This window comes from Paenibacillus tianmuensis (assembly GCF_900100345.1).
Taxonomy (GTDB): Bacteria; Bacillota; Bacilli; order Paenibacillales; family NBRC-103111; genus Paenibacillus_G; species Paenibacillus_G tianmuensis.
In genome coordinates this window covers 1-101,498 of record NZ_FMTT01000018.1, presented here as the reverse complement: position 1 = coordinate 101,498, position 101,498 = coordinate 1, and the positions used below count along the sequence as shown (strand labels likewise).

Annotated in this window: 103 protein-coding genes, 1 other RNA gene, 3 pseudogenes and 2 riboswitches; of the genes and pseudogenes, 57 read left to right on the top strand and 50 right to left on the bottom strand. The window is 53.9% G+C overall.

Annotated features, from left to right (window positions below):
- Positions 1-245: helix-turn-helix domain-containing protein (locus BLO51_RS13965; RefSeq protein ID WP_167670128.1), on the bottom strand; the 245-nt coding region annotated here is incomplete at its 3' end.
- Positions 246-1,897: 1,652 nt separating this feature from the next.
- Here BLO51_RS13965 and BLO51_RS13955 point away from each other — a divergent pair.
- Both BLO51_RS13955 and BLO51_RS13950 read left to right on the top strand, forming a co-directional pair.
- On the top strand, positions 1,898-2,569 hold the full coding sequence (locus BLO51_RS13955; RefSeq protein WP_090672703.1) for a class I SAM-dependent methyltransferase: 672 nt from the start codon (positions 1,898-1,900) through the stop codon (positions 2,567-2,569).
- Positions 2,566-3,825 (top strand): helix-turn-helix domain-containing protein, encoded by a 1,260-nt coding sequence (locus tag BLO51_RS13950; RefSeq protein WP_090672700.1) that lies wholly within the window; start codon positions 2,566-2,568, stop codon positions 3,823-3,825. The genes BLO51_RS13955 and BLO51_RS13950 overlap by 4 nt, the downstream gene beginning before the upstream one ends.
- 269 nt (positions 3,826-4,094) lie before the next feature.
- Here BLO51_RS13950 and BLO51_RS13945 read toward each other — a convergent pair whose 3' ends face one another.
- The gene (locus BLO51_RS13945; protein ID WP_245719663.1) at positions 4,095-4,709 is read right to left on the bottom strand and encodes a helix-turn-helix domain-containing protein; all 615 of its coding nucleotides are present in this window, start codon (positions 4,707-4,709) and stop codon (positions 4,095-4,097) included.
- 223 nt (positions 4,710-4,932) lie between these two features.
- On the opposite strand from BLO51_RS13945, the gene BLO51_RS13940 reads away from it, so the two are divergent.
- From BLO51_RS13940 to BLO51_RS13930, 3 genes are all read left to right on the top strand, one after another.
- Positions 4,933-5,370: a hypothetical protein gene (locus BLO51_RS13940; RefSeq protein WP_090672694.1), complete on the top strand. Its 438-nt coding sequence runs from the start codon at positions 4,933-4,935 to the stop codon at positions 5,368-5,370.
- A gap of 177 nt (positions 5,371-5,547) precedes the next feature.
- Positions 5,548-7,587 (top strand): glycoside hydrolase family 15 protein, encoded by a 2,040-nt coding sequence (locus BLO51_RS13935; protein WP_090672690.1) that lies wholly within the window; start codon positions 5,548-5,550, stop codon positions 7,585-7,587.
- Positions 7,584-8,789, top strand: coding sequence for a glucose 1-dehydrogenase (locus BLO51_RS13930; protein ID WP_090672686.1), 1,206 nt, complete (start codon positions 7,584-7,586; stop codon positions 8,787-8,789). The genes BLO51_RS13935 and BLO51_RS13930 overlap by 4 nt, the downstream gene beginning before the upstream one ends.
- A gap of 90 nt (positions 8,790-8,879) precedes the next feature.
- On the opposite strand, the gene BLO51_RS13925 is transcribed toward BLO51_RS13930, so the two are convergent.
- Positions 8,880-9,059 (bottom strand): hypothetical protein, encoded by a 180-nt coding sequence (locus tag BLO51_RS13925; protein ID WP_090672683.1) that lies wholly within the window; start codon positions 9,057-9,059, stop codon positions 8,880-8,882.
- A 62-nt stretch (positions 9,060-9,121) separates the two neighbouring features.
- Here BLO51_RS13925 and BLO51_RS13920 point away from each other — a divergent pair, with 62 nt between their 5' ends.
- From BLO51_RS13920 to BLO51_RS13905, 4 genes are all read left to right on the top strand, one after another.
- Positions 9,122-9,550 (top strand): disulfide oxidoreductase, encoded by a 429-nt coding sequence (locus BLO51_RS13920; RefSeq protein ID WP_090672680.1) that lies wholly within the window; start codon positions 9,122-9,124, stop codon positions 9,548-9,550.
- Between the two features lie 296 nt (positions 9,551-9,846).
- Positions 9,847-10,986 (top strand): delta-lactam-biosynthetic de-N-acetylase, encoded by a 1,140-nt coding sequence (locus BLO51_RS13915; protein ID WP_090672677.1) that lies wholly within the window; start codon positions 9,847-9,849, stop codon positions 10,984-10,986.
- Between the two features lie 183 nt (positions 10,987-11,169).
- On the top strand, positions 11,170-11,979 hold the full coding sequence (gene racE, locus BLO51_RS13910; protein WP_090672674.1) for a glutamate racemase: 810 nt from the start codon (positions 11,170-11,172) through the stop codon (positions 11,977-11,979).
- A gap of 69 nt (positions 11,980-12,048) precedes the next feature.
- Positions 12,049-13,251, top strand: a complete 1,203-nt coding sequence (locus BLO51_RS13905) for a M14 family zinc carboxypeptidase (RefSeq protein WP_090672671.1) — start codon at positions 12,049-12,051, stop codon at positions 13,249-13,251.
- 75 nt (positions 13,252-13,326) lie between these two features.
- On the opposite strand, the gene BLO51_RS13900 is transcribed toward BLO51_RS13905, so the two are convergent.
- Complete coding sequence (locus tag BLO51_RS13900) at positions 13,327-13,884, bottom strand: DJ-1/PfpI family protein (RefSeq protein WP_090672668.1); 558 nt, start codon at positions 13,882-13,884, stop codon at positions 13,327-13,329.
- 171 nt (positions 13,885-14,055) lie between these two features.
- On the opposite strand from BLO51_RS13900, the gene BLO51_RS13895 reads away from it, so the two are divergent.
- On the top strand, positions 14,056-14,292 hold the full coding sequence (locus BLO51_RS13895; protein WP_090672665.1) for a hypothetical protein: 237 nt from the start codon (positions 14,056-14,058) through the stop codon (positions 14,290-14,292).
- Positions 14,293-14,357: 65 nt separating this feature from the next.
- Here BLO51_RS13895 and ytvI read toward each other — a convergent pair whose 3' ends face one another.
- Positions 14,358-15,467, bottom strand: coding sequence for a sporulation integral membrane protein YtvI (gene ytvI / locus BLO51_RS13890; protein WP_090672662.1), 1,110 nt, complete (start codon positions 15,465-15,467; stop codon positions 14,358-14,360).
- Positions 15,468-15,916: 449 nt separating this feature from the next.
- Here ytvI and BLO51_RS13885 point away from each other — a divergent pair, with 449 nt between their 5' ends.
- The 6 genes from BLO51_RS13885 to BLO51_RS13860 all read left to right on the top strand — a co-directional run bounded on the left by BLO51_RS13885 (position 15,917) and on the right by BLO51_RS13860 (position 19,911).
- A complete protein-coding gene (locus BLO51_RS13885; RefSeq protein ID WP_090672659.1) occupies positions 15,917-16,219 on the top strand; it encodes a heme biosynthesis protein HemY in 303 nt (100 codons plus the stop codon).
- 36 nt (positions 16,220-16,255) lie between these two features.
- Entirely contained in the window at positions 16,256-16,483 is a 228-nt protein-coding gene (locus tag BLO51_RS13880; RefSeq protein WP_090672656.1) for a YuzB family protein, read from the top strand.
- 33 nt (positions 16,484-16,516) lie between these two features.
- Entirely contained in the window at positions 16,517-16,990 is a 474-nt protein-coding gene (locus BLO51_RS13875) for an esterase-like activity of phytase family protein (protein ID WP_245719662.1), read from the top strand.
- Between the two features lie 184 nt (positions 16,991-17,174).
- Positions 17,175-18,407 (top strand): MDR family MFS transporter, encoded by a 1,233-nt coding sequence (locus BLO51_RS13870; protein ID WP_090672653.1) that lies wholly within the window; start codon positions 17,175-17,177, stop codon positions 18,405-18,407.
- 93 nt (positions 18,408-18,500) lie between these two features.
- Positions 18,501-18,591: riboswitch (cyclic di-GMP riboswitch) on the top strand.
- 85 nt (positions 18,592-18,676) lie between these two features.
- Positions 18,677-18,982, top strand: a complete 306-nt coding sequence (locus tag BLO51_RS13865; protein WP_054972180.1) for a hypothetical protein — start codon at positions 18,677-18,679, stop codon at positions 18,980-18,982.
- Between the two features lie 119 nt (positions 18,983-19,101).
- Positions 19,102-19,911 (top strand): DUF2935 domain-containing protein, encoded by an 810-nt coding sequence (locus BLO51_RS13860; RefSeq protein WP_090672650.1) that lies wholly within the window; start codon positions 19,102-19,104, stop codon positions 19,909-19,911.
- Positions 19,912-20,047: 136 nt separating this feature from the next.
- Here the strand turns inward: BLO51_RS13860 and BLO51_RS13855 are convergent, their stop codons facing one another.
- Positions 20,048-21,229, bottom strand: coding sequence for a THUMP domain-containing class I SAM-dependent RNA methyltransferase (locus tag BLO51_RS13855; RefSeq protein ID WP_090672646.1), 1,182 nt, complete (start codon positions 21,227-21,229; stop codon positions 20,048-20,050).
- A gap of 141 nt (positions 21,230-21,370) precedes the next feature.
- On the opposite strand from BLO51_RS13855, the gene BLO51_RS13850 reads away from it, so the two are divergent.
- Positions 21,371-22,015, top strand: coding sequence for an O-methyltransferase (locus tag BLO51_RS13850; protein WP_090672643.1), 645 nt, complete (start codon positions 21,371-21,373; stop codon positions 22,013-22,015).
- A 94-nt stretch (positions 22,016-22,109) separates the two neighbouring features.
- Here the strand turns inward: BLO51_RS13850 and BLO51_RS13845 are convergent, their stop codons facing one another.
- The 7 genes and pseudogenes from BLO51_RS13845 to BLO51_RS13815 all read right to left on the bottom strand — a co-directional run bounded on the left by BLO51_RS13845 (position 22,110) and on the right by BLO51_RS13815 (position 28,379).
- The gene (locus tag BLO51_RS13845; protein ID WP_090672640.1) at positions 22,110-22,553 is read right to left on the bottom strand and encodes a hypothetical protein; all 444 of its coding nucleotides are present in this window, start codon (positions 22,551-22,553) and stop codon (positions 22,110-22,112) included.
- A 16-nt stretch (positions 22,554-22,569) separates the two neighbouring features.
- The gene (locus BLO51_RS13840) at positions 22,570-23,196 is read right to left on the bottom strand and encodes an iron-containing redox enzyme family protein (protein ID WP_090672637.1); all 627 of its coding nucleotides are present in this window, start codon (positions 23,194-23,196) and stop codon (positions 22,570-22,572) included.
- A 301-nt stretch (positions 23,197-23,497) separates the two neighbouring features.
- Positions 23,498-24,709 (bottom strand): MFS transporter, encoded by a 1,212-nt coding sequence (locus tag BLO51_RS13835; protein ID WP_090672634.1) that lies wholly within the window; start codon positions 24,707-24,709, stop codon positions 23,498-23,500.
- 215 nt (positions 24,710-24,924) lie between these two features.
- Positions 24,925-25,686 (bottom strand): annotated as a pseudogene (locus tag BLO51_RS13830) (metallophosphoesterase family protein).
- Positions 25,687-25,789: 103 nt separating this feature from the next.
- A complete protein-coding gene (locus BLO51_RS13825; protein ID WP_090672631.1) occupies positions 25,790-26,764 on the bottom strand; it encodes an ABC transporter ATP-binding protein in 975 nt (324 codons plus the stop codon).
- 50 nt (positions 26,765-26,814) lie between these two features.
- Positions 26,815-27,606: an ABC transporter permease gene (locus tag BLO51_RS13820; RefSeq protein ID WP_090672626.1), complete on the bottom strand. Its 792-nt coding sequence runs from the start codon at positions 27,604-27,606 to the stop codon at positions 26,815-26,817.
- A complete protein-coding gene (locus BLO51_RS13815) occupies positions 27,603-28,379 on the bottom strand; it encodes an ABC transporter permease (RefSeq protein WP_090672623.1) in 777 nt (258 codons plus the stop codon). The genes BLO51_RS13820 and BLO51_RS13815 overlap by 4 nt, the downstream gene beginning before the upstream one ends.
- A gap of 361 nt (positions 28,380-28,740) precedes the next feature.
- Between BLO51_RS13815 and BLO51_RS13810 the strand changes: the two genes are divergently transcribed.
- From BLO51_RS13810 to BLO51_RS13800, 3 genes are all read left to right on the top strand, one after another.
- A complete protein-coding gene (locus BLO51_RS13810) occupies positions 28,741-30,342 on the top strand; it encodes a CapA family protein (RefSeq protein ID WP_245719661.1) in 1,602 nt (533 codons plus the stop codon).
- Positions 30,343-30,468: 126 nt separating this feature from the next.
- Positions 30,469-31,101, top strand: a complete 633-nt coding sequence (locus tag BLO51_RS13805) for a fumarylacetoacetate hydrolase family protein (protein ID WP_090672619.1) — start codon at positions 30,469-30,471, stop codon at positions 31,099-31,101.
- 118 nt (positions 31,102-31,219) lie between these two features.
- Positions 31,220-32,056 (top strand): DUF92 domain-containing protein, encoded by an 837-nt coding sequence (locus tag BLO51_RS13800; RefSeq protein ID WP_090672616.1) that lies wholly within the window; start codon positions 31,220-31,222, stop codon positions 32,054-32,056.
- A gap of 185 nt (positions 32,057-32,241) precedes the next feature.
- Here the strand turns inward: BLO51_RS13800 and BLO51_RS13795 are convergent, their stop codons facing one another.
- The 5 genes from BLO51_RS13795 to BLO51_RS29795 all read right to left on the bottom strand — a co-directional run bounded on the left by BLO51_RS13795 (position 32,242) and on the right by BLO51_RS29795 (position 39,001).
- Positions 32,242-34,683, bottom strand: coding sequence for a beta-propeller domain-containing protein (locus BLO51_RS13795; RefSeq protein WP_090672614.1), 2,442 nt, complete (start codon positions 34,681-34,683; stop codon positions 32,242-32,244).
- Between the two features lie 143 nt (positions 34,684-34,826).
- A complete protein-coding gene (locus BLO51_RS13790) occupies positions 34,827-36,185 on the bottom strand; it encodes a sensor domain-containing diguanylate cyclase (protein ID WP_090672611.1) in 1,359 nt (452 codons plus the stop codon).
- 184 nt (positions 36,186-36,369) lie between these two features.
- A complete protein-coding gene (locus tag BLO51_RS13785) occupies positions 36,370-36,720 on the bottom strand; it encodes a LapA family protein (RefSeq protein WP_090672608.1) in 351 nt (116 codons plus the stop codon).
- 81 nt (positions 36,721-36,801) lie between these two features.
- The gene (gene pepF / locus BLO51_RS13780) at positions 36,802-38,592 is read right to left on the bottom strand and encodes an oligoendopeptidase F (RefSeq protein WP_090672605.1); all 1,791 of its coding nucleotides are present in this window, start codon (positions 38,590-38,592) and stop codon (positions 36,802-36,804) included.
- Positions 38,593-38,818: 226 nt separating this feature from the next.
- Positions 38,819-39,001, bottom strand: a complete 183-nt coding sequence (locus BLO51_RS29795; protein ID WP_054974051.1) for a hypothetical protein — start codon at positions 38,999-39,001, stop codon at positions 38,819-38,821.
- Between the two features lie 128 nt (positions 39,002-39,129).
- Here BLO51_RS29795 and BLO51_RS13770 point away from each other — a divergent pair, with 128 nt between their 5' ends.
- Complete coding sequence (locus tag BLO51_RS13770) at positions 39,130-40,812, top strand: thiamine pyrophosphate-binding protein (RefSeq protein WP_090672721.1); 1,683 nt, start codon at positions 39,130-39,132, stop codon at positions 40,810-40,812.
- 273 nt (positions 40,813-41,085) lie between these two features.
- Here BLO51_RS13770 and BLO51_RS13765 read toward each other — a convergent pair whose 3' ends face one another.
- Both BLO51_RS13765 and BLO51_RS13760 read right to left on the bottom strand, forming a co-directional pair.
- Positions 41,086-41,883 carry a TerC family protein gene (locus BLO51_RS13765; protein ID WP_090672602.1) on the bottom strand — a complete coding sequence of 266 codons (798 nt, stop codon included), beginning with the start codon at positions 41,881-41,883 and terminating at the stop codon, positions 41,086-41,088.
- 284 nt (positions 41,884-42,167) lie between these two features.
- Complete coding sequence (locus BLO51_RS13760; protein WP_050900449.1) at positions 42,168-42,359, bottom strand: hypothetical protein; 192 nt, start codon at positions 42,357-42,359, stop codon at positions 42,168-42,170.
- Positions 42,360-42,628: 269 nt separating this feature from the next.
- On the opposite strand from BLO51_RS13760, the gene BLO51_RS13755 reads away from it, so the two are divergent.
- The gene (locus tag BLO51_RS13755) at positions 42,629-43,195 is read left to right on the top strand and encodes a class I SAM-dependent methyltransferase (protein ID WP_090672599.1); all 567 of its coding nucleotides are present in this window, start codon (positions 42,629-42,631) and stop codon (positions 43,193-43,195) included.
- A 98-nt stretch (positions 43,196-43,293) separates the two neighbouring features.
- A complete protein-coding gene (locus BLO51_RS13750; RefSeq protein WP_090672596.1) occupies positions 43,294-43,491 on the top strand; it encodes a cold-shock protein in 198 nt (65 codons plus the stop codon).
- Between the two features lie 310 nt (positions 43,492-43,801).
- On the opposite strand, the gene BLO51_RS13745 is transcribed toward BLO51_RS13750, so the two are convergent.
- The 9 genes from BLO51_RS13745 to BLO51_RS30330 form a co-directional block, all read right to left on the bottom strand.
- Positions 43,802-44,467, bottom strand: a complete 666-nt coding sequence (locus BLO51_RS13745) for a nitroreductase family protein (RefSeq protein WP_090672593.1) — start codon at positions 44,465-44,467, stop codon at positions 43,802-43,804.
- Positions 44,468-44,605: 138 nt separating this feature from the next.
- A complete protein-coding gene (locus BLO51_RS13740; protein ID WP_090672591.1) occupies positions 44,606-45,706 on the bottom strand; it encodes an efflux RND transporter periplasmic adaptor subunit in 1,101 nt (366 codons plus the stop codon).
- A 21-nt stretch (positions 45,707-45,727) separates the two neighbouring features.
- Positions 45,728-47,119: an ABC transporter permease gene (locus tag BLO51_RS13735; RefSeq protein WP_090672588.1), complete on the bottom strand. Its 1,392-nt coding sequence runs from the start codon at positions 47,117-47,119 to the stop codon at positions 45,728-45,730.
- Positions 47,116-47,808: an ABC transporter ATP-binding protein gene (locus tag BLO51_RS13730; protein ID WP_090672585.1), complete on the bottom strand. Its 693-nt coding sequence runs from the start codon at positions 47,806-47,808 to the stop codon at positions 47,116-47,118. The genes BLO51_RS13735 and BLO51_RS13730 overlap by 4 nt, the downstream gene beginning before the upstream one ends.
- A 164-nt stretch (positions 47,809-47,972) precedes the next feature.
- Positions 47,973-49,163: an MFS transporter gene (locus BLO51_RS13725; RefSeq protein WP_090672581.1), complete on the bottom strand. Its 1,191-nt coding sequence runs from the start codon at positions 49,161-49,163 to the stop codon at positions 47,973-47,975.
- Positions 49,160-49,312 carry a hypothetical protein gene (locus BLO51_RS30345; protein WP_245719660.1) on the bottom strand — a complete coding sequence of 51 codons (153 nt, stop codon included), beginning with the start codon at positions 49,310-49,312 and terminating at the stop codon, positions 49,160-49,162. The genes BLO51_RS13725 and BLO51_RS30345 overlap by 4 nt, the downstream gene beginning before the upstream one ends.
- Positions 49,309-49,491 carry a hypothetical protein gene (locus tag BLO51_RS30340; RefSeq protein ID WP_245719659.1) on the bottom strand — a complete coding sequence of 61 codons (183 nt, stop codon included), beginning with the start codon at positions 49,489-49,491 and terminating at the stop codon, positions 49,309-49,311. The genes BLO51_RS30345 and BLO51_RS30340 overlap by 4 nt, the downstream gene beginning before the upstream one ends.
- A 20-nt stretch (positions 49,492-49,511) precedes the next feature.
- Complete coding sequence (locus BLO51_RS30335; RefSeq protein ID WP_245719658.1) at positions 49,512-49,730, bottom strand: hypothetical protein; 219 nt, start codon at positions 49,728-49,730, stop codon at positions 49,512-49,514.
- On the bottom strand, positions 49,727-49,894 hold the full coding sequence (locus tag BLO51_RS30330) for a hypothetical protein (RefSeq protein WP_245719657.1): 168 nt from the start codon (positions 49,892-49,894) through the stop codon (positions 49,727-49,729). The genes BLO51_RS30335 and BLO51_RS30330 overlap by 4 nt, the downstream gene beginning before the upstream one ends.
- Before the next feature lie 183 nt (positions 49,895-50,077).
- Between BLO51_RS30330 and BLO51_RS13715 the strand changes: the two genes are divergently transcribed.
- The 4 genes from BLO51_RS13715 to pfkA all read left to right on the top strand — a co-directional run bounded on the left by BLO51_RS13715 (position 50,078) and on the right by pfkA (position 53,170).
- Positions 50,078-50,395, top strand: a complete 318-nt coding sequence (locus BLO51_RS13715) for a hypothetical protein (RefSeq protein WP_090672579.1) — start codon at positions 50,078-50,080, stop codon at positions 50,393-50,395.
- A 92-nt stretch (positions 50,396-50,487) separates the two neighbouring features.
- Positions 50,488-51,093, top strand: coding sequence for a hypothetical protein (locus BLO51_RS13710; RefSeq protein WP_090672576.1), 606 nt, complete (start codon positions 50,488-50,490; stop codon positions 51,091-51,093).
- A 37-nt stretch (positions 51,094-51,130) separates the two neighbouring features.
- The gene (locus BLO51_RS13705; RefSeq protein ID WP_174551250.1) at positions 51,131-52,156 is read left to right on the top strand and encodes a tetraprenyl-beta-curcumene synthase family protein; all 1,026 of its coding nucleotides are present in this window, start codon (positions 51,131-51,133) and stop codon (positions 52,154-52,156) included.
- Between the two features lie 48 nt (positions 52,157-52,204).
- Positions 52,205-53,170: a 6-phosphofructokinase gene (gene pfkA / locus BLO51_RS13700; RefSeq protein WP_090672570.1), complete on the top strand. Its 966-nt coding sequence runs from the start codon at positions 52,205-52,207 to the stop codon at positions 53,168-53,170.
- A 59-nt stretch (positions 53,171-53,229) separates the two neighbouring features.
- Here the strand turns inward: pfkA and BLO51_RS13695 are convergent, their stop codons facing one another.
- On the bottom strand, positions 53,230-53,682 hold the full coding sequence (locus tag BLO51_RS13695; RefSeq protein WP_090672566.1) for a peroxiredoxin: 453 nt from the start codon (positions 53,680-53,682) through the stop codon (positions 53,230-53,232).
- Positions 53,683-53,888: 206 nt separating this feature from the next.
- Between BLO51_RS13695 and BLO51_RS13690 the strand changes: the two genes are divergently transcribed.
- Together BLO51_RS13690 and BLO51_RS13685 are read left to right on the top strand one after the other, a co-directional pair.
- Positions 53,889-54,422 (top strand): NADPH-dependent FMN reductase, encoded by a 534-nt coding sequence (locus BLO51_RS13690; protein WP_090672563.1) that lies wholly within the window; start codon positions 53,889-53,891, stop codon positions 54,420-54,422.
- Between the two features lie 28 nt (positions 54,423-54,450).
- The gene (locus BLO51_RS13685; RefSeq protein ID WP_090672560.1) at positions 54,451-55,158 is read left to right on the top strand and encodes a uracil-DNA glycosylase; all 708 of its coding nucleotides are present in this window, start codon (positions 54,451-54,453) and stop codon (positions 55,156-55,158) included.
- A gap of 78 nt (positions 55,159-55,236) precedes the next feature.
- On the opposite strand, the gene BLO51_RS13680 is transcribed toward BLO51_RS13685, so the two are convergent.
- On the bottom strand, positions 55,237-56,415 hold the full coding sequence (locus BLO51_RS13680) for a putative glycoside hydrolase (RefSeq protein ID WP_090672557.1): 1,179 nt from the start codon (positions 56,413-56,415) through the stop codon (positions 55,237-55,239).
- 113 nt (positions 56,416-56,528) lie between these two features.
- On the opposite strand from BLO51_RS13680, the gene BLO51_RS13675 reads away from it, so the two are divergent.
- On the top strand, positions 56,529-57,833 hold the full coding sequence (locus tag BLO51_RS13675; protein WP_245719656.1) for an MFS transporter: 1,305 nt from the start codon (positions 56,529-56,531) through the stop codon (positions 57,831-57,833).
- Here the strand turns inward: BLO51_RS13675 and tatA are convergent.
- The 5 genes from tatA to BLO51_RS13650 form a co-directional block, all read right to left on the bottom strand.
- Positions 57,714-57,962 (bottom strand): twin-arginine translocase TatA/TatE family subunit, encoded by a 249-nt coding sequence (tatA, locus tag BLO51_RS13670; RefSeq protein ID WP_090672554.1) that lies wholly within the window; start codon positions 57,960-57,962, stop codon positions 57,714-57,716. The genes BLO51_RS13675 and tatA overlap by 120 nt on opposite strands.
- A gap of 223 nt (positions 57,963-58,185) precedes the next feature.
- Entirely contained in the window at positions 58,186-58,380 is a 195-nt protein-coding gene (locus BLO51_RS13665; RefSeq protein ID WP_090672718.1) for a hypothetical protein, read from the bottom strand.
- Between the two features lie 130 nt (positions 58,381-58,510).
- The gene (locus BLO51_RS13660; protein WP_090672551.1) at positions 58,511-59,365 is read right to left on the bottom strand and encodes a YitT family protein; all 855 of its coding nucleotides are present in this window, start codon (positions 59,363-59,365) and stop codon (positions 58,511-58,513) included.
- A 106-nt stretch (positions 59,366-59,471) separates the two neighbouring features.
- Positions 59,472-60,251, bottom strand: coding sequence for a DUF4247 domain-containing protein (locus BLO51_RS13655; protein WP_174551248.1), 780 nt, complete (start codon positions 60,249-60,251; stop codon positions 59,472-59,474).
- Between the two features lie 61 nt (positions 60,252-60,312).
- The gene (locus BLO51_RS13650) at positions 60,313-60,846 is read right to left on the bottom strand and encodes a DUF4178 domain-containing protein (RefSeq protein ID WP_090672548.1); all 534 of its coding nucleotides are present in this window, start codon (positions 60,844-60,846) and stop codon (positions 60,313-60,315) included.
- A gap of 258 nt (positions 60,847-61,104) precedes the next feature.
- Here BLO51_RS13650 and cshA point away from each other — a divergent pair, with 258 nt between their 5' ends.
- Positions 61,105-62,688: a degradosome RNA helicase CshA gene (gene cshA / locus BLO51_RS13640; RefSeq protein WP_090672542.1), complete on the top strand. Its 1,584-nt coding sequence runs from the start codon at positions 61,105-61,107 to the stop codon at positions 62,686-62,688.
- A 114-nt stretch (positions 62,689-62,802) separates the two neighbouring features.
- Here cshA and BLO51_RS13635 read toward each other — a convergent pair whose 3' ends face one another.
- Positions 62,803-62,898, bottom strand: coding sequence for a sporulation protein YjcZ (locus BLO51_RS13635; RefSeq protein ID WP_090672539.1), 96 nt, complete (start codon positions 62,896-62,898; stop codon positions 62,803-62,805).
- Between the two features lie 212 nt (positions 62,899-63,110).
- On the opposite strand from BLO51_RS13635, the gene BLO51_RS13630 reads away from it, so the two are divergent.
- The 4 genes from BLO51_RS13630 (at position 63,111) to BLO51_RS13615 (ending at position 65,558) form a co-directional block, all read left to right on the top strand.
- On the top strand, positions 63,111-63,902 hold the full coding sequence (locus BLO51_RS13630) for a YesL family protein (RefSeq protein WP_090672536.1): 792 nt from the start codon (positions 63,111-63,113) through the stop codon (positions 63,900-63,902).
- Positions 63,903-63,979: 77 nt separating this feature from the next.
- Positions 63,980-64,161: non-coding RNA, 6S RNA (gene ssrS / locus BLO51_RS13625), on the top strand.
- A 49-nt stretch (positions 64,162-64,210) separates the two neighbouring features.
- On the top strand, positions 64,211-64,867 hold the full coding sequence (fsa, locus tag BLO51_RS13620) for a fructose-6-phosphate aldolase (RefSeq protein ID WP_090672533.1): 657 nt from the start codon (positions 64,211-64,213) through the stop codon (positions 64,865-64,867).
- A gap of 301 nt (positions 64,868-65,168) precedes the next feature.
- Positions 65,169-65,558: a DUF1499 domain-containing protein gene (locus BLO51_RS13615; RefSeq protein ID WP_010491409.1), complete on the top strand. Its 390-nt coding sequence runs from the start codon at positions 65,169-65,171 to the stop codon at positions 65,556-65,558.
- Positions 65,559-65,629: 71 nt separating this feature from the next.
- On the opposite strand, the gene tpx is transcribed toward BLO51_RS13615, so the two are convergent.
- Entirely contained in the window at positions 65,630-66,133 is a 504-nt protein-coding gene (gene tpx, locus BLO51_RS13610; RefSeq protein WP_090672530.1) for a thiol peroxidase, read from the bottom strand.
- Between the two features lie 128 nt (positions 66,134-66,261).
- On the opposite strand from tpx, the gene gltC reads away from it, so the two are divergent.
- A complete protein-coding gene (gene gltC / locus BLO51_RS13605; RefSeq protein WP_090672527.1) occupies positions 66,262-67,164 on the top strand; it encodes a glutamate biosynthesis transcriptional regulator GltC in 903 nt (300 codons plus the stop codon).
- Positions 67,165-67,278: 114 nt separating this feature from the next.
- On the opposite strand, the gene BLO51_RS13600 is transcribed toward gltC, so the two are convergent.
- Both BLO51_RS13600 and BLO51_RS13595 read right to left on the bottom strand, forming a co-directional pair.
- On the bottom strand, positions 67,279-67,956 hold the full coding sequence (locus BLO51_RS13600; RefSeq protein ID WP_090672524.1) for a zinc metallopeptidase: 678 nt from the start codon (positions 67,954-67,956) through the stop codon (positions 67,279-67,281).
- A gap of 34 nt (positions 67,957-67,990) precedes the next feature.
- The gene (locus BLO51_RS13595) at positions 67,991-68,422 is read right to left on the bottom strand and encodes a helix-turn-helix domain-containing protein (RefSeq protein WP_090672521.1); all 432 of its coding nucleotides are present in this window, start codon (positions 68,420-68,422) and stop codon (positions 67,991-67,993) included.
- 341 nt (positions 68,423-68,763) lie between these two features.
- Between BLO51_RS13595 and BLO51_RS13590 the strand changes: the two genes are divergently transcribed.
- The 3 genes and pseudogenes from BLO51_RS13590 to BLO51_RS13580 all read left to right on the top strand — a co-directional run bounded on the left by BLO51_RS13590 (position 68,764) and on the right by BLO51_RS13580 (position 71,977).
- Positions 68,764-70,125: an ammonium transporter gene (locus BLO51_RS13590; protein WP_425415809.1), complete on the top strand. Its 1,362-nt coding sequence runs from the start codon at positions 68,764-68,766 to the stop codon at positions 70,123-70,125.
- 27 nt (positions 70,126-70,152) lie between these two features.
- Complete coding sequence (locus BLO51_RS13585) at positions 70,153-71,244, top strand: DUF294 nucleotidyltransferase-like domain-containing protein (protein WP_090672515.1); 1,092 nt, start codon at positions 70,153-70,155, stop codon at positions 71,242-71,244.
- Positions 71,244-71,977: pseudogene (locus tag BLO51_RS13580) on the top strand (exonuclease domain-containing protein). The gene BLO51_RS13585 and the pseudogene BLO51_RS13580 overlap by 1 nt, the downstream one beginning before the upstream one ends.
- A gap of 7 nt (positions 71,978-71,984) precedes the next feature.
- Here BLO51_RS13580 and BLO51_RS13575 read toward each other — a convergent pair.
- Positions 71,985-72,431 (bottom strand): M67 family metallopeptidase, encoded by a 447-nt coding sequence (locus tag BLO51_RS13575; protein WP_090672512.1) that lies wholly within the window; start codon positions 72,429-72,431, stop codon positions 71,985-71,987.
- A gap of 64 nt (positions 72,432-72,495) precedes the next feature.
- Positions 72,496-73,812 carry an MFS transporter gene (locus BLO51_RS13570; protein WP_090672508.1) on the bottom strand — a complete coding sequence of 439 codons (1,317 nt, stop codon included), beginning with the start codon at positions 73,810-73,812 and terminating at the stop codon, positions 72,496-72,498.
- A 172-nt stretch (positions 73,813-73,984) separates the two neighbouring features.
- On the opposite strand from BLO51_RS13570, the gene BLO51_RS13565 reads away from it, so the two are divergent.
- Positions 73,985-74,521: a TlpA family protein disulfide reductase gene (locus tag BLO51_RS13565; protein ID WP_090672505.1), complete on the top strand. Its 537-nt coding sequence runs from the start codon at positions 73,985-73,987 to the stop codon at positions 74,519-74,521.
- Between the two features lie 95 nt (positions 74,522-74,616).
- Here BLO51_RS13565 and cimA read toward each other — a convergent pair whose 3' ends face one another.
- Positions 74,617-76,236, bottom strand: coding sequence for a citramalate synthase (cimA, locus tag BLO51_RS13560; RefSeq protein WP_090672502.1), 1,620 nt, complete (start codon positions 76,234-76,236; stop codon positions 74,617-74,619).
- 166 nt (positions 76,237-76,402) lie between these two features.
- Here cimA and BLO51_RS13555 point away from each other — a divergent pair, with 166 nt between their 5' ends.
- The 7 genes from BLO51_RS13555 (at position 76,403) to BLO51_RS30810 (ending at position 85,938) form a co-directional block, all read left to right on the top strand.
- The gene (locus BLO51_RS13555) at positions 76,403-77,710 is read left to right on the top strand and encodes a DNA polymerase IV (RefSeq protein WP_090672500.1); all 1,308 of its coding nucleotides are present in this window, start codon (positions 76,403-76,405) and stop codon (positions 77,708-77,710) included.
- On the top strand, positions 77,707-78,210 hold the full coding sequence (gene mobB, locus BLO51_RS13550; protein WP_090672497.1) for a molybdopterin-guanine dinucleotide biosynthesis protein B: 504 nt from the start codon (positions 77,707-77,709) through the stop codon (positions 78,208-78,210). The genes BLO51_RS13555 and mobB overlap by 4 nt, the downstream gene beginning before the upstream one ends.
- A 101-nt stretch (positions 78,211-78,311) precedes the next feature.
- Positions 78,312-78,545 (top strand): ferredoxin, encoded by a 234-nt coding sequence (locus BLO51_RS13545; protein ID WP_090672494.1) that lies wholly within the window; start codon positions 78,312-78,314, stop codon positions 78,543-78,545.
- Between the two features lie 153 nt (positions 78,546-78,698).
- The gene (locus tag BLO51_RS13540; RefSeq protein WP_090672491.1) at positions 78,699-80,519 is read left to right on the top strand and encodes a CHASE2 domain-containing protein; all 1,821 of its coding nucleotides are present in this window, start codon (positions 78,699-78,701) and stop codon (positions 80,517-80,519) included.
- A gap of 124 nt (positions 80,520-80,643) precedes the next feature.
- On the top strand, positions 80,644-82,674 hold the full coding sequence (locus BLO51_RS13535) for a FecR domain-containing protein (RefSeq protein WP_217266742.1): 2,031 nt from the start codon (positions 80,644-80,646) through the stop codon (positions 82,672-82,674).
- A 27-nt stretch (positions 82,675-82,701) separates the two neighbouring features.
- Positions 82,702-84,303 (top strand): stalk domain-containing protein, encoded by a 1,602-nt coding sequence (locus tag BLO51_RS13530; RefSeq protein ID WP_090672485.1) that lies wholly within the window; start codon positions 82,702-82,704, stop codon positions 84,301-84,303.
- 183 nt (positions 84,304-84,486) lie between these two features.
- Positions 84,487-85,938: a L,D-transpeptidase family protein gene (locus BLO51_RS30810; protein ID WP_090672481.1), complete on the top strand. Its 1,452-nt coding sequence runs from the start codon at positions 84,487-84,489 to the stop codon at positions 85,936-85,938.
- A gap of 121 nt (positions 85,939-86,059) precedes the next feature.
- On the opposite strand, the gene BLO51_RS29210 is transcribed toward BLO51_RS30810, so the two are convergent.
- Positions 86,060-86,197 carry a hypothetical protein gene (locus tag BLO51_RS29210; protein WP_167670198.1) on the bottom strand — a complete coding sequence of 46 codons (138 nt, stop codon included), beginning with the start codon at positions 86,195-86,197 and terminating at the stop codon, positions 86,060-86,062.
- A gap of 164 nt (positions 86,198-86,361) precedes the next feature.
- On the opposite strand from BLO51_RS29210, the gene BLO51_RS13520 reads away from it, so the two are divergent.
- Genes BLO51_RS13520 through BLO51_RS13510 form a run of 3 tightly spaced genes read left to right on the top strand, consistent with a single transcriptional unit; the run spans position 86,362 to position 88,786 of the window.
- Positions 86,362-87,456 (top strand): quinone-dependent dihydroorotate dehydrogenase, encoded by a 1,095-nt coding sequence (locus BLO51_RS13520; protein WP_090672479.1) that lies wholly within the window; start codon positions 86,362-86,364, stop codon positions 87,454-87,456.
- Between the two features lie 27 nt (positions 87,457-87,483).
- Positions 87,484-88,287: a GTP diphosphokinase gene (yjbM, locus tag BLO51_RS13515; protein ID WP_090672476.1), complete on the top strand. Its 804-nt coding sequence runs from the start codon at positions 87,484-87,486 to the stop codon at positions 88,285-88,287.
- 7 nt (positions 88,288-88,294) lie between these two features.
- Positions 88,295-88,786, top strand: coding sequence for a DUF309 domain-containing protein (locus tag BLO51_RS13510; protein ID WP_342672366.1), 492 nt, complete (start codon positions 88,295-88,297; stop codon positions 88,784-88,786).
- A 27-nt stretch (positions 88,787-88,813) separates the two neighbouring features.
- Here the strand turns inward: BLO51_RS13510 and BLO51_RS30320 are convergent, their stop codons facing one another.
- Both BLO51_RS30320 and BLO51_RS13500 read right to left on the bottom strand, forming a co-directional pair.
- A complete protein-coding gene (locus BLO51_RS30320) occupies positions 88,814-89,470 on the bottom strand; it encodes a phosphatase PAP2 family protein (RefSeq protein ID WP_245719655.1) in 657 nt (218 codons plus the stop codon).
- 104 nt (positions 89,471-89,574) lie between these two features.
- Complete coding sequence (locus tag BLO51_RS13500; protein WP_090672469.1) at positions 89,575-90,057, bottom strand: thioredoxin family protein; 483 nt, start codon at positions 90,055-90,057, stop codon at positions 89,575-89,577.
- Between the two features lie 238 nt (positions 90,058-90,295).
- Between BLO51_RS13500 and BLO51_RS13495 the strand changes: the two genes are divergently transcribed.
- From BLO51_RS13495 to BLO51_RS13480, 4 genes are all read left to right on the top strand, one after another.
- Positions 90,296-91,039, top strand: coding sequence for a pseudouridine synthase (locus BLO51_RS13495; RefSeq protein WP_090672467.1), 744 nt, complete (start codon positions 90,296-90,298; stop codon positions 91,037-91,039).
- A gap of 74 nt (positions 91,040-91,113) precedes the next feature.
- Positions 91,114-91,929, top strand: a complete 816-nt coding sequence (locus BLO51_RS13490; protein ID WP_090672464.1) for a Cof-type HAD-IIB family hydrolase — start codon at positions 91,114-91,116, stop codon at positions 91,927-91,929.
- Between the two features lie 80 nt (positions 91,930-92,009).
- Entirely contained in the window at positions 92,010-93,050 is a 1,041-nt protein-coding gene (locus BLO51_RS13485) for a hypothetical protein (protein WP_090672461.1), read from the top strand.
- Positions 93,051-93,108: 58 nt separating this feature from the next.
- Positions 93,109-93,262, top strand: a riboswitch (FMN riboswitch).
- A gap of 140 nt (positions 93,263-93,402) precedes the next feature.
- Positions 93,403-94,350, top strand: coding sequence for a DMT family transporter (locus BLO51_RS13480; RefSeq protein WP_090672458.1), 948 nt, complete (start codon positions 93,403-93,405; stop codon positions 94,348-94,350).
- Positions 94,351-94,446: 96 nt separating this feature from the next.
- Here BLO51_RS13480 and BLO51_RS13475 read toward each other — a convergent pair whose 3' ends face one another.
- The gene (locus BLO51_RS13475; RefSeq protein ID WP_090672455.1) at positions 94,447-95,835 is read right to left on the bottom strand and encodes an RsmB/NOP family class I SAM-dependent RNA methyltransferase; all 1,389 of its coding nucleotides are present in this window, start codon (positions 95,833-95,835) and stop codon (positions 94,447-94,449) included.
- Between the two features lie 124 nt (positions 95,836-95,959).
- On the opposite strand from BLO51_RS13475, the gene queD reads away from it, so the two are divergent.
- From queD to queC, 3 genes are read left to right on the top strand one after another with little or no spacing between them, the layout of a single operon-like run.
- Positions 95,960-96,436: a 6-carboxytetrahydropterin synthase QueD gene (gene queD / locus BLO51_RS13470; protein ID WP_025851265.1), complete on the top strand. Its 477-nt coding sequence runs from the start codon at positions 95,960-95,962 to the stop codon at positions 96,434-96,436.
- Positions 96,433-97,107, top strand: coding sequence for a 7-carboxy-7-deazaguanine synthase QueE (locus BLO51_RS13465; RefSeq protein WP_090672452.1), 675 nt, complete (start codon positions 96,433-96,435; stop codon positions 97,105-97,107). Before queD ends, BLO51_RS13465 begins: the two co-directional genes overlap by 4 nt.
- Positions 97,108-97,115: 8 nt before the next feature.
- Positions 97,116-97,814 carry a 7-cyano-7-deazaguanine synthase QueC gene (gene queC / locus BLO51_RS13460; RefSeq protein ID WP_281180357.1) on the top strand — a complete coding sequence of 233 codons (699 nt, stop codon included), beginning with the start codon at positions 97,116-97,118 and terminating at the stop codon, positions 97,812-97,814.
- Between the two features lie 69 nt (positions 97,815-97,883).
- On the opposite strand, the gene BLO51_RS13455 is transcribed toward queC, so the two are convergent.
- The 3 genes and pseudogenes from BLO51_RS13455 to BLO51_RS13445 all read right to left on the bottom strand — a co-directional run.
- A complete protein-coding gene (locus BLO51_RS13455; protein ID WP_090672449.1) occupies positions 97,884-99,458 on the bottom strand; it encodes a M4 family metallopeptidase in 1,575 nt (524 codons plus the stop codon).
- 1,015 nt (positions 99,459-100,473) lie between these two features.
- A pseudogene (locus BLO51_RS13450) lies at positions 100,474-101,154 on the bottom strand (M4 family metallopeptidase); the annotation flags it as partial.
- 32 nt (positions 101,155-101,186) lie between these two features.
- The coding region (locus tag BLO51_RS13445; protein WP_143006888.1) for a transposase at positions 101,187-101,498 on the bottom strand (312 nt) is incomplete at its 5' end.

The following is a 101,498-nucleotide window of genomic DNA, read 5'->3' as shown; positions in this document are numbered from 1 at the left end:
TCTTTCGTTAAGCGAACAGGTGCTCCTGGTGAATGATTCATTTTCAAAGCGGAAAGACCACCTGTTTGATAAGCTTGAATATAGCCTTTTACCGTTTGAACGCTTCGGTTTAAAATAGGCGCAATCGCTTCCGCCCGGGTACCTTGCAAATATAAATATAGCGCCTGATAACGCTCGTACATGCGGCGATCTTTTGCTTTTTTCATCGCTTGCTTAACTTCTTCTAATTTTTGTGCGTTTTCCATCTTCATTCCCTGCCTGTCTGTTCATGTTTCATTACTTATTCGACAAGTAGGTATGAATTTCCTTACCATAGATTTCTAAGGTCTTTAGTTCAACTTATATAGATTGGTTTGTATTAATTGCTCAGACGTTAGATTCATTTGAATTCCTATCGCGGCGACGAGACCTTCGAAAGTTGCTGTTGCAATGTTAGCAATAATGCACATAAAGAAAGAAAAAATAATAGGAAGTCTGAAGAACAGCATGATTAACACGATTTCTGATGCCAGGATTGATAAATACGCAAGGTTAAATTGTCCTAGAAAATCACGTACATAAAACGAAATTAAAGATAAGATTATAGCGATAAAAAATACTTTATGTAGTGCATAACGGAAGTATATACGGAAAGAAGATAAAACCAACAATACCATTGCGAAAAATTCGATAGTCGTAAACACCGTTTTTACAAGAAAAGTAACCATGAGGAATCCCCTTTAAAAAACTAGTTGTTAGATAGTTCTTACAAGTTATCATATATGGTAAAAAAGTCCTATCACATGACAAAATTGTTTGGAAAACTTTAGAATCATCTTGCTTCAAGATAAGTTTAATATACACATAATAAGTACACAAGAAAATTTTTGTCGAAAATTATCGAATTTTAACTGTTATAATTTTGCTTTTTACCTATTTAATGTTATTTCTAAAATGGAAATATAGTTTAATGAGGCATGAGTTAGCATTGCCGGGAATAGATTGCCTGCCTTATTTTTTAATGAAAAAGCGTGATACTGAGCATTGAAATATAAAAACTAGTACGCCGTCAATACTAAAATAGTGGTCAGCCGCGGCTTCGATGTATGGAAATGCGTCGTTTGCACCTCACAGATTAAGCGTTGAAGGCGTACTAGCAACAACTGCATAATATTTAAGCTTATTTTCCGTAATACTTTTGCTTTTTGGTAATGATGAAAAGAAAGAAAACTAAATCCAATACGCTTTTTGAATAATAAGAAAGATAAAGCGTAATTACAGCTACCAATAAATAATGCTGGCAAAACAACGAGTTTCTTCGCATACGTTACAAATAATTCTGAATTAAAATTTGAAATGATCAAATTAAGCACTGCTTCTTCTAACGATGCGAGTAAATAAGTTATGACCGACATTAAAAATGAAGGAAAGATTCTTATTCAAAAACATAGATGAAGCAAAGAATTAAAAAGAATAATTGAATTACTGCAATCAAGGATTGTAAGTTACAGATGTGAATAATAAAGGTTATACAGTAATGACAAATTTATCTCAGTTGAGAGCTTACACAATTTATTTTACAGACCCGGCGGTCAAAAGAACGGTTTGGGATTAAATTGAACGAAGGTAAGTCCCACACGCTTCTTAGAGAGTATCACTGCTGTTATCGAATTTAGCGAACTTAAGAAAATCGCAGGTACGTTTAATTCAAGCCATAATGGCAAAGAAGCCTGGACTTTGGTAGTGTAAGAGATAGAGGACTGCACGCAACCAAAGCAGGCTTTTTTTGCTCTAAAGCTACAGTGTACAAGAGTCCGTGCTGAACTTCAAGCGAATTTATGCCATGTTTTGGCATAGGAACGGCTTGGTCCAAAGAGGGATGGAGCGATGATCTGGAGGCAAAGAGAGGATACGCCTAATGACGGTTGACGTATATAGCGGAGCATGGTGGGACGAATTCAGCACCTTCTTTTCAAATGAAGACTTATGGGACAACGGCAGCCGAAGTTTGCTACTGAAGTATTTTGCGAAATTTGCGGTCCGGGATGGAGGGCGGCGCGTGCTTGACGTCGGCTGTGGGCCGGGGATCGGTACGAAGCGCTTGAACGGGATGGGCTTTCTCGCGAAAGGCATCGATATTTCTCCAGCCATGGTCGAGAGCGCCAAGGCAAGGCGGGTCGAGGCGTATTTATCGGATTGCGACCCGATTCCCGAGGAAGACGGGACTTTCGACTATGTCTTCTGCTGCACGGTGGTGGAGTGGGTGCGGAATCCGTACGGGATGATCCGTGAAATGGCCCGGGTGATCAAGCCGGGAGGCGGAATAGTCATCGCTTGTCTGGGTCCTGGCAATTTGCCTCACGAAGAAGCGTTGAAGCGCTTGCGGGGCGAGCCCACCAATTACAATATGCTGATGCCGGTCGAACTGCATCGGCTGCTCTTGGATTGCGGGCTGAAGATCCGATCCATGACCGGCGCGCGAAGCTATCATATCTCCCAAGAGACGTATGCCAATCTTGACTGGATCACCAAATCGTACTGCAGCAATCTATGGATGATTGGAGCGGATAAGGAGGGAAGCTTGCTATGAACCTGGATCATTTCGGGCAACTCATTCGCTCGAGGCGCGAAGCCGTCCCGATGCTGCAAAAGGAGCTTTCCGAAGGAATTTGTACCCGCAGTATGATTTCACGGATTGAAAATGAGGACTATTTTCCGCACATCACGATCGTCGAAAAGCTGCTGGGTCGGCTTGGGATGCCGATTCTCGATTGGCTGGAACGGATGAGTGTGAAGGACCCCGATCAGAAAGCGCTGGGGCTTATTCTCGATTACCTTCAGGAGAGGTACGAGAAGGAACGGGACTACGAGACGATCCAGAAGTGGATCGAGCACTTGAAGGGGATACGGTTCGAGGTAAAACCGGTGTACCGGGCCGACCTGCATGCTCTACGGGCATTTGTCGAGGACGTTCGTCAAAATTTCAAGGAAGCCGAGAGCGAGTACAAGCAATGGATTGACCTAGCCCGGGAGCTGCAAGACATTCCCATGCTCGCCGCTGGCTTAAACCGGCTTTCGTTCATGTATGTGAACATCGATCCGGGCCATGCGTCCGAATGGATTGAAGAAGCTTACGCCCTTGTGCAGCGGCACAGCGTCCCGCAGGAGCTTGCGATTTCGGTTCAGCTGACGATGTCCGCTTATCGCTACGGAATCGGAGAATACCATACGGCCATTTCGCTCCTTCAGGCTGTCAAAAGCAGAAAGAGGCTTTCCCCGGTCTCCCGGTTCCGCTCGCATAATTTGCGGGGCAAAAGCTACCAGGCCGTTGGAAAGGTTGCGGATGCGGAGGAAGAATACAAGCAGACTGCCGCTTATTTTGCGTATCATCCGTCGTTTGAGTTGATCTTTAACAATAATATTGGGGATTTGTATGCCGATATGGGAGAGTACAAGCTGGCCTTTGAGCATCAGCGCCGTTCCTTGGAAATCGGAGAGGCGACCAAGCAGCCCTATTTTGTCGAGATCGCGCGGCTGCGGCTGGCGAAGCTGCATAACCGATGTGGAGAATACGAAGAAGCGGAAACGGTCTGCCGACAGATTATTGAGCATAGCTGGAATAACCGCAACATACATATGGCCAAGCTGATTTTATCTGAAACACGCTTCGCTCTGGGGGACGACAGTTGTACCGGGATGCTGCTGGAAGTCGTTCAGTTTTTTCAAGAGCAGCCGGGAACGGATTCCGTCGAATACTTGAAGGAGGCGTTTAAGCTGCTGGCCAAAATCAACATGGCGTCCGAGGACACGGAGAAGCTGTTCCGTACCCAGGTGCGAATTTATTAACAGGGAGGTTACACATTTGAGGGGGTGACAAACATCGTAACGTGGATTAATTTGGAGTATGGCAGCAATCAAGAAGGACAGCCTTCAGGGCGAGCGGCTAAAAAACTATGAACACTCTCAGCGAATGCATTCTAAACAGGAGCCGGAAGCATAGAATAATACTAACAACGATTCACTCCCGCTCCTACTGGCAGAATCGGATACAAAAATAGCCCGCGGCAGTCGTTCGCGCTCGCGGGCGGTGATAGATACAATGGTGCAGGACGCAACTAGACGTTCTTCTCCAGTGAGGAGAAAGCTGCCGATTTGCTGCTTTTACTGAAGGAAAATTCTAAGCTTTTTTTGGTGTTGATCGCCACTTTGCGCAGAAGATGTTCGTGGTATTTCCGTTGCCGGATTGCTGAGATGGTGACGTGCGGGTCCTCGCCGTTTTCATTAAAATAAAGCCGGCCGCGCCGTTCGTCATATTTGCGGATGTGATTGAAATTGACGTAAAGATCGGTGTCCATCTTCTTGAAATCGTTCTCTTCCAATCGGTCCAAAAAGCTGCTGAAATCAAGCAGCGACTCGATGCTCCTCGTCATTGTCGCTCCTTCCAGATAATAAGTAATTTCATTCAAGCCGATCTCGATGAAGTAGACGCTCGACAGGTCTATATCCTCGTTTCGCTTGGGGGCGAAAGACGAAGAAATATGACTGCTCATCAGATGTCCTGCTTTAATCATCAAATCGGTATAGGGGTAGCCGTATGCAGCCGACAGCTTCTGAAGCGTATCCGGCGACGGGGTTATTTTGTCATTGGTGGAACGGTTTCGCTCAAGCTCAAGATCTCGGATGTAGGCATGGGAAAGACCGCTTTTGCGAGCCGCTTCTCGCAAAGACATCGAGCCTCGAAGCCCCTCAAGAAATTTTCCGAAATCGGGAATAGGTTGTCCCAAACCTGGTCACTCCTCTCTGAAACTATTGTAATGGACAAACGTATGAAAGGAAATAGCAATTTCTAAAAAAGCGTTTATGTGGTGTGTCTGCCTCTTGACTCTATGTAATACGAATACTACATTAGAAGTAGTACACTTTTTTAGCGTTACAAAAGGGGGTGGGATTGTAATGAGAGACAAAGTTATGAACCGTTGGAGCACCTACGAACCTTACTATATTGAATTTAATGGTTATAAAGTAGCAGATATTGTCATTACCAGCCATGCGCTCAGTCGATGGTCGGAGCGGGTGGAGAACGAGCAGGGCGGAATTGGGCATATTTGCTCCTTTTTGTGGGAAAGACTGAAAAACTGTAAAGTCCAACCTTATTATGCAAATGAAAAAGACGTTTACCTGATTGACGATGACCTTGTGATGGTCGCCGAGTTTATCGAATTGAAGGATGAAACCGATATCGCAGGCGATCCTCTTCATAAAATGATTGTCGTTACGTTCTTGGGCCGCGTGTCTCAGGATATTCAACTTCGTGATCTGAAAGCTTATTACTCCTGGCTGCGCCATACCCGTCGCATGACCTTAGTGAAACACGGAAGAAAACGCAAATAAGTGGCACTTGCCCATAACCATTTTCATACCAAAGGCTGGCCTCTACAGGTCGGCCTTTTCATGCTTACTTGAGTATACCATAATATACCAAGGATGCGAAGGGTTTTTATGTCGAATGCATAAATTACTTCCACTCATGGGGAAAATTAGGATGAGTAGGAAGGGGATGAAGACGTTATGGCCCGTGATTTGCCTATAGGCAACGGCAATGTGCTTATTAATTTTGACGTCCATTACAATGTTCGGGATGTTTATTTCCCTTATGTGGGTCAGGAGAATCAAGCGCTCGATCATTTATCGCATTTTGGTGTGTGGACGGCGGAAGATTTTTTCTGGATCGACCATCCTGAGCTGAAGAAGCAGTCCGGCTATTTGAACGACAAGATGATTACGAACGTCGCCTGCACGCACGAGCGGCTCGGCCTCAAGCTGCAGCTCCGCGACGGCGTGGATGTGCAGGAGAATGTATTCATCCGCAAGGTGATCGTGGAAAACGACTGGGACCTGGAACGCGAGGTGAAGCTGTTTTTCCATCTGGATCTGCATTTGTACGGCAACGGTGTGGGCGATACGGTATACTACGACCCGGAACTGAGATCGCTAGTCTTTTACAAGGGGCATCGGTACGTGTCGTTGTCGTGCCGGGGGCAGGATCAGAAGGAGGCGGGGGTTACTTCGTACGCAACCGGGCAAAAGGAAATGAACCGGCTCGAAGGAACATGGCGGGATGCGGAAGACGGGCGGCTCAGCGGCAATCCGATTGCGCAAGGATCGGTTGACGGAACGGTCGAACTGGCCTTGCGCGTGCCGGCCAAGGGGGCGAAGGAGGCTTGGTTCTGGATTTGCTTCGCCCGGGGCGACCAGGAAATCCGCAAGCTGGAGCGCACGGTCCGGTCGGCTACGCCGCATGCGCTGCTGCAGCGCACGTACAATTACTGGGGACAGTGGCTCGGACACGACCGGCACGATTTGAAGCTGCTTGAGCCGGACATGGCTTCCTTCTACAAGCGGAGTCTGCTCGTGGTCCGCACGAATACGGACAACCGGGGGGCTATTCTGGCAGCCAACGATTCGGACATTTTGAAGTTTGCGCGCGACACGTATTCGTATATGTGGCCGCGGGACGGCGCGCTGATTGCACATGCGCTCGACCGAAGCGGCTATCATGCGCTGACGAAACGATTTTTCCAGTTTTGCAAGCGGGGATTGTCGGAGGACGGCTACTTGCTCCACAAGTACAACCCGGATGGCTCCGTCGGTTCGAGCTGGCACCCGTGGGTCAATGCCCGCGGCGAGAAGCAGCTTGCCATCCAGGAGGACGAGACGGCGCTTGTGCTGTTCGCGTTGTGGCATCATCACCGGCAGGCCCGGACGCTGGACGAAGCGCGCGACGACTACGACAACCTCGTCCTGCCTGCGGCCGATTTTATGGCGCGTTATACCGATGCTTCCGGATTGCCGCTGCCCTCGTACGACCTGTGGGAGGAACGCTACGGCGTGCATTTGTTCACGGTCGCGAGCGTCTATGCGGGGCTGCTCGCCGCCGCGGGCTTCGCCGAGCATTTCGGGGATAAGCTGAGGGCACTGCATTACCGGGATAAGGCGGGCAGCGTAAAGCAGGCGGTTGAGCACTCGCTTTATTCCGAACAGGAGCAGCGGTTTATTCGTTCACTCTATTGGAATGACGAGAAGCAGGCGTACGAGCCGGATTTAACTCTGGATGCGAGCATGTACGCGATATTCGACTTCGGGATGTTTGCGCCGGACGACCCGCGGGTCGTTTCTACCATGAAAGCAATCCGTCAGCAGCTTTGGGTGCAGACGGAGGTGGGAGGGCTCGCCCGGTATTCCAACGATTATTATCATCAGGTGACGAAGGATGTCGTCAAGGTGCCGGGCAATCCGTGGTTTATTTGCACACTCTGGTATGCGGAATACGTAATTGCCGCGGCGAAGGGCGAAGAGGAGCTGAAGGAGGCGGCGGATTTGCTGCGATGGACGATGAGCCATGCGCTGCCTTCGGGAATTTTGGCCGAGCAGGTGCATCCGTTCAGCGGCGAGCCGATGTCCGTTTCGCCGTTGACCTGGTCCCATGCGACGTTCGTCAAGGTGGTGCAGGAATACTTGGCGAAGCTGAAGCTGTTCCGGCACCGGGAACGCGGCCGCGAGGATCAGAGCGACGCGAAGCTGCTCCATGCGACAGGAGAGAAGCGATGAAGGCGGTGCGCCTAACCGGCCTGACGCCTGCGGGCGGAGCGGGGGCGCCGAAGCTGGAGCTGGTCGAGATCGAGCGTCCCGTGCGGCAGACGAAGACGGACGTGCTCGTCCGCGTGCTCTGCATCGGCCTTGACGGGACGGACCGCGAGATTATGAACGAAAAGTACGGCGTGCCGCCGGCGGGCGAAACGTCGCTGACGATCGGGCACGAATCGCTCGGCGTCGTGGAAGAGGCGGACCCGGCCACGGGATTCGCGCCGGGAGACGCGGTCTGCGCCTTGGTGCGCAGGCCGTGCGCGGACCCGGGATGCGTCAACTGCCGCAACGGGCAGCAGGACTTCTGCGAAACGGGGCAGTATACGGAACGCGGTATCCGCGGCGCGCACGGGTATTTGTCGGACTATTATGTCGAGGATGCGAGATATTTGGTCAAGGTGCCCGCGGGAAGTCTTGCCTACGGGATCTTGGCTGAGCCGCAGAGCATTGTCGAGAAGGTGTGGAACGAGGTGCAGCGCATTCAGCAGCGGCTCGTCTGGCAGCCGAGGACGGCTGTAGTGCTCGGCTCGGGACCGCTTGGGCTGCTTGCTGCGCTAACGTGCCGGTGTCTGGGTCTGGATACCGTGGTATGGTCCAAGTCGCCGGACGATTCGATCGGGGCCGAGCTTGTGCGAGCCTGCGGAGCGATGTACGCGCGGGCGGAAGACGAAGCAGCCGCCCCGGCGGGCTCCGGGAGCGCTTCTGCCGTACCCGCGTTGGGAGCGTTCCTGCAGCGAAACAGCCGGCGCGCGGACCTCATCTTCGAATGCACGGGCTACAGCCCGCTCGCGTTTGACGCGATGGCCGCCTTGGGGCCGAACGGCGTGTTGGCGCTCCTCGGCGTAACCCCGGGCAACCGGAGCATCCGGATTTCCTCCGATCAGATTAACCAGGAGCTGGTGCTGGAGAATAAATGCGTGCTCGGCTCGGTGAACGCGTCGCGCAAGGACTTTGAAACCGGACTGTATCGGCTGAAGCAGATGGAAGCCCGTTTTCCCGGCCTGCTGGGCAGACTGATGACCGACCGGCTGACGCTTGAGCAGGTGCCGCAGTTGGATTTCGGCCGGATCGCCGTCAAAGCCGTGGTCGATCTTGTGCCGCGGGAGCAATGGACCGGACTGGTCCGGCACGAAGCGGACGAGGTGGCGTACAGCTTCTCGGTGTAAGGGCGTGCTGTTCTACCATACACGGAAAATATAAGCGGGCAGCGCCTTCGACTGTGAAAGCGGCTGTCCGCTTATTTTAGTTTGGGATCGCTATGCTGGCGGCGAAAATTCCGCCTGGCCCGAAACGACCGTATGCACCAAATGATACTCAAGTACCTGTGGTCCGACCTTGTGCTGCGCTGCGGACTGGGCGTGGACTGCAAACAGTACGGTCAACCCGACTTTACCGGAATGAGGGTTAAACACTGCCTCGTGATAGACGTGAGCCATGTGATGGTACACCTCTGTCAGTTCTGATATGATGTAGACAAAATGAAGGGAGAGATGGACGATTGAATTGGAAACAGACCATTCGGGAGAACGGGCACCATATGTCATGGGTTGTGGCGCTCACGGCTACGCTGGGGAGCCTGTATTTTTCGGAGATTATGCAGTTTACCCCATGCAAGCTGTGCTGGTACCAGCGCATCCTGATGTATCCGCTCGTGATTATATTGGGCATCGCGGCCGTGCGCAAAGAACGACATATGTACCTGTATGTTCTGCCGATGTCCATTTGGGGCGGGGGCATTTCGTTATACCATTACCTCATGCAGAAGACCGACTGGTTCAAGACCGGAGCAGCGGCGTGCGGCCCGGTTCCATGCGACTTGGACTATATCGATTGGTTCGGGTTCGTCACGATTCCGTTTCTGGCGCTGGTCGCATTCGTGCTAATCACGGTTCTGCAAATTTTGATGTGGGTGGCTGAAAAGAAATAAGGCGAACTACATTTTTCCACACGAAAGTGGTTTGGGTCCATATGCATTCCCGGCGAAGCGGCGTATAGTCAAGACAGGCAAGACAATGACGTTTCCACAAGCGGGGAGGGACCTCTGCGGTTTCCCCGCGGGGGTCTTTTCTTTGTCTGTTTTGCATGAATGGCCTAGCGATATTTACGTTAGTTTGCCACATGTTACGTCGTTTGGTAAAATATATACGAACAATTATTCGTGTTCGATCCATTGATTTTCGACCGCACCAAATGACTCCACGACCAACGAAATGGGGAACAGCGATGAACAACAAGACAAAGGCGACCTGGATGCTTGCTGCGGCATTGTCTCTCATGCTCACAGCTTGCGGCAATGAGCGCGCCGCCGAGCCACCTGCGCCAACGGAGTCGCCGAAGCCGGCTGAAACACCGAAGCCGGCTGAATCCAAGAAGTCATCCGCCTCGACGGGCGACTCTTCGGTTGTCCCGGCCCCGCCGGCGACCTCCGTCAACTCGGAGTCAGCCAAGGACGCGAAAGCGGAGAAAGACACAAAAGAAGCAAAAGAGACGAAGGAAACGAAAGCGGCGAAGGACAAACCGAACCCATCCGAGCCTGCGGACAAACAAAGCCAGCCGTCTGGCGCGACAGGAGCTGTCAACGATAACGGCAAAACGGGCGCATCCGGACCGAAAAATCCGGCCGCAGCCGTCACGGGCGGCAAAACGAAGGAACCGTCGGCGGCAGGTACCGGAGACCGCAAGGCACTCTCGTGGTATTATATGAAGAAACCCAAAGGCCAGGTTCCGAATTTCCCGGCGGAGACGAAAAGCTATACGAAAGACATGAAGGCGCTCTGGGTCGGGACCGGAAAAAAAGTATATTTGACCATCGATACCGGCGGTCCGCTCGGAGATATCGATACGTTGGTCAAGTCGCTGAAGGACAACAAGGTGAAGGCGAACTTCTTTATCGCGGGGTACAACGTCAAGAAAAATCCCGATTTCATCCGGACGCTTGTGGCCGACGGGCATCTGATCGCCAACCATACGATGACGCATACGGATATGAATACGCAAACCGATGAGCAGGTGCGCAAAGAAATCGAAGATTACGAGAAGCTTTATAAAGATGTGACCGGCAAGGACATCCAGCCGTATTTTCGTTTTCCGTACGGCCGCTATAATATGCACTTATTGAAAATGGTATCCGATATGGGGTACACGTCCGTCTTCTGGTCTACGGCCATGCGCGACTGGGAGCCCCGCAAGAACGGTGCGGAGGACCCCTACAACGACATTATGAACAATTTGCACGACGGCAACATTATCTTAATGCATCAAGGTTCGCCGGAAAACATTCAGGCGCTGGATAAAATCGTCAAAGCCGTCAAAAAAGCGGGCTACGAGTTTGCGCTGTTAAGCGATATCGAGCCTCCGAAGTAGTTTTGTCCGGCACGCTCCGTTCTGAGCCGTGACCCGCCTCAGGGCGGGTTTTATTTTTGGCCGGGGTCTGTTAAGATAAAATGATCCGAATGGGGAAACAAGCCGAAGCGGACACCTTTCCTTTTCGCTCTACATACCATAACCCTAGAAGTGAACAGACCAACATAAAGGAAGCGAATAACCGTGCAGCAAGCGATAGCCATATTGGATTCAGGAGTCGGCGGATTGACGGTCGTCAAAGAGGTCATGCGCCAACTGCCGCAGGAGAAAATCGTTTATTTCGGAGATACCGCCCGGACGCCTTACGGACCGAGGCCGGCCGAGGAGGTTGCTCGCTTCACGCATCAGATCGTCGATTATTTGCTTCAGTTTCACCCCAAAATGGTGGTCATCGCCTGCAATACGGCAACGGCCGTCGCCTTGGAGGAAATTCGCGCGAGATTGGCCGTTCCCGTGGTGGGCGTCATTCATCCCGGAGCCCGGGCAGCGATTAAAATGACCCGCAACCAAAAGATCGGCGTCATCGGAACGATCGGAACGATCCAAAGCAATGCTTACGAAACGGCGCTGCGCCAAATTTCCCCTCACATTGAAGTCGTGAGCCGGGCCTGTCCTTTGTTCGTGCCTTTGGTCGAGAAGGGCGTATTCCGCGGTGAACAAACCCGGCAGGTCGTCGAGGAATCGCTTAGCGAGCTGAAGGAATCCCCGATGGATTGCCTGATTCTCGGGTGTACGCATTACCCGTTCCTTACGGATACGATTGCTTCGGTCATGGGACCGCAAGTTGCTTTGATTAACTCGGCGGAAGAGACCGCGCGGGAAATCAGCACCATCCTGTATCATAAGGGAATGCTGGCGACCTCCAATAAGCTGCCGGTTCATCAATTTTTTTGCAGCGGAGATTCGTGGATGTTCAAGATGATTGCGCAAGGATGGCTGAACGAGCAAATCAAGGTGACGCCCGTCGTCTGGCAGGTTCCGAATATTATATAGCTCTCCGGCATATGCATTAGCGAACCCCGGGCCTTTGCGTCCGGGCAGTAAGCTGAGGAGGGCTGTCGGATGACATTTCCTTACGTCGTCAAGCGCGGAGATACGCTCCATCGGGTCGCACGACGGTATGGTATGAACGTGACGGCGCTTTATGGGGCAAATCCACATTTAAAAGAGCACAACTATTTGTATCCCGGCCAAGTCGTCCACATTCCCGTAAGAACGACGAGCCGCTACGTCATTCAAGCGGGGGACACGCTGTGGGATCTGGCCCTGCGGTTCAACATTTCGTTGACGGAGCTCCAGTCGGCCAACCCCGATGCGGACCCGCGCCGTCTGCGGATCGGACAAACTATCGTGCTTCCCGTAAGCAAAGGCTTGACGATTGTCGAAACGGATGTGGAATACGGTTATGCGGAGCTCATGGACAATTTGGACCGGTTGCTGGAAGCGTATCCCTTTCTGGAAATGACGCTCATCGGTCAATCCGTGCTCGGAAAAGATATTCCGGCGGTGCGCATAGGCACTGGCCCTCGGGAAGTGCATTATAACGGGGCGTTTCATGCGAACGAATGGATGACATCGCTGCTGCTGATAAAATTTATCGAGGATTATGCAGCGGCCTATGCCGGAAGGAAGCCGCTGCGCAACCGGGATATGACCGCACTGTATGAGCAAACCTCGCTGTGGGTTGTGCCTATGGTCAATCCGGACGGCGTGGAGCTTGTGCAGCAAGGGGCTACGCCGGGGCATCCTTATTATAAGGAACTGCTCCGGTGGAATTACGATTCGCAGCAGTTCTCCCGCTGGAAAGCGAATATCCGCGGCGTCGATCTGAACGACCAGTTTCCGGCTCATTGGGAGGCGGAGCGCGACAGGCGGGAAGTGCCCGGTCCGGGTCCGCGGGACTATGCGGGGCCTGCGCCGCTGTCCGAGCCGGAAGCGCAGGCGATAGAAGCGTTCACCCGCGGGCATTCGTTTCGCCTGGCAATGGCGTTTCATACGCAGGGCAGGGAAATTTATTGGAACTACCGGGGGCAGGAGCCACCGGAGGCTGAAGAAGCGGCACGCCGGCTGGCGAAGGCGAGCGGTTATCGGGCCGTCGAGCTGACCGGCAGCGATGCCGGGTATAAAGATTGGTTTATTCAGGAGTTCGGCCGCCTGGGGTTCACCATCGAAGCGGGAATCGGCATCAACCCTCTTCCGATCGGGCAGTTCCCGCAAATGTACGACGAGGTGATCGGCATTATGCTGGAAGGATTGAAGCTGTAGCTGCGGCTCCGATGTCGTAAAAAAAGAAGTGCTTCCGCGAAGGATTGACCTGGGACGGGAGCACTTCTTTTCCGTTTACTTCAAGAGCTTCAAAAATTCGCGCATGAAGCCCGGCAGATCGGGCCAGGCGTGCCCGGTGACGAGCTTTCCGTCCACATGAAGCGTGTCCGGGCCATAGGTGGCGCCGAGGCGCTCGATATCGGGACGGCAAGCCGTATACGCGGTCATGGTGCGGCCTTGGAAATAGCTGTAGTCGGGCAGCGAGACGAACACTTGGGCCGCATGGCATATGGCCCCGACAGGCTTATCCGCTTCCAGAAAATGAGCGATGATGCGGGGGACGTTGACGTCGGAACGGATGTATTCCGGCGCTCTGCCGCCCGGAATGATCAACGCGTCATATTCGGACGGGTCCACCTCCGCAAAGGCAATATGAGACGGAAGCCGGTGACCGAGTTTCTCCGTGTAGGTCTCCCAACCTTCGACGAAATCGTGTACGACGGTGTGAAGCGTCTTCTTCGTCGGCGAGGCAATAACCGCTTCGTACCCTTCCTCCAACAGCCGGTAGTACGGGTAATACACCTCCAATACTTCAACCGCGTCTCCTGTCAGCACAAGTACTTTCTTAGACATGGAATCACTCCTTGATAAAGGTTGGAACGTCACTTTATCATTATGCTGGATAGGGGAAAAGCTGTAAACGGGTTGAAATTGTCGAAGTTTGTCGGACTCTTTCGGGATTGCCGAAAGATGGTGTATACTGTAGAGAGAGGCCATTCGTACAAGGAAAGGGGACGATTCGTCATGTGGAAACGATTGTGGTCGCTGCGGCATTGGGGTCATGTATTCCGCCGAATTATCCCGCTGCTGCGCTCGCCCAAAGTGCCGATAGGGGAAAAGCTGCTGTTTTTCGTCCCTGCGCTCGTGTATTGGGTTATGCCCGATGCGCTGCCATTCATTCCGCTGGACGATATCGCCGTTACGATGCTGCTCATGAACTGGTTCACCGACCGGGCAGAGCGCAAATACGGCGCCACCTGATAAATACGAAAAGAGCTGCCCGCAGGCAGCTCTTTTCTTCTCCTAATAGAGTCTATCGAGGAACGCTATTTGCTCTTCGGAAGCTCCGGCTCATACTCCTCTGCCGGCATGCGGATCCATTGTTTCAAATAGCCTTGCTCGTACAGCGCTTTGATCAGGATGATGAGAATCGGCGACAAAATCAGTCCGGCCGCGCCGAATAGAGACAGCGACACCATCATGAAGGAAAGCATCGTAAAAGCGGAAACCCCGAGCGAATCGCCCGTAATTTTCGGCTCCAGGATTTGCCTGACGGAGATTACGACCGCGAGCAAGACGGAGAGCCAGATAGCCAGCGTCGTTTGGCCGACCACGAACAGGTAAATGATCCACGGAATGAACAGCGTCGAGACGCCGAGCAGCGGCAGTACGTCGAAGAAGGCAGCCAGCAGTGCGACGGAAAACGCATTTTTGATATTCATGACGAGCAGTGCGACGAAGATGACGACAAACGTCACGCTGATCAGCTTGGCCTGCGCCTTGATATAGGTGACGATGCCGTTCAGCACGTTTTCGCGGACGAAGTGGAACGCTTTCTTGAACGTGTTGGGCGTCTTATTCTCCGCGATCCGCTTCCAGGATTCGATTTCGATGCTTAGAAAATACGCCAAAATGATCGCAATGACGAAGTTCACCAAGAAAGCCGAAAAGGACGTAAGGACCGTAAACGTGCTGCTCAGGAACGAACGGACGATTTCGGTCGCTTTTTTCGCGATTTCCGTCGAATATTCCTTGGCTTTATTCACGATGTCTTCCGTCGGGAGCGTGCCGAAGCGGTCTTGCAGAGTGTCCGATTGCTTGGCGATTTCCCGTGTCAGCACCGCGGTGTATTCGGGCAGCTTGTCTTTCAGGCTGATGATCTGGCTCGTGAAGATAACCCCGGCGCCGGTAATCGCGCCCAGAATGACGAGCACGAATATCATGGTCGAAATCGCGGACGCAATCGCCTTCTTGATGCCTCTGCGGTGCAGGAAACGCGCAAACGGCTCAATAATCATGTAAACGACAAAAGCCAGAAAGATCGGGGTTGCAATGCGGTACAGGTAACTGAAGGCCAACATGAACAGGTACACGGTCATCACAAGCAAAGCGATGTCGAAGACCGTTTTGTAATATTTGCGGTAAAAAGAAATCATAGGTCACCTCGGAATATTAGCGGGTCAGCGCCATTTGGCCGCCCATAGCTTCATTTCTTCTTAGTACTCGGTACAAATCCTCGCCCTTGGCGTCAGCGTATATTTGACCGTGAAGGGGACGGTTGGGCAAGCCGTCCGTTCGAGCACGCTGTTTTTCCTCCAAGCGGCGCAAGGTGTCCGTCAGCGAGTTGGGGCTGATGGCCGCCAGTCACGTCAAGCGTTTCTCAATCGAGCATTCGATGTGAACCGGCTGTTTTGTTTGCTTTCCGTCAATGACATCTCGCTGTCTCCTCGCTTTCCCTTCGTGCGTGAGTTCATATACTTGTAATCATATCAGAAATGAACGGCTTCTTACCAGCATTTGTGAAACGGCTGCGGAAGGTTGCTTTCGTTCCCGGGTTTATATACAATAAGGTGAAAATGCTTAATAGTGGGAGATGTAACTGGACATGAACTGCAAGATTTCGCGCAACGCCGTCAAGATGCTTTTGGCCGAGATGGAACAAGAGGAAAACAAAGATTTGAAGCTTCGCGTATATGTAACGCACAAGCACGGCGAACATGCGCACTACGGACTCGGAATGGACACGCCTACGGAAAATGACGTGGTCGTAACCACCGACAGCGGGATCGACGTTATTTTGCAGAAGGACGAGCCGCTGCTGGACGGCGTGCGCGTCGACTACTTCTATGTGCCGGAGGAAGGCTTTGCGGTCACCAATCCGAGCAAAGGCAACCACGGCGACCATTAATCCGCCGCCCGGCTGCCTCAGAAAGGATAACTCCGCATGGCCAATGATATTCGCGTTTGTGATAAATGCAAGCATATGAAAATGAAAACCACGCTGCCGAAGCTGCAGAAGCTGGCGCCTGACGCCGACATCAAGGTCGGCTGCAAGTCCTATTGCGGCCCGTGCTCGCGGTTTGCCTTCATTTATATTAACGGCCGGTACGTGACCGGCGCGACGGAAGACGAAGCGATCGAGAAAGCGAGCAAGTATATTAAGAAGAAATGACGGACGAACCTCCTGACGCACCGGCTCAAGGAGATGCCGAAGATCGCAGCCGTACACGAGTGGAAAAATCCGGGGACGCTGGTCGGTAGCCTGAAAGAGGGCGGCTTCTCGGGGCTGATCCATCTGCCGGGCGACCCGGCCGACGTGTTCTATACGCTGGCTGACCGCGGGCCGAACGGGGAGTTCGGCAAGGACAAGCTGCGTACGTTCCCGAACGAGACGTATGTGCCGCGCATTTACAAGATTAAAGCGGCCGGCGGAACGATCGAAGTGCTCGAAACGATCAAGCTGCATTTGCCGGCCGGCAAGGAGCTGATCGTGGACGTGGCGAAGCTGGGTTATCCGCACGAGAAGCTGGAAGGGCTCGCGGTGGTGGACAAGCATACGATCGCCGTTGTAAACGACAACGATTTCGGCGTGGACGGCTACGACGACCAAGGCCAGTTGAAGGTGAACGGCAACCCGACGCAAATGTACATCATTCAGGTCAGCGAAGAATTAAAATAAAATCGTCAGTGTAGAAAGAGCTCATCCCAGGCGGACGGGCTCTTTACCGTTACGCCATATTTTTTTGCCGAATGACTGGGCAGGCTCGACCAATTGCTGTATAATGAAATCCAGTTTCACTCTGTGGTTTATTTGCCGGTGGTTAATAATGCCAGGAGTTATATATGGAGAGAAGGTCGGCACGATGTTCGCAACTGTAAAGTCTCGATTGCTTCATTTCTTACGCGAGTATCATCCAATCGTGCATGTGCTGCTTGTGGGAACCGCTCTGGCGCGGATCGCTTCGTCCATGAGCATGCCATTTCTGGCCATTTATTTGTCCCGGGAGTCGGGGCTGCATCCGATCATGATCGGCGCGATCATCGGCATCGGCTCGCTTGCCGGCATGGCGGGCGGCTTCGTTGGCGGAGCTTTGTCGGATCGCCTGGGGCGTAAGTTCATCATGATGATTGCCTTGATCGGCTGGGTGATCGTCTTCGCCGGCTTTGCGTTTGCCAAAGCGCCGCTGCTCTTCATGCTGTTCAATATGCTGAACGGGCTCTGCCGTTCGCTCTACGAACCGGTATCGCAAGCGCTGATGGCCGACGTGACGGTGAAAGAAAAGCGGCTTAACGTCTTCTCGATGCGTTATCTTGCGATCAATGTCGGCGTAGCCGTCGGACCGCTGCTCGGCGCTTACTTCGCCATGTTCGAAGCCTGGCTGCCGTTTCTGGTCACAGCCTTCGTTTATTTGCTCTATGCCGCTTTGCTCTATGCGCTGCTTCAGGCTTTCGGCATTCGTCAGATCGAAGGCGAGCGCCGCGGCGGAGTGACGGTTCGCTCGGCATGGCGGATCATCGCGAGCGACCGCGTATTCCGTTATTATATTGCCGGCGGAATCATCGCCGCGATCGGCTATTCGCAGATGATGTCCACTCTGTCGCAGTATGTGCAGCAAAGCGTAGCCGACGGGGCGACGCTGTTCGCGCTGCTGATGACGATCAATGCGGTGACGGTCGTCCTGCTGCAGGTGCCGCTGTCGAAAATGTTCGAAAGCCGCGGTCCGATGGCTGCGATTGTGGTAGGCGGTCTCATGTTTGCGCTCGGGGATATCGGCTATGCGGTTTCTACCGGCTGGATCGGGTTTATGATCTCCATGGTGCTGTTCACGATCGGGGAAGCGCTGAATTTTCCGGCAACGAACATGCTGATTGACCGATTGGCGCCGGATGGAATGCGAGGCACGTATTACGGCGCGCAGTCGTTTACGAATCTCGGGCATTTTATCGGTCCCTTGGCGGGCGGCGTGCTTTTGTCGGAATGGGGAGGCGGTCCGCTGTTCTCCGTTATGGCTGCCGTTACGGTGGCGGGAATCTATTTTTATTGGAAAGGCCAGCAAGTATCTAAAATGTTTCATAATTCACATAAAAATCCATGAAAATAGTCCATAAGAACTATGTATTATGCAGGGTTGATCTTTTATCCTAAGAGATGAGATTCAATTATACACAAAAAGACAATTTTCGAGCGTGCTCGATAAAGGCAAACCGAGCGGAAGCACGCGGGCGCAAAGCTATTGGGCTAAGGCGCCGAGGTTGCGTGATGCCAGCCAGTTTACCGATGGCACGGAGACGCGCGATGAGAGATGCGGACTCCCGTACCGTTAGCGGAGAGTCTTTTTGTTTGCATATAAAGGAGTGAGAACGGATGGCAGATCAGAGCCAAGGACGGAGCATCATGACGAAGCAAGGCTTCTATACCAAAGTGGGCAACGATTTCGTCGGCGTCTTTTTGTCGAGCGAAGGCCCGAAAATGTTCATCAATCGCGAGGTGTACGAGCTCGCTTCCTCTTGCTGGGACGTGGAAATGGTTAAGGGGCGCAGCCGGCAGGTCATTACATTTTATTGGCGCGGCGAAGTAAAGCTTTCCGTGCGGTGCGAAGCGGACAATGAAGTGTTCATGTCGCTCTTCGATTATTGGAGCTGCCGGGCGCAGGATCTTCGTCACGCCTAGCAACCGCTTGCCGATCCCGATCCTTACTTCCCAAATAGGCACTCGCCCCGGTCGTGGTGCATACGATGCTTGTAGCACATGACGGCTTCATCGGCCGACGGGGGGAGGCAGGGATAGGGATGGTAACGGATTTCGAGACATCCGCGGCGTTCGAACACCGGTTCTGGCTGCAGGTGATGGGGGATCATGCCCGGTTTATTAATGATTCGCTGTCTGCGGGCGAATCCGAAGAGGTAACGCGGGCCCGGACGATGATCGCAGCCTTCGACGGTCTGCTTCATCAGGCCCACCAGACGCAAGAGCGCGAGCGGCTAAGCGAGATTACGCGGGAAGCTTACCGCTTGACGCAGCTATTGCGCAGCTTCAAGCTGCATCTGCTGCAGAGGCAGTTGATCGGGAAGATCACGATCGGGCTGTCGGCTTCGTTTCTGAGCCATATGGTGAACGAGGCGGAGGAATATTTGCGAGTGCTGAGGAGTCTGCTTTCCGATCAACCGGCCCCCGTGTTCCATGAGCTGCATCATCATCTGGTTTGGCTGCAGGACGCGTACGGGCATGCGAGCTCGATTGCAGGTGATCTCGATATGGCGGAATCGCGTTTGACCGAGATGGCCAGGACGTTCGATCAGCATTTTCGCGAGTTTTATTTGAAAGCGGTCGAGCTGGCCGGCTATTTGCGTGCAAACCTGAAGAAGTTTCCGGCTTTGACGCGTTTCGGCAAAGACGTAGAGCTTGAAATGGTGCTGTTCATGCAGTTTCTGCGGGAGCTGGAGGAGCTTCGGCTTAGCAAGCAGGCGCTCGGGATCTTGTCGCCTTTGATGGCCGATCATATGTCCCGTGAGGAATGCTACTACTTGACAAAGCTTGCTCAAGCATCGGAGTATAAAGCGCCCCTCTGCGACCCGGCCCGTCCCCGCGTCGAGGCTTAGAGCGAACGAATCGAATACATCCTTACAAGGCCCAAGCTGAATCAGTGCTCCGGTCTCGTAAGGATTTTTTGCCTTTTGCCAAAAGGGGCTGCTTTTGATGTGGATCGCCAGCGCGCTGCAAAATCAAACCCTGAGCTTACCGCTCAGGGTTTGGGTTCGCCGCTTGGTCCTTGCGCCATGCGTATAGGCCGCCCGGTGCGAAGTACTGGTACAATTGGCATTCGATGCGTCCGTTAAACAGCTTCCGCTTCTTGTCTGCCGGGCGGTTCACGTAGTGCTCGAACTGCTTGGCCGGGGTCAGGACAAAAGCGGACCAAGTGGAGAGCTGCGAATACAAATGCCCGAAATCGCGGACGGCGCGTTCCGCTTCACTCCGGTCGCCAAGCCGTTCGCCGTAAGGCGGGTTCGTAATGATGCAGCCGTAATCCCCTTGGGGCTGCGCTTTGGCCACCGGCAACGTCTGCAAGCTGAGCTCCTTGGCCAGTCCGGCTGCTTTGGCCGACGCTTGGGCAACCTCGATCGCGCTGCGGTCGATGTCCGAGCCTGCGATTTGCAGCGGCACGTCGTCGCGCACGAGATCGTAGGCCTCTTCGCGCGCTTCCTGCCACAGGGACTCAGGGACGAGCGGCCACGCCTCTGCATTGAAGCTGCGTCTCAGGCCCGGCGCCAGATTCCAGCCGATCATGGCCGCTTCGACCGGGATCGTTCCGGAGCCGCAGAACGGATCGTATAGCGGACGCTCCGGCTGCCAGCGGCTGAGCAGGATCATGGCTGCCGCCAGCGTTTCCTTCAGCGGCGCTTCGGTGACCAGCTTGCGGTAGCCGCGCTTGTGCAGCCCGGGCCCCGTCGTGTCCAGCGTAATCGTCGCGATATCGTTCAACAGCGCGACTTCAATGACGAAGCGGCCGCCCGTCTCGCGGAACCATTCGGTCCCATAGCGCAGCTTCATGCTTTCGACGACGGCTTTCTTCACGATGCCCTGACAGGCGGGAACGCTCGACAGCTGCGATTTATGCGAGCGTCCTTCGACCGGAAACTCGCCATCCTCGGGAATCCATTCCGGCCAAGGCAGCGCTTTGACCCCTTCGAACAGCTCGTCGAAGGTGCGTGCCGGGAATTGTCCCATTTTGACCAGCACGCGGTCGGCGGTCCGCAGCCACAGGTTCGCCCGGGCGATCGCCAGCGCGTCTCCGACGAACGTGACGCGGCCGTTCTCAACCGTCACCTGATCGTATCCCAGGTCGCGGACTTCCCGGGCGACAACGGCTTCCAGGCCCATGGGGGCGGTAGCAATCAATTCAATGGTGTTCGATGTCAACGCTTGCTCACTCCTTGGAAAAGCCATACAATAAACTAGTATAGGCGATTGGCCCCGATTATACAACGGCGGCGGGAACGAATGTAAGCAATGGTACAGCCGTACGCCCTACGAGGACCAAACGGAGGAGGAAGCACGGATATGACGGAGATGCCATTATCGGCGGAAGCGTATTTGGAAGGTTTGTTCAAGCCCGATGCGGTGCTTGAGCGGGTGAAGGAGGGCATCCGGGAGAACGGGATGCCGGAAATTTCGATCGCGCCGGGGTACGGCCGGCTGCTGACGATGCTCACGCGGCTCGTTCGCGCGGAACAGGTGCTGGAGATCGGGGCGCTCGGCGGCTACAGCGGCATTTGCTTGGCGCGCGGTTTGTCCGCCGGCGGCAAGCTGGTATCGCTGGAGCTGAAGCAGGAGTATGCGGACTTGGCGCACAAGCATTTGCGCGAAGCGGGGCTCGGCGACAAGGTCGAATACCGGATCGGCGAGGCGCTGGATAGTCTGGAGGCGCTGTCGGCGGAAGGCCGGCGGTTCGACCTGTTTTTTATCGATGCGGACAAGGGCAACTATCCGAATTATTTGGAATGGGCGATCAAGCTGGCCCGGCCAGGCGCGCTCATCCTTGGCGACAACCTGCTGATGCGCGGCAAGACGACCGATCCCGAGCAGTTCGGCAATGCCGTGACGAAGATGCGCCAATTTAACGAAAGTGTGGCACGCGACCCGCGTCTGGAAGGCGTGCTGCTGCCGGCGTACGACGGCCTCGCCATAGCGAGAGTGCGGGGATAGAGGCGGACAGGTGAAGATGTAAACTTGCGTAAGTAATAAAAGAAGGCCGGGAAGCGCGTCAAGCGTTCCTGGCCTTCTTTATATACACCGCTGCTTATACGCTAAGGGGCCTGTCGATCAGCTCGTTGGACGAAATGCCCAGAAATACGTAGGCTTCCTTTTTCATGACGCTCGGATCGTCGTTCCAGAAGCTCTGCAACACGTCGATAAATCCGGAAGCCCGCGCGATGCGGTCCATTTGCATTTTCATAATCGTTCCGCTGCATAGCACGGCGCATTGGGATACTTGAGACAAAATGCTGCTCTGAAGCTGCTCCCAGATCGCGTTCACTTCAGGAGAGAAGACAACCGGCCGTCCGTTCTTGATCATGAAACGGTTATCGACGAGGAGCTTGGCACCGTTCAGCGAAGAAAGGCCGCTTTTTACCAGCTCGCTTGCTTTGGTGGCGTCCTCCACTGTCAACGAATCGAGTACTTGCCAGGACAAAACATGATTCGTGCGGTCAATGTGATACTTAAAAGCGTCTTCGAATGCCATATCTATCATCTTCCTCCTATTTAAACCAGGACGCGAGCATGATATCGAGCGATCGGCACGTATATCGAATCAAATGCTCGGCTTCCTTTAGTTCATTATCGTTCATAGCTTGAATGAGATGATAGACGTTGCTGTGCTCCTCGTCCGCCTCGCAGTGAATTTCCCAATACTCCAGATTCGTAAATCCGGCTTTTTTCAAAATGGCATAGGCGTGCAGGTACATGGCGTGGGCGTAGCCTTCCGCTGTACTGTTCACAAGAAGAAGCGACAAATTTTCGCTCATGGAGCTGACAGCGCGGTACTGGAGCGAAATGAAGTCCTCGGTCTCATAATTCGGATACGATTGTTCGGGGTCGTCCAGCCCCAAATCCATCATCCATTTGCGGAGCATTTCGGCGTGGTCCTTCTCTTCCTCGTAATGGGTGAAGAAGACTTCGTGCCCGACATTCGGGAACCGTTCCCAGCGCAGCTTAAGAAGCTCTCCGAAATGCTTGGACAAGTGGTATAAGTGCATGCACCATTTGAAATTTTCCGGTTGCGCGCTCTCGGGAAATCGGGTGAAAAAAGGATTCGACATTTTTGCTTTCTCAAGTTCCTCTGCGATGATCGTCGAAACCGTTTCGACAACTTGTGATTGCGTCATAAGTATCTTCCTCTTTTTTCTGTAGAATGGGATACTTCCCGAAACACCATCAATAAGGCAAGTAGAAGGAAAAAAATATTTAATTTTCATTACTATTTCTTAGATTCTTATTATCTATTGCATTTTCCTTCATCTTAGGAAAAATGGCATAATTTATTTTCTTAGTTTTCGATATAATTCACTAATTTGTCAAAATTTCAGGTATTATGGGAGGGGAATCGGAGGTTTTTGACAAAAAAATCCTGCAAGCCTAGGATGACAAAGCACCAAAGGCTTACAGGCTGATCGTAACAAAGTGTGGTTATGAAGGGGAGTGGGTCGATTTTTGTCGGAGCAGAATCGATTTTCGGGCCCACAAGCCGTTAATCAGGAGAAGGACGGCCGAAACAAGAAAAAGCTGCTGGATCGTCACCACATCGGAGATCGCTCCGCCTACGACGGGGCCCAGCATGTTCCCGAGCGCAAGCGCGCTCGTATTGAAGCTGTAGGAGCGGCTTTCCATCCCGTTCGGCGTATATTTCCGGATAAGCGCGTTCACTGTAGGAAGCAGCCCGCCGAGAAAAATGCCAAGAAAAAACCGGGCCGCACAGAGCTGCCACACGTTCTGCACGAAGGCTTGGGGGACCGCAGCCACAGCGGCGCCGAGCAGGCACGTCACGAGAATTTTCTCCGGTCCGATCCGGTCGGACAATTTGCCGAATATCGGCGAAGCAATCATATTGGAGAAGCCGGTCATCGATCCGACCAGACCGGCGTAGAACGCCAGCATCTCGTCTTGTCCGTGAAGCTGCTGGACGAACAGCGGGAGAAGCGGCATGACGCTGAGCAGCGAGAACTGGATCAAGAAGGTGACGGAGTACAGCGAAGGAAGCTGCGAAATGCGCCGCAGCTCGTTGAACGCCGACATCATGGACTGCTTCGGCTTCTGAAGCGCTTTTTTCACGTCGAACGATTCCTTCACCAGCAGCGCTGCAAGCAGTGAGGCAGCGAAAAGCGTAGCGCCTGTCACGAAGAAAATGTTGCGGAATCCGATCCATTCCGCGAGCAGCCCGCCGAGAAACGGCCCGAGAATCGATCCGGCGACAGAGCCGGATTGCAGCGTGCCCATCGCGAAGCCGACCTTCTCCCGCGGCGTGGTGGCGGACATAAGCGCGACTCCTGCGGGCACGAAGCCGGACACCGTACCGTTCAAGAGCCGGAGCAGCAGCAGATGCCAGGCGCTGGTCGAGAAGCCCATCAGCGTCATGACGATCGCCATGCCGAAGCCGGAGCGCAGCAGCATCACCTTGCGTCCGTACCGGTCGGCGAGTCCGCCCCAGATCGGTTGAAATATAAAGGCGGTGACGAAATTCCCCGCAAAGATGACCCCGGCCCAAGTCGCAACACTATGAGGGTCATGAAGTCCCAGCTCCTGCAAATACAAAGGCAAAAAAGGAACAATCATCGTCATGCCGGCCATGACCAAAAATTGTCCCACCCATAATACGATTAAGTTAACCTGCCATTTCGCCACGCGAGCTCGCCTCTTTTCAAGCTGACCATCGCATGCAAACCGCATAACATGTTTGCCGTCTTCTGTGTGCTGGTCTATGTAATGTAACGTTCGACATGCTTCGAGTATACTCTCATTACTTCTGCGATGCAAACGTGTTTGGGGGCAAGGAGACATGTAGTGTGTCGGATGTGATGACGAATGTCGAAAAGTATGGCAAGCAGGGGTCCGGATCGTTATTTCTGCTCGATCCCGCTGCGAATTTCGCTGACGAACCGCTCCAGATTGGGCAGGCCGACGCGTTCGGCGAAGGCGACGGCTTGCTCGACGTCATAAGGCACGCGGACGAGCTGTACGGAGAACGGGGCAGGCTCCAGGCAGGCCGGATGCGACGTCTGTCCTTCCAGAATGGCATAGCTCGCATAAGGGAGCCCGTCGTAAGGCGCGCCTACGCTGCCGGTGTTGAACAGCAGCAGACCTTGTCCCGCCTTCGACTTCAGCGTTTGGACGTAAGGCACATGAATATCTCCGTATCCGATGACGTCCGGCGTCAGCTCCGTGCCCGCAAAGCCGCCCGTTTGATCCGTATTCTCGAACATCGCAAGCTTTTCTTTTTTGCCAGCCTTACGGAGCACGCGATGATAAATGCTTTTGGCGGAAGCATGAAAAAGACGGACGCGACGTCCGCTTAGCCGGAGCTCCGCGGAAAACGGCAGCTAGCGCAAGTAGCGGAGCCGTTCGGTCCCGAGCAGGCGCTGCTGCCATAGGCCGGTTTCCTTGTCCTGCGGGTTGTTGATACCGTGATCCCAGTTGCCTTGTACCGTCGTTTCGCACAGCTCGCGAATGCGGTCCACCGCCTCGCACGGCTGCGGCCCTTTGCCGACCAGATCGCCGAGACAGACGATACGCCGGATATGGCGGCGGCGAATATCCCGAACCACCGCCTCCAGTGCAGGCAAGTTGCTGTGAATGTCGGAAATGACGGCAATTTTGTCCATGATGTATAGGTTCCTCCTGTTTCTGCTTCTTCAGAGTGACTGATTGTTCCATTATAGCACAAGGGTGCCGTTAGATAAGCCTTCTTTATAGAAGCGTTAGCACCTAATACACTTTATGAATGATCTCTTCGAAATCGGGCTCCTCCATATGGACGTCCCGGGCCGTTCCGTACCGCTCCAGCCGGCGGAGCACCTCCAAGGCGGGCAGCTCGTGCCGGTTGAAATGGACGGTCAGCTCGCAGCCGTTCGCTTCCGCGACGGTGAAACCCAACTCCGGTTCCGCGACATCGTCCACAGAAACCTTGGCTTGAAACGATACGCGTAGAATCGTCGGCAGTCCGATGCGCTCCCGCAACTCGCCGATCGTTCCGTCGTACGCCAGCGACCCGTGGTTGATCACCATGACGCGGTTGCAGAGCTGCTCGATGTCGTCCATATCGTGAGTCGTCAGCAGCACCGTTTTGCCGAGCTCCCGGTTTACTTTGGACAGCAATCCGCGAATGTTGCGTTTGGCGATGACGTCCAGTCCGATAGTCGGCTCGTCGAGGAACAGGATGTCCGGCTCGTGCAGCAGTGCAGCGGCAAGGTCGGCCCGCATCCGCTGGCCGAGCGACAGCTTGCGGACCGGCGTATCGGCGAATTCGCCGAGGCCGAGCAGCCCGTCCAGCTCCGCCAGCGTCCGCTGCTGCCGCTGCCGGTCGATGCGGTACATAGCGCACAAAATATCGAACGAATCGCGCACCGGCAAGTCCCACCACAGCTGGCTGCGCTGGCCGAAGACGACGCCGAGCCGGGAAACGACTCGGCGGCGGTCCTTATGCGGGCTCATGCCGTCGATCCGCACCTCGCCCGAGGTCGGGTGCAGAATGCCGGTCAGCATTTTGATCGTCGTCGATTTCCCGGCGCCATTCGGACCGATATAGCCGACGAACTCGCCGGGGCCGACCGTGAAGCTGATATCCCGGACCGCCATTTTTTCCGCTCCGCCTCCGGTCACGGCCGCTTTGATCCGTTCCCACCGGCTTAAATGGGGGGCGGGGATGCGAAAGCTTTTATGTAAATGCTTAACCTCAATCATCGGTTCATTCGCTCCTTTCAGTTCTGGAAGTTATGGAAGTCCTAGTAAAATCAACTTCCGCTGCTTTGGTAGCGGCTCAGGCCGAACCGCCAGAAGCGCAGCATGAGCCACAGGAAGACGACGGCAAACGCCATAACGGCCGGCAGCAGCCACCAGCCGAATTCACCCCTCACGATGTAAAGCGCCGGCATGTAGTTCGCCATTCCGACAGGGATCAAGGTGAGCAGCAATGTCCGCAGCCATCCGGGATACAGCTCCATCGGATACTGCACGGCTTTGTTTGCGGCATCTTCCGTCAAATTTTGCAGATCGCCGACCCGCGTCGTCCAGAAGCCGATCGTTGCGGTACCGAGTCCGATGGCGAACAATAACGCCGCGCCCGTCACCAGAACGACGAAGGTGAGCGGTATGGCGGCAGCGGTCACCTGTCCCGAGCTTATTAGTTGTCCTAAGCAGAGCGTCAGGATGATGCTACCCTGCACCCATTCGCCGAGCATCGGGCGGAAATTTTGCGACATCAGCGCCAGCAAGACGGGAATCGGTCGGACGAGCAGTTGGTCCAAATCGCCGGAGACCAAATACTTTTCCAGATGATGCACGTCGTTGGCGAAGCTGCGGTAGAGCGCTTTGGACAGCAGGATTGTGGCGTACAAATAGCCGATTTCGTACAAGCTCCAGCCTTGAATCGAGTCGAATTTCCATAAAATGACCGAGAGCAGCAGAAAATCCGTCGCACTGACAAGGGCCGCGAGCACGGAGGATAGCCAGAAGTTGAATTTGTACTGCATCCGGCTGCGGACGCTGGCTTTGACCAGCAGCAAAAACATGCGCACCGTGCTCATCCGCCCTGCACCTCCACTTTATTCCGCACCATAGCGGTTGCGGCGAGGCAAAGCGCAGTGAACAGCACGCACCATAAAAGCCCGCCGTACATCTCGGACGGGGAAGCCAGGCCCAAATAAATTTTGCTTGGAATGTACTGCATGTATGGATAAGGCGTCAAGTAAGCAATGCGCTGAAGCCAGTGCGGAAGCCATTCGATCGGAATGAGAAAGCCGGAAAGCACGCTTGAGATGGAATGGTGAACCCAAAACAGCCAAGTCGATTCGGTAGTCCAGAGGGCCGTTACGCCGATGAGGTAATTCACGCAAATATTCATATAGGCGGCCATCGCAAGCGCCGTGGCGAAAGCAAGCCAGGTGCCGGTATTGCGCGGAACGGGCAGCGAAAGCATCCATACGTAAATCAGGTAGATGGGGATCGTCTTGTAGAGCAATTGGTAGCCGATTTGTCCCCATTCGCGGCACATGAGCTGGTAAAACAGATGAACCGGACGCATCAAGTCGGTTGCGATCTGTCCGGTACGTACGGAGCGTTCGATCCCAAGCCCATTGGTCAAGAACAACGTGACCCACAGGATCGCCTGGTTCAATGCGACATAATGGATAACGGTTTGCAGGCTGTAGCCGTGCATGCCGTCCTGCTGTCCGATGCCCTGCCAGATCGAGACGTAAATCAGCCCGAAGACGACGCTGGCGACCGTATTGACCGCATGGGACAAGCGATATTGCAGATTCCGCGCAAACGCTTTCTTCATTAAAACAGGGAAAAGCATAGAAACCTCCGTGAGCTTGGATTGGAGCTTTGCTGGTAACGGCAGCGAAGCCCGATTCGCCGGGTTCGGCGAGGGATGAGGCGGATTGAGGTGGGTTGCCTAAAAAATCGAGAGAAAATCTATATTACCAGAACAAGGGGGTGCATGGCAATCGTTTTTTTTAGGTAATTGTGCCCCATGACCACAGGCGGGCGATTTGCTATAATGGGAAAAGAGAACATATGCGCTGATTCGCAGCGGGATAGGATAGGGGTAGGTTAAGATTCAGAAGGAACCGGTTGATACGGAGCAATCGCGTAAGGAAAAACATGAACAGGAGAAGGAGCAGAAGCAGAAAAGAACGCTCTGGATAAAAATTGGCTTGTTAAGCCTCATCACGGTTGGCGCCTTCGCATATTTGATTCAAAAGCTGGACCCTCCCCGGGAGGGGGACAAAGGGGGAGGGCTGGCTCTGCCTCCCAAGATTGAAGCGATGTCCAAGCCGCCTGCGACGACGATTCCGGTCACTCCAGAGAAGCCGCCGGCAACGGAGAGCGGTGCGGCGACGGCGCCTCCGGAGCAATCCCCTGGAGTCAAGCTCACGTTCGTCGGCGATGTCATGTTCGGCAGTAAGGTGGACGATCTGCTCCAAAAGAACGGCTACGATTATCCGTACAAGCATGTCAAGCCGTACTTGGAGAAGGCGGATATTACCGTGGCGAATCTGGAAACGCCGATCACGACAAGAGGCGCGGCTCAGGAGAAAGAATACGTGTACCGGTCGTCGCCGCAATCGCTGCCCGAATTGAAGCGTGTGGGCGTCGATCTGGTCAATCTGGCCAACAACCACAGCATGGACTATGGCGTCGAAGGGCTGCTCGATACGCTGGATTATCTGGATGCCCAGGACATCAAGCACGTCGGCGCGGGCCGGAATTCGGACGAAGCGTATAGGTACGTGATTATGGAGCAAAAAGGCATGAAGATCGCCTTCCTCGGCTTCAGCCGGGTCATTCCCGATACGAGCTGGTACGCCGGCAAATCGAATCCGGGGATGGCGGAAACCTACAGCACGAAGCTGGCGTTTGAATCCATCGGCAAAGCGAGAGCCGAGGCGGATCTGGTTGTCGTCATTGCCCATTGGGGAGAAGAGCGCAAGGCGTATCCGGTCAAGTCCCAGACCGATCTGGCAAGGCAGTATATCGACCATGGCGCAGATCTTATCGTCGCCAGCCACCCGCATGTCGTTCAAGGCTTCGAGCAGTACAAGGGCAAATGGATCGCCTACAGCATGGGCAATTTTATATTTACGACCAATGACAATCCGAACACTTGGGAAAGCATGATTTTGGAAGCCTCCTGCACCAAGGAACGAAGCTGCGACCTGAGCATGGTGCCGATCCTGACCAAGTGGGCCCAGCCGATCCCGATGGTCGACGAAGCCCGCGACAAGCTGCTCGAGAAGCTGACGAACTTGTCCGTCAATGCGCAGATTGACAAGGAAGGGCGGATTACGCTTGGGCCGACCCGCACGGTTCCGATAGAAGCGGAAGAGATGCCGCCTGTGAAGAAGGAGACGGGCATCGTCGACGGAACGTCCAAAACAGCCGTCAAACCGCCTGCCAACGGGACGAAAAAGCCATCTGATTCCGATAAAGCCGCCGATCCGAAGAAGGCCGAGCAGAGCAAAAAGTCCGAGGCTGGGAAGACAACGGAAACGAGCAAGAAGCCGGATGCGGATAAAACGCAGGCCGGGAAGACTGGAGAATCGGGCAAGACGCAGGGAACCGGCAAGAATACCGAGGGCAAGAAAACGACCGGGGACGGCGCCAAATCGTCCGAGGGCGGTAAAAAATCGCCCGAAAGCACCAAGAAATCTGCCGAAGATCCGAAGAAATCGACCGATTCCAAGAAAACGAACGAATCTTCGAAGTCCTCCGGCGAAGCTCGTAAGACGGAAAAAGACCGGAAAACATCTGGCTGAACGTAAAACGGCTGCTCCATACATTTGGGGCGGCCGTTTTTTACAATGCGCAGGCGTTGAGATTCCCCCAAACCGGGCTTATAATGAAGGCGGGTCTTATTTTAACGGAAAAGGAACGATCCGAATATGAACGAATCGATTCGCAACATTTATTGCGTAGGACGCAATTACGGACGGCATGCGGCGGAGCTCGGCAACGATATTCCGGAGGAGCCGATGATTTTTACGAAGCCGACGCACGCGCTGGCGGCAATTGACGGCGGCGAAATCGAGCTGCCCGGAGGACGGGGCGAGGTTCGCTACGAAGCCGAGCTGGTGCTCCGCGTCGGACAACCGTATGAGCACGGCATCACCGTGGACGAGCTGGTGGACAAGGTGGCGCTGGGCATTGATTTTACCCTGCGGGACGTGCAATCGGCGTTGAAAAAGAAAGGCTATCCCTGGCTCCCGGCCAAAGGGTTTAAAGGCTCGGCCGCGCTGACCGGGTTCCATCCTTTTCCCGGCTTCGGGCTAGTCAAGCAGGTAGAATACGCTTTGCACCGGAACGGTCTGGAAGTACAGCGGGGGAACCTGAACGACATGATTTTTGATCTGCAGGTGATCGTGGATTATATCGCCGCACATTACGGCTTGGGCGAAGGGGATGTCATTTACACCGGCACGCCTGCGGGCGTTGGGGCGGTGAACGACGGAGACCGTTTCGAGCTGTTCTGGGGAGAGCAGGCTTTCGGCGCTTTTACAGCAAGGATCGGGAAGTGATCTGCTGCACCCGGCTTCCGGACATTCACGCCTCGGAGGTCGGGGTGGGCAGGGCTGCATCAAAAAAAGGGAATTTTGGGGTCTGTATTCATGGGGGTTGGAAGGGGGTTCGGATGAATTGCAGCATTGGATCATCGGATTGGCGGGAAGTGTTCTGATTGCCGGAGCGGCGTACAGGAAACGCTCGCTGTCCGGCTCGGGGTTCGCCGCTGCGGTCCTGCTCGGTACGCTGATGTACGGGACTGGAAGCTTGGCTTGGTTCGGGACGCTGATTGCTTTTTTTATTTCTTCCTCGCTGGTGTCGAAGTGGAAGAGCAAGAAGAAGGCGGCAGCCGAGAGCGGCTACGCCAATTCCGGACGGAGGGATGCCGGCCAGGTGCTCGCCAACGGAGGCTTGGGGCTCGCTCTTTGTCTGGGAGCCGCCCTCGTACCACATCCGGCTTGGTGGGCCGCCTTCATCGGCGTGATGGCAACGGTGACTGCGGACACGTGGGCGACGGAGATCGGCGGCCTCAGCCGTACGGCCCCGCGCTCCATCGTCAGCGGCCGTCCAGTGCCGCCAGGCACTTCCGGCGGCGTATCGCCGCTCGGACTTGCCGCATCCGCGGCCGGCGGCTTGTTTATCGGAGCCGTCGCATGGGCGTTGGCGGCGCTGCAGCCGGAGCAGGCAGCAGACGCTTCTGCGTGGGAGGCCTCCGTCCGGTCGGCGGCCGGCCTGTGCGTCCTTGGGCTGGTTGGGGGCCTCGCCGGGTCGCTGGCTGACTCATGGCTCGGGGCGGTGTATCAGGTCATGTACCGCTGCCGCGTCTGCGGCAAAGAAATCGAAAAAAACCGCCACTGCGAGGCAGCGGCGGCTCGAAGCCGGGGGTTGGCGTTCATGACCAACGACACGGTTAATGCTGTAAGCTCGGCGTTTGGCGGTGCCGTAACTCTCGTACTCTCACTGTGGCTGTAACAGCGGTTTAATCCTCTTCCTTGCGGGAATAAGCGAGCTTCGTTACGTACATGGTAATGCCCGAGATAAGCAACGCGACAATAATGCTGATGACAATAACTGTAGTTACCATGGCTTAAGCAGTCCTCCAAGCGGATAAATGTCATTTCGGACATTGTACCTCATGGAGGACAAAAAGCCAACCGTTACGGATTGCGCGGCTTCCAAGTCGGAAGCTGCAGCGAGCCGACTTCGCGCAGTGTGTTCAAATCGTTCGCTTTCAGCATGTCGGGCGAGGACGAATAAAGCGTATCGCCGATGTACAGCAGGCGTTCGATATTGCGTTCGCTGCCGTACCAATGCTGGCCTGCTTTGTTCATATCTTCTCCCGTCAAGTGCGTAATCTTGCCGCGAAGCTGGAAGCCTTTTTGCAGATCCAGCCTGTAAACGTAAGCGCCTTGGAAGGTGAAATCCCCGTATTTCGATGCGTTTTCCGGCGTGTTGGCGCCGGTCTTATCTTTTAATTCCGCAACAGTAACCGGGAAGGCCAGCAACTGCTTCTCCTTGGAAAACAGCAGCGCTTTATGATTGTGCAGCAGCGGTGATTCGGTCCCCCGGTCGCCGATCGTTTCCTTGAACAGCTCCTTCGGATTCGCCACATCGGATACATCGAACAGGGCGAGCTTCATGCCTTGATAGAAAGCGACCGTATCCGAGCCGTCGCCTTTCTTGTTAGCCACCTCCACGGCTTCCTTGCCAAAGCCGATCAGATGGTTCTCGTCGTACGGATGCAAGTAGTCGCTGTAGCCCGGAATTTTCAGCTTGCCGAGCATGGCCGGCGCTTGAGGCTTGCTCAGATCCAGAACGAACAGCGGATCGGTATTTTTGAACGTAACCATATACGCGCGGTTCCCGGCATAGCGTACGGAATAGATGCGCTCGCCCGGGGCCAAGCCTTCCAGCTTGCCGACGACGCTTAGCGATTCGTTCAGCACATACACGTTGTTTTTCGACGTATGCTCGTCGTTCCGCCACATGTCGCCGCTTGTGGTGGCGATGCGGAAATAGCCGTTGTGCTCATCCATCGAAAACTGGTTCAGCGCATGTCCCGGCACCTTGCCGCGTCCGACATACCGGACCGTTCCGTTATCCATGCCGAATTTATAAATGGCGCTTGTCATATCAAGCGATGCGGGTCTGACGATGGTTTTGCCGTCCGTCTGCACCGTCTGCTCGTTCTCTTTCACCGGCTCGTATTCGCTGACAGTGACATACAGGTTGTCGGGAGAAGCGTAGACGTTTTGACCGGAGCCGAGATAGCTCGTCACTTGCATTTTTTGATCGGGCTTGCTGAGCTTGAGGCCGCCAATCAGCAAATAGTTCGGCTCGACGGCTTTCGGGAAGTAGCGGATATCCTCATAGCCGATCGTAATAAATTGGGCTCCGGCAGCGGAGTCCCGATAGGCCGGCAGCGATTCGTTCGCTTGCTTCGAGGCGGAGTCCGCCTCTTGGCGCATGATCCAAAAATAATTCATCGATTTGTTTGTTACTACATACAACGAGTCGCCGATTTTGCGCGAGGAGACGTAATGCCCTTCCAGCTCCGCCTCGCGGACTTGTTTCAGTTGGGTTCGGTCGCCAAGCCCGTAAACGATCGTTTTCGTGGTTGAGCGGGTCGGGCGTCCCGGCCATATGACCATCTTCTTGGCCTCTCCGATGCCCGGCTCTGCGGAAACCGAAGGGCTTGCCTCATAAGGAATCGGTCCCGGCTTCTCGTACGTCGGATAGGATGTGTTGCCGACAACGACGAGATAGTTGTTATCGACGTATAGCTCTTGCGGATAAAAATTCGGGTCCGCCCAGTAGACGGTGCTGACGACGCTCATGTTCTCAGACGGGTAGGCTTTCGTTACGAGGACGCGGTCGCGATTCACCTGATAGATGTAAGTGCCGTCGGTCTTGATGACATCCGCTTCATCGACGCCCTGCACCTGCACGTTCGTACCGGAGTAAGAGGGCGCTGCGTCGGAAGACTGCTTTGCGGCGCTGCCGGCAGCTTGCGGTGCGGCAGCGAACGATTTCTCGGTGACCGCGATCGCATTATCGCTACCTAAGTTGATGCCGCTTCCGTTGCCGTGAACTGAGGCAGATTCCTTGAGCAGCGCTTCCATCCGCTCCCGCGAACCGACGGTCGGCAAGCTTTTGTCTGCATCTACAATCGTTACGCGCTTGTTCGCACCGTCCCAATAAACGTTAAAATCGAACGACTCGCTGAAAAAGCGAAGCGGGACCATAATATTTCCGTTATCGAGCGCAGGCGCTTCGTCCAACGCGACGGCTTCGCTTCCGCGAAAAGCTTCCTTGCTGTCCAGTCGGAGCTTGATCGAGCGCTCCGCTTTGGTTGCCGCGGCCGAGCGTTCGGCTTCGTCCCACTGCACCTTCACTCCGAGCGCTTCCGACAGCTCGCGGAGCGGCACCATCAGCGTGTTTCCGATCAAACGGGGCTGCACGGACAAGCTGACGGGCTGTCCGTTTAGCGTCAGCGCGATGGTCGGCCCCGCATCCGCCCCCAGGGATACCGGCGCCGGAGAGACGGAAGTAAGGAGTGTCAATGCCAACAAGCCTGCAAAGAGTGTTCTTTTCTGCACTTGATTTTCCTCCTTTGATGTGTCGTACCCTCTTTGTATCCTTTTTGGAGTTTTTTCTTGTTCACCCCTACTGACGCGCCCCTCGAAGAAATTGTTTCATCAAAAACCGCCCTTTTCCAAAAAGAAAAGAGCGGTGTGCCGATTTATTCGTCACTATAAGCTACAGCCCGGTTCCGCCCTTCCTGCTTGGCCCGATAGAGCGCCTTGTCCGCGTGGATAATCAGCTCCCGCGGCGAGACGTCGCGGACGGGAATCATCGTGGCGACTCCCAAACTCGCAGTGACGAAGGAAGAAACGGCAGAGCCGCGATGAGGGATGCGCAGCTGTTCCACCTCCGAGCGCATTCGCTCGGCCACGTGAAGTGCGCCCGGGCCGTCCGTCACCGGCAGTACGATCACGAATTCCTCGCCGCCGTATCTTGCAATCATGTCGCCCGGGCGCTTGGCCGCGCGCCGCATGGCTTCGGCCGCATACTTGAGGCAGGCGTCTCCGTCATGATGTCCATACGTGTCGTTATACCGCTTGAAATAGTCGATATCGAGCAGTATAACGGAAAGCGGCGTTGAGAAACGCATGGCATGCCGCCATTCCTTGGCAAACCGCTCATCGAAAAACCGCCGGTTGGCGAGTCCGGTCAGCGCGTCGATCGAAGAAATTTTTTGCAGCAGCTCGTTGGTTTTCTTCAACTGCTGCTCCGTTTGCTTGCGCAAAGAGATGTCCCGGGAGGTGCAGATCACCGTTTGTTCGTTTTCCAAGTCGTGTTCGTCCCCAGTAATCCGTCCGCTTGTTTCGAACCAGACGTAGCCGCCGTTTTTCGTGCGAATCCGGTACGAGATCAAAGGCAGCTCCGGCGCCGTCTCCATTGCGGATATAGCTCCGGGGATTTTCACCAAATCCTCGGGATGAAGCAAATCGAAGGCGCTGGTTCCGATCAAATCTTCGGGCTCGTACCCAAGCAGAACACGGCAAGAAGGGGAGATGTGCAAAATACGGCCGGACAAATCGTGCATCGACACAACGTCCGTGCATTGCTCCACAAGAGTCCGGTAAAGAGAATCGCTGCCTATTCCGACCGGCTCACGCGTCGTTTCCCGTTCGGGAGCCGGAGTCGCGAACCGGCTCTGTGCATCGCTCTCCAGAATTTGCACGAAAAGAGGAGCTGGCAATCCGTTTGACCAGGGGGCGACGGGCGCCGTGACGGAACACCGGACCGGCGTGCCGTCGCGGCGGATAAGCCTTCCTTCGAACGGCTGAAATACGGGCGTCCCGTTGGCCAAATCCTTCATTATTCTACGAATCGGTTTTCTATCGTCGGGATGAATAAAAGGTTCCCAAGGCATGTCGTTCAACGCCTCTTCGGGATAGCCGATTTGCTTGCCGAATGCAGGATTGACGCGAAGAAATAGGCCTTCTTCCGAGAAGAAAGCCATGCCGTTCGCGGATAGCCTAAACGCGCTGAAATATAATTGAGTTTGCTCTGTATCCGTCCATTGATCAACCATGCTGCCGGCATCCTTCCTGCATGGATTACGTCCTATGTAACTAGGAAAATCGTTCCATAAACTCGCACTTACTATATTAATGAAAGTGGGGTTTTTGATCAATGAGGATGGGGAGGTTATGGCAGATTTAATATAAATTTTACTATTTCTTGACTATTAAAAAAACGGTCGGCAAAAACCGCCGCTATTTGCTCGAATGATTTTTTTCTTCCGGATGCTCCAAGTCCGTATCTGCGGAAAGGAACGATGGGCTTCCCGCCTCTTCGGAAACGGCCAGAGCCTGCTCGGGTGACGCTTCGCTCAGCTGTTTCTCAAGCTGCTTGATCTTACGCTGCAGCTTGATCTCGCGGAACAAGCCGATCAGGAAGGCGATCAAGCCGCCGAGTAGGGTAGAACCCAGAATGACCAGAATAAGCGGGATGTCGGCTTGGGTGAACAAAAAATTCACGCGGACGGGCTTCACGTTAATCACGGCGAATACCGCGGTAATAAGGGCGAAAAGCAGCGTGCTGATCAACATCCATTGGGCTTTCATCGAAATCGTCTCCTTTTGACTGCTGCATGAAGGGCAAAAAGGCCGAGTCGGGCAACACCGGACTCGGCCTGCGTCGGCGGCTTACTTCGCCAGCGCTTCCATTTGCTCCAGAAGCTCTTTGAATACACTCATCGCCTGTTTGATCGGTTCCGGCGTCGACATATCCACGCCTGCCTTCTTCAAGATGTTGATGGAGTAGTCGCTGCCCCCGCTTTTCAAGAAGCCGAGGTAGCGGTCGACGGCCGGCTGGCCCTCGTCCAAAATCTGCTTCGCAAAGCTGGTGGCCGCCGAGAAGCCGGTGGCGTATTTGTACACGTAGAAGCTGTTGTAGAAATGAGGAATGCGCGCCCATTCCATCTCGATGTCCTGATCTACCGCCATATCCTTGCCGTAATACTGCACGTTCAGATCATAGTAGATTTGGCTCAACAACTGCGGGGTAAGCGTTTCGCCTTGCTCCGCTTTTTCGTGAATGATTTTCTCGAACTCGGCAAACATGGTTTGCCGGAAGACCGTCGTCCGGAACTGATCCATGTAGTAGGTGAGCAGATACATTTTTTCTTTCTTGTCCGTCGACTTCTCCAGCAGGTAATCCATCAGCAGCGCTTCGTTCAGCGTGGATGCGACTTCCGCGAGGAAGATCGTATACTGCGCGTAGCGGTAAGGCTGATTCGCATCCGACAAGTAAGAGTGGAGCGCGTGGCCCATCTCATGCGTCAGCGTGAACATGCTGTTCAGGTTGTCCTTGTGATTCAGGAGCACATACGGGTGGGTGCCGAATGCGCCCCAGCTGTAGGCCCCGTTGCGCTTGCCCTCGTTCTCGTAAATATCGATCCAGCTGCCTTCGAAGCCCTCTTGCAGGGTCTTCAAATACTCTTCGCCGAGCGGCTTCAAGCTTTCCTTGACCGTTTTCTTCGCTTCCTCGTACGTAATCTCCAGGTCGTATTCGTCGACCAACGGAGCGAACAGGTCGTACATGTGCAGCTTATCGACCTTCATCAGCTTGCGGCGCAGCTCCATGTAGCGGTGCATGAGCGGCAGCGATTCATGAATGGTGTCGATCAGGTTCGTGTACACTTCCTTCTTGATGTTGTCCCCGAACAGCGACATTTCAAGCGTGGAAGGGTACTTACGGACCTTGGAGTAAAAAATGTTTTTCGTTACGTTAGCGGCAAGCGTCGAGCCGATCGTGTTCTTTTGCTTCGCATAGGTGGCATACATCGCTTCGAAAGCTTGCTTGCGAACGTCGCGGTTGCGGCTTTCGAGGAATTGGATGTAGCGGCCGTGCGTGAGCTCGACTTCCTCGCCTTTTTCGTTTTTCACCTTCGGGAACTTGATATCCGCGTTGTTGATCATGCCGTAAATCGTGCCCGGCGCTTGCGACAGGTTGCCGACTTGGGCCAGCAGCGCCTCCTCCGCTTTGCTAAGCACATGCTGCTTCTCGCGGATCAGCTCTTCGAGCGTCCTTTTATAGAAGGCAAGCTGGGGATCGTTCACCAGCTTGCGCAGTTGGTCGTCCGACAAGCTCAAAATTTCCGGGGAAATGAACGAGGTCGCTTCACCGGCTTCGACGCTTAATTTTTTCGATTTATCGGATAAGGCCTGATATGTAGGGTCCGCCATGTCCTCGTGATGCTTCATGTTGGCGTAAACGTACATACGTTCGGTATGTAGGGAGATTTTATCCTCCAGCTCAAAGCACTGCTTGATGGCCGCCGGGTCGTTCAGCTTGCCGTGAAAGCGGCCGATTTCCTTCAGCGCGGTTCTCACTTCTTGATGCTCTTGATCCCAGGCCTGCTGGTTCGGAAAAAGGTCCTCCAGGTTCCAACGGTGTTCCGCAGGAACGTTGCTCCGCTTCGGTAGTTGATTCATGGGAGCCCTCCTTGTCAAATGATGTGGTTTGGCCGCTTGATTCGCAGCCGCCGCCGATCCGATCACAACACCGGAGAGCAGCGCGCCGGACAGCAGCAACGGCAACAATCGCATTACCCGTTCACGCTCCAAGCTTTTTATGGGTCCATTGGAAAGCTCTAGTTAGTATGGCCGGAGCGCGGGTCAAATATAAGTATAGGGAATTCAAGGAAAGAAGTCTATTCGCTTACTTCGCGCCGGAAAAAAAACTAAAGATCATCAGCACGAACGAAAACGAAACCATCACCAGCGCCAAAATGGCCAGCGGCCGTTTCACGTTTGCCGGAAGGGTATCTTTCTTCATGATTAAGATTAGCGCGAGGGAAAACGAAATAATCATGAACGTCAAGATCGATGCGCCATTGCTCAAAACTTATCACCTCTTACTGTCTATGTTCGCCAACTCAGGCGGTTTTCCTTTTACTCTTCATGAAAAAAATGCAATGGGAAGCGCTCCATAGGGAACGCTATACCGGAAAACAGAAAGGAGTGATTCCCATGAGTCCTTCCACACTTGTGGATGCTGCCGCACCCCCGGTGCTTGCCGACAAGAACCAGCCTACAGCGGGCTTATCCGTATCGCAGTTCGTCCTAGAGCAGCTGAAGGCTTGGAAGGCTGAGCGGATCTACGGCGTGATCGGCGACGGCAATTTAAGTTTATTGGATGAGCTCGGAAAACAGAACGCGATCCGGTATGTGGCCTGCCGGCATGAGAGCGGCGCCGCGCTGATGGCTTCCGCCGAGGCCAAGCTGACGGAAAGGACGGCGGTGTGTCTGGCAACAAGCGGCCCGGGCGTAACGAATATGTTGAACGGCCTGGCCGATGCCGCTATGGATCGGGCGCCGGTCCTGGCGCTGTCGGGACAGGTCGAAACGTCGAAGATCGGCACCCGGGCCAAGCAGTATGTAGACCAGCAAAAGCTCAATACTGCCGTTGCGGGGAAATCCGATCTGGTCACGCATGCGGACGCGTTGCCCGAATTGATGGAGCAGGCGCTTGTCCGCGGTTTGCTCCAAGGGCAGGTGACCCATCTATCCATTCCGAAGGACTTATACCCGGTGAAGGTAAAAGGCGGGATAAAGCCGTACGCGGCCCATCTGCATCAGCCGCTGGCCGCTCCCGAGAGCGAAATCGCAGAATTGGCGGCCTTGCTCGCTTCGGCCGAGCGGCCGGTCCTGTACATTGGCCGCGGCGTGAAACAGACAGCGGAGGATGTCCTTCAGCTCGCGGAGAAGCTGTCTGCCGCCGTCATCACCACGCTGCCTGCCCGGCCGTTGTTTCCGAACGACCACGGATGTTATGCGGGGGGCCTCGGTCAGGCCGGCAGCGAAGCGTCCAGTGTCCTGCTGGCCGAGAGCGATCTGATCGTCATGCTCGGCGCGACATGGTGGCCGGACGATTACGTGCCGACGCAGGCGCGGATCGTTCAGGTCGACCGGAACCGGGAAGCGATCGGCCTCGGTCACCCGCTGCATAAGGGCGTCGTCGGCGATCTCCGGCAGATTGTACCCAAACTCGCCGCTGCCGAGCACCTCTTGGCCAAAGACCGCAGCGTTTGGCGCGCCCTGGTTCGCGACGTATGTACGGGCTGGAAACGGCAGATCGAGGCCGAGGCCCGGGCCGATGGTACGCCGATACCGCCGCAGCGGGTCATAAAGACGATTGCGGATCACGTATCGGACCAAGCGATCATCGCCGTCGATACCGGCGATCATACGCTATGGTTCAATCGGATTTTTCAAGCCAAGGCGGGGCAGGCTATCTTGATTTCCGGCCGGTGGCGTACGCTTGGCTTTGCTTTGCCGGCAGCAATCGCCGCCAAGCTTTGCTATCCGGACCGTCAAGCGATCGCGGTAGCAGGGGATGGGGGAGTCGTCCAGACGCTGATGGAATTCCAAACGGCGGCCGAGCAGAGGCTCCCGCTCGTGCTGGTTGTTCTCAACAACGGCACATACGCGATGGAGCAGGACCGAATGAATGTCGCCGGCATGAACCTGACCGGCAGCGCGATTCAGAGTCCCGATTTCGCGGCTATCGCCGAAGCCTGCGGCGGCTCCGGTTATCGGGCGTCCAGCTCCGACGAATTCGAGCAATCTCTCACTCAGGCGCTGACCGGCAACAAGCCCGCGCTGATCGACGTTCGCACTGCAGCAATCCCGGTTCCGCATGCAAAAATTTGAGCTTAAATGCAGCAAAGCCGGCACTAGTGGAATGTGCCGGCTTTTGATAGTTACCTCACCATAAAAGCCCCGAGGCTGATTTTTGTTTTTGAACTTACTTTTGAAATAATGCAGAGAGAGGGTAGAGTAACTGTCGGAGAGCTTGCGTGCCGCCTTTGAAAACGGATTATTTGCAAATATATCCAATTCATTTAACCCGTTTTCAACAGCGGCCGGAGGCAGTTGCTTTACCGCTTAGCGAGCACTTTATTTCACTGTTCAAGAACAACCCGCTCAGCCTCGCGACTTCACCAAGATCATACGTCCTTTTTCATCGCGCTTCGCTTCGAAGCTATCGTTCGGTTGGATGTCCGCCCCCTGCTCCAGATCGGGCGGGATCGTCAAATGGCCGCTCTCGTTAATCGATACCAAAGAGCCGTAAATCTTTTTCCAGTAGCCCGCCAGGAGGACGCCCAGGACGACGATGGCAACCAAGCCCCACTTCACGATCGGATTGGCGATAAACCATTCCTTCACAAGTAGGTCGCCCGTCAGCATCGAACCCGCGGTATAAGCGAGTACGCCGGAACCGATGTAGATGATCCAAGGAAATCTTTCCAGCAGCCGGATAAACAAGGTGCTGCCCCATACCATGATCGGCACGCTGATAATGAGGCCGAGCACCACCAGAAGGAAGCTGCCGTGAGAAGCGCCGGCAACCGCCATGACGTTGTCGAAGCCCATGGCTGCGTCAGCGATGATAATCGTACGAATAGCAGGCCAGAGCTGCGGCTTGGCTTCGATGGCATGGTCTTTCTTGTCCACCAGCAGCTTGTAGGCGATCCAGATTAGCACGACTCCGCCGATGAGCAGCAGGGCAGGCAGCTTCAGCAGCCAGACGACGGCGAGTGTGGCGATGACACGAATGATAACGGCGCCGACCGTTCCCCAGAGGACGGCGCCTTTTTGCTGTGCTTTCGGCAAATTGCGGGCTGCGAGTGCGATGACGATGGCATTGTCCCCGGCAAGTACGAGGTCGATTAAGACAATGTTCATCAGGGCAATTAAAAAATCTACGGACAACCATTCCATGTCCAACCACTCCTTCTTACGTTGTTGTTGGTGTTAGTATTTACACAAAAATGACCTCTACCATATCGGTACAGGTCATTTTTCCACCAAAAAGACCTTTACTTCAATGGCAAAGGTCTTGCTAACAACGTTTCGTTGCCAATAAAGCCGGGGCTCTTCCCAGAACCCGAACTGACGACTTTACTGTGACAGCTACTCCCCTTTGGAGGACATCCTTATGTAATTGCCCTCATTATACCGAATGGACAAGCCGGGCGTCAAGCAAAAAGATGTCCAAATTCGTATTAAACTTGACGGAAAGCTTCCATAATACTCTCAAGCTCTTCGTCGGTGCCTTGGAACCGTTCCTTCGAGAAGCGTTCGTTCACCCAATGCATCATCTCCGGGCGGCTGAGAAACGTATGGCAATCCTCGCCCCACTGGTCGGAAATTTCTCTTAAAATCAACTGCTTTCCGTTGACCTCGACCGTCAGCATGTTCCATTTGTCTTTTTTGTAGATCGTATGTTTTTTAATCCCCTGATTTTTCAAGGCAGTTACCTCTTTCTATTCCATTGGTTGCGGGCGATTGAGAGACCCATCGCTACCTCTTTACCTTAGCATGAATTGATCTTGGCTTCAACCAAGCGGGCAACCATATAGCGATTGTCAATCACCATAGCCCGTGATAAAATGCCAATAAGCTCCAGCACCAGCCGAAGGGCGGGTGGGGGCCAAGTTATTCCATACATGAGCAGAGGAGAAAAATGAGCAGAGGGTATGAGCAGATTGGAGTGGCAATGACCTGCCGGTCGTTTGCCGAGTACGAACGCATGTTTAGGCTGAAGCCGGAGCTGATGGAGGCGGGTCCGATTTTGGACGTGGCCGCGGGAGCATCGTCGTTTGTAGCGGAAGCCGCTGCCCGCGGATTGGCGGCTAAAGCGGCCGATCCGATGTACGAGCTGTCGGCAGAAGGAATTTACCGCCACGGGATGACGGAAATCGAAGTGTCGACCGGAAAATTGACCAAGCTGCCTCACCTTCCATATGAGGACGAATCGTTCGGGCTTGTGCTGTGCAGCCACTTTTTATTTCTGTACCATGAGCAATTCGACTATGACTTTCACACCCGCGCACTGCGTGAGCTGCTAAGGGTGTGCCGTGCAGGCGGAGAGGTGCGGGTATATCCCGTCATTACGCTGCAATGGGACCGGTATCCGATGCTGGACCTGCTTCTGGAAGAGCTGCGGACGGCCGGATTCGAGGCGTCTCTGGAGCTCTCCGAATTGCCTTTTATTCCCGGTTCCAAAGAGCTGCTGCGCGTACAAAAATAAGGCTGCGTATAATTTAGGTCTTGTTGATTTATCCTGATAAGGGTGATATACTTGAACCATTCGCCCTTGATGGCGATACATCTAGGAGGTTGTTTTCATTGAAAGGTACAGTAAAATGGTTTAACGCAGAAAAAGGCTACGGATTCCTTCAAGTAGAAGGCGGCGACGACGTATTCGTACATTTCTCCGCAATCCAAGGCGACGGCTTCAAAACTTTGGAAGAAGGCCAATCGGTTGAGTTCGAAATCGTTCAAGGCAACCGTGGTGCGCAAGCGGCTAACGTTCACAAACTGTAAGACGAAACTAACTACGATGCCTGGTCGACAATCGGTTGACGGGTTTTGATATAAGCTTTCTTTTAGAAATCAAAACGATGAAACTTCTTGAATTCGCTTCTTGATTTCGCAAGAAAACTTACCGCTGCGGCGGTTCATCTCATCGTTAGATAGTTTAAGTTTCGATGCCAAATGAAAAGCCACAAAGCGGTTCTTGGAATAATCGTTCCAGGAACCGCTTTTTTTGCAGGGCTAACAGCCAGATGCATATAATCAAACAAAGAACGCCCCGGATACCGTTGGTCCGAGGCGTTCTTTGTCGTTTCCGTAATTAGTCGACGATACGCAGAATGTCGTCGATTTCCTTGCGCGGCAGGCGGGCGGGCCGCTCGGAAGGATAGCCGAGGGCAATGACCATGTTGATCTGGCATTCCGGCCGGATGTCCAAATATTCGCGAAGCTGGTCCTGGGCGAGCAGCACAGGGCCGGTCATCGGGCATGTGCCAAGCCCGCGGGCATGCGCGGCCAGCATCAGGTTTTGCGCGGCGAGGCAGCTGCTCTTGATGCCTTCTTCCGCCCACACCGCATCGTCGACCAGCTCGACGGGATCGAAGATACGCTCCCGGAACTTGGAGTTGTACGGCGTCGCAAGACATACGATCAGCACAGGCGCATTGGAGAAAGCCGTGGCGTAAGGTCCGAACGACTTGGTCAGCAAGCGGCCTTCCTTGGACAAGCCGCGCTGCTCCGCTTCGGCAGCTCTGCGGTGCAGCTGCTCCCAAGTAATCTGTTCGATTTCTTTAATCTTGTCGCGATTCATCACGGCAATGAATTCCCACGTTTGCGAGTTCGTATCGCTTGGGGCGTAACGGGCGCAATCGATGATTTCGCGAATATCTTCGACGGCAACGGGCTGATCCGTATATTTACGGATGCTGCGGCGGTCAAGCGCAATCGTTTTGAATTCATGGTAGGACAGTGTAGATGTATCGGTCATTGCGGGTCATCCTCTCTTTTTAACTTGCGGTATTTCTTAGGACTTGGTACTAAAAGCTCTTTTCCATTATAACGGCGCCGCATGAAATTGACAACCGTATGGCATGGCTGCCGTCATCCCGGATAGGAGAAAGGGGAGTTATTGAAGCACGACGGACTCGCCTTCGTTCAGGCCGCTCAGCACTTCCGTCTTGTAAGGCGTTTCCAGGCCGATTTTGACGACGCGCTTTTCCAAGCTGCCGTCAGCGGCTTCGACCATGACGTAGTAGTCGTCTTTGTCACGATTAATCGTCAACGTCGGCACGACCAGCGCGCCGCCTTTTTTATCCGTTTGAATCGAGGCAGTCAAGCTGAGTCCGGCAATCAGCCGCTCGTTCGGCTCCAAAGAGATTGTAACCTCGAACTGGGCGGCCGTCGTGTTCGAAGACTCGCTGCTGCTGCCGGTGGCGGCTTTGGCGAACTTGGACAGCCGCTCGATCTTGCCCTTCAACTTGACGTCCTTCAGCGCATCGACGCGCACCTCAACATCCATGCCTTCCTTGATGCGGAACAAGTCGTATTCGCCGACATTGCAAATCAACTGCAGCTTCGTCAGATCGACGATTTTGCCGATCCGCTCGTTATCCTTCACCGATTTTGGTTCCTTGGTGCCATCGAACAGGAAAATGCCGTTTTCCGGCGCCGCAAAGCCTGCGGCTTGAAGCTTCTTCGTTTTCTCCGTGAGCTGCGAGCGGGTATGCTCAAGAGTAACCTGCGTAATCTCGTTTTGCATTTTACGGCTCTCCGACGCGGCAAAGCGCTTTTTGGCGTCCGTTTCGGTAATGCCCTCGACTTCCGCGTCGGCGATACCGGTCTTTTCCTGAATTTGATTCAAGCGTATATCCATCTCCTGCTTCTTGACGTTCGCTTGAAGCTGGGCGATTTCGTTGCGGAGCCCTGTATCGTCAAGCTGGAACAGCACATCGCCTTTGGCCACTTGGGAGCCGTCTTTGACGGGCCACGTTGTGACAGAGGCGCCGAACGGAGCGTTTATGTACGTTTCCTTCTGGTAGGAAGACTTTCCTTTTACCTCGACAATGTTGGTCAGATCCTCCCGGACGGCTTTGAATTTCAGCGCGTTCGTTGTTTGCGAAACCGCCGGACGGGATGCGTTCTGCGGCCGGCTCTGCCAATATAACAGCCCCGTAATGCCGATGACAAGCACCGCGCCTACGGCGAAGAACCATGTTCTTTTTTTCATAGCTGCATAACTCCTAAACGTTTAGTCTCGTTTGATGGCGGTCAGCGCGTCCGTACGCGACGCTTTGATGGCCGGATAAATACCGGACAGCACGCCGGTCATGATGGCAAAGAACAGACCGACCGGCAAGATCCATGGACTGATAAACAAAATGTTCTCCTGAGGTCCCGGCCCTGGAGGATTAAAGTGCATGATGGCAATACTGATCCCCCAAATAACCCAATACGACACCAGAATGCCCACCAGGCCCCCGAGCAGTCCGAGCAGCGCCGATTCGACCATAAACATGTTGCGGATTTGGCCGAGGTTGGCGCCCAGCACCTTCATGATGCCGATCTGCCGTTTACGCTGATAGGTTGACATCGTCATGGCGACGATGATTGAGATCGAAGCGACGAGCAAAATAAAGACGCCGGCGCCGCCGAAGATCAGCCGGACGGTGAACAGCTGGTTTTGCATGCTTTCCTCGCGTTGAAGATTTGTCGAAGTGGTGAGCTTCAGCTTTTTGAGCAGCGATTCCACTTCTTTGACATGGGCGCTGCTGTCGACTTTAATTTGGACCTTGTTATAGTCGGCCGTTTGCGAGGAGTTCTTACCTTCCTTGACCTTGCCGCCGTTCATTTGAACGATCGCTTCCTGAAGCCGTTTGCCGAGCGCCGGCGATACGTACGCCGTTTTTTGACGCATCAGCATATCGTCGGTAAAGCCCTCCGGCTTCTTGAGGATGCCAACGACCCGTACGGGAATTTGGATGTCCACCGTTTCTCCGACGTCGTTTGAACGGAAAATTCGCGGCTTCAGCACGATTTGCTTCTGATACACGGGATATGCGATATATTGCTGTTCCTGCCAAGCATTCCGGGCCTCACGCTCGCTCGTACTCTGAAGCTGCTGCTGGCGGGTTTTGGATAGTTGACTGTCGAACAGCCCCATCGTTGCCCCGTAGCTCAAAATAATGGTGTTCTCCTGCTCCGAAGGTCCGCCTTGCTGCAGTTCATGGCCGAAAGCAGGCAGCGTGTCCAGCTCGGTGGCGAAGATTTCATCGATATAGCCTTTTTTGCTGTCCACTTCAAATTCGAATTGGTTTAACGTCCGGTATGTAGCCAGCGCCTTAATATGTGGGAAGGTGCGCATCATGCCGATCTTGGCTTTCGTAAGCTCGTATGGCTTCGCGCTGTTCGGATCGTTCGGATCGGCTCCTTCGGCACGGCCTCCGCCGGTTACTATAATCTCGTCCGACATCAGGAGTTTGCTCATCTGCTTCTGGCTGTATTGGTGGAGCGACTCCCCGAAGGAGATGGCGACTACAATGGAAGCCGAACCGATGGCAATGCCCATTGTACACAGCAGGGTGACGACGACGCGCCGTTTGAGCTGATCCCAGCCGAGCTTGAAATAATCAAGCAGCTTCATTCGGCGTCACCTGCCCAGGCGCCGTCTTCGACCAAGTACCCGTCGCGCAGTTGAATGACTCTCCGGGTTCGCTTGGCGACCTCCAGCTCGTGGGTAACGATGACAAAGGTGATGCCGAGCGTCTGATTCAAATCGACCAGCAGATCGATAATTTCTTTCTCCGTCTTCGTATCGAGGTTCCCGGTCGGCTCGTCCGCGAATACGATAGTCGGCTGCGTAATGAGCGAACGGGCGATGCTAACCCGCTGCTGCTGCCCGCCGGATAACTGCGAGGGGAACATCTCGGTCTTTTCCCCGAGGCCAACCTTGGCGAGTAGCGCGATCGCTTTTTCTTGGCGGTGCTTGCCTCGCAAGCCTTGAAAGACAAGCGGCAGCTCGACGTTCTCGCGGACGGTCAAATGCGGAATCAATTCGTACGATTGAAAAATAAAGCCGATATGCGTCCGGCGGAATTCCGCAAGCTGGTTTTCACTCATTTTCTCGATCGCCTGGCCACTGATCAGAATGCTTCCGGACGTCGGCTTCATCAAGCCGGCCATCAGGTTCAGCAGCGTCGATTTTCCCGAGCCGGAGCTGCCGAGCAGGGCGATCATTTCTCCTTTGTCCACTCGGAAGTCAATTTTGTGCAGGACAGGCGTGTTTTCGCTGCCGCTGCGAAAGCTGTGTGACAAATGTTCTACCGCAAGCACATAACCCCTCCGTTGTCGAATTTTTCTAATTCAGTATAAACGACCGGTCAAGTTAGAAGTGGAAAATTCATGAAAAGTTAAGAAAACCTTAAGAGTGCAGGCAAAAAAAGCCGCCGGAACGTCTTCTTGATAGTAGACGTTTGCCAAGGCGGCCCATCCTGCAGCTATTGCAATGAATCTTGCCCTGCCCCTGCCGCAGCGTTCTTCGCTTTGGCGTACAGGGCAAGAAATCCGAGCATGGCGACGAACGAGAGCACGGAGCCGACCGCATACACGGCGTGCGGGCTCCAGCTGTTGAATAACCAGCCACCAATCGTGCCGCTGAGCAGACCGGCTAGTCCGGACCAAGTAATCGCAAAGACTGCCTGGCCGCTGGCCCGGAAATGATCGGGAACCACGCTTTGAATGTACCGGATGGTCGTAAACAAAAACACGCCGAACGTGATCGAATGCATCATCTGAATGGCAATCACCCACATCGGGTTATCCACCAGGCTCATGAGCAGGAAGCGTACGGCATAAGCAAGACAGCAGAGCGCCAGCAGCGGCAGCTCTTTCAGCTTGTGGCCGTATTTGCTGAGCAGAAAGAAAACCGGAATTTCGCTGAGCGCCGACATCATCCACGACCAGCCGACGACGGATTGATCTCCGCCGAGTCGCTGCAAGAATAGCGCGAGAAAGCCGTCATTCATCCGGTGGGCGATGGACACCGTCAGTACCGTGAGCAGGAACGCTAGAAACGAACGGGAGCCGATGATCGGGAGGAGCCCGGAAAAGTCCGGCTTTTTCACGTTGACGTCCCGCGTATCCTTCAGCAGGAACGATTGCAGCAGGGAGCAGGCAATCGTGCCGAGACAGAGCGCCACGGTCAAGCCGGCGCCGTAGCTTTTGAGCAGCTGGCCGAAGACGAGGGCCGCGAAGGCGAAGCCGATCGAGCCCCAGACCCGGAACGACGCGTAGCTTTTGCCGTTTTGGCTTACGGTAAGCAGAATCAAGCTGTCGGTCAGCGAGGTGGTCGGCGACTGGAAAAAGAAGAAGGCGGCCATCAACACCATCAGAAGCCCGAACGTATCGGTCTGAAACGTCCAAGCCGCCATCAGCAGCTGCCCGATAAAAATGACGTTCAAAATCTTTTTCACGCTACGGACTTTATCGCTGGCCACACCCCAAAATAAGTTCGAGAAGATCCCGATCATCGGCCCGACCGAATACAAAAGTCCGATTTGCAGCGTGGAAAATCCTTTCGATTGGAAATATAAAGGAAAAAACGATGTGATCACGGCCATCGTCATGTAATACGTAAACGTAAAACTGCGCAGCACAACCTCGTTGTACGGGGGTTTGGACATACTCATAAGCTTTCACTCGATTCGTTAGGTTTTCGGTCCGCGACCGGCAGCGGCCTTGGAATGGCTTCGTCCGCCCGCAGAGCCGAGCGCAGCACGACCCAGACGACCGCCGCTTCCGCCGCGACGCCGAGCGATTGAGCCAGGGCGCCGATCATACCGCTCCAGCCCGGAGTCCAGGCGACGCATAGCACTTTCCGAGAAAAGCGCTGATCGCCGGTCCCGAAATGACCGCAATGACCGACGAGTACAGCAGCGGCCGATAGAATGAGAATACTTGCGACGGCTTCTCGATCGGATGGTCCGGCTGCTTCTCCGGAATTTCGTGTTTTAACAAAGCTCTTCCTTCCCAGAAGCTCACGTCGGCTTCGATGCAGCGTCGACCCCGAACAAACGCAAAAACACCCACAGTCCGGCGGGGGTGTAGCTGATGACTGCGCCGATGAGGAAGATGGCCCCGAGTACATAAAGGCTTACCGCCGTCAATGCGCGAAACGAGAGGCGGTCGCGCACCAAAGTGGAACACGTCTGCCGCAGCAGGACCGCCGGTCTCTCGGTAATGCCCAGAATGCTCATCGGCAGGGCGTAGCTTGCAATGACAATTTCGGGGGAGCCGCGCGCGCCAGCGTGCTGTTGATGATGACATGGGAGATCGTTACAAGGCTCGCCGACATTCCGAGGGGGACAAAGAAGGCAAGCAGCTGCCGAAACGTAATACGGGTTTGCTGCAGATCGTTCATGTTGACTTCCCTCTTTTCACATGCCACACATTATAACATGGATAGGGGAGTCAAGGGAGAAAAATTTACGTACCTACTGGAAGCGACTCATCGTTCGTGATACATTTATATAGATAAACGGATCGATCAAACGGTGCGTGCCTTTTGCATAATCGAGAAAAGGTGAGAAAGGTGGAAACGGAGATGACTTACACGTTTGAACTGGACGAACGTCTCGGCATTCCGCTGCCCCGTCTTGAACAGGAATTTGAGGACTTCGGCCAGCAGGAACAAGCGGAGATGCTTCTGCGCTGGGAAGAAATCCGCGGCGGCATTCCCGATCGGATCAAGCAATTGGAGCGGGTCATTATCGCGAAGCAGGAGCTGCTCAATGTGGAAGAGCATTTTCCGACGTCCTGCCGCTTAAACAGTGAAATCGCCGATCTGGCCAGCACGATCAACGAGCTGCACTTATGGTTCCGGGTTCATCAGGACATGCCCGATCGTGCGGTTCATCACTGATTGCGCGGCCCATTACCGAATATAATGGGGGGAACCCCGATGCATGCAAAGCTATAGAAAGGCAACACGGTACGCAGAAGGAGGTTGTAAGCTTGAGTTGGACCGATAGTCTCAGCAGGCTCGCAGCGCAGCTGACGTCGCATAAACCTTCGCTTTATCCCGACGAAGAGCTCGACGACTTGGCCGATATCAGGATCGGAAAGCTGTCGTTGGATGTCTTCGAAGGGGAGCGGAAAGCTTATGCGCTCACGGTGAAAGCGGGGCTGCATTTGTTTAACGAGAGCTTGGAGAAATCACATACGCTGTCCCAGGAAATTCATAATCCCGCAGGCAGCTACTGGCACGGAATCATGCACCGGATGGAAGGCGATTATCCTAACGCCGACTACTGGTTTCGTATGGCGCGCAGCCTGCCGGTCTATGCGGAGTTCGCGGACCGGGTCTACGGTTATGTGCGGACGGCAGACCTGCAAGGCATTAAAAATACGGCGTTCAGGGAACGGCTGGAGGAGTGGGCATCCGGGTCCGGTTGGGATCCCTGCGCGTTTAACGAGCTGATCGAGCGGCACGTCACCCTGATACGGGACGAGCAGGCCGAGGAGCTGCTGAAGCATATCCAATGGCTGGAGATGCGCCTGCTTCTCGAATACGGCTATGTCCAAAGCGGAGGCGGAGGATCGTTGCTTGAGGCGCCGTAGTTCGTCAATTGACGTGCCCCAACGCCCGATGGGACTTATGCTGCGCGTGTATCGCTTTTTGCTGCCGGGGGTGCGGGAGCAGCTTCGCCACTGGCGTGTCAAAGCCGAAGCCATACCTGATCCCGAGCTCCAAAAGCAAGCGATCGCAAGCATGACCAGCAAGCAGTTTCACTGTGAGGGCGGTGCTGTCTATGCCGTTGCGAATCTGCCCATGCGTCATGTGCTCATTCCGTTGATCGTGGCTTTCCAGACGATCAGCGATTATTTGGATAACTTGTGCGACCGGAGCACTTCGCTCGATCCGGAAGATTTTCGGCGTCTGCACCAGTCGATGCTCGATGCGGTCGACCCGGCGGAGCCGCTGCACGATTATTACGAATTCCGGGAAGAGAAGGACGACGCCGGTTATTTGAACGAACTGGTCAAGACGTGTCAAGCCAGCCTCCGGCTGCTGCCTTCTTACCCGCTTGCAGCCGATTCGGTGCGTGAGCTTGTCGGTCTGTATTGCGATTTGCAGGTGTATAAGCACATTCACCGGGAGCTGCGCGAGGATGCGCTGCTGTCCTGGTGGGAGCAGCACCGGGCACGGTTTCCTGCGGTCGCGTGGAACGAATTTGCCGCCGCTACGGGATCGACGCTTGGCGTTTTCATGTTGTTTTTGGCTGCTTCCGATCCGGAACTGCAGCCGGAAACGGTCCGGCAAATTCACGAGGCGTATTTCCCGTACATTTGCGGACTTCACATTTTGCTTGATTATTTGATAGACCAAGAGGAAGATCTGGCCGGCGGCGATCTTAATTTCTGCAGCTACTACGATAATATGGATCGGACCGTCGAACGCATTGCCTTCATTGTGGAGGAGGCGAAGAGCAAGTCGGAACAGCTCGAGCATCCGGGGTTTCACCGGATGATTATCGAAGGATTGCTGGCGCTGTACCTGTCTGACCCTAAAGTCAGCAAGCAGCGGCAAGTGAAGACGATATCCCGGAAGTTGATGAAGGACAGTCCGCTGATGCGCTTGTTTTTCTTCATTAACAGTATTTGGATCCGCAAAACCTCTTGATTCTATATACAATTAAAGAGACAGTCAAGATGACGAGGAGGAACCACCATGTCTGTAAAAAAAATTGCTGTACTTACGAGCGGCGGCGATTCCCAGGGGATGAACGCGGCCGTTCGCGCCGTTGTGCGCAGCGGCTTGTATCACGGTCTGGAAGTATTCGCCGTGCAGCGCGGCTACGCCGGGCTGATCAACGACGATATCCGCGAGATGGACCTGCGGAGCGTCGGCGACATCATTCAGCGCGGCGGAACGATTCTGCAAACGGCACGCTGTAAGGAGTTCGTCACGCCGGAAGGGCAACAGCTCGCGGCGGACAACCTGCGCAAGCGCGGAATCGACGGGCTCGTCGTCCTCGGCGGGGATGGCTCGTATCAAGGCGCGAACAAGCTGAGCAAGCTCGGGATTAATACGATGGGGCTGCCGGGAACGATCGACAACGACATCCCGTTTACCGATTTCACCATCGGGTTTGACACGGCGGTCAGCATCGTTGTCGATGCGATCAATAAACTGCGCGATACGATGAGCTCCCATGAACGCTCGTCCATTGTCGAAGTCATGGGCCGCCATTGCGGAGATATTGCCCTTTATGCCGGCCTGGCGAGCGGAGCGGAGACGATTCTGGTGCCCGAGGTGCCGTACGATCTGGACGAAATCGCCAACCGGATGTCGGAAAACTTCTCCCAAGGAAAGCGTCACAGTATTATTATTGTGGCCGAGGGCGTAGGCAAAGGGGAAGATATCTCGGCGGAAATTATGAAGCGCAACGGTATCGAGCCACGTGTGACCGTGCTCGGACATATTCAGCGGGGCGGCACGCCTACGCACAACGACCGGATTCTGGCGAGCAGCCTCGGCGATTTCGCCGTACGTCGGCTGATCGCAGGAGATTCCGGCAAAGCATGCGGCATCATCAAAGGCGAGCTTGTCGCGACCGATATCGACAAGGTAGTGAACACCAAAAAACAATTCAAGATGGAATTATACGAGCTTACGAAACGGTTATCTCAATAAAAGCAAAAAAAACATGCAGTCTTCCGTAGGCGGAAGAACTGCATGTTTTTTTTCATACGTCAGGACGATTTCGAGTCCCGGGCTAACGCAGCCACAATTTCAGCGGTAGGCCGGTTTCCTCTTGCCGCATACCGGATCGTGCCGTCCCGGCCGATCACATAGACGATGCGCCGCTGCCCAAGCAGACCGAATAACGTCTGGCCCACATCGTACAGCTGACGGATCGTCTCCCCGGAATCGGTGACAAGCGGAAAATCGTAACCGAACTTTTGCGAGAACTGCCGGTGTTCTTCGAGCGAACCGGGATTGATGCCCAGCACCAGCGCATCATAATCGGCGTACTGGGCCTTGGAATCGCGGACGGCGCAAAGCTGCTTTGTGCAGATGGGCGTATTGTCCTTCGGATAAAAAATAAGCACGACCGGCCGTTTGCCCAAATGATCGGCTAACCGGACCGTACCCTGCGTGCTGTCTGCAGCAAATGCCGGAGCCTTGGTCCCGATGGCAAGCAAAGGCTTCCCTCCTCCTAATGGATGACGAAATACATTAGTTGTATTGTAGCGAATGCTCGCATCCGGTTGCAACAAGAAAGCGGGACCTTGTTTTCCAATAGTGATAATCAACTTAAGCTTGCTTCTTCCGACCGATTTCGGTAGGATGGGGGAGCAGCCCAGAAACGTGCGGGCAACATTAAAAGAAGCAAAGGAGCAGCCAAACGATGAAAATTACGATTATTGCAGGAAGTAACCGTAAAGAGGCTACAAGCACGCAGTTATGCCGGTATATTGCGCGGGTGCTTGAAGAAAAGCATTGTCAGGTTACCCTGTTCGATTTGTATGAAAAGCCGCTGCCGTTTTACAACGGGGACCTCGATCAGACCGATGCTAATATCGTTGAACTGAGGCAGCGTCTGCTGGAAGCCGACGGCATCGTGCTGGCGACGCCGGAATACCACGGGAGCGTGTCGGGTGTCCTTAAGAACGCACTCGATTTTACCGGCTTCGACTACTTCGATGGCAAGGTGACGCTGTCAGTCAGCTCTGCTGGAGGAGCCGTCGGCGTCAGTTCGCTGCAGCAGCTGCAGACGATCGTCCGCAACGTTCACGGCATCAACTGCCCGGAATGGATCTCCATCGGCGGAGCGCAGCGCAGCTTTACGCCGGAAGGCGAACCGGAAGATGCCAAGACGCGGGAGCGCGTGCAGCGCACGGTCGGCTATTTCGCTCAGATGGTCTCGACATTTCGGAAATAATCGGGAATGAAAGGGGAGTGAGGTCGCCGTGACGGCGATATTGCACAACGACTGGGCCCCTTTGCTGGAAGACCAGTTTCAGGCGCCTTATTATAATCGGCTTAGACCGTTTTTGAAGCAGGAGTATGCCACGCGTACGGTATACCCGGATATGCACGATATTTTCAATGCCCTTCATTATACTTCTTATGCAGATACCAAAGTGGTCATACTCGGACAAGACCCGTATCATGGCCCGGGACAAGCTCACGGCCTCAGCTTCTCGGTCAAGCCTGGCATCCCGGCACCGCCTTCGCTGCAAAACATATTCAAGGAGCTGCAAAGCGACCTTGGCTGTCCGATCCCCGATAACGGCTGCCTGGTGCCTTGGGCCGAGCAGGGTGTGCTGCTGCTGAACACGGTGCTTACCGTGCGTCAGGGCGAAGCGCATTCGCACAAAGGTCAGGGTTGGGAGACGTTCACCGACCGTGTCATTTCACTGTTGAACGAGCGGGAGAAGCCGGTCGTGTTTGTGCTCTGGGGAAGCCCGGCCCAGCAAAAAATGCAGCTGATTACCGAGCGGCGCCACTTCATCGTGCGGTCCGTTCATCCGAGCCCGCTGTCGGCGCATCGCGGCTTTTTCGGCAGCCAGCCATTCTCGCAGGTCAACGATTTTCTGCGAAGCATCGGCAACGCGGAGATCGACTGGCAGCTCCCGAATCTGGGCGTGCGAAGCCACAGCAGCGGCACGGCCTGACTTTTTTTTCAAATGTAAAAGCCCGCTCCTTTCGATGAAAGGAAGCGGGCTTTCCACTTATCTCGCAGGTAAGGTTTTTTATTTGTAATCGACGTTCGACGTGTATGTATTAACGGCGTTCCATAGCAGGAACTCTTCGATGCCGTTATCTTTCAGCGCACGCACTTGATCTTCGATCTCTTTTTTGCCATAACGAATATGACCGGGTACCCATGTGGCGGTGAAGTCTTGAATCCAAGGCCGGACGACCGGCTTCAGGGCTTGAAGCGGTTCGAGCTTCTTGGCGGTATCCTTCATGGCTCCATTGATCGTTACGTATGGCGCGGCATCCGGCACCTTGGCGCCGTACCAACCGCTAGAATAATGGCTCGGATAAATCATCGGGCAGATGACGTCGACGTTCTGGGAAATCTTCTGGAAATCTTGGCCGATGCCTTCGGCGGCCGGTACGGATGCGGCATAGCCGAAGATGTCAACCGATACCCGAACGCCCAAGGGGGTGAGCTGCTCGCGCGCGTACTTCACGAATTCGGCAACGGCTTCGATACGGGAACGCTCGTCTTTATCGTACTTCAGCGTATCGGCCCGCTTCTCGAAGCCTTCCGGGAACCGGACGTAATCGAACTGGATTTCCTTGAAGCCTGCCTTGGCCGCTTCTTTCGCAATCGCGATATTATAGTCCCATACTTCTTTCTTGTACGGATTCACAAAGCTTTCCGGCGGATTTTTGCCATTGCCCCAGACGGAGCCGTCCGGATTCACAAAAGACAGGTCCGGCCGTTTTTTTGCCAGTACGGTGTCTTTGAAGACGACGATGCGGGCAATCGGGTATACCTGGTGCTCCTGCAGCGTACTCATCAGCTTCGGCATGTCGGTAATAATTTTTTGCGTCGTATCCATCGCATTCAGCTCGGGATTGCCAGTATCGTACGTTATGTACCCCCAGTCGTCCTTCAGGTCGATGACCATCGAATTCAACTCGGTGTCGTCCATCAGCTTCAGCAGCGTGTTCATACGCGAGCCGCCTGCGCTGTGCGCCGTGACGTAAATGCCTTTGACCTTCGGCGCATCCTTCTGCGGGTCCTGCTTGTCCACCGGAGTCAGCCGGTCGAACAGATTCCCGCCGGGGGAAGGCTGCTGGGCGACGGCGGTTTTGGAATTGATCGAAGCTTGGGCCACTTGCTCGAACGTCGCATCGGGATGATCGGCGCTGACGCCACCCCAGGCCATGAGGAACGCGGCCAATAAAAGTTCCATGGATAAGTCTCTCCTTGCTAGTTTGATATCTATCATTATAATAAAAGAGTCGGCAATCCGATAGAGAGCTCTGATAGATTTTAAACGACACATCAAAAAAGGACCGGTACCGGATGAACAAACAAATCTGGACGCTGCGGGGTCTGAACTTTTCATACTATGCAACCACTGCCGTCCTCCTGCCGTTTCTGCCCATTTACTTCGAAGGAAAAGGCTACTCTTCCTCGCAGATCGGACTGCTTATGATGATCGGGCCGTTTGTGACGATCTTCGCCCAGCCGATCTGGGGCTATTTGAGCGACCGCTACCGGACGCTGAAGACGACCATCTTTGGACTGTGGGTCATGACGGTATTGTCGAGCATCGGCATTTTCGAGACGAGCGGGTACACCCTTGCGCTGCTCTTTATGCTGCTGCTGTACTTCTTTATGCAATCGTCGGTGCCGCTGCTCGATACGGTGTCGATTAAATCCGCGCTGCAAGCCGGGCAAAGCTATGGATCGATCCGGATGTGGGGCTCGATGGGATTTACGCTGTTGGCGCTGTCGTCCGGTTATGTATTGGCCGCTTTGGGCGGAATGAACAGCATTCCTTATGTATATTGGAGCATCTGGGTGCTGCCTTTCGTATTGCTCGTGTTTCTTAAAGACGAGAAAGGAACCGGGGAGCGCATTTCTCTTAAGGCGCTAGGCAACTTGTTCGGAGACAAGCGCTTCTTATGGTTTCTACTGCTGATCTTCGTGCTCATGGTGCCGCACCGGATGAACGACGGGCTGTTCGTCCTGTACTTGAAAGATTTGGGGGCCACGGATTCGATGGCCGGATGGGCCTGGGCGCTTGCGGCAGGGGCGGAAATTCCGACCTTCGCGCTGCTCGGCCGCTATATGCACCGGTTTCACGAGCTGGCGCTGCTGGGGATCGTGGCGGTGCTGTACACGATTCGCTGGCTGTTGTACGGCTGGGTATCGGACCCGTTCGTCTTGATGTTATTACAAGCGACGCACTGCATTACGTTCGCCGCCTTTTGGATCGTTTCGGTCCAATACGTTGTCCGGCTTGTGCCGCAGGAACTGCAATCGACGGGGCAATCGATGCTATCTATGGTGTTTCTGGGGCTTGCGGGCATTGTCGGGGGTTCGGTCGGAGGCTGGATCAAGGATGAATGGGGAGGTTCGACCATGTATTACATGGGAGCGGGGATGGCTTGTATCGCAGCGGTGCTGCTGCTCGGCACGCATGCGTATTACCGCAAAAAAACCATCCGGCCTGATGGGACGGATGGTTTCATCGTAATAGAATTATTTATTCGTTGTCGGCTGAACGGGTTCGCTTACGGACGAAGCTGCAGGAGCCGCCAATTCTTTCTTCGGCGCTTCGGGTTCCGGAGGATTATCGTCGGAACGGCCGCCGTTGCCTGAAGTTGCATCTTTAAATTCGCGGAACATTTTGCCGAAACCGCGTCCGAGCTCCGGAAGCTTGTTCGGTCCAAACAAAAGCAAAGCGACGAGAGCGATCAGAATGATGTGCCAAGGGGAAAAGGCTCCCATAGTTAAGTACACCTCCGAAATGGTATGATCTAAGCATACCATTTAATTAATTGTACTATAACATATTCTTGTTACAAAAAGACAACGTTTTTAGGACAATCCTAAAAAAAATTAGCGGATTGCAGCTGCCTTCCGAATAGGGGCATAAAACAAAACCGCTCTTCCTGCCACCGCAGCGGGCGGTCGGAGAGCGGTCTTAACCTTGTTATGACGCTTTACTTATTCAATGAAGGAAGGCGGCCTTTTGATGTTCCGAAATGCTGTATTGAATAATTTCCATGGCATCCCCTGTTTCGAGAGCTTCCAGTCCGTTGCGCAGCACGATCTCCGATTCGAGCTCGCGCTTCTTAAGGAATGGATACAATTCCGGCGTCAGTCTCATGACAATGGTTGCCAATTTTACGGTTTCCACAAGCATCACCTTTCCCGTCATCTGTTGTTTAGAGATCAGGACTTCCGAGTAATTCAGGTTAAGCCTTGGAAAAACGGTATGAAATTACCCTTCCAGTATAGCATATTTCTGAAGTTCTATGTACCGGAAATTTTGCTTAATTGCCGGGTTCGCTCCGGTCCGAGCGGCGGAACAAACCCATGACGCCTACGGTCTCGGTGATGTTGACGAAAGCCTGCGGATCCCATTGGCGCACCAGGCTTTGCAGTTCGTTCAATTCGTAGCGTGTCGTCACCGTCATCAGCATATGCTGCGACTCCTTCGTATATGCTCCTTCGGTATCGATGACCGTGACGCCGCGCTTGAGCTTCTGCATTTTCTTCAGGAGCAAATCCTTTTTCTTGGTGATGATGAAGACGGTTACTTTTAGGTGCCGGATATGAATCGTATCGATGATTTTGCCTGTTATGAACATGGACAACATGGAGTACAAGGCCAGGTCCCAATTGTTTTTAAAAAAGCCGAGCGCTACGATAACAATGCCGTTCAGACCGAACAGAAACGTGCCGAGCGAAAAATCCCGCTTGCGCGTGAGGATGGAACCGATAATGTCAAAACCGCCGGTCGACCCGCCCGCCCGCATCGAAATGCCGGTTCCGATCCCGACCAGCACGCCCCCGGCAACGGAAGACATAATTAAATCTTTGCTGGCGGTCGTCGAAGGGATCAGCTGCATGAACCAAGTGGTCAATATAACCGAGATGACGCTCAGAATAATGAATTTGCGCCCGAGCGTCAGCAGCCCCCAAATCAGCAGCGGCGCATTAAAGATAAGAAATAAGAGCGAAATGTTCCAATCCGTAAAATAACCGACCAGCATGGATACGCCGGAAATGCCGCCGCTGAGTAATTGATGGGGAATCAAGAACAGGTTGAAGCTCGACGCGATCAGAGCCGAGCCGAGAATGCAGGCGACGAAAGAACCGATCCAGGAACGTTGAAACTGAAACATGAATGCACCTCCCGCATGCTTTTAGTATGAAGCGTTTTTACGGATTTGAACCCCGAAAGCTGAAAAAGAGCCAAGCTTCCCTTGGCTAAGGGAAAGCTTGGCGGTCTTATTTGCGCTTGAACGATCCGGAGCGCGAGCTGGTGCCCGGTTTCGAGGAACCGGAGGAAGGCGTCTTATATGTCGGTTTGGAGCCGTCGTTCTTTCTGGCCGAATCCCCTACGGTCGGTTTGCTATTCGGTGGTGTGCCGGTCTGCGGATTCGACGGTGTGGTTGTTTGTGAATTTGACGGTGTCGTAGTCTGCGGATTCGACGGCGTCGTGGTGAAGCTTCCCTTGCGGCCGGACGTCGAAGGCTGCGGCTTGGTCGCTGAGTCTGTCGACCCCGGATAAGGGGTGGATTGGTACTTGCCGTAATCGTTATAACGCTTGCTCGACGTGTACCCCTTGTAATCGGAGTCCGAACCGCGGCTGTTGTTGAACCATCCGCCTCCGAACAGGGATTGCAGCAGCGTTGCCGCAACATAACCCTGTAGGAACGAGGAATTGTAGTTTTCTTTGGCGTATTGGATGGAGTCGACCTCAACCAAGGTGTTCCCTTCGGTATTTGTATCCTTCTGTACGTTGATGATTTTATTATCGTAGACGAGGAACATCCGTTCTTCCGAATCTTTGCTCATTTCGGTCGGCTTTTCCTTGTCTGCAATTTCTTTGGCGACGGTTGGCACGTTTTTTCCGGCGACGGAATAAATTTTGGCCGTGCTCTTTCCTTGCCCTTGAACGTCAATTAACGAATAGTTGTCTTTAACATAGTTGCCGGCGTCGCCGCAGGCGGCCAGCAACGTGAATACCAGCAGGATGGCAATCCATTTGGACAATTTGTTGATCATGCGGCGGTCACCTCCGTTCCAAGCTGTTTAAGAACCCGATTATGGAAATGAAGACTGACGGTCATCGGGAGCCCTTAATAAATTTAATTTGTCCCGACGGCGTCGGGGTACCCTCCATAGCGACATATTTCCCGTCCTGCCATTGAAGGAAGAAATAACGGTTCTCCGAACCGAAATAGCGCCAGAACATGACCTCGTCTCCCGCGCGGAAATCGGTGTTGCCCTCGACCCGCACCGTATCCGTGCGGTTATGCTCCATGTGGTACGTGACTTCGCCGCCGATGTCGAGCACGGACGGCACGTCGTTCGGATCGTCAAGCGAGCCTTCCACAAATTCGCATAAAAAACATTCGTACGTGCGCCCTTTTTCCACAAGCAAACATGATATATGCTTGCCGTTTTGCAGATAATATGCAAAGCGGTGCGGCGCGAAACCGCGGTCAAAATAAACGGCCTTGCCGGATACGACATATTCTTCGAGGTCTACGTTAATAATATCGCCGACCATCGTTTCCTCCAGCGGGTTCGATGGCTTCACTTCCGGCTCCGGATTGTTGCTTTTAAGAATTGAACCGACTCTTTTCCATATGGACATGGGTATTTCGCTCCTTTTCAGAATCGACGAGTATATTTATTATATACGATATTCGGCGATTTTGGGTTTCAAGTTTGAACAATTCTGGAATATGGCTGCAGGGTATGCTATACTACTAAAGATATTCTTAAGTACGGCCTTGACTGTTCATTTTGACACGGCTTGGAAGGTGTTTCATGAAGAGATTAAAAATAGAAGATAGGAGCGCACTTAAGGGTATAGACAAAAGAACCCTAGAACAAAGGAGATTGAAATCATTTGAAAACTTTCAGTGAATTCGGCTTAGAGCCAAAGGTACTTCGCGCAATTACGGAAATGGGCTTCGAGGAGTCGACGCCGATCCAGGAAAAAGCCATTCCGATAGCGATGGAGGGACGCGACCTTATCGGCCAAGCGCAAACGGGAACGGGGAAAACCGCGGCATTCGGCATTCCGCTCATCAACAAAATCGACATTAAAGAAGAGCGTATCGTCGCTTTGATTATGTGCCCCACACGTGAATTGGCAATCCAGGTAGCGGAAGAGATCGAGAAGCTGGGACGCTTCAAGGGCATTCGCTCCCTGCCGATTTACGGCGGTCAAGATATCGTAAAGCAAATTCGCGCGCTGCGTAAAAAGCCGCAAATCATCATCGGTACACCGGGCCGTCTGCTCGATCACATCAACCGCAAAACGATTAAGCTCGACGACGTGCAAACCGTCATTTTGGACGAGGCCGACGAAATGCTCGACATGGGCTTCATGGATGATATCCAATCGATCCTGAAGCTCGTACCGGATGAGCGTCAAACGATGCTGTTCTCGGCGACGATGCCGATCAACATTCAGAAGCTGGCTCAGCAGTTTTTGACCAACCCGGAGCATGTTTCCGTTATTCCGAAGCAAGTCAGCGCGCCGCTGATCGACCAATCCTACATCGAGCTTCACGAACGCCAGAAATTCGAAGCGCTCTGCCGCTTGATCGACATGGAGGCGCCGGATCTTGCGATCATCTTCGGCCGGACGAAGCGCCGGGTCGACGAGCTCTCCGAAGCATTGCAGAAGCGCGGCTATACTGCAGAAGGCCTGCACGGGGACTTGTCCCAAAATCAGCGTGACAACGTAATGCGCAAGTTCCGCGACGGAAGCATCGACGTACTCGTTGCAACCGACGTAGCCGCACGCGGCTTGGACGTATCGGGCGTTACGCACGTCATCAACTTCGACCTGCCGCAGGACCCGGAAAGCTACGTGCACCGGATCGGCCGTACCGGCCGTGCGGGCAAGGAAGGCGCAGCCTTTACGTTCGTTACGCCGCGCGAGATCGACCATCTGCATTTTATCGAGAAAATCACGCGTCACAAAATTTCCCGCAAGCCGATGCCGAGCCTGGCGGAAGCCATCGAAGGGAAGCAAAAAATGACGGCAGAGCGCGTGCTGGAAGCGATGCAAAGCGAAGACCACAATCAATTTAAAGGTCTTGCGATTTCCCTGCTGGAGCAGCACGATTCCGTGCATCTTCTAGCTGCGGCGTTCAAGCTGCTTACCGGCGAGAAGAAAGACATCGAAATCGAGTTGACACCGGAAGATCCGCTCCGTGCGAAGAAAAGAAGACCGGACATCCGCAGCAACGGACGCAGACCGTCGGGCTCTTACGGCACGGCTGGCGGCGCACGCCGCAACGATCGTCCTTACGGCGGCGACCGCGGCGGCTATCGTGGTGGCGACCGCAACCGTCGCGACGGCGGCGGCGGATACCGTGACGGCGGACGCGACCGCGATAGCCGCGGCCGTTCGGACCGTGACAATCGCGGAGGGTACTCCCGTTCCTCCAACCGCTCGAACGAAGAAACACTCGTGTAATAAACAAGAAGCAAGCGCGCCAACTTTGGCGGGCTTGCTTCTTTTTTTGTGGAATGAAAAAGGCAGGCCATGTACGTATTCACACATGCCTGCCATTTCCTAATTAATGCACGATTAGAAAAATAAGCTGCGGCTAACGATGACCAGCAGAATAAACAGAACCAAAATAACAGCAGTAGAAGTCCCAAATCCTCCTCCGAAACCACCCATATTGACCAGCCTCCCTCCTGTATTTTACCACCAGAAACAGCGTTATCCGGGCGAATAACGGTTCTCATGTGCAAGTAGAGCTCCTCGGCATCCGGGGGCTAATTGCGGTTGGTACTTTAGCATATGTTCTTTGCAGCATTATGTATGGACGGCTACCTAGATGGATTGAAATAGGCTATAATAAAGCATATAGATGAAGGAGGGCATAGGATTTGGAATTTCGAGGAATCATGGGTGGGTTTTACCGTATTTCCGAATGGATCATGAGACTATCGGTTATCAACGTACTGTGGGTCATATGTGCCATTCCTTTCTTTTTCTTGGGGCTCGTTTTTTTGAAGTCTCAAACGGCCGATCAAGCATTGCAAACTCTTATTTTGATGGCCATTGTCGCGCCATTCACCCTCTTTCCGTCAACGACGGCGATGTTCTGCGTGACTCGCAAGTGGTTGACCGGGGAAGAGGATGTGCCGCTGTTCAAGACGTTTTTCCGCGGCTACAAGGATAACTTTGTCCAAAGCTTGCTTGGCGGTCTGATTTATGTTATCCTTGGCGTTATTTTGTATACGAATTTCCAGTTTTATGGAAATCAAACGGGGGCCTTTGGCATTTTGCGGTTTCTGGTGCTATCGCTCACCGTGCTATTGATCATTTCGTTGTTCCATTTCTTCTCGATCCTTTCGCACCTGCACATGAAAATTTTGCAAATCGTCAAAAATGCGATGTTAATTACGATCGGCAATCCTGTGCGGTCGCTTTCGATGATCGTATTGAACGGAATCGTTCTGTACATCAGTTTTAGCGTGTTTACGTTCCTGATTCCTTTTTTTATGGGAAGCTTGATCGCAGTCGTATCGTTTTGGCACTTTAACCTGATCTTCGGAAAGCTGCAGGAGAAGCAGCAGCAGTTGGCTGAGAAAGAAGCGGAACAACAGCGCCTGCAGACGGAAAATGCCGATGATCCGGAGGCGGCCGAAGCGGACCGCAAGCCGGACAAACCGTAATTTTCCCCCGGTTCCAACAAGAAGAGCGGCGAAAAGGTTTACTTTCGCCATAGAGTGGACTATAATAAGAATACAACAAAATCCTGCGATGTGCGTTTCGGTTTTACAGTTGTTTTGAACCAATGACTGTTTCTTGGGAGACCTACATTGAATCGCGGCTGTCATGCCCTCGAAAAGGGACTTCAAAACCGATTCTGCGGACACCCACCTGCGAGAGCGGGTTTGAAACACGAAATCGGACGGCATATGCGGGTTTTTTTGTTGCGTTAAAATGTTAGCGTTCACAATAAAAGAGAGGGATGTTGGAGATGAAGCTCTTTATCGACACAGCCAATGTGGAAGAAATCCGCAAAGCACATGAACTCGGCGTTATCGCAGGTGTTACGACGAACCCGTCGCTCATTGCCAAGGAAGGAAAAGATTTCTTCGAAACGGTGAAGGAGATCATCTCGATCGTCGGAAACCTGCCGATCAGCGCCGAGGTGATCAGCCTTGAAGCTGACGAGATGGTGGAACAGGGTAAAAAACTGGCCGCTCTTGGTGATGGTATTGTCGTAAAAGCTCCCATGACGGAAGAAGGACTGAAAGCGACGAAACGTTTCAGCGAGATGGGTATTAAAACGAACGTGACGCTTATTTTCAGTTCGACGCAAGCATTGCTTGCCGCACGCGCCGGAGCTACATACGTCTCCCCGTTTGTCGGACGTCTCGACGATATTAACCAAGTCGGAATGAATTTGATTAAGGAAATCAGCCAAATGTTCAAGGTACATAACATCAGCTCCGAAATTATTACGGCAAGCGTACGAACGACGACTCACGTCATTGACGCGGCCCTCCTCGGAGCGGATATTGCGACCGTTCCATATAAAGTGATTCAACAAATGATCAAGCACCCGTTAACGGATGCGGGCATCGAACGCTTCCTGAAAGACTGGGAAGGCGCCAGCCAAAGCGCATTTTAAAAGCCAAGCGGGACGGGACAACTTTTTTTCGTCAAACGTAAGCCAACAGGGCCTGAGCTGCGCATATGCGGCAGCAGGTCCTGTTTTTCTATCTTCACCTGCAATCGCAAACTTGTCTGCGATTTGAATCATAGGCTGGCTTCCATGGTAATATATTGGTAACAAGGGAATCGCAGAAATCAATTTTGTACAAAATAAGAACGGTTTTATTCGTTAGCTCTTTCTCTTCCCTGCAAACAATGATATGATAAAAGATAGTGTTAACCGGAATAGATTGTCACTTCATTGAGGAGGGAAGGCTTTGCTAAAGCGCACCTTAATCGGTCTCATTCGCAGCCACGAAACAACAGGAGAGAAGGCTAAGGACCCGGCTTTGAAGACCCGATACTATAAAATCTCCAAAGATCAGGCATGGGACGAAGTCGTAAACATGTTCAAGAAGCTAAGCGGCTACAAACTTCTCCACGAAGTCAAGAATGTCGGCGAAATCGTAGTGGAACGGCGCACCATTACCGGCCGCACGCAGGATATTACCCTTACCATGTTCGGCATTAACCCACTCAAGACGGCGATCGATATTTATTCGGCTTCCCGCGGCTCGCTCGGAGACCTCGGTTCGAACTACAGGACGATCCTTGATATCTATAGGCATATCGACAAGCGGCTGGCCGCTTATAAAATAAACGATTAAAAAAAACAGCGAGGAGCTTCATGGCTGCCCGCTGTTTTTTTGTGTATCATGACTGACGGTCGGAAACGACATTAAACGAGCTTTTTCACTGCTTCGATCGCAGCTTCGTAGTTCGGGTGCTCCGTCATTTCGCCGAGGTATTCTACGTATTGTACGGTATCGTTCGCATCGATGACGAAGATGGATCTCATCAGCAATTGCAGTTCGTCAATCAGCACGCCGTACGCTTTGCCGAACGAGCGGCTTTTGTAGTCGGAGAGCGTTACGACTTTATCGATGCCCGCAGCGCCGCACCAGCGGGATTGCGCAAACGGAAGATCCACACTGATCGTCAGGACAACGACATTGTCGCCGAGTTTGGCTGCTTCTTCATTGAAACGGCGGGTTTGCGCATCGCATACGCCGGTGTCCAAAGAAGGCACCACGCTGATCAGCTTCACTTTGCCGGCATAATCGGCAAGGGATGCGGTTTCGAGCAAGTTTTTGTTGACTGTGAAATCGGGAGCTTTATCGCCTGGCTTAACTTCCGTTCCGATGAGGGTAATCGGGTTGCCTTTGAATGTCGCTTTTGCCATGAGTACATGGGCCTCCTTCAATGTTTGAGATTGATTGGTATTTCACCAAATATATTATAAACTTTTATAAGAGAACTTGTCCAATAGGAGTGCAGAAACTTTAACATAAACAGGGGGAAGGAAGAGCATTGGAACTCAGACAGTTGCAGTATTTTGTGAAAGTGGCGCGCAAACAGCATGTAACCCAGGCAGCGGAAGAAATGCATGTGGCGCAATCAGCGGTCAGCCGTCAAATCCATCAACTGGAAGAAGAGATTGGCGTACAATTGTTTGTGCAAAAGGGCCGCAATCTGCAGTTGACTTCGGTCGGAAAGTTGTTTTTGTGCCGAGTGGAGGAGATCCTGACCGATCTGGATCGCGCGGTGGATGAGGTCCATGAATTTCTTGACCCGGAGCGGGGCGAAATTCGGATCGGTTTTCCCCACAGTCTCGGTATTAACTTGCTGCCGACGGTCGTAGCCAGCTTCCGCAAAAATTACCCGAACGTCAAGTTCCGCCTGCGTCAAGGGACGTACAACAGCTTGATCCGCGACGTCATGAAAGGCGAAATCGATCTGGCTTTCATTTCACCTTTTCCGGAGAAGCATAATCACGTCGTCGGTGAAGTGCTGCTGGAGGAAGAGCTTTACGCCATCGTGCCGGAAGGCCATGCGTTATCGGGAAACGAATCGATTAAGCTGGAGCAGCTCCGCGGCGAATCGTTCGTCATGTTCAGCGAAGAGTATTCGCTTCGCGCGATCGTATTGGAAGCTTGTGCGAAGGCGGGCTTTACACCCAAGATCGGATTTGAGGGGGAAGAGACGGATACGATCCGCGGGCTGGTAGCGGCAGGTATGGGCGTCAGCTTGTTGCCGGAAATGGCGTTGAAGGAAATTAACGAGCTTCAGCCGGTCAAAGTGCGCATTACGGAACCGATCGTTACGCGCAGCATTGGGTTGATTCGCCGGAACGGCGAAAAGCTTCCGCCCGTGGCGGAAGTGTTCCGCAAATTTTTGCTCGACTTTTTCGAGAAAAAGACCGCCCGGGCTTAAATGGTATCTTCATCGACAACCTCGCAGCAGGAGCGTTAATACCGCATGAAAAAAGCCGCCGGATCACTCCAAGGAGGAGCGGGTCCGGCGGCTTTCGTGTTCGGTGCTGCAACATTAATCGCGGTTGGTAAAAATCATAATGTACTTAATCAGCATGAGCAGCGAGATCAGTGCAGCAGCTACATAAGTAAGCGCAGCAGCGTTAAGTACCTTGGCTACGCCTCGTTCTTCATCGTTGGTGATAAAGCCTTCGGCAACCATCAAGTCGCGGGCCCGGTTGCTGGCGTTAAACTCTACCGGCAAGGTCACGAGCTGGAAGGCGACGGCGGCGGAGAAGAAAATAATCCCCAGCCCAATCAATCCGGTCCATTGGAACAAAAAGCCTGCGATTAAGAGCAGCGGCGCAATGCCGGAAGCGAAGTTCACGACCGGGAACATCCGGTGGCGGGCAACGAGCATCGGGTAATTCACTTTATGCTGAATGGCGTGACCGACCTCGTGGCAAGCGACCGATACGGCCGAGATGGTGCTCTCGTAATAAACCGGCTCCGATAGCCGCACGGCGCGGGCGATCGGATCGTAGTGATCCGTCAGCGCACCGGGAATCGGTTCGACCGGAACGTCATACAATCCGTTGGAGTCCAGCATACGGCGGGCCGCTTCGTATCCTGTCATACCGGATTGCACGGGCACTTCGGACCATTTGTTGAACGTTCCTTTGACCCGGAACTGCGCCCAAATGGAAAGTATGAACGCAATGATAATAAGGAAATCCATAGGGTGAAAAAGCATCGATTCATTCCTCCGTTTGTAAATATCGTTTCGATTAGGAAAGAGGGCCTTTACCTAATAGCAACAATAAAGCCTCAATGCATGCAGCGGTGGGCTGCGTGAGAATTTTGTTCAGGTTCTTCAATTGCGAAGGCTTCAGCTTCTCAAGCATCGGTCCGACTTCCTTCGCTTCCTTCTCAAGCTGCTTTAGTAAAAACTGCAAGGATGTCAGCTTATCTGTCACTATTTCATCTTGGCTAACTTTGTTCCATTGCAACAGGCTAGCCTTGATTTCCTCTAAGGTATACTTCTCCCTCTTCATACTTTCAATACGTTTCAGGCGCGCTAAGGTTTCATCGCTGTAGTAACGATAATTCGTATCGGATCTTTTCTCCGGCTGAATCAGTCCGAGCTTCGTATAATAATCGATCGTTCTGGGGCTGACCTCCGATAAACGCGCCAATTCGCCGATTTTGTAAAGCTTCATCTCCCCATCACTCATGTCACCTCATTTTTATATAGATACTGGATATAGGTGCTCTTGTATTCATGATACTGAATCCAAACCATACAGTCAAACGTTGTGCTTTTGCCTAGGGAATAGAAGGCCCCGATTTGAAAACAACGAATAGGTATAAAAAACCGAATTATACAAGGGATATGTTAGATTATATTTCGTAAGTTATGGTTCATCAACGAAAATCTTGTTGTCAAAACGGGTTCTCGTGTATATAATGACAATATAAATTTCATATAATGATATAAAAACTAACATTAAAGAAGGAAGTGGTCGATTTGTTAAAAAGGTTATTGTTATCCGTGGTAATGATGTCAGCTTTGTTGCCTGCAAGCCTCGCATTCGCTACGGACGAAGCGACACCCGCTCAGCTTCAAGGTGCAATCGATGCGGTATGGGTTATGCTGGCAGCGATTCTGGTCATCTTCATGCAAGCGGGCTTTGCGCTGCTGGAAGCGGGTTCCACCCGGATGAAAAACGCCGGCCACGTCGCAGGCAAGACCGTTTTGACTTTCGGCCTTTGCGCGATCGCCTTCTGGGCCGTCGGCTTCGGCTTCGCTTTCGGAGACGGCAATAGCTTCTTCGGGACGACCGGCTTCTTTGTAGACGGGACGGAGGAGCAAGCCAAAGCGGCCTTCGGTTCGTTATCGGCGTCGGACGTACCGATCGCCATCAAGTTCCTGTTCCAGCTGGCGTTCGCCGGGGTATCGCTTGCGATTGCCTGGGGCGGTTTTGCCGAACGCGGCAAGCTGGCGGTCTATTTCATCTTCGGTACGCTGTTCACGGTCGTCATTTATCCGATTGTAGCTCACTGGGTATGGGGCGGCGGCTGGCTCGCTCAAATTGGAATGCAGGATTTTGCAGGCTCCACGGTCGTTCACTTGCAAGGCGCAACGGCTGCGCTTGTCGCCACGCTGCTGCTTAAGCCGCGGATCGGTAAATATAATAAGGATAAAACGCCGAATTTGATTCCCGGGCACAACCAAGTTCTCTCGGTTCTCGGCGTGATCATTCTGTGGATCGGCTGGTTTGGCTTCAATCCTGGCTCGACGCTGAGTGCGATGAACGACGGCTTTTTCGGCTACATCGCCTTAACGACGAATCTTGCGGCAGCGGCAGGCGCGGTAGCGGCTATGATCGTGTCCTGGATGTATTTCGGCAAGGCCGATATTCCCTGCATGCTGAACGGCGTGTTGGCTGCCCTTGTGGCCATTACCGCGGCTTGCGCTTTCGTTACCCCTCGCGACGCTATCATTATCGGGGCGGTCTCCGGCATCCTGACCTTCTTCACGGCGCAATGGTTTGAAAAAGCGGGTGTCGACGACCCGATCTACGCCTTCTCCGTTCATGGAATAGCGGGCATTTGGGGAACGTTGTCTACCGGACTTTTCGCAACGCCGGAGTTGGCGGCGAAAGTAGGCGTCGGGAAAGCGGGTCTGTTCTATGGCGGCGGCTTGGAGCAGCTTGGCGTGCAAGCGCTTGGTATTTTCGGCGCTTTCCTGTTCGTCCTGATTCTGTCCTTCGTTATTTTGTACTTGATCAAAGTGACGATCGGCCTTCGGGTAACGGAAGAAGAAGAAATCATCGGTCTGGATGTATCCGAGCACGGGACTTACGGGTATCCGGAGCAAATGAAGAAAGCGGCGCATGGCAGCACAGTTACTACGGTGTAGAGCGAAAAAGCAGAAGGGGATGTCGTCATGGACCGTCTCGCCCTTGAAAGGTTTCAAGAGGAAGCGTTCCGGGTCCGGAGCTTACAGAAGCTGAGGGCGCTTCGGGATCAAGTTAACGAGGAGTTCGGGCGGCATCTCCTTTTTGGTGAAGCGCTGGAATGGAACCGGGAGGTCAACGCTTACCACGATGCGTTAATCCGTCGCGTTATCGCGCTGTCCGAGGAGCGGTTGAAGGAAGAACAGGGGAAAGGCGCACCGCTGCCCTATGCGTTCTTGCTGTTCGGCAGCGGAGGGCGGGGAGAGCAGACGTTGTGGAGCGATCAAGACAACGGCTTGATCTACGCGGACCCTTCATCGGTGGATGAGCGTCTGGAGGCGGAGCGTTACTTCGCCGAATTGGCGGCCCGTATTACGGAAGGCTTGGAAACGGTCGGGTACCCGCCCTGCCACGGGCAAGTCCTATGTACTAACGAGCAATGGCGCAAGCCGCTTCAGGATTACCGCCGGATGGTCAACGAATGGATGCAGGAGCCGGACTGGGAGCATGTGAGATATTTGTTAATTACGGTCGATGCATGTGCGGTATATGGGGATGAAACGCTCGGTCGCGCACTTGTCGAGGAAATCTATCGATATACCGCGGCCTGTCCGGCCATGCTGGAATACATGCTGTGTAATACGCTGCATCATAAAGTATCGCTCGGCGTGTTCGGACAATTGATCAAGGAGCGGTATGGCGAAGATGCCGGCGGAGTCGATGTGAAGTACGGCGCCTACATCCCGATTGTCAACGGAATCCGTTTGCTGGCAGTAGAAGCGGGGATCCGCCGTTCGTCTACTGAGGAGCGAATAAAGGCATTGATCGCAGGCGGACACGTTTCGGAAGAGATCGGCCAAGACTGGCTGGGGGCTCTGAAGCTTGCATTGAAGCTGCGCTCGATGACTCCTTATCAGATCGAGGAAGGCCGGTATGTGACCCGCGGCAAGTTGACCGCAGACCAGTTGACGAAAGAACGGGTGACGGAGCTGAAGCATTGTCTTCGCATCGGAGCGGATTTGCAGAAGTACGTCAAGAAAAGCATTCACAAGGAGATAGACAAAAGGTTAGGTGATCGCTGATGAAGGATATGCGGCCAACCGGCCGAATGTGGCATCTGTATAAAATGGGCGGGCTCACTCCGGCAATCACATCGATGTTCGATGCGCAAAGCGCGCAGCAAATGGCCTTTATCCGCTCCATCATGAAGGAACAGCGCAAAAATTCCTTATATGAAATTTCTCTAAGAACGATGGAATTGGTCGTTTTCGACTTGGAAACGACCGGTTTTTCGCCGTATAACGGGGATGAAATTATATCATTCGGGGCTGTATCCGTCGCAGGAACTGAAATAAAGGATGAGAGCACCTACTACAGCCTTGTCCATCCGAAGAAAAGCATTCCCGAGGAGATCGAAAAGCTAACGGGGATTACGAATGAAATGGTAGCGGATGCGCCGGATTTGCTGCACGCGCTGCGCGGCTTTTTGGAATTCGTCCGGCAGAAGGTGCTGGTCGCTCATGGTTCCGGTCACGACAAGCATTTTTTGAATGCGGCGCTCTGGCGGACGTCCAAAGTCAACTTAAGCCACCGTCTGCTCGATACGATGATGATTGCCAAATGGCTTCACCCGAAGCTGAACAAATACGATTTGGACACGCTGCTCGACTGTACGGCATCGAAGTGACGAAGCGTCATCACGCGCTGGAGGACGCGCGGATGACCGCTCGGTTATGGACCGGGCTCATGCGTGAAATCAAGTCGAAGGACGTGCAGACGCTAGGTGATTTGTATGCGCATTTGAGCTATCATTAAAATCAAGTCACTCCATAACGATTTCGTACGAAATCGCCTCTAGGCTAAAATTCTCCCGCTGCCTTTTCCGAAAGGCGAAGGCATTGACCTCGGGCAAAGACGGATTGCGCAGCGAAACGATCCAGTGACTAGGCGTTGTGTGCCATAAGGTCGCCAGATCTTGATCCGACGGATAAGGAGCGGCGCGGGGATGGGAATGAACGATCCCTACCAGTTCTTGCTTTCCGCTGGCGGCATATAGGGCCCGGACAAGTTCTTGCGGGTGCAGCTCGAAGCTGTGCAGCGGATTTTTCGCAGCGTTGGCGACCGGCACATAATGCTCGGCCGCAGGAATGCCTGCCGCAGACAGACAGCCAAAAAGAAGGCCGCACGCTTCGCGCGGCATTGCTTCAAGGCAGTGGCCGATCATCTCGGACCATGCTTGTCGGCGAATTTGAATCTGCAATCGATGCATTGGAAATGGCGCCTTTCATTGTCTTTGCGCCATTATACACTATATGTTCGTATTCCGCTCCCTTTTACCCTCCGATTTTCCCCTGCGGCTTAACGAAGAAGAAGGCAAGAATTAACGTCAGAAGCGACAAAGATGTAACGGTAATGAACACGATTTGATGCGACTTGTCCATCATCCACCCAAACAGCGGAGGGCCGAAGGCGACACCCAGAAAACGCAGGCTGCTGTATAACGACGTGATCATGCCCCGCTGCTCCCGCTCGACGGAGCCGGTAATCATCGTGTTCAAGCAGGGCAGAAGCATGCCGGTCCCAATACTGCTCAGAGTCAGCAGGCCGATAAATACATACATGCTTTTATTGTAGAACAAAATGCATAAACCGAGCGACACGGTCATGAGAACAAGGCCGATATTGATGAGCCAGCGCATCAGGGTGCCGTTCTTTTTGATGAGCGAGCCGGTCGTATAGGAAGTGACCACCATGCCGAGCAGCGGAATGGCGAGGACGAGCCCTTTCATCACCCCGTCGATATGATAAGGGGCGGCCTCCAGAATGTCCGATAAATAAAACAGGACGCCGAATAAGACGAACAAAGCCATGGAGCCAGCAAAAAACGAAGTGATGAGCCAACGCCCCTTTTGCTTCAAAATGGCGCCGATATTCCGCAGGTACTCGCCGAGCTTGGGCGGGGCTTGCTCCTTCTTAGGCTCCTTCAGCAGAAACATGACGGCAAGCAAAGATAACAAGCAGAACAACGGAAAAGCGAAAAAAGCGGCATACCATACGATTAATGCAAGCAGCGAGCCGAGAATCGGGCTGACCACTTTGCCGGCCCCGTTCGAAGCTTCCGTCAACCCCAGAGCCTTGCTCTCCATCCCTTCTTTGTACAAATCCCCGGCCAGCGCCATGGCAATTGGAGCGGTTCCCGCCGCGCCCAAGCCTTGAACCGCTCGTGCAATAATGATCACGGTGTATGAATTCCAAAGGGCGCCCAAGCCCGCCAAGATCCCTGCCCCTCCGTAAATGATCAACGAAGGAATCATGATCGCTTTGCGGGAAAAACGGTCGGACAAATATCCGGCGACCGGGATCACGAGACCTGCGGTGACGGAAAACAACGTGATTACCAAGCTGCTCTGGAATTTGGAAATGCCGAGGCGCTCCTGCATATCCGGCAAAATAGGTACAAGCATCGAATTGCCAAGAACCAGTACAAGCGGTACGCTGGCGATGGCGATAAATTCCCATATGACCCCTTTCGAGCCCTTGTCCTCTGCTTTCGGGCTGTCGCTGCCGGTGGTTGGATCTTCTTTTGAGGGCGAGTTATCGATATCGCTTTCGAACGTAATCCGCAGCTTTTTCGGTTTTGCTTTCTCCATACGATATTCAAACCTCCGCTAATGACCAAATCGTAAAGTTAATGTGCCCTTCCATGGAAGGCGCCATGCTTTCCGGCTTTATCCAGCGGAGCGTGATCGGCTAGAAACGTTTTCCGGCAAATTGGGAATACTGTACCGTAAGTAAGCCGGAGTATAGACAGGAGAGAGACACTTGAAGCGAAACTTGCTGATTTTCGGATTTGCATTGACTTTGGCGGGGCTGGCTCTATTTCAAAATGAACGGATCGAGCGGAAGACGTCGGTCTCGGCTGCGGGCCGGCCGGAATTAAAGGTGGAATCGCCGGTGCCTGCATTTACCCTGAAGGGACTGGATGGGGGAGAATATAAGGTCGGGGGAGCCCGAGAGAAGCCGCTCATGGTTAATTTCTGGGCTTCATGGTGTGGCCCGTGCCGTGAAGAAGCTCCTGCCTTAAAACAGGTTTACGACCGTTACAAAGGACAGTTCGATCTCTATGCGGTCAACGTCACCAGAGGGGATGAGCTGAACGCGGTTCGGCGCTTCGTCAACCAGGCGCAATTTTCGTTCCCGGTGCTGCTGGATACGAGTGGAGAGGCGGCTGACGCCTACCGGCTGTTATTCGTCCCGACAAGCTTCCTGATCGACCGGCAAGGGCGCTTGAAGGAAGTTGTTCATGTGCTGCCTCCGGACCAATTGGAGGATAAGATCAAGCGGCTCATCGCAAGTTGAACTTGGCATCCGCGCTGTTGGCGAGCCGCTAATCAAAACAAGCCGCAATGTCTCCGGCTGGAGAGGATTGCGGCTTGTTTTTTACAATAGTTAATTTAGTGATTTACGAGCCCGAGACGTTCCCGGCTTTCTTCCGGCTTGTCGGCCGCCCGGGTCATGCCGAGCAGCGCATACCGGATGCTGTCGACAAGGGCGTGCCAGCTCGCTTCGATAATATTTTCCGATACGCCGACGGTGCTCCACGTGCTATTGAAATCGGTCGATTCGATCAGCACGCGAACTTTCGCCGCCGTGGTGTCCTTCTCGTCCAAGACGCGCACTTTATAATCGGACAAATGCATGTTGTTGATATCCGGATAATATTCGACCAGACATTTGCGCAAGGCGTTGTCCAGCGCATTCACAGGACCGTTGCCTTCGGCGGCATTGTAGATTGTTTTGCCGTGAACGTTCAACTTGACGATCGCTTCGGAAAGCACCGGTTGATCGGCGGATTTGGCTACCATAATTTTAAACGAGTCGAGCGTGAACACTTCCTCCAGTTTGCCGTAGGCGTCCCGGATCAGAAGCTCCAGCGTGGCGTCCGCGCCTTCGAACTGATAGCCCTGATGCTCCATCTCTTTGATTTGCTCGATGAGCTGCTTGGTCTGCTGGTTCGTCGTATCGAAGTCCAAGCCCAGCTCCTGAGTCTTGAAGACAAGGTTGCTTTGTCCGGCAAGCTCCGAGACGAGCACGCGCTGCTTGTTGCCGACCAGTTCAGGCTTGATATGCTCGTACGTGCTGGAATCGCGCAAAATCGCCGACACGTGAATACCGCCTTTATGTGCGAATGCCGCAGAACCGACGTAAGGCTGGTTAACCGGCATATGCATGTTGGCGATTTCGCTGACATAGCGCGCCACACTGGACAGGCTGGCCAATTGCTCCGGGCTGATCACATCGTACTTCAGCTTTAACTGCAAATTCGGAATGACGGATACGAGATTGGCATTGCCGCACCGCTCCCCGTAGCCGTTGATCGTGCCCTGCACTTGCCGGGCTCCGGCCATGACGGCGGCAAGGCTGTTCGCTACGCCGAGCTCGCAATCGTTGTGCGCATGAATGCCGATCGAACAGGAGAGCGAGGTCGTCACTTTGGTCACGATGGCTGAAATTTCATGAGGCAGCGTGCCTCCGTTCGTGTCGCACAGCGCAATCCAGTCGGCGCCGGCTTCCTCGGCCTTCTTGATCGTCGCCAGAGCATATTCCGGGTTGCTCTTGTAGCCGTCGAAGAAGTGCTCCGCATCGTAAATGACTTCCAGCCCATGATTCTTCAAATAACGGACCGAATCGTAAATCATCGCCAAATTTTCTTCCAGCGTCGTCTGAATGGCCGTATGCACTTGGAAATCCCACGATTTGCCGAAGATCGCCGCGGCCTGAACGCCGATCTCGAGAATCCGGTTCAGGTTAGAGTCGTTTTCCGCCAGCGTCTCTTTGCGTCGCGTGCTGCCGAAGGCTGTAATTTTCGCATGCGTCAATTTCAGTTCCTTCACGCGCGTAAAAAATTCAATATCTTTGTTATTGCTGCCGGGCCAACCGCCTTCAATATAGGAAACGCCCAGCGCGTCCAGCTTTTGGGCGATTTTGAGTTTGTCTTCGACGGAGAGGCTGACGCCTTCGCCCTGAGTGCCGTCTCGAAGCGTAGTATCGAAAATTTTAACCGTGCCCGCCATAATGATCCTCCTGTTTGTCCAAACGTTTTATTGCGCTAAAGTATAATTAATAATTATAGCACAATGTATCTGCCGAAGGATATTGCTAATCCTGAAAATATCCCCGGCTTGACCTCGGCGCTTCGGGCGAATTATGCTGTAAGTAAGAGGACGGGAGGCGGATGCCATGGTTGAGACAAATGGGAGGGCCAACGGCTATCCCGTGAACGGCAGAGTGATTCTCCACATCGATATGAACGCGTTCTATTGCTCGGTCCATGAAGCGGTAGAACCCGATAAATACAAAGACAAACCCATTGCGGTAGCCGGGAGCGTAGAACTGCGCAAGGGTATTATCGTTACCTGCTCCTATAAGGCGAGGGCGCGCGGAGTGAAGACCGGGATGCTGGTGCGGGAAGCCGACAAGCTCTGCCCCGGTTTAATATTGATTCGCCCGGATTTTGACCTGTACAGACAGTTTTCCAGACGGTTTATGAAGATCACATACGAATATTCGCCGCTCGTTGAAGCGGTGTCGATAGACGAATGCTACGTCGATATTACCGGTTCCAAGATGTTCGGAGCCCCGCTCGAAATTGCCGAAATGATTCAAAAGCGAATCCGCGAAGAGCTTCATCTGCCTTGCTCGATCGGCGTTGCGCCGAACAAGCTGCTGGCCAAAATGGCTTCCGATATGAAAAAGCCCAACGGCATCTCGGTGCTGCGCAAACGGGACGTGTCGACCGTGTTGTGGCCGCATCCATGCGCCAGCCTGTTCGGCATCGGCAAGAAGACCGCGGAAAAGCTGAAGCGGCTGCAAATTCATACGCTCGGCCAGTTGGCCAATGCCGACGAGCGGCTGCTGAGCGACCGGTTCGGCGTGCTCGGTCCGGCATTGAAGCGGGCGGCCAACGGCGAGGACAACTCGCCGGTTAATCCGGATAAAGAACAAAGCAAATCGATCGGCCATGCGACGACCCTGCCGGTTAATTATACGGACCGGGCCGACATCCACCGGGTGTTTCTGAATTTGTCCGACCAAGTCGGGCGGCGGCTGCGCCGGCAGGGCTTGGTCGCAGAGACGGTACAAATCTCGATACGCGATCCCGATATGAAGACGATCACGCGGGCTTCGAAGCTGCCCGAGCCTTCGGAAAGCGCGGACGACATCTACCGGGCGGCCTGCCACTTGTTCGACGCTCACTGGAAGGAAGGGCTCCCGGTACGATTGCTGGGCGTGACGCTGCAGAATCTGACAGCCAAGCAAGAGCTTGCCGTCCAGCTCGATTTGTTCAGTTATCAGAAGCAGCCTGTAAAGGAGAAGCTGAATCAGGCGATGGATGCGCTTCGCGACAAGTACGGCGAAGGCGTGATTCTAACTGCGGGGATGCTTGGCAACGATCCCTCCGCGCTCATCCGCAACACCAAGAGGCGCGGCACGTCGCTACAGATGGATCATCTCCGGTTAAAGGGATTGGAGGAGGAAGATTATTGACGACAATTATCGGGTTCGCCGGTTATTCCAACAGCGGCAAAACGACGTTGATTTCACTGCTGGCTCCATATTTTGAGAAGCGGGGTGTCAAGGTTGCGGTTATAAAACACGATGCGCACGGGCATTATAAGGAAGCTCCCGCAGCGGATTCCACTATGTTTATCCGGTCCGGGGCATCGGCTTCCGTCGTCTTGTCCCCGGATGCCGTAAGAACATACGAACGCAAAACGGTCACGCTTCAGGAGACGATCGAGCGGTTAAAAGGAAGCTACGAGCTGATCTTAATAGAAGGCTTCAAATGGGAGCCGCACGATAAAATCGCCGTATTCCGGACGGAGGAGCAGGCGCGTATCGTACAACAACTCGCTGCGCCCCCGATCGCTTGCATAGCCGCGGATCAGAAGCTGGCAGAAGCCGCGGCGCCGGGCATCCCTTTCTTTTCTATGGACGCTGTAGAGTCCGTCGCCGAGTTTATCCGCTCCCGTATGAGGAATCCATAACGAAGCGGTATCATATCGTTCGCTACTTTCTATTTGAACTTTGTAAGCTTTTATATTATATTTTAGGGTGTGGTTACACAATCAAGGGAGGAAGATTAGACATGGCAAAATATACTTGGGTAGAAAAAGAAACCTGTATCGCTTGCGGTGCCTGTGGAGCAACGGCACCGGACATTTACGATTATGACGATGAGGGTCTCGCGGAAGTCATTTACGAAGCCGACGGCAACAAAGGCGTAACCGAAATTCCGGAGGATCTGTACGATGATCTGCAGGATGCTCAGGACGGCTGCCCGACAGATTCCATCAAAGTGGCAGACGCCCCTTTTAACTAATACTTCGAATACCTATAGCTTCATAGCAAAGAGCCTGTTTCCTTCGTGGAAGCAGGCTCTTTTTCTAGCGGCTCAACCTGAAATAAATAACTTCGGTTCGGCATTTTATGGTAAGATGAATAGCGGAAACCGCCAGAAAAACAGGGGGCTTTTATGAAAAAGGGATGGAGCAAAACCGGCGTTATCGCGGCGGGCAATGTGGTTATCGTGCTGCTGTGCATCGTGCTTTTGACGACCGGAGCGCTCAAGGTATTATCCGACAGTTTATATAATTTTAACGTGACGCAAACCATGACTCAAGCCCCGCATGAGGATATTGTCGTCATCGGCATCGATTCCGCCTCCATTCGGGAAGTAGGGCCTTACCCTTGGGACCGCAAAGTATACGCGGAGCTGATCAAACAGCTTGAAAGCGCGGGCGTCAAAGCGATCGGCTTCGATATCGAGTTATACTCCGAAAGTGACAAGCCGGAAAGCGACCGGGCACTGGCCGACGAATTGGCTAAACATAACAACATCGTCATTCCATCCCATGCGAACCTGGAAAATCAATTCGACCGGTCGATGAAAGTGAAGGCAGGGGAACTGCTGACTGCACGCTCGATAACGGAACCGATTCCCTCTTTCCGCCGGTCGGTTGGAAAATCGCATATCAATGCGGCCTACGACAGCGATGGCGTCATTCGCTCCAACTGGCTGCAGATCAATTCGCCTCAAGGGGTATATCCGTCGTTTGGGCTTGCGATGGCGCAGCTTGCCGGAGTCGATGTGAGCCGGTATCTGAACCTGCCTTTATTAGACGGACGTCCCAAGTCGGAGATGCTGATCCGCTGGGATGCGAAGGAATTTGATTTTGAAACGATTCCGTTCGCCAAAGTGCTGAAGGGCGGCGTGTCCCCTCAGACGTTCAAAGATCGGCTAGTGCTTGTCGGCTATACGGCTCCCGGCTCGGACGAGGGCGTTACCCCGGTGGAGAAGCACATGCATCTGGTGTATGCGCATGCCAATATTTTAAATCAGATCTTAAAGCAGCAGGTCGTGCTGCCTGTAGACAAGCGGATCGAATTTGGGCTTACACTTCTGGTCGTTCTGCTGCTCGGATGGATAACTTGGCGGCTGCGGGCCATCAGCGGAGCGGTTTTTGCGATAGGGGTCGTCGTGCTTCTGTTTGTCGGACAGTACGGGTATTTTGCGGCAACCTCGAAGTACCTGGACATTGTCGATGCGGTGGCTTGCGGGCTCCTCGCTTATTCCGGCAATTTGTCGATGAAAACCTATTTTGAGACGAAGCAAAAAAATTACATTACCAAGCAGTTCGGACGCTATATTTCTCCCGATCTGGTCAAAGAGATTGCAAGCAGCGAGCAGGAAATCCAACTCGGGGGGATCAGCAAGGAACTAACGATTCTGTTCCTCGACGTCCGCGGGTTTACTCCGCTGTCCGAGAAGCTGAAGCCCGAAGAAGTGGTCGACTTCTTGAATATGATGTTTAACTTAATCACGGAGCGGGCCCTCGAAAACCACGGCACGATCGACAAATTTATCGGGGATGCGGCGATGATCCTGTATAATGCTCCGCTGGATGTGCCGGATCATCCGTATTATGCGGTCAAAACCGCCTATGAAATTCAGCAGGGGATGGAGAATGTGCGCGCCGAGGTGCTGGAAAAATACGGCGTCTCGATCAGCATCGGCATCGGTATTAACACCGGCGATGTTGTGGTCGGCAATATCGGGTCTTACTTGCGGGTTGATTATACGGCGATTGGCGACAACGTGAATACGGCCGCCCGCATCGAGTCCAATACGCTGCCGAATCAGATTCTTGTATCCGAAGCGACTTACGAGCTGACGAAATACGCTTTCGATTATCAATTTGCCGGGGAGAAGTTAATGAAAGGCAAAAGCGTCCCGCTCAAGCTCTTTGAGGTGCTGGGAATGAAAGACGTTCATTTGCCGAATTTCGTTGAATAATGCCGGTTCTCACTTTACAATATGATTAGATTTTTGGATTCTGGAGAGGAGTTTTGTTGTGGCGAACGCAGGAAGGTTCAATCGACGGAAGCGGAAGCCGGTACTTTGGGCGCTTGTTTTCGCAATGGCGCTTCAAGGGACAACCTCGATCGCTCTCGCAAGCCCGGCGAATGCCAAATCGGCCCGGTCGGCGGCTGTCATTGAAGTAACGGGAGATGTAACCTACAAGAAATCGGGTGGCTCCAGGTCATATGCGGCGTATCAGGACTTGAATTTGAATCAGGGCGATTCGATCGTAACCGGTCCGTCCTCCTCGGTTGTGCTGCGGGTCGTGGACCACGAAGGCGAGATTACGATCGGCGCAAATTCTGAAGTATACATATCTGAACTGGTTGAAAAAAACGGCGGCAAGAAAACGAAGGTGAAATCCTGGGCAGGCAGCTTATGGGCGAAAATCAAATCCTTGGTCGGCTCGAAAGATGAATTCGAAGTCGAGACGCCGACGGCGGTCATGGGTGTCAGGGGAACGAACTTCATGACATCCGTCAATTGGAAGACAGGGAAAACGACGATGGCCGTGGCGGCGGGAATCGTTTCCGTTTCGGAGGCTGAATCCGCTGCGGACCGCAAGAAAGAGCAGGATGCGGGAATCGTGTCGGTGTACCCGGCTCAGCAGGCGAGTCTCGATTCCCCTGGGCTGAATAACGATCTGAGGACCCGGGCGGAGTACGCGGACCCCAAAGCATTGGTAGAAGCCGTGGATAAAAAAGTGCTTGAAAGCTTTATCAAGAATATCGGGGATATTCAGAAAGAACAAGATAAAATTAAAGCGCAGCTCCAGGAAAATCTGGATAAAGGCGTGAATAAGCCGGACGAGCGTTCGATTCTGAAAATCACGACGCCGGCAGGTCTGGACGCCGTAAGAAACAATTTCGACCGGTTTCTGTCCCACTTGGCCAAATCGGCCGTCGACGCAGGGAAGCTGACTCAAAAAGTGGTGAATGACGCCAACGCAAACATTGCCGACGCCTCAAGAAAGCTTGATATTCACAACCCACCTGCCCTGGATAAACATGCAGGCATCGATCCGGAAGTGGAGCAGTTGAAGAATCAGGCGGAGCAAAAAAATACGGCATTCGAGCAGGAACAAAGGCAGCTGCGCGAAAATCAGGCAAAGCTTGCGACCTTGCTGGATCGTATTGAAGCTGACAGGCAGCGTATTCGGGACCAGAACCAGAAAGCCGTTGCTGAAGCGGATCAAAAGGCAACGGATCAATATACGAGCACGCTTAGTGCGGACGAGAAGAAACAATTCGAGGAGAGCCAAAGCAAAAACACCAATCAGCCTGCGCCTGATTCATCCTCCCGTCCGACTTCGCCTCCCGCCGATTCCGGGAGCGACAGCGGTTCGGGCGGCGGTTCCACGGACGACCGTCCTTCCGCCCCCGTGCTGATCAGCCCGACAGCGGAAGCGACGGTGCGGAACCCGGTGCAAATTAAATTGAAAGCCGCCGCCGGGACAACCGTCCGTGTGCTGAACGGCACGGAGGAAGTCGGGCGCGCAGCCGGACAGGGGAATAGCGAAGTCGCCGTTACGCTTCGGGCGCTGCAGCCCGGAACCTACAATTTAACGGCACAGGCTTTCCGCGAGTCCGCAGCGAGCGTACCGGTTTCGATACCGCCGATTCATATTTTGGGGGTCGGTCTGGCGCAAGTCGGAGGCATCAAGGACGGGAAGATCGGTTTAGCGTTGACGATGAAAGGCTTTACGCCTGCTATGCCGTTCTATTCCGTGGAAGCGCACCTGCTTTACGATAAGGCGGCGCTGGATTACCGAGGTCCGGCTGATCTGACGCCCGTTCCCGGGACCGTATTCCATGGTTCACAAGCGGCAGAGACGCTTCGTCAGGTAAGCGACGCATCCAAGCGCGAATTGATTTATGCGGCGACAGCCTTTGAAACGAAGGGCTCCGGCGTCATAAAGCCTATTCAATTAAGCGGAGATACCTTGCTTGTAAACGTACCTTTATCGGTTGTCGATTCGTCTGCCGGTTCCGCCAAAGTCGACTTGGCTTATATCAAAATCATCGATAAACAAGGAAACACGGTATACGAAAGCAGAGACATTCAATCGATCAGTGTCGGTACGAAGTAAGGTGCGGGATACGGGAAGGAGCAAGCTATGAAAAAAACAACGAAACGAATCGCCGTGTCATTTCTTATGTCCGTTATGATCGGCGCATCGAGCGCACAAGCCGCCGCTTGGTCGAAGGACGCCCTGCGGGGCGAGAACGGGCAACCGTTAACGGAGATGACGACATTGGCCGGAAACGGCGGCTTGGGGAGCACGGACGGAGCGGGCGCATCCGCTTCCTTCCGGATGCCGGCAGGATTGGCCGTATTGAAGGACGGAACGGTGTTGGTTTCGGATTCCAGAAACCAGCGGATCCGCAAACTATCACAGGGGAAGATCAGCACCTTCGCGGGTACAGCTTATAAACAGGACGGCAAAGGCTTCCCTGTCGGCGCACTGTTGGACGGGCAGAGCGATGCCTCGCTTTTCAACGAGCCTCAAGGACTTGCGGCCGACGCCAAGGGCAACGTATACGTAGCCGATTCGGGAAACCATGCGATCCGTAAAATCGATACCGCCGGTCAGGTCAGCACCTTCGCCGGCAGCGGGCTGCTCGGAAAAAAGGACGGCAAAGGGAAGGATGCTTTGTTCTATCGTCCGACGGATGTAGCCGTCGCGGCCGACGGTACCTTGTACGTGGCCGACTCGCTCAATCATGCGATTCGAAGCATCTCGCCTGCGGGCGAAGTCAAGACGCTGAACGCCCTTTCGTTCCGTGTCGCAGAACTATTTCCCGGACAAGTATCGCCTGCGGGCGATTTTGCCGACGGGGATTTGAAAAACGCGAAATTTAACGAGCCGACCGCTCTTGTGCTGGACGCCAAAGGAAATTTGATCGTGAGCGATTCCGGGAACCAGCGCATCCGATATATCGATTTGCAGCAGGGGAAAGTATCGACGCTGGCAGGCGGAGGTCAGGCGGCTACGAACAAAGAGCTGCATGTTCCGGGCGGCTTCGCGGACGGAAGCGCGGCGGAGGCGCGGTTTAACTTCCCGATGGGCCTTGCTCTGACGGAGGAAGGCGGCCTTGTCATTGCCGATAGTCAGAACCATGCGATTCGCTACTTGCTGGACGGGCAAGTCAGTACGATTGCCGGAGCATCCGGCCGCACAACCGGAAATGCCGATGGGATTGAAGGAAGCGCTGCACTCCACCGCCCGATGGATGTCGCCGTTCGTGCCGACGGATCGGTGCTGATGGCCGACGCCTACAACAACAAGCTCCGCGAAGTCAGCCTGTATCGATTGCCGGACAGTCTTCCGAAGGACGGCGGCGTCAAAGTCGTCGTGGACCGGCAGCAGATCGCGTTCGAGGCCCCGCCGGAAATTGTTAGCGGAAGAACCATGGTTCCGGTCCGGGCGATTACGGAAGCGCTTGGTTATAAAGTGACGTTCGACGATGCGACTCGGGCCGTACAACTGGGCAAGGACGGCGAGACGATCGAGCTGTATATCGGAAAGACCGGGATCAAGCGGGCGATACCTGGACAGGAAGCAACCGTCAAGCCGACGGATGTCGAGCCGTTTATTTCACAAAATCTCACCTTCGTACCGGTACGTTTCTTTGCCGAAGAAATCGGAATGGATGTTCAATGGGACGTGGCGACACGTACGGCGATCCTGCGCAGCAAAACGAAATTATCAAAGTAATATGGAATCTCCGATAAAATGAGACCTGTTCCGAGGAAAGCTTAGGGCTGTTTTTCTCGAAATAGGTCTTTTCGATGATGTTTACACCGGAAGAAAGGATGCGGCAAGCGAGGCAAGAGTATTAAGAAAAGCGATTCCCCCGCCGATATAGTTTGCAGGAAGGCGGAAAGAGAGGGGCGTCCAGTGAAACCGAAAGATTCGAAGGATTCGGAAGAACAGCTTCAGCTCTTTTTCAAACAGGATCCGTTTTATTTAAAAAAATACGTCAAAGAGCATCCAAACAATAAAATGGCGTGGTACTTGCTCGGGCGCGATTATGAAGCGCAAGGGAAAAAGGGAAAAGCGCTGTACTGTTACGCGCAGGCCGGGGAAGTTTACGAAGCGTATGAAAATCAGAAGGTGGCTCTGCCTCCTGAAGAAATCGAACCGATCCATCGCTGGGGAACAGAACATCAAAAGAGCAGACGGAAGCGGCTCGCTCGATTAATGGCCGTCGGTCTGCTGGTATTTGCCGGTCTGTTGTTTGCCCCGGAGCTGGGGCGTATATTCGAGAAGACGGAAGAAAACGCCCGCACTCCGGTCATCGTGCTGCCGGAAGGGATGACGTCCTCCGAGCTGCAGGAAACGAAAGTGTACTACCTGGCCGGCGAGAAGAGTCAAGGGAATGTCGGCGCTGCGCTGCAAGAGATGCTTCTGCGGGAAAGAATTAGCAGCTACGCGATTCTGGCCCGGGGGATTCCGCTTGCCGGAACCGCTTGGATCAGCTGGCTGAAGAAGCCGGAACCGCTGCTTTCCGTCGAAGCAAACGCAAATGCGGCGCAGCAGCAGATCAATTATTATGACGCGGCTGCTTGTAGCTGCCAGCCAAGCGATCCGCAGAAGGCGGATAGCATCGTAGCCGCTTGGATGACGAAGCAGGAGCAGGATCTTGTGCTGCGCTCCGCCGTTGCGGCTTATATCCGGCGTACGGGGCAAGCGCCCGCGCAGGCTTCGCAGCTGACGGAAGCGTATCCGAACAACGTGCTGCCAGGGCTGAGTCCCTATATGAAGGAAACGTTCGACCGGGACAAGGAGGCCTTGGCTGCGGAGCTGAGCGCATGGCTCAAGCAGGCCGGTGCGCAGCCTGCGAGCGGCGACGGAAAGCCAGTGCCGCCTGGATCGGGACAGGGCAGTTTAACCAAGCCGTTAACGGAACCGATGCGAATTATTATCGATAAGCAGGCTCACCGGTTGTCGGTCGTCAGCGGCAACATCGTCGTCCGCAATTATCCGGTAGGCTTGGGAGCCGACCGAACACCGGAGGGTAGCTTCGCTATCTCGGAAAAGGTGCGTAATCCGAACGGAAAGTCGAATGGGGAGTTCGGGAGCCGGGGGATGACGCTGGGGGATACGAATTATGCGATTCACGGAACGAACCGGCCCTCCAGTATCGGCAAGGATGAGTCGCTAGGCTGCATCCGTATGGCGAAAGAGGATGTGGAGGAACTGTTCGATCTGGTGCCGCTCGGAACGAGCGTGACGATCATCGGCAAGGGCACGCTGTCCGAGGAGGAATCGCGCAGCCCCGCGCCGTATGGGGTGACGCCGCAAAGTGTCGATACGAATCCGGGGAAGAGGTATAACTGGTTGAATTAGGGAGCTTGGTCTTCCAAGCCGGCTATGGCGAAGGAACAGGGGATTTTTTAGTTCACGCCATAGCCTTTGTCAGAAGACCAAGCTTGTGCGGGAAAAGATAGAAAACGCTAACAAGTCGGTCTCAGTGATTAAATACAAGCAAAGCAATCATACCGAGAATGATGACGCCGAAGATGGAGCCGGCCCATACGATCAGCTTCTTATTAGGCTCATCCTTTGTTTTCCGCTGCGCATAGGGGGATATTTTCTTTTTTTGCATTAGACCTCAGCCCTGCCTTTTTGTTGGATTAAGCATATTTTAACATAATGCATTGTTTAAAGTCGTATGGATTTTGTGACCTGTCCCCTTTATTTTTGTTTCGTAAAGCGCTAAACTGTCAAAAGAGACTAACGAAGAGACACGTGCGGGGAGAGGACAGAAGCATGCTTTACAAGAAAATCGCAAAGCCGGTGCTGTTCGGGATGGACCCGGAGAAGGCGCATCATCTCATTATCGATGGACTGCATACGTTTGCCAAGATGCCTGGCGGACGGTGGCTGCTCCGCGCGATGTGGGGCGTTCGGGCGTACCCGGAGCTGGAAAGCGAGCTATGGGGAATCCGGTTTCCGAATCCGGTCGGCTTGGCGGCAGGGTTGGACAAGAATGCGAAAGCGGTCCCCGGATTTTCGAATATCGGCTTCGGCTTTATGGAAGTCGGGACGGTGACGCCGAAGCCGCAAGCCGGCAATGAGCTGCCGCGGCTGTTCCGGCTCCCGGAGGACGAGGCACTTATTAACCGGATGGGGTTCAACAATGTCGGAATCGAAGGTATGAAGCGAAATTTGCGCAATCAAGGCCAGCGCACGATTCCGCTCGCCATCAATATCGGGAAAAATAAAACAACGCCCAACGAGCAGGCGGAAGACGATTACCGTGCCTGTATTCAAGCGCTGTATGGGTATGGAGACTTTTTCGTCGTCAATATCAGCTCGCCGAACACGCCGGATCTGCGCAATCTGCAGCACGGGGACGACCTGTCGCGTCTGCTCGCGGCCGTGAAGGACGAGATCCGCAAACAGCATGCCCGCTTCGGCGGACAGGAGAAGCCGGTGCTCGTGAAGATTGCGCCCGATCTGGAGCCGCAGGAAATCGAGTATATGGTCGAAACGATTGTACGGAGCAATGTCTCCGGCATCATTGCAACCAATACGACGATCGCCAGAGACGGTCTGCGCCATGCGAACCGGGGGGAAACGGGCGGATTAAGCGGCCGTCCGCTGACGGAGCGCTCCACCGAGCTGATTCGAACCGTATACCGTTTAACGGACGGGAAGCTTCCGATTATCGGATCGGGAGGCATTTTTACGGCCGAGGACGCCTATGCGAAGATTCGGGCGGGAGCCAGTCTGGTCGAAGTATACACCGGCTTGATTTACGAAGGACCGGACGTGCTGCGGCGTATTAATCGCGGGCTTCGGGATTTGCTGCGGCAGGACGGATTTACGCACATATCGGAGGCGATCGGATCGGGGCATTAAGGCAAGTAAGATTTGGAGGTCGACGGAATGGACGGACGCGATTGGAAAAAATTTCTGCTGCCTTACGAACAGGCGGTCGAGGAATTGAAAGTCAAATTCAAAACATTGCGCGCGGAGCTCAAAAGCCGGGACGAATATTCGCCTATCGAATTTGTGACCGGCCGGGTTAAGAGGACTTCCAGCATTTTGGAGAAAGCCAAACGGCTGAGCGTTCCGATGGATCAGCTCGAGACCGGGATCGAAGATATTGCGGGTATCCGGATTATGTGTCAATTCGTTGAGGATATCGAATGGTTGGCCGAATTGATCCGTGCCCGGGAAGATATGACGCTATTGTACGAGAAAGACTATATTACCAACAAGAAACCGAGCGGTTATCGCAGCTACCATATGATTGTGGAATACCGAGTCCAGACGGCGCTTGGCATGAAGCGCGTGCTGGCCGAGATTCAGCTGCGGACGCTGGCAATGAATTTCTGGGCGACGATCGAGCATTCGCTGAACTACAAATACCGGGAAAGCTTGCCGGAGGACGTCGTCGCGCGGCTCAGCCGGGCGGCGGAAGCCGCTCACCAGCTCGATCAGGAGATGAGCAGCATCCGCGAAGAGATCGTCGAAGCACAGAAGCTGTTCGAGGACAAATCGAGCATCGTGGCCAAGGTGTTGAATGGCATTCAAGAGCTGTATTTTCATCTGCGGGTACGGGAAGCCGCACAGTTTCAGATGCGCTTCAACGAGTTGTGGGACACGGACGATGTCTGGCTGTTGAAGAAGCTGTCGAACGAGGTGGATCAGGCGGTGAACCGGGCGAAAAAAAATTCCTTGGCCTGAAAGTCTGATGAAGCCGGGCCAGCGGCTTGGTATTCACCGGATCTCCACTGGAGGCGACCGAAACGGAGGCGAGATGGTGACAACGTCATACGATCGTTTATATGTAGAGTTCGTGTATTATTTCAACATAGCGCGCGACTATTTCGAATGTCACGAAGTGATGGAGGAGCTTTGGCTCGAGGAAGGCCGACATCCGTTGTACCAAGGCCTGCTGCAGGTGGCAGTAGGCCTTTACCATTATCGCAACGGCAATACGAGCGGGTCGATCAAGCTGTTTACCGCAGCCTTGGACAAATTGGACAATTATCCGGAGGACGCGCTTGGGATCGACCTTGGCCGCCTTCGCGATGACAGCCGGGTATATTTGGACAAGCTGGCCCGTGCGGAGGAGCAGCCGTTTGCTTTCTACGACCTGGACATCCGCATTTTGGATGCTGGGCTGGAAGTATGGGTGGAAGAGCTGAGGCTGCATCCGCCGGAGCCGCATGAAGAGCATTAGCCCTGAATGCGGTCGGCGATGCTGGCGCTAGGACCGGCGCGAAACGAGAACAGCTTGCAGCCCAACCCTGCACACGGTTAGCCACGCCGCCCCGGCGGCAAATCCGGCGGCAACGTCGCTCGGATAATGAACCCCCAAATAAATGCGGCTTACGCCGATCATGATGACAAGACAACCGGCCGTTACGGCGATCAGCAGCTTCAGGACAGGAGATTTGACAAACATCAAGAGGAGCATGGCCAGCATGCCGTAGAAGACGATGGATGCCATGGAATGTCCGCTGGGGAAGCTGTAGCCCGTCTCTTCGACGATCCGGTGCAGCATAGGCCGCTGCCGTTCGAAAATTTGCTTCAGCAACTGGTTGAACAGCGCGCCGCCGGTGACAGCTACCATGAAAAAGAGAGCTTCCCATTTCTTCTTTCGCCACACCATCAGAGATACGCTAACGAGCAGCAGGACGAACAAGGTCTGGAACGATCCGAGCTCGGTAATCCCCTTCATCCATACGGTCAGCTCTGGACTGATAAGCGATTGAATCCAATCGATGTAGGTCCGGTCAAAGCGCTCCAATTGATTTTCCTGTAAATCGTGCGCAAACTTTATGAAGATCAGAATCGACAGTAGCACGATGATGACTGCGGTCAAGATGTATTTTCTGGTCAGTAATACTTGTTTTGGTTGCACAGAGGTCCTCACAGCTCCTTTTAAAAAAAATGAAAAAAAAGAAACAGCGGACCGCAATCCGCTACTTCGGAGAATCCCTTGGCGTCCACCGACAGCCGGCAGGATTATTTTTTATGCTTTTCGAAAAAGGCTTTGAACGTTTCGGCCTTTTGTTCGCCGACGAGACGCTCTACTTCTTTGCCGCCTTTGTAATAAATCAGGGTCGGGGTCGCTTCTATGTTGTATTTTTGCCATCCGTTCTTGAACTCTTCAAGATTGAACTGCTTGATGTCGATGTTCAGTTCCTTGGCGACCGGCATAAGCACAGGCGTTGTCACTTTGCAGTGCGGGCACGTCGAACCGAAATAATACAAGTAGAAGTCTTCCTTCGCCGTGATCTTTTTGTCGAGCGCGTCAGGCAAAATGATGTTTTGGTAGTTCGGATCGTCCAGAAGCGCGAGCGTAGCCGGATTCAGTTTGTCCGGCGCAATGCCGTACACGTTGTTTGCGTACTTTCCGAATTTCGCTTGATTAGACTGTTGATTGACAAAATAAAGGGCTCCGAACAGAACGACGATAATAGCTAAAAAGATACCTAACTTTTTCATGATTCCCCTCTTCCTACCGAGTATAAATGGTCACTCTAAAAACATTCGTTACTTATGCAAAGTTTCCTCTTTCTATCATACAATAAAATTGAAGGATTTTCGACATTGGCGTGGAATACTTGGGTAGACTTCGGGAACGCCGGGGCCGATGCAGCTGGAAGCATTAAAAAATGGAAGGCTTGCTGGAGGTCGAAATATTCGGCCTTTCCGGCGTCTTATGGGGAGGTGAACCCTAACGATGAAAGCAACGCTACGTCTGGACAAGCTGCTGGCTCATACGGGCTTCGGCACACGCAGCGAAATCAAACAGCTCGTAAAGCGCGGCGTCGTCAGCGTCGACGGCAAAACGGCGAAGGACAGCGGAATGCAGGTGAACCCCGAGCGGCATCGCATTACGGTTGACGGAGAGCTGGTGGTTTACCGCGAATTCGTCTACTTGATGCTGCATAAGCCGCAAGGCGTCGTGTCCGCCACGGAAGATAACAGGGACCAGACTGTGCTTGATCTGTTGGACGAGCAGTACTCACATTTTGACGTATTCCCGGTCGGAAGGTTGGACAAAGACACCGAAGGGTTGCTGCTGCTGACGAACGACGGCAAGCTTGCGCACAACCTGCTGTCGCCGCGAAAGCATGTTCCGAAGATGTATTATGCCGAAGTGAGCGGCGCCGTTAACGAAAGCGACATTGAAGCGTTCGCGCGCGGCGTCACACTCGATGACGGCTATGTGACGATGACGGCGGAACTGAACGTGCTGCACTGCGGCCGACCCGAAGCGGGCGAGCTTTCCCGCGTCGAATTGACCATACATGAAGGCAAATTTCATCAGGTAAAACGCATGTTTCAAGCTGTAGGCAAGCAGGTAACCTATCTGAAACGGCTGTCCATGGGGCCGCTGAAGCTGGACCCGGCGTTGCCGCTCGGGCAGTCGCGGGAATTGACGGAGGAAGAGCGGCAAAGCATGCTGGCTCATGGGGAATAGAAGCCGATTAAGTCATTAGCCATTTCAGCTAACAGGTATACAGAGAGAAGAAGTACAAGGGAGCGGAGAGAAAAATGAACTATCGCATCATTGCGCTTGACGTGGATGGTACGCTTTTGAACGACGACTATGAAGTAACGGACAAAACGGTAGAAACGCTGCGCACGGCGCACGAAGCAGGAGCCCGGATCGTGTTGTGCACCGGCCGAGGCCCGGCCAATGCGATCCCGGTTCTGGAGCGTCTGGGCCTTACCGGCGTGCTGATCACGCATAACGGGGCGGCGACCGTCGAGACGCCGGGGCCGAAGCTGCTGCATCAATTCGGCTTCGAGGTGCAGGAGCTTGCGGAGCTCGTCCAATACTGCCGCAAACAGAATGTACATTTTGACGTAAACACCGCGTTGGAAATGTTCGCCGAGAAAGTAGGCGAGCGGGAAGCGGCGATGTACGAAAAATATATGGTTTCTCCCGGGCGGGTGGAGGACGTGCTGAGCATGACCGTTCCGCTTGTGAAGTTGACGATGTTCGGATCGGAGGAAGAGATGGACGCGGTCGAGCGGGACTTGGCGCGCGTATCGCTGCCTCCGAGCGTTCATGCACTGAGAAGCGGGGCGCACTTTGTCGACGTGATGTCGAAGGAAGTATCCAAGGGCCGTGCGCTGCAGGCGCTCGTCGCCCAATGGGACATTGCTCCCGAAAACATCGTTGCCGTGGGCAACTATTACAACGATATTGATATGATCCGGTTTGCCGGGCTCGGCATAGCGATGGACAATTCGCCGGATGCGGTCAAAGAGGCCGCCGATGCTGTAACGCTGTCCAATAACGATGACGGTGTGCATGAAGCGCTGCGCCGTTACGTGCTCCCTTCGGGAGAGCTCCGCGCATAGTTTTCCGTCAGGGAAGGACATGCTATGAGGGTAGAAAACTCCGCACTGCGCGAGTGCATAACCTGATTGGAGGGACCCGAATGACGCATGTCAGCTTAAGACCGGATCTGAGGACGTCGGGCGGCGAAGTCAGCGACATCATGTTCAAAAATCGGTTTGTGGGCACGCTATCTCTCGTCTTCCGTGAATCCGACCGAATCGCAGGCGCGCTCCAATTGGAGAAAGAAGCGCTTGACGACGCGGAGAAAGACGAAGTGTTCGATGCGATCCACCGATATGTGGACTCCTTGCTGGACGCTCTGCAGGCAAAAGGGTGCGAGGTGATGGTCACCTACAGCAGCTTTGACCATGTGATCGCTTCGGAACGGGAAGCGCCTGCCTATGCCGGGATCGTCTCGACGGAAGAAGATTTCGATTACGACTCGGATTGGATCGATAACGAGACGCGTCTTGAAGACGAAACGCCTGGGGAGCGGGACGACTTCACTATGGCGGATTTCGAACTGGTGCTGGTCGGCGAAGACGAGGACGGACTGGAATACCATCTCTACGATATAGACGAAGATTTTGTCGCAGAGGTATTTCTCCAAATCGAGGACCGCGAAGTGACCGGCACGGTCTATTGGATGATCGAACCTGCCGAAGCCGAGCTGGATATCGCGGCCGATCTGCTTGTGCTCGATTTCGACGAGGACGAAGTGGATCGCTTCGAAATTGCGATGAGCTTCGACAACGAGATTTTCGAAGTGATCGAGCTGACCCACGAGGATTTGCTGGCGGAGGAAAACGACTCCGAGGTATTGTGGAGCGGAAACGACGAAGACAAGCCGTATGCGGTTATGCTCGTCCGGGATGACGGGGGAGTGCTGACGTACGAAATATATGAGCAGTCCCGGGGCGGTCTTCCGATCGGCACGGCCACGGTAGATATCAGCGAACGCCAGTTGACCGGCTTTATCGATTTCCGCGAGCCCGGCAACACAGATGACCGGGAGCTTATCGCTACCTTGCTGATGGAGGAGCTTGACAAGGAGAAAGATTACTCCGCGCTCAACTTGTCCATGATGCACAACAACCGGCTGATCGAAGAAGTGCTGTTCGAAACGGAAACGTTCCATTAATTGCATATAAGGCTTGCCGAAAGCGAAAAGCATATGATAAAATGCTTTTTAATTGAATTAGGACCTTCGGGGCAGGGTGAAAATCCCGACCGGCGGTGAAGGCTCGCTTCGGAGCCTAAGCCCGCGACTCGTCGATTTCCGCTGGCGGAACAGACGACTGACTTGGTGCAATTCCAAGGCCGACGGTATAGTCCGGATGGGAGAAGGTCACAAAGTAGGCATACCGGTTTGACTCGTTTGTAAAAAACGGCTCAAGGTGAGCTTATTTGCATATGCCCCGTTATCTTAACCGATAGCGGGGCTGACTTCTTTTCGAAGGGTCCTGTTCAAACACCTTGGGAGGTTGTTGAATATGGACAGAGCTACTGCTGTCGGATTAAACGGCCGTGCTGCCACGGCCAAAGCAAGCGCGCGGAGCGGAATATGGCTGGTCGTGCTCGGCTCGGTGTTATGGGGCGTCGACCCGTTATTCCGGATTCTGCTGCTTAAAACGTTTACTTCTGCACAAATTGTATTGATCGAGCACGTGCTGCTGCTCGTCTACGCCTTGCCGGTCGTTTGGCTGCACAGGCAGGAGCTGCGGGGCTTGAAGCTGCGCCATCTCATGGCTCTGCTGTTCATTTCGTGGGGCGGCTCGGCTCTGGCGACGATTTTGTTTACGTCCGCATTCGCTCACGGCAATCCGAATGCCGTGCTGCTGCTGCAAAAGCTGCAGCCGCTGTTTGCAATCATTCTGGCCCGGATCATTCTGAAGGAAAGCTTGCCGCGGCGTTTTGCGCTGTTCTTGATTCTTGCCTTGCTCGGTACCTATCTGCTGACGTTCGGCTGGAAGACGCCGATCGGGCATTGGGGGGATATTGCGACCTGGAGCGGATTGCTCTCCATCGGGGCGGCCGCGCTGTGGGGCGGCTCGACGGTGATGGGAAGGCTGATGCTCGGGCAAATGAAGTTCGAAACGGTGACGGCCCTCCGTTTTCTGCTGGCGCTGCCGCTGCTCCTGGCTTTGTCGGCGGGGGAGGGAATGGCGCTCGTTCATTCCGCGCAGCCGGTTGCTTGGGGTGCGGTGATCGCTAATTTGGTTATGGGCGCGTTCATTCCGGGACTGCTCAGCCTGCTGCTCTACTACCGGGGATTGACCGATACGAAAGCTTCCTATGCGACGCTAGCCGAGCTGTCTTTTCCGGCGGTCGGCTTGCTGATCAACTGGCTGGTGTTCCAACAAGCCGTCACGCCGGACCAACTGGTTGGCTTCGTGGTCATATGGGCCGCTTTGTTCGGCCTTTCCCGGCAAAGCGAATAAAAGAGACTGTCCTTTGCATAAAGGATGGAGTGTGATCAGTCCATCGATGCGGGGGACAGTCTTTTTTCGCTAAAAGCTTTTTTATGGAGGCAGGGCTTATCGGCGCAATCCTTTCGGATAATGGTTTTTAACCTGTGTTCCGGATTGCTTGCCCCAGCCGAGCGGGAAGCCGTCAACCGTGATCAGCGTCCAACCACTGCGCGCTTCGGAACCGTCTACGGTCTCGCCCCGGAGGTAGTGTTCCGCTTCGCCGCTCCCCGCGGCCAGATGAACGGCGAGCCGGGCTTGAGCGGCATCCGTCAGTGCAAGGGCCAAAGCATGCGCCGGTTCCGCGCGATCCTTCTTCACCTCGGCGAGGTGAAGGCCGGGGCGCAGCGTCTTGAGTCCCTGAAGCATCGCGCTGCCGAACGGGATGCCGGCTGGCGTGGGCAGCAGGTAGAGCTGCTCGCCGAACAAGACCGGCTCGCCAGGCGGAAGCTGGAGCCCTGCGGCAAGCGACTCCTCGGCGAACCGCTGGAACAGCCGCATGGCGGCCTCCTCGGGCCGTACGGCGCCACGCTTCTCTTTGCTTGCGTGACGGGTACGTGGGGCTGCTAAGCCCATCGCGGCGGCATGCGGCTCATCCGGCGCCCCCTCCAGTTGCAGCACGGCGACAAAATGCCCCTCGCCGCGGTGCAGGTGCGGCCAAATCCGCTCCGTCCGTTCAAGGCGCAGCTGCGAATACTGGCGGAGCAGTTCGTGAACGGTGCGCTCGTTCTCCTGCTCGTTGAACGTGCAGGTGGAATAGGCGAGCCGTCCGCCCGGCTTCAGCATGGCAACCGCCGATTGCAGAATGTCGAGCTGACGCGCCGCGCACATTTCGACGTGAGCTGGTGACCATTCGGCGATCGCCTCCGGGTCTTTGCGGAACATGCCTTCTCCCGAACAGGGAGCGTCGACCATAATTTTATCGAAAAAGCAGGGGAACCGCTCGGCAAGCTGCTGCGGCGAAGCGCTGACGACGACGGCGTTCGTGACGCCCATCCGCTCGAAATTTTCGGATAAGCTCTTCGCGCGGACAGGGTGAATTTCGTTGCTGATCAGCAGTCCTTGGCCCGCCAGCTTCCCGGCGATGTGCGTCGATTTCCCTCCCGGCGCGGCGGCGAGATCGAGAACGGCGTCTCCCGGCTGCGGGTCCAGCAGCTCAACGGCGGACATGGCGGAAGGCTCTTGAATATAATATAACCCTGCCGCGTGGTACGGATGCTTTCCGGGCTTCGTTTCTTCCCGGTAATAGAAGCCTGTCCCGCACCAGGGGACGGGCTCCAGCCCGAACGTGTCGCGCAGACGCTTCAGAATGGGGCCGCCGCTCCCCGGGTCGATTTTGGCAGGATTCATTCGCACGCCCTGCGTACGGGATTGTTCATAGCTTCGCAGGAACGCTTCGGCGCTCCCTTGAAGCTGCATTTGCATTTGTTGAATATAAGCTTCGGGCAAACGGATCATAGAGGACATGTCGAACTCCTTTTATGGCTGTCGGTATCCCTACATTATACAAGCTTCGCCATATTGTGAGAAGCTAAGACTGCATGCTATAATTGTTTGGTCCTTTTGGGAGAGGTGAACGAGAATGACTTACGAAATTCCGAAAAAAGTGCAAACGTTAGGCGAAGACATTCAGCGGAGCGAGCTTAAATATCACGACAGGGAAGTGCTCGTCTCCAAGGAATTTACGTTCGATAGCGCCCATCATTTGCATTGCTACGAGGGTAAATGCAAAAGCCTGCACGGGCATACGTATAAACTTCAGGTCGTCATGCGCGGCAAGGTCGACGACCGGGGCATTACGATCGATTTTGCGGATATCAAACGAATCGCGAAAGAGCGGATCATCGACCGGCTGGATCACCGTTACTTGAACGAGGTGCTGCCGCCGATGAATACGACCGCGGAAAATATGGTTGTTTGGATGTACGAGCAGCTTCGCGACGCGCTGCGAAGCGAAGGGCTGTTCCCGGCGGTGCGGCTGGAGGAAGTCCGCTTGTGGGAGACACCGACCAGCTATGCGGCCGTCACGGCGCGTTTGATGGGAGATGATCCGGCATGATCCGGCTGCCGATGGTGGAAATTTTCGAGACGGTCGAGGGCGAGGGCACGCGGGCCGGCTTTCCGACCGTGTTCGTGAGGCTGTTCGGCTGCAATCTGCGCTGCACGTGGTGCGATACGAAGTACAGCTATCCGCCGGCCGAGGCCGAATTTACGATGACGATCGAGGATATTGTAGTCGAGGCGGGACGTTACCATTCGCGGCACGTCTGTCTGACCGGGGGCGAGCCGCTCTTGTACGGCGATAGATCCGCGGTGCTCATCGAGGCGCTGGTTGCAACCGGCCGCTACGACGACCTGCATATCGAGACAAACGGCGCCATCGATCTAGCGCCCTTTCTGGAGCGGATCGAATCGCCCGTTGTTCGATATATTATGGACTACAAGCTGCCCGATTCGGGCGAAGAGGAACGGATGATCACGGCGAATCTGGCCAAGCTGCGCCCGCAGGACGAGTTGAAGTTCGTGATCGGGAGCGAGCGGGATTTTCATGCGGCCAAAGCGCTGCTCGAAGCGTACCCGACCCGGGCGCTGCCGCTGTTCAGCCCAGTCTGGGAAACGATGCCTCCGGCCAAGCTGGTCGGGTTGATGCTGGAGCATGGCTTGTCTCAGGTGAAACTGAACATGCAGTTACATAAAATCATTTGGGACCCTGCGGCTCGCGGGGTATAATCATGCGAATGAAGGTGAGAACGATGAAAAAAGCAGTCGTTATTTTGAGCGGGGGGCTGGATAGCACAACCTGCATGGGAATGGCTCAGGACGCCGGGTATGACGTTTACCCGATCACGTTCGATTACGGGCAGCGCCAAAGGCGCGAGATCGAGAACGCGCGGCAGGTGGCCGAATTTTATAACACGGCGAACCGCCATAAAGTGATTGCGCTCGGCTTTTTGAAAGAGTTCGGGGGCAGCGCCTTGACCGACGAATCGATAGACGTACCGCCGGCTGGTGAGAGCGGTGCGGTCGATTCCGATATTCCCGTTACTTACGTGCCGGGCCGCAATCTGCTGTTCCTCTCGATCGCGACTTCCTACGCGGAAACCATCGGAGCGGAAGCGATCTATATCGGCGTCAACGCGCTTGATTACAGCGGATATCCGGACTGCCGCCCGGAATTTATCCGGAAGGTGGAGGAAGTGATGGCACTGGCGACGCGCGTCGGCGTGGAAGGCGGCCCGATCCGCATCGAAACGCCGCTGATTCATTGGACGAAAGCCGAGATTATTCGCGAAGGAATGCGGCTCGGCGTGCCGTATCACTTGACAACCTCATGCTATAACGGGCAGGAGGAAGCGTGTGGCGTCTGCGACAGCTGCCGGCTGCGCTTGAAAGGCTTCGACGAAGCGGGAACGGCCGATCCGATAGTTTATCAATAACATATTCAAGGGGCTGCCCCCCATTCGTTTGTACGAATGGGAGCAGCCCTTTGGCTTTTGCGCTTAAAATTAGTTCACGCCGACGGCAGTGTACGCTTTTTTAACGGCCTCAACTTGGGCGGAATTCGCTCCGTACAAGTCGGTTGCCGATGAAATGGCAGCGGCGCGCATGGCCGAGAAGTCCGAAGTCTGAGTCAGGTAATTGAGGAGAGCGTTATAGAAAATTTTCTCAGCCGCATCGCGTCCGATACCGTTCACAGTGACGCCGTAGTGCGTGCCGCCTTGGGCGATCAGGTAGTAGGCTTTGTTGTTGATGCCGCTGTTCGTATGCACGCCGCCGTTATCGCCAGGACCTTGGTAACGGTCTTGATAGCGGTCGGGCTGATTGTAGAGCTTCGGATTCTCCATAGAACGGAGCGCACCTTGTCTGAGGGTTATCTTGTCGCCGATCAGCCAGTTTGTGCCTTCTAACGCATTCCCCATAATATCGGAGATCGATTCGTTCAGCGCTCCGGACTCGCCGTAGTATTCCAGATCGGCCGTCCTTGACGTAACGCCGTGAGTCAATTCGTGGCCGATGACGTCCGGATCGGCAGGGAACGCTCTGAAGGTTACGCCGTCTCCGTCTCCGTACACCATTTGCACGTTGTTCCAGAAGGCGTTGTTGTATCTGCTGCCGTAGTGTACGCTCGATTTCAGCTGGAAGCCGTTGCCGTCAATGCTGTTGCGGCCAAATTTATTTTTATAGAAATCGTACACTTTGGCGGTGTAGGCATGCGCATCGACCGCTGCGCCGTCGTTCCAAATATTGTTTGGACTGGTGAGCAGCGTTCCCGGCAGCGATGCCCGGTTGCCTGAACTGTATGTGACGATTCCTTGCCCGCGCGTCGTATCTTTCAATTGATAGGTAGAGCCGGATTGCGTGGTTGTAAACGTTTTCGAATCACCAAGCACGCCTTTTCCGGTGCCCGTAGCGTGAGTGAGGAAGTCGTACTTGAATAAAATGTTGCCGTCATCGGCGCCGATGAAGTAGCGTGTACGGATCGGCTTCGGTTCGAGAACGTTAACCTCCGTCACATAGGTAAGTACCGGCTGTCCGTTATGCATGTAAACGAACAGTTTCGCTTTTGGCGTCTCTTGCGCTTCGCCCAGCTTGCCTACGGCGGATTCGGTATCTTTCTGGGCAACGGCGATAGCTTCCGCTTCGCTGATTTGCGAGGTCAAGCCCTTCGGAAGCTGCTGATGCTGTTCGGGAAGCACGCTGCCGATCAGCGATGTGACTTTTCCTTCTTTGTTGATATGAACCGTCTGAACGCCACCGTATACGGGAACGCCTTCCACATACTGCTGCAGACGGTAATGCTGGGTTCCCGTTTTCTCGTCACTCGATTGCCCGACAATTTTCAGTTGCTTTTTCAGATCGACGGATTTGCCGATCTGGAAGCTTTCTTGCTTGGATTCAAGGTACTTCCAGATTTTGTCCTCCCCGGTTACGGCTTGCGGCGCGCTCCAGTTTTCCTCGGTAACCAATTGAGGGGCAAATCCTTTAAAGGGAGTGGACGGCTCTTGTGGAGCAGCATGCACAGCTTGCACGCTTCCGAGCAAAAATGCTCCTGTAATAATCGATGACCATACTTTTAACATAAAATTCATCTCTCCTTTTCAAATTTTTCCGATCGGTTTAGAATGAATTTGAAGCTGGTTTTTCCGGTGACGGAAAACAAACCAAAGGCAGATTTAAAGCGGGTCTCGTCAAAGGTGATAATTACAGAAGCAAAAATCTGAGGCAAGGCAAGATCAATCGAGTGGAAGCATGAGGTGTGTACAACTGAAACAGGGGCGTCGGGTGACTATACTGGGTTTTCGCTAAAAAGCATCACCTCTTTCATCAAGTGGTCAATTCTTTTCAGGTAAAACCGTAGGGGCTAATCGCAGCGTGTTGAAACGTTAGTAAAATATTCCAACGGGGACTGCTTGATAATTATATTAATACAATTTTTAAATTTTTCAATACCCTTTTTAGTAAAAAATTTCCTTCTAAACAATAAAGGTTCTTTAGGCCTAAAATATCGGATGAAATGTCATCTATTTCTTGTCGAAATTTCGATAGAAAAAGGGTCTTATGATGCATATGGGTGGACTATGGTCCCGGCCTGGTTACGATAAAGCGCGTCATTCGTTAAGGGAGCGCCAGCGGGAAGATGCCTGGGGGATGTTGGCGGGAGAGCAGGCGTTATTGTTACACGCAGAACAGAACAGCCCTTCGCTCGACAGATAGCTGCGGACAAAGGGCAGAAAGCGGTTGTGATGGAGCAGGAGGAACTATGGAGGGCTGCGGCATCGATAGGTCGTAGCTTAGTCGGTGAGCAGGAGCGGACCGTCTTCGGTAATCGCAATCTATGCTCGTATTGGGCGTCCTGCGGTCCGTCAGCCCGTCGGTGCAGGACCGAGCTCTGGATAACGTAAGTCGGGCGTCCTGCCGTCCGTACTGCTCGGTCCCATGGGCCGTATGGTTTTCCGATTGAACCTCTTATGAAAAAAAGTCCGGTTCCCCCGGAGCTGCCGGGAACCGGACTTTCCTGCCGTTCATTTTGACTCATACGAAAACTCTGCCGCTTCCCGCCGTCGGCTCGTCCTTGCCGTAAATGTTGCGCTAAAATTAGTTCACGCCGACGGCAGTATACGCTTTTTTAACGGCGGCAACTTGGGCGGAATTCGCTCCGTACAAGTCGGTTGCCGCCGAAATGGCAGCGACGCGCATGGCCGAGAAGTTCGAATACGGAGTCAGGTAATAGATGAGGGCTTTATAGAAAATTTTCTCAGCCGCATCGCGTCCGATGCCGTTCACGGTGACGCCGTAGTGTGTGCCGCCTTGGGCGATCAGGTAGTAGGCTTTGTTGTTGATGCCGCTGTTTATATGCACACCGCCTTCATCGTTTGGACCGGTGTAACGATCTTGATAGCGGTCGGGCTGTCCGTAGAGCTTCGGATTCTCCATAGAACGGAACGCGCCTTGGATGCTTATCAAGTCGCCGATCAGCCAGTTTTTGGCTTCGACCGAATTCCCCATAATATCGGCTATCGATTCGTCCAGGGCGCCGGACTCGCCGTAGTATTCCAGCTTGGCCGTCTTTGAGACAACGCCGTGAGTCAATTCGTGGCCGACGATGTCCGGATCGGCAGAGAACGCTCTGTATTCTACGCCGTCTCCGTCTCCGTACGACATTTGCTTACCGTTCCATGAGGCATTGTTCCATTTGTTGTGGACATGCACGCTCGATACAAGCTGGAAGCCGTTGCCGTCAATGCTGTTGCGGCCAAATTTATTTTTATAGAAATCGGGCTCAATCTAAAAATTAGCGGTTGAACTTTTCAACATGGTAAACGGAGTCGATTGCATTCAATTAATATACCAGCTTTGTAGCACTCACGATTACGCGTGAAGTAGTGCCGACGCTGGTAAGCCTTGATGCGATTATGCCGACCTTCAATGGTTGCGTTCGTCCACCGACAACGATGGTAGTTCACGATCTCATCCTGCCAATTGCGCATGGTTTTCAAGGTGTTTCTCACCGCGTCATGGTCTATTTTCTCACCTTGCTCTAACCAGCGGGTAAAACCCAGACGAGCTATGCAGACGTTCGTTGAACAGTCATACCACTGAGAAAATGCTTCCTTCCATTC

Bases quoted from the DNA above. Each gene is read 5' to 3' on its own strand.
- BLO51_RS13955 (WP_090672703.1), top strand. From the start codon at position 1,898: ATGACGGTTGACGTATATAGCGGAGCATGGTGGGACGAATTCAGCACC.
- BLO51_RS13950 (WP_090672700.1), top strand. From the start codon at position 2,566: ATGAACCTGGATCATTTCGGGCAACTCATTCGCTCGAGGCGCGAAGCC.
- BLO51_RS13945 (WP_245719663.1), bottom strand. From the start codon at position 4,709: ATGTCTTTGCGAGAAGCGGCTCGCAAAAGCGGTCTTTCCCATGCCTAC.
- BLO51_RS13940 (WP_090672694.1), top strand. From the start codon at position 4,933: ATGAGAGACAAAGTTATGAACCGTTGGAGCACCTACGAACCTTACTAT.
- BLO51_RS13935 (WP_090672690.1), top strand. From the start codon at position 5,548: ATGGCCCGTGATTTGCCTATAGGCAACGGCAATGTGCTTATTAATTTT.
- BLO51_RS13930 (WP_090672686.1), top strand. From the start codon at position 7,584: ATGAAGGCGGTGCGCCTAACCGGCCTGACGCCTGCGGGCGGAGCGGGG.
- BLO51_RS13925 (WP_090672683.1), bottom strand. From the start codon at position 9,059: ATGGCTCACGTCTATCACGAGGCAGTGTTTAACCCTCATTCCGGTAAA.
- BLO51_RS13915 (WP_090672677.1), top strand. From the start codon at position 9,847: ATGAACAACAAGACAAAGGCGACCTGGATGCTTGCTGCGGCATTGTCT.
- BLO51_RS13905 (WP_090672671.1), top strand. From the start codon at position 12,049: ATGACATTTCCTTACGTCGTCAAGCGCGGAGATACGCTCCATCGGGTC.
- BLO51_RS13900 (WP_090672668.1), bottom strand. From the start codon at position 13,884: ATGTCTAAGAAAGTACTTGTGCTGACAGGAGACGCGGTTGAAGTATTG.
- BLO51_RS13895 (WP_090672665.1), top strand. From the start codon at position 14,056: ATGTGGAAACGATTGTGGTCGCTGCGGCATTGGGGTCATGTATTCCGC.
- ytvI (WP_090672662.1), bottom strand. From the start codon at position 15,467: ATGATTTCTTTTTACCGCAAATATTACAAAACGGTCTTCGACATCGCT.
- BLO51_RS13885 (WP_090672659.1), top strand. From the start codon at position 15,917: ATGAACTGCAAGATTTCGCGCAACGCCGTCAAGATGCTTTTGGCCGAG.
- BLO51_RS13880 (WP_090672656.1), top strand. From the start codon at position 16,256: ATGGCCAATGATATTCGCGTTTGTGATAAATGCAAGCATATGAAAATG.
- BLO51_RS13875 (WP_245719662.1), top strand. From the start codon at position 16,517: ATGCCGAAGATCGCAGCCGTACACGAGTGGAAAAATCCGGGGACGCTG.
- BLO51_RS13870 (WP_090672653.1), top strand. From the start codon at position 17,175: ATGTTCGCAACTGTAAAGTCTCGATTGCTTCATTTCTTACGCGAGTAT.
- BLO51_RS13865 (WP_054972180.1), top strand. From the start codon at position 18,677: ATGGCAGATCAGAGCCAAGGACGGAGCATCATGACGAAGCAAGGCTTC.
- BLO51_RS13860 (WP_090672650.1), top strand. From the start codon at position 19,102: ATGGTAACGGATTTCGAGACATCCGCGGCGTTCGAACACCGGTTCTGG.
- BLO51_RS13850 (WP_090672643.1), top strand. From the start codon at position 21,371: ATGACGGAGATGCCATTATCGGCGGAAGCGTATTTGGAAGGTTTGTTC.
- BLO51_RS13845 (WP_090672640.1), bottom strand. From the start codon at position 22,553: ATGGCATTCGAAGACGCTTTTAAGTATCACATTGACCGCACGAATCAT.
- BLO51_RS13840 (WP_090672637.1), bottom strand. From the start codon at position 23,196: ATGACGCAATCACAAGTTGTCGAAACGGTTTCGACGATCATCGCAGAG.
- BLO51_RS13825 (WP_090672631.1), bottom strand. From the start codon at position 26,764: ATGATTGAGGTTAAGCATTTACATAAAAGCTTTCGCATCCCCGCCCCC.
- BLO51_RS13820 (WP_090672626.1), bottom strand. From the start codon at position 27,606: ATGAGCACGGTGCGCATGTTTTTGCTGCTGGTCAAAGCCAGCGTCCGC.
- BLO51_RS13815 (WP_090672623.1), bottom strand. From the start codon at position 28,379: ATGCTTTTCCCTGTTTTAATGAAGAAAGCGTTTGCGCGGAATCTGCAA.
- BLO51_RS13805 (WP_090672619.1), top strand. From the start codon at position 30,469: ATGAACGAATCGATTCGCAACATTTATTGCGTAGGACGCAATTACGGA.
- BLO51_RS13790 (WP_090672611.1), bottom strand. From the start codon at position 36,185: ATGGTTGATCAATGGACGGATACAGAGCAAACTCAATTATATTTCAGC.
- BLO51_RS13785 (WP_090672608.1), bottom strand. From the start codon at position 36,720: ATGAAAGCCCAATGGATGTTGATCAGCACGCTGCTTTTCGCCCTTATT.
- pepF (WP_090672605.1), bottom strand. From the start codon at position 38,592: ATGAATCAACTACCGAAGCGGAGCAACGTTCCTGCGGAACACCGTTGG.
- BLO51_RS13770 (WP_090672721.1), top strand. From the start codon at position 39,130: ATGAGTCCTTCCACACTTGTGGATGCTGCCGCACCCCCGGTGCTTGCC.
- BLO51_RS13765 (WP_090672602.1), bottom strand. From the start codon at position 41,883: ATGGAATGGTTGTCCGTAGATTTTTTAATTGCCCTGATGAACATTGTC.
- BLO51_RS13760 (WP_050900449.1), bottom strand. From the start codon at position 42,359: ATGCTGACGGTCGAGGTCAACGGAAAGCAGTTGATTTTAAGAGAAATT.
- BLO51_RS13755 (WP_090672599.1), top strand. From the start codon at position 42,629: ATGAGCAGAGGGTATGAGCAGATTGGAGTGGCAATGACCTGCCGGTCG.
- BLO51_RS13745 (WP_090672593.1), bottom strand. From the start codon at position 44,467: ATGACCGATACATCTACACTGTCCTACCATGAATTCAAAACGATTGCG.
- BLO51_RS13740 (WP_090672591.1), bottom strand. From the start codon at position 45,706: ATGAAAAAAAGAACATGGTTCTTCGCCGTAGGCGCGGTGCTTGTCATC.
- BLO51_RS13735 (WP_090672588.1), bottom strand. From the start codon at position 47,119: ATGAAGCTGCTTGATTATTTCAAGCTCGGCTGGGATCAGCTCAAACGG.
- BLO51_RS13725 (WP_090672581.1), bottom strand. From the start codon at position 49,163: ATGAGTATGTCCAAACCCCCGTACAACGAGGTTGTGCTGCGCAGTTTT.
- BLO51_RS30345 (WP_245719660.1), bottom strand. From the start codon at position 49,312: ATGATCGGCGCCCTGGCTCAATCGCTCGGCGTCGCGGCGGAAGCGGCG.
- BLO51_RS30335 (WP_245719658.1), bottom strand. From the start codon at position 49,730: ATGAGCATTCTGGGCATTACCGAGAGACCGGCGGTCCTGCTGCGGCAG.
- BLO51_RS30330 (WP_245719657.1), bottom strand. From the start codon at position 49,894: ATGAACGATCTGCAGCAAACCCGTATTACGTTTCGGCAGCTGCTTGCC.
- BLO51_RS13715 (WP_090672579.1), top strand. From the start codon at position 50,078: ATGACTTACACGTTTGAACTGGACGAACGTCTCGGCATTCCGCTGCCC.
- BLO51_RS13705 (WP_174551250.1), top strand. From the start codon at position 51,131: ATGCTGCGCGTGTATCGCTTTTTGCTGCCGGGGGTGCGGGAGCAGCTT.
- pfkA (WP_090672570.1), top strand. From the start codon at position 52,205: ATGTCTGTAAAAAAAATTGCTGTACTTACGAGCGGCGGCGATTCCCAG.
- BLO51_RS13690 (WP_090672563.1), top strand. From the start codon at position 53,889: ATGAAAATTACGATTATTGCAGGAAGTAACCGTAAAGAGGCTACAAGC.
- BLO51_RS13680 (WP_090672557.1), bottom strand. From the start codon at position 56,415: ATGGAACTTTTATTGGCCGCGTTCCTCATGGCCTGGGGTGGCGTCAGC.
- BLO51_RS13675 (WP_245719656.1), top strand. From the start codon at position 56,529: ATGAACAAACAAATCTGGACGCTGCGGGGTCTGAACTTTTCATACTAT.
- tatA (WP_090672554.1), bottom strand. From the start codon at position 57,962: ATGGGAGCCTTTTCCCCTTGGCACATCATTCTGATCGCTCTCGTCGCT.
- BLO51_RS13665 (WP_090672718.1), bottom strand. From the start codon at position 58,380: ATGCTTGTGGAAACCGTAAAATTGGCAACCATTGTCATGAGACTGACG.
- BLO51_RS13660 (WP_090672551.1), bottom strand. From the start codon at position 59,365: ATGTTTCAGTTTCAACGTTCCTGGATCGGTTCTTTCGTCGCCTGCATT.
- BLO51_RS13655 (WP_174551248.1), bottom strand. From the start codon at position 60,251: ATGATCAACAAATTGTCCAAATGGATTGCCATCCTGCTGGTATTCACG.
- BLO51_RS13650 (WP_090672548.1), bottom strand. From the start codon at position 60,846: ATGTCCATATGGAAAAGAGTCGGTTCAATTCTTAAAAGCAACAATCCG.
- BLO51_RS13635 (WP_090672539.1), bottom strand. From the start codon at position 62,898: ATGGGTGGTTTCGGAGGAGGATTTGGGACTTCTACTGCTGTTATTTTG.
- fsa (WP_090672533.1), top strand. From the start codon at position 64,211: ATGAAGCTCTTTATCGACACAGCCAATGTGGAAGAAATCCGCAAAGCA.
- tpx (WP_090672530.1), bottom strand. From the start codon at position 66,133: ATGGCAAAAGCGACATTCAAAGGCAACCCGATTACCCTCATCGGAACG.
- BLO51_RS13600 (WP_090672524.1), bottom strand. From the start codon at position 67,956: ATGCTTTTTCACCCTATGGATTTCCTTATTATCATTGCGTTCATACTT.
- BLO51_RS13595 (WP_090672521.1), bottom strand. From the start codon at position 68,422: ATGAAGCTTTACAAAATCGGCGAATTGGCGCGTTTATCGGAGGTCAGC.
- BLO51_RS13590 (WP_425415809.1), top strand. From the start codon at position 68,764: ATGTCAGCTTTGTTGCCTGCAAGCCTCGCATTCGCTACGGACGAAGCG.
- BLO51_RS13585 (WP_090672515.1), top strand. From the start codon at position 70,153: ATGGACCGTCTCGCCCTTGAAAGGTTTCAAGAGGAAGCGTTCCGGGTC.
- BLO51_RS13575 (WP_090672512.1), bottom strand. From the start codon at position 72,431: ATGCATCGATTGCAGATTCAAATTCGCCGACAAGCATGGTCCGAGATG.
- BLO51_RS13570 (WP_090672508.1), bottom strand. From the start codon at position 73,812: ATGGAGAAAGCAAAACCGAAAAAGCTGCGGATTACGTTCGAAAGCGAT.
- cimA (WP_090672502.1), bottom strand. From the start codon at position 76,236: ATGGCGGGCACGGTTAAAATTTTCGATACTACGCTTCGAGACGGCACT.
- BLO51_RS13555 (WP_090672500.1), top strand. From the start codon at position 76,403: ATGGTTGAGACAAATGGGAGGGCCAACGGCTATCCCGTGAACGGCAGA.
- BLO51_RS13545 (WP_090672494.1), top strand. From the start codon at position 78,312: ATGGCAAAATATACTTGGGTAGAAAAAGAAACCTGTATCGCTTGCGGT.
- BLO51_RS13540 (WP_090672491.1), top strand. From the start codon at position 78,699: ATGAAAAAGGGATGGAGCAAAACCGGCGTTATCGCGGCGGGCAATGTG.
- BLO51_RS13535 (WP_217266742.1), top strand. From the start codon at position 80,644: ATGGCGCTTCAAGGGACAACCTCGATCGCTCTCGCAAGCCCGGCGAAT.
- BLO51_RS13530 (WP_090672485.1), top strand. From the start codon at position 82,702: ATGAAAAAAACAACGAAACGAATCGCCGTGTCATTTCTTATGTCCGTT.
- BLO51_RS29210 (WP_167670198.1), bottom strand. From the start codon at position 86,197: ATGCAAAAAAAGAAAATATCCCCCTATGCGCAGCGGAAAACAAAGGAT.
- BLO51_RS13520 (WP_090672479.1), top strand. From the start codon at position 86,362: ATGCTTTACAAGAAAATCGCAAAGCCGGTGCTGTTCGGGATGGACCCG.
- yjbM (WP_090672476.1), top strand. From the start codon at position 87,484: ATGGACGGACGCGATTGGAAAAAATTTCTGCTGCCTTACGAACAGGCG.
- BLO51_RS13510 (WP_342672366.1), top strand. From the start codon at position 88,295: ATGAAGCCGGGCCAGCGGCTTGGTATTCACCGGATCTCCACTGGAGGC.
- BLO51_RS13500 (WP_090672469.1), bottom strand. From the start codon at position 90,057: ATGAAAAAGTTAGGTATCTTTTTAGCTATTATCGTCGTTCTGTTCGGA.
- BLO51_RS13495 (WP_090672467.1), top strand. From the start codon at position 90,296: ATGAAAGCAACGCTACGTCTGGACAAGCTGCTGGCTCATACGGGCTTC.
- BLO51_RS13490 (WP_090672464.1), top strand. From the start codon at position 91,114: ATGAACTATCGCATCATTGCGCTTGACGTGGATGGTACGCTTTTGAAC.
- BLO51_RS13485 (WP_090672461.1), top strand. From the start codon at position 92,010: ATGACGCATGTCAGCTTAAGACCGGATCTGAGGACGTCGGGCGGCGAA.
- BLO51_RS13480 (WP_090672458.1), top strand. From the start codon at position 93,403: ATGGACAGAGCTACTGCTGTCGGATTAAACGGCCGTGCTGCCACGGCC.
- BLO51_RS13475 (WP_090672455.1), bottom strand. From the start codon at position 95,835: ATGATCCGTTTGCCCGAAGCTTATATTCAACAAATGCAAATGCAGCTT.
- queD (WP_025851265.1), top strand. From the start codon at position 95,960: ATGACTTACGAAATTCCGAAAAAAGTGCAAACGTTAGGCGAAGACATT.
- BLO51_RS13465 (WP_090672452.1), top strand. From the start codon at position 96,433: ATGATCCGGCTGCCGATGGTGGAAATTTTCGAGACGGTCGAGGGCGAG.
- queC (WP_281180357.1), top strand. From the start codon at position 97,116: ATGAAGGTGAGAACGATGAAAAAAGCAGTCGTTATTTTGAGCGGGGGG.
- BLO51_RS13455 (WP_090672449.1), bottom strand. From the start codon at position 99,458: ATGTTAAAAGTATGGTCATCGATTATTACAGGAGCATTTTTGCTCGGA.